At 71.5% G+C, this 113147-nt stretch carries 99 protein-coding genes and 6 pseudogenes (1 of these 105 running past the window's edge); 55 read left to right on the plus strand and 50 right to left on the minus strand.

Annotated elements, in window-relative coordinates:
• The first annotated feature begins 123 nt into the window (after nucleotides 1-123).
• A complete protein-coding gene (locus ACF9IK_RS04155; protein ID WP_395292876.1) occupies nucleotides 124-2550 on the plus strand; it encodes a xanthine dehydrogenase family protein molybdopterin-binding subunit in 2427 nt (808 codons plus the stop codon).
• A gap of 16 nt (nucleotides 2551-2566) precedes the next feature.
• Nucleotides 2567-3025, plus strand: coding sequence for a (2Fe-2S)-binding protein (locus ACF9IK_RS04160; RefSeq protein WP_395292877.1), 459 nt, complete (start codon nucleotides 2567-2569; stop codon nucleotides 3023-3025).
• Nucleotides 3026-3106: 81 nt separating this feature from the next.
• Here the strand turns inward: ACF9IK_RS04160 and ACF9IK_RS04165 are convergent, their stop codons facing one another.
• Entirely contained in the window at nucleotides 3107-3604 is a 498-nt protein-coding gene (locus tag ACF9IK_RS04165) for a hypothetical protein (RefSeq protein ID WP_395292878.1), read from the minus strand.
• 101 nt (nucleotides 3605-3705) lie between these two features.
• On the opposite strand from ACF9IK_RS04165, the pseudogene ACF9IK_RS04170 reads away from it, so the two are divergent.
• A pseudogene (locus ACF9IK_RS04170) lies at nucleotides 3706-4700 on the plus strand (IS5 family transposase).
• A 19-nt stretch (nucleotides 4701-4719) separates the two neighbouring features.
• Here the strand turns inward: ACF9IK_RS04170 and ACF9IK_RS04175 are convergent.
• Nucleotides 4720-5934: an RNA-guided endonuclease InsQ/TnpB family protein gene (locus tag ACF9IK_RS04175; RefSeq protein WP_395298428.1), complete on the minus strand. Its 1215-nt coding sequence runs from the start codon at nucleotides 5932-5934 to the stop codon at nucleotides 4720-4722.
• 25 nt (nucleotides 5935-5959) lie between these two features.
• Here ACF9IK_RS04175 and tnpA point away from each other — a divergent pair, with 25 nt between their 5' ends.
• Nucleotides 5960-6376: an IS200/IS605 family transposase gene (tnpA, locus tag ACF9IK_RS04180; protein ID WP_395292292.1), complete on the plus strand. Its 417-nt coding sequence runs from the start codon at nucleotides 5960-5962 to the stop codon at nucleotides 6374-6376.
• 185 nt (nucleotides 6377-6561) lie between these two features.
• Nucleotides 6562-7556: pseudogene (locus ACF9IK_RS04185) on the plus strand (IS5 family transposase).
• A gap of 19 nt (nucleotides 7557-7575) precedes the next feature.
• On the opposite strand, the gene ACF9IK_RS04190 reads toward ACF9IK_RS04185, so the two are convergent.
• The 5 genes from ACF9IK_RS04190 to ACF9IK_RS04210 form a co-directional block, all read right to left on the minus strand.
• Nucleotides 7576-7842: a hypothetical protein gene (locus ACF9IK_RS04190; protein ID WP_395292879.1), complete on the minus strand. Its 267-nt coding sequence runs from the start codon at nucleotides 7840-7842 to the stop codon at nucleotides 7576-7578.
• A gap of 241 nt (nucleotides 7843-8083) precedes the next feature.
• On the minus strand, nucleotides 8084-8695 hold the full coding sequence (locus tag ACF9IK_RS04195) for a TIGR03086 family metal-binding protein (protein ID WP_395292880.1): 612 nt from the start codon (nucleotides 8693-8695) through the stop codon (nucleotides 8084-8086).
• Between the two features lie 238 nt (nucleotides 8696-8933).
• Nucleotides 8934-9683 (minus strand): SDR family NAD(P)-dependent oxidoreductase, encoded by a 750-nt coding sequence (locus ACF9IK_RS04200; RefSeq protein WP_395292881.1) that lies wholly within the window; start codon nucleotides 9681-9683, stop codon nucleotides 8934-8936.
• A gap of 398 nt (nucleotides 9684-10081) precedes the next feature.
• Nucleotides 10082-10861, minus strand: coding sequence for a transglycosylase family protein (locus ACF9IK_RS04205; RefSeq protein ID WP_395292882.1), 780 nt, complete (start codon nucleotides 10859-10861; stop codon nucleotides 10082-10084).
• A 528-nt stretch (nucleotides 10862-11389) separates the two neighbouring features.
• Nucleotides 11390-12052: a LysE family transporter gene (locus tag ACF9IK_RS04210; protein WP_395292883.1), complete on the minus strand. Its 663-nt coding sequence runs from the start codon at nucleotides 12050-12052 to the stop codon at nucleotides 11390-11392.
• Nucleotides 12053-12122: 70 nt separating this feature from the next.
• On the opposite strand from ACF9IK_RS04210, the gene ACF9IK_RS04215 reads away from it, so the two are divergent.
• On the plus strand, nucleotides 12123-12554 hold the full coding sequence (locus tag ACF9IK_RS04215) for an Lrp/AsnC family transcriptional regulator (protein ID WP_395292884.1): 432 nt from the start codon (nucleotides 12123-12125) through the stop codon (nucleotides 12552-12554).
• Between the two features lie 58 nt (nucleotides 12555-12612).
• On the opposite strand, the gene ACF9IK_RS04220 is transcribed toward ACF9IK_RS04215, so the two are convergent.
• Complete coding sequence (locus tag ACF9IK_RS04220) at nucleotides 12613-13281, minus strand: response regulator (RefSeq protein ID WP_395292885.1); 669 nt, start codon at nucleotides 13279-13281, stop codon at nucleotides 12613-12615.
• 544 nt (nucleotides 13282-13825) lie between these two features.
• Nucleotides 13826-15511 carry a sensor histidine kinase gene (locus ACF9IK_RS04225; protein WP_395292886.1) on the minus strand — a complete coding sequence of 562 codons (1686 nt, stop codon included), beginning with the start codon at nucleotides 15509-15511 and terminating at the stop codon, nucleotides 13826-13828.
• 203 nt (nucleotides 15512-15714) lie between these two features.
• Here ACF9IK_RS04225 and ACF9IK_RS04230 point away from each other — a divergent pair, with 203 nt between their 5' ends.
• Complete coding sequence (locus tag ACF9IK_RS04230) at nucleotides 15715-15849, plus strand: hypothetical protein (protein WP_395292887.1); 135 nt, start codon at nucleotides 15715-15717, stop codon at nucleotides 15847-15849.
• A 114-nt stretch (nucleotides 15850-15963) separates the two neighbouring features.
• Here ACF9IK_RS04230 and ACF9IK_RS04235 read toward each other — a convergent pair whose 3' ends face one another.
• Nucleotides 15964-18525: a SpoIIE family protein phosphatase gene (locus ACF9IK_RS04235; RefSeq protein WP_395292888.1), complete on the minus strand. Its 2562-nt coding sequence runs from the start codon at nucleotides 18523-18525 to the stop codon at nucleotides 15964-15966.
• A 221-nt stretch (nucleotides 18526-18746) separates the two neighbouring features.
• On the opposite strand from ACF9IK_RS04235, the gene ACF9IK_RS04240 reads away from it, so the two are divergent.
• Together ACF9IK_RS04240 and ACF9IK_RS04245 are read left to right on the plus strand one after the other, a co-directional pair.
• Nucleotides 18747-20060: a PQQ-binding-like beta-propeller repeat protein gene (locus ACF9IK_RS04240; protein WP_395292889.1), complete on the plus strand. Its 1314-nt coding sequence runs from the start codon at nucleotides 18747-18749 to the stop codon at nucleotides 20058-20060.
• Between the two features lie 108 nt (nucleotides 20061-20168).
• A complete protein-coding gene (locus tag ACF9IK_RS04245) occupies nucleotides 20169-20804 on the plus strand; it encodes a uridine kinase (protein WP_395292890.1) in 636 nt (211 codons plus the stop codon).
• Between the two features lie 43 nt (nucleotides 20805-20847).
• Here ACF9IK_RS04245 and ACF9IK_RS04250 read toward each other — a convergent pair whose 3' ends face one another.
• Nucleotides 20848-21684 carry a DNA-formamidopyrimidine glycosylase family protein gene (locus ACF9IK_RS04250; protein WP_395292891.1) on the minus strand — a complete coding sequence of 279 codons (837 nt, stop codon included), beginning with the start codon at nucleotides 21682-21684 and terminating at the stop codon, nucleotides 20848-20850.
• Between the two features lie 557 nt (nucleotides 21685-22241).
• Between ACF9IK_RS04250 and ACF9IK_RS04255 the strand changes: the two genes are divergently transcribed.
• Complete coding sequence (locus tag ACF9IK_RS04255) at nucleotides 22242-23483, plus strand: IS110 family transposase (protein WP_395292892.1); 1242 nt, start codon at nucleotides 22242-22244, stop codon at nucleotides 23481-23483.
• A 25-nt stretch (nucleotides 23484-23508) separates the two neighbouring features.
• On the opposite strand, the gene ACF9IK_RS04260 is transcribed toward ACF9IK_RS04255, so the two are convergent.
• The 5 genes from ACF9IK_RS04260 to ACF9IK_RS04280 form a co-directional block, all read right to left on the minus strand.
• A complete protein-coding gene (locus ACF9IK_RS04260) occupies nucleotides 23509-24762 on the minus strand; it encodes a tetratricopeptide repeat protein (protein WP_395292893.1) in 1254 nt (417 codons plus the stop codon).
• Between the two features lie 199 nt (nucleotides 24763-24961).
• Nucleotides 24962-25405 (minus strand): universal stress protein, encoded by a 444-nt coding sequence (locus tag ACF9IK_RS04265; RefSeq protein ID WP_395292894.1) that lies wholly within the window; start codon nucleotides 25403-25405, stop codon nucleotides 24962-24964.
• A gap of 347 nt (nucleotides 25406-25752) precedes the next feature.
• The gene (locus ACF9IK_RS04270) at nucleotides 25753-26766 is read right to left on the minus strand and encodes a zinc metalloprotease (RefSeq protein ID WP_395292895.1); all 1014 of its coding nucleotides are present in this window, start codon (nucleotides 26764-26766) and stop codon (nucleotides 25753-25755) included.
• A gap of 301 nt (nucleotides 26767-27067) precedes the next feature.
• Nucleotides 27068-27706 (minus strand): AAA family ATPase, encoded by a 639-nt coding sequence (locus tag ACF9IK_RS04275; protein ID WP_395292896.1) that lies wholly within the window; start codon nucleotides 27704-27706, stop codon nucleotides 27068-27070.
• A gap of 351 nt (nucleotides 27707-28057) precedes the next feature.
• Nucleotides 28058-28984, minus strand: a complete 927-nt coding sequence (locus ACF9IK_RS04280) for an LLM class F420-dependent oxidoreductase (RefSeq protein ID WP_395292897.1) — start codon at nucleotides 28982-28984, stop codon at nucleotides 28058-28060.
• A gap of 173 nt (nucleotides 28985-29157) precedes the next feature.
• Between ACF9IK_RS04280 and ACF9IK_RS04285 the strand changes: the two genes are divergently transcribed.
• Together ACF9IK_RS04285 and ACF9IK_RS04290 are read left to right on the plus strand one after the other, a co-directional pair.
• Nucleotides 29158-29511: a DUF6401 family natural product biosynthesis protein gene (locus ACF9IK_RS04285; protein ID WP_395292898.1), complete on the plus strand. Its 354-nt coding sequence runs from the start codon at nucleotides 29158-29160 to the stop codon at nucleotides 29509-29511.
• A 182-nt stretch (nucleotides 29512-29693) separates the two neighbouring features.
• Entirely contained in the window at nucleotides 29694-30506 is an 813-nt protein-coding gene (locus tag ACF9IK_RS04290; RefSeq protein ID WP_395292899.1) for an alpha/beta hydrolase, read from the plus strand.
• 21 nt (nucleotides 30507-30527) lie between these two features.
• Here ACF9IK_RS04290 and ACF9IK_RS04295 read toward each other — a convergent pair whose 3' ends face one another.
• Complete coding sequence (locus ACF9IK_RS04295) at nucleotides 30528-31223, minus strand: SDR family oxidoreductase (RefSeq protein ID WP_395292900.1); 696 nt, start codon at nucleotides 31221-31223, stop codon at nucleotides 30528-30530.
• Between the two features lie 68 nt (nucleotides 31224-31291).
• On the opposite strand from ACF9IK_RS04295, the gene ACF9IK_RS04300 reads away from it, so the two are divergent.
• From ACF9IK_RS04300 to ACF9IK_RS04320, 5 genes are all read left to right on the plus strand, one after another.
• Nucleotides 31292-32107 (plus strand): LysR family transcriptional regulator, encoded by an 816-nt coding sequence (locus ACF9IK_RS04300; protein ID WP_395292901.1) that lies wholly within the window; start codon nucleotides 31292-31294, stop codon nucleotides 32105-32107.
• Nucleotides 32108-32560: 453 nt separating this feature from the next.
• Nucleotides 32561-34495 carry an MFS transporter gene (locus ACF9IK_RS04305; RefSeq protein ID WP_395292902.1) on the plus strand — a complete coding sequence of 645 codons (1935 nt, stop codon included), beginning with the start codon at nucleotides 32561-32563 and terminating at the stop codon, nucleotides 34493-34495.
• A 33-nt stretch (nucleotides 34496-34528) separates the two neighbouring features.
• Nucleotides 34529-35146 (plus strand): TetR/AcrR family transcriptional regulator, encoded by a 618-nt coding sequence (locus tag ACF9IK_RS04310; protein WP_395292903.1) that lies wholly within the window; start codon nucleotides 34529-34531, stop codon nucleotides 35144-35146.
• A gap of 43 nt (nucleotides 35147-35189) precedes the next feature.
• Nucleotides 35190-35378 (plus strand): hypothetical protein, encoded by a 189-nt coding sequence (locus ACF9IK_RS04315; RefSeq protein WP_395292904.1) that lies wholly within the window; start codon nucleotides 35190-35192, stop codon nucleotides 35376-35378.
• 321 nt (nucleotides 35379-35699) lie between these two features.
• On the plus strand, nucleotides 35700-36554 hold the full coding sequence (locus ACF9IK_RS04320; protein WP_395292905.1) for an S-methyl-5'-thioadenosine phosphorylase: 855 nt from the start codon (nucleotides 35700-35702) through the stop codon (nucleotides 36552-36554).
• Here ACF9IK_RS04320 and ACF9IK_RS04325 read toward each other — a convergent pair.
• A complete protein-coding gene (locus ACF9IK_RS04325) occupies nucleotides 36520-36975 on the minus strand; it encodes a hypothetical protein (RefSeq protein ID WP_395292906.1) in 456 nt (151 codons plus the stop codon). The two genes, ACF9IK_RS04320 and ACF9IK_RS04325, sit on opposite strands and share 35 nt — an antisense overlap.
• Complete coding sequence (locus ACF9IK_RS04330; protein ID WP_395298465.1) at nucleotides 36975-38105, minus strand: molybdopterin-dependent oxidoreductase; 1131 nt, start codon at nucleotides 38103-38105, stop codon at nucleotides 36975-36977. The genes ACF9IK_RS04325 and ACF9IK_RS04330 overlap by 1 nt, the downstream gene beginning before the upstream one ends.
• A gap of 158 nt (nucleotides 38106-38263) precedes the next feature.
• Here ACF9IK_RS04330 and ACF9IK_RS04335 point away from each other — a divergent pair, with 158 nt between their 5' ends.
• On the plus strand, nucleotides 38264-39670 hold the full coding sequence (locus ACF9IK_RS04335) for a glycosyltransferase 87 family protein (protein WP_395292907.1): 1407 nt from the start codon (nucleotides 38264-38266) through the stop codon (nucleotides 39668-39670).
• 326 nt (nucleotides 39671-39996) lie between these two features.
• Here the strand turns inward: ACF9IK_RS04335 and ACF9IK_RS04340 are convergent, their stop codons facing one another.
• The 5 genes and pseudogenes from ACF9IK_RS04340 to ACF9IK_RS04360 all read right to left on the minus strand — a co-directional run bounded on the left by ACF9IK_RS04340 (nucleotide 39997) and on the right by ACF9IK_RS04360 (nucleotide 43945).
• Nucleotides 39997-40668, minus strand: coding sequence for a methyltransferase domain-containing protein (locus ACF9IK_RS04340; protein WP_395292908.1), 672 nt, complete (start codon nucleotides 40666-40668; stop codon nucleotides 39997-39999).
• Entirely contained in the window at nucleotides 40665-41315 is a 651-nt protein-coding gene (locus tag ACF9IK_RS04345) for a TIGR04282 family arsenosugar biosynthesis glycosyltransferase (protein ID WP_395298466.1), read from the minus strand. Before ACF9IK_RS04345 ends, ACF9IK_RS04340 begins: the two co-directional genes overlap by 4 nt.
• Nucleotides 41292-42023, minus strand: a pseudogene (locus tag ACF9IK_RS04350) (glycosyltransferase family 2 protein); the annotation flags it as partial. The pseudogene ACF9IK_RS04350 and the gene ACF9IK_RS04345, both read right to left, overlap by 24 nt.
• Nucleotides 42024-42290: 267 nt before the next feature.
• Nucleotides 42291-43112: an alpha/beta fold hydrolase gene (locus tag ACF9IK_RS04355; RefSeq protein ID WP_395292909.1), complete on the minus strand. Its 822-nt coding sequence runs from the start codon at nucleotides 43110-43112 to the stop codon at nucleotides 42291-42293.
• 125 nt (nucleotides 43113-43237) lie between these two features.
• On the minus strand, nucleotides 43238-43945 hold the full coding sequence (locus ACF9IK_RS04360) for a GPR1/FUN34/YaaH family transporter (protein WP_395292910.1): 708 nt from the start codon (nucleotides 43943-43945) through the stop codon (nucleotides 43238-43240).
• Between the two features lie 272 nt (nucleotides 43946-44217).
• Here ACF9IK_RS04360 and ACF9IK_RS04365 point away from each other — a divergent pair, with 272 nt between their 5' ends.
• The 5 genes from ACF9IK_RS04365 (at nucleotide 44218) to ACF9IK_RS04385 (ending at nucleotide 48196) form a co-directional block, all read left to right on the plus strand.
• Entirely contained in the window at nucleotides 44218-44775 is a 558-nt protein-coding gene (locus ACF9IK_RS04365; RefSeq protein WP_395292911.1) for a DinB family protein, read from the plus strand.
• Nucleotides 44776-45024: 249 nt separating this feature from the next.
• The gene (locus ACF9IK_RS04370; RefSeq protein WP_395292912.1) at nucleotides 45025-45642 is read left to right on the plus strand and encodes a hypothetical protein; all 618 of its coding nucleotides are present in this window, start codon (nucleotides 45025-45027) and stop codon (nucleotides 45640-45642) included.
• A 149-nt stretch (nucleotides 45643-45791) separates the two neighbouring features.
• Nucleotides 45792-46835 carry a DUF1996 domain-containing protein gene (locus ACF9IK_RS04375; protein ID WP_395292913.1) on the plus strand — a complete coding sequence of 348 codons (1044 nt, stop codon included), beginning with the start codon at nucleotides 45792-45794 and terminating at the stop codon, nucleotides 46833-46835.
• A 57-nt stretch (nucleotides 46836-46892) separates the two neighbouring features.
• The gene (locus tag ACF9IK_RS04380) at nucleotides 46893-47453 is read left to right on the plus strand and encodes a sigma-70 family RNA polymerase sigma factor (RefSeq protein WP_395292914.1); all 561 of its coding nucleotides are present in this window, start codon (nucleotides 46893-46895) and stop codon (nucleotides 47451-47453) included.
• Nucleotides 47450-48196, plus strand: a complete 747-nt coding sequence (locus tag ACF9IK_RS04385; protein WP_395292915.1) for an anti-sigma factor — start codon at nucleotides 47450-47452, stop codon at nucleotides 48194-48196. The genes ACF9IK_RS04380 and ACF9IK_RS04385 overlap by 4 nt, the downstream gene beginning before the upstream one ends.
• Nucleotides 48197-48244: 48 nt before the next feature.
• Here ACF9IK_RS04385 and ACF9IK_RS04390 read toward each other — a convergent pair whose 3' ends face one another.
• Nucleotides 48245-49918: a histidine decarboxylase gene (locus tag ACF9IK_RS04390; RefSeq protein WP_395292916.1), complete on the minus strand. Its 1674-nt coding sequence runs from the start codon at nucleotides 49916-49918 to the stop codon at nucleotides 48245-48247.
• Between the two features lie 180 nt (nucleotides 49919-50098).
• On the opposite strand from ACF9IK_RS04390, the gene ACF9IK_RS04395 reads away from it, so the two are divergent.
• Nucleotides 50099-50590, plus strand: a complete 492-nt coding sequence (locus ACF9IK_RS04395) for an Lrp/AsnC family transcriptional regulator (protein WP_395292917.1) — start codon at nucleotides 50099-50101, stop codon at nucleotides 50588-50590.
• A 48-nt stretch (nucleotides 50591-50638) separates the two neighbouring features.
• On the opposite strand, the gene ACF9IK_RS04400 is transcribed toward ACF9IK_RS04395, so the two are convergent.
• Together ACF9IK_RS04400 and ACF9IK_RS04405 are read right to left on the minus strand one after the other, a co-directional pair.
• Nucleotides 50639-52765: a SpoIIE family protein phosphatase gene (locus ACF9IK_RS04400; RefSeq protein WP_395292918.1), complete on the minus strand. Its 2127-nt coding sequence runs from the start codon at nucleotides 52763-52765 to the stop codon at nucleotides 50639-50641.
• Nucleotides 52766-52897: 132 nt separating this feature from the next.
• On the minus strand, nucleotides 52898-53941 hold the full coding sequence (locus ACF9IK_RS04405) for a magnesium and cobalt transport protein CorA (RefSeq protein WP_395292919.1): 1044 nt from the start codon (nucleotides 53939-53941) through the stop codon (nucleotides 52898-52900).
• A gap of 184 nt (nucleotides 53942-54125) precedes the next feature.
• Between ACF9IK_RS04405 and ACF9IK_RS04410 the strand changes: the two genes are divergently transcribed.
• Nucleotides 54126-55709, plus strand: a complete 1584-nt coding sequence (locus tag ACF9IK_RS04410; RefSeq protein WP_395292920.1) for a phytoene desaturase family protein — start codon at nucleotides 54126-54128, stop codon at nucleotides 55707-55709.
• A gap of 212 nt (nucleotides 55710-55921) precedes the next feature.
• Complete coding sequence (locus ACF9IK_RS04415; protein ID WP_395292921.1) at nucleotides 55922-56536, plus strand: TIGR03086 family metal-binding protein; 615 nt, start codon at nucleotides 55922-55924, stop codon at nucleotides 56534-56536.
• Between the two features lie 304 nt (nucleotides 56537-56840).
• Here the strand turns inward: ACF9IK_RS04415 and ACF9IK_RS04420 are convergent, their stop codons facing one another.
• Nucleotides 56841-57200, minus strand: coding sequence for a zinc ribbon domain-containing protein YjdM (locus tag ACF9IK_RS04420; protein WP_395292922.1), 360 nt, complete (start codon nucleotides 57198-57200; stop codon nucleotides 56841-56843).
• 151 nt (nucleotides 57201-57351) lie between these two features.
• Between ACF9IK_RS04420 and ACF9IK_RS04425 the strand changes: the two genes are divergently transcribed.
• The gene (locus tag ACF9IK_RS04425) at nucleotides 57352-57888 is read left to right on the plus strand and encodes a GNAT family N-acetyltransferase (protein WP_395292923.1); all 537 of its coding nucleotides are present in this window, start codon (nucleotides 57352-57354) and stop codon (nucleotides 57886-57888) included.
• Here ACF9IK_RS04425 and ACF9IK_RS04430 read toward each other — a convergent pair.
• The 3 genes and pseudogenes from ACF9IK_RS04430 to ACF9IK_RS04440 form a co-directional block, all read right to left on the minus strand.
• Nucleotides 57833-58102: a transposase gene (locus ACF9IK_RS04430; protein ID WP_395292924.1), complete on the minus strand. Its 270-nt coding sequence runs from the start codon at nucleotides 58100-58102 to the stop codon at nucleotides 57833-57835. The two genes, ACF9IK_RS04425 and ACF9IK_RS04430, sit on opposite strands and share 56 nt — an antisense overlap.
• Nucleotides 58103-58316: 214 nt before the next feature.
• Nucleotides 58317-59441: pseudogene (locus ACF9IK_RS04435) on the minus strand (ISAzo13 family transposase); the annotation flags it as partial.
• A 71-nt stretch (nucleotides 59442-59512) separates the two neighbouring features.
• On the minus strand, nucleotides 59513-59932 hold the full coding sequence (locus ACF9IK_RS04440) for a hypothetical protein (protein ID WP_395292926.1): 420 nt from the start codon (nucleotides 59930-59932) through the stop codon (nucleotides 59513-59515).
• Nucleotides 59933-60022: 90 nt separating this feature from the next.
• Here ACF9IK_RS04440 and ACF9IK_RS04445 point away from each other — a divergent pair.
• The 6 genes and pseudogenes from ACF9IK_RS04445 to ACF9IK_RS04470 form a co-directional block, all read left to right on the plus strand.
• Nucleotides 60023-60348, plus strand: a pseudogene (locus ACF9IK_RS04445) (transposase); the annotation flags it as partial.
• A 96-nt stretch (nucleotides 60349-60444) separates the two neighbouring features.
• Nucleotides 60445-60795 (plus strand): hypothetical protein, encoded by a 351-nt coding sequence (locus tag ACF9IK_RS04450; RefSeq protein WP_395292927.1) that lies wholly within the window; start codon nucleotides 60445-60447, stop codon nucleotides 60793-60795.
• A gap of 535 nt (nucleotides 60796-61330) precedes the next feature.
• Nucleotides 61331-62761: a group II intron reverse transcriptase/maturase gene (gene ltrA / locus ACF9IK_RS04455; protein ID WP_395292928.1), complete on the plus strand. Its 1431-nt coding sequence runs from the start codon at nucleotides 61331-61333 to the stop codon at nucleotides 62759-62761.
• Nucleotides 62762-62931: 170 nt separating this feature from the next.
• Entirely contained in the window at nucleotides 62932-64146 is a 1215-nt protein-coding gene (locus tag ACF9IK_RS04460; RefSeq protein ID WP_395292929.1) for a transposase, read from the plus strand.
• A 102-nt stretch (nucleotides 64147-64248) separates the two neighbouring features.
• Complete coding sequence (locus ACF9IK_RS04465; RefSeq protein WP_395292209.1) at nucleotides 64249-65442, plus strand: ISAs1 family transposase; 1194 nt, start codon at nucleotides 64249-64251, stop codon at nucleotides 65440-65442.
• Between the two features lie 27 nt (nucleotides 65443-65469).
• Nucleotides 65470-65691 (plus strand): annotated as a pseudogene (locus tag ACF9IK_RS04470) (transposase); the annotation flags it as partial.
• Between the two features lie 471 nt (nucleotides 65692-66162).
• Here ACF9IK_RS04470 and ACF9IK_RS04475 read toward each other — a convergent pair.
• The 5 genes from ACF9IK_RS04475 to ACF9IK_RS04495 form a co-directional block, all read right to left on the minus strand.
• Nucleotides 66163-66495, minus strand: coding sequence for a hypothetical protein (locus tag ACF9IK_RS04475; protein WP_395292930.1), 333 nt, complete (start codon nucleotides 66493-66495; stop codon nucleotides 66163-66165).
• Nucleotides 66496-66798: 303 nt separating this feature from the next.
• On the minus strand, nucleotides 66799-67050 hold the full coding sequence (locus tag ACF9IK_RS04480) for a hypothetical protein (RefSeq protein WP_395292931.1): 252 nt from the start codon (nucleotides 67048-67050) through the stop codon (nucleotides 66799-66801).
• A complete protein-coding gene (locus ACF9IK_RS04485; RefSeq protein WP_395292932.1) occupies nucleotides 67050-67397 on the minus strand; it encodes a hypothetical protein in 348 nt (115 codons plus the stop codon). Before ACF9IK_RS04485 ends, ACF9IK_RS04480 begins: the two co-directional genes overlap by 1 nt.
• A gap of 194 nt (nucleotides 67398-67591) precedes the next feature.
• A complete protein-coding gene (locus ACF9IK_RS04490) occupies nucleotides 67592-68839 on the minus strand; it encodes a helix-turn-helix domain-containing protein (RefSeq protein ID WP_395292933.1) in 1248 nt (415 codons plus the stop codon).
• 603 nt (nucleotides 68840-69442) lie between these two features.
• Nucleotides 69443-70531 (minus strand): GntR family transcriptional regulator, encoded by a 1089-nt coding sequence (locus ACF9IK_RS04495; RefSeq protein WP_395292934.1) that lies wholly within the window; start codon nucleotides 70529-70531, stop codon nucleotides 69443-69445.
• A 195-nt stretch (nucleotides 70532-70726) separates the two neighbouring features.
• Here ACF9IK_RS04495 and ACF9IK_RS04500 point away from each other — a divergent pair, with 195 nt between their 5' ends.
• From ACF9IK_RS04500 to tnpC, 6 genes are all read left to right on the plus strand, one after another.
• Nucleotides 70727-71059, plus strand: coding sequence for a hypothetical protein (locus ACF9IK_RS04500; RefSeq protein WP_395292935.1), 333 nt, complete (start codon nucleotides 70727-70729; stop codon nucleotides 71057-71059).
• A 96-nt stretch (nucleotides 71060-71155) separates the two neighbouring features.
• On the plus strand, nucleotides 71156-71950 hold the full coding sequence (locus tag ACF9IK_RS04505) for a hypothetical protein (protein WP_395292936.1): 795 nt from the start codon (nucleotides 71156-71158) through the stop codon (nucleotides 71948-71950).
• 39 nt (nucleotides 71951-71989) lie between these two features.
• Nucleotides 71990-72301, plus strand: coding sequence for a transposase (locus ACF9IK_RS04510; RefSeq protein ID WP_395292937.1), 312 nt, complete (start codon nucleotides 71990-71992; stop codon nucleotides 72299-72301).
• Between the two features lie 72 nt (nucleotides 72302-72373).
• Nucleotides 72374-73642, plus strand: coding sequence for an ISL3 family transposase (locus tag ACF9IK_RS04515; protein WP_395292264.1), 1269 nt, complete (start codon nucleotides 72374-72376; stop codon nucleotides 73640-73642).
• Nucleotides 73639-74580, plus strand: a complete 942-nt coding sequence (locus ACF9IK_RS04520; protein WP_395292938.1) for an IS3 family transposase — start codon at nucleotides 73639-73641, stop codon at nucleotides 74578-74580. The genes ACF9IK_RS04515 and ACF9IK_RS04520 overlap by 4 nt, the downstream gene beginning before the upstream one ends.
• Before the next feature lie 33 nt (nucleotides 74581-74613).
• Entirely contained in the window at nucleotides 74614-75669 is a 1056-nt protein-coding gene (tnpC, locus tag ACF9IK_RS04525; RefSeq protein ID WP_395292939.1) for an IS66 family transposase, read from the plus strand.
• 17 nt (nucleotides 75670-75686) lie between these two features.
• On the opposite strand, the gene ACF9IK_RS04530 is transcribed toward tnpC, so the two are convergent.
• On the minus strand, nucleotides 75687-75965 hold the full coding sequence (locus tag ACF9IK_RS04530; RefSeq protein ID WP_395292940.1) for a hypothetical protein: 279 nt from the start codon (nucleotides 75963-75965) through the stop codon (nucleotides 75687-75689).
• Nucleotides 75965-76288 carry a hypothetical protein gene (locus tag ACF9IK_RS04535; protein ID WP_395292941.1) on the minus strand — a complete coding sequence of 108 codons (324 nt, stop codon included), beginning with the start codon at nucleotides 76286-76288 and terminating at the stop codon, nucleotides 75965-75967. The genes ACF9IK_RS04530 and ACF9IK_RS04535 overlap by 1 nt, the downstream gene beginning before the upstream one ends.
• Nucleotides 76289-76316: 28 nt before the next feature.
• Here ACF9IK_RS04535 and ACF9IK_RS04540 point away from each other — a divergent pair, with 28 nt between their 5' ends.
• Nucleotides 76317-76520, plus strand: a complete 204-nt coding sequence (locus tag ACF9IK_RS04540) for a hypothetical protein (RefSeq protein ID WP_395298467.1) — start codon at nucleotides 76317-76319, stop codon at nucleotides 76518-76520.
• 179 nt (nucleotides 76521-76699) lie between these two features.
• Here the strand turns inward: ACF9IK_RS04540 and ACF9IK_RS04545 are convergent, their stop codons facing one another.
• The 3 genes from ACF9IK_RS04545 to ACF9IK_RS04555 form a co-directional block, all read right to left on the minus strand.
• On the minus strand, nucleotides 76700-77323 hold the full coding sequence (locus tag ACF9IK_RS04545; protein ID WP_395292942.1) for a DUF6000 family protein: 624 nt from the start codon (nucleotides 77321-77323) through the stop codon (nucleotides 76700-76702).
• A gap of 684 nt (nucleotides 77324-78007) precedes the next feature.
• Nucleotides 78008-78259, minus strand: a complete 252-nt coding sequence (locus tag ACF9IK_RS04550; RefSeq protein ID WP_395292943.1) for a hypothetical protein — start codon at nucleotides 78257-78259, stop codon at nucleotides 78008-78010.
• Entirely contained in the window at nucleotides 78259-78636 is a 378-nt protein-coding gene (locus ACF9IK_RS04555; protein WP_395292944.1) for a hypothetical protein, read from the minus strand. The genes ACF9IK_RS04550 and ACF9IK_RS04555 overlap by 1 nt, the downstream gene beginning before the upstream one ends.
• A gap of 105 nt (nucleotides 78637-78741) precedes the next feature.
• Here ACF9IK_RS04555 and ACF9IK_RS04560 point away from each other — a divergent pair, with 105 nt between their 5' ends.
• The gene (locus ACF9IK_RS04560; protein WP_395292945.1) at nucleotides 78742-79947 is read left to right on the plus strand and encodes a helix-turn-helix domain-containing protein; all 1206 of its coding nucleotides are present in this window, start codon (nucleotides 78742-78744) and stop codon (nucleotides 79945-79947) included.
• 526 nt (nucleotides 79948-80473) lie between these two features.
• On the opposite strand, the gene ACF9IK_RS04565 is transcribed toward ACF9IK_RS04560, so the two are convergent.
• Nucleotides 80474-80854 carry a winged helix-turn-helix domain-containing protein gene (locus tag ACF9IK_RS04565; protein ID WP_395292946.1) on the minus strand — a complete coding sequence of 127 codons (381 nt, stop codon included), beginning with the start codon at nucleotides 80852-80854 and terminating at the stop codon, nucleotides 80474-80476.
• A 486-nt stretch (nucleotides 80855-81340) separates the two neighbouring features.
• Here ACF9IK_RS04565 and ACF9IK_RS04570 point away from each other — a divergent pair, with 486 nt between their 5' ends.
• The 4 genes from ACF9IK_RS04570 to ACF9IK_RS04585 all read left to right on the plus strand — a co-directional run bounded on the left by ACF9IK_RS04570 (nucleotide 81341) and on the right by ACF9IK_RS04585 (nucleotide 86009).
• Nucleotides 81341-82927 carry a replication initiator gene (locus ACF9IK_RS04570; protein ID WP_428846380.1) on the plus strand — a complete coding sequence of 529 codons (1587 nt, stop codon included), beginning with the start codon at nucleotides 81341-81343 and terminating at the stop codon, nucleotides 82925-82927.
• Nucleotides 82924-83109 carry a helix-turn-helix domain-containing protein gene (locus ACF9IK_RS04575; RefSeq protein ID WP_392216423.1) on the plus strand — a complete coding sequence of 62 codons (186 nt, stop codon included), beginning with the start codon at nucleotides 82924-82926 and terminating at the stop codon, nucleotides 83107-83109. Before ACF9IK_RS04570 ends, ACF9IK_RS04575 begins: the two co-directional genes overlap by 4 nt.
• The gene (locus ACF9IK_RS04580; RefSeq protein WP_395292948.1) at nucleotides 83109-84428 is read left to right on the plus strand and encodes a tyrosine-type recombinase/integrase; all 1320 of its coding nucleotides are present in this window, start codon (nucleotides 83109-83111) and stop codon (nucleotides 84426-84428) included. The genes ACF9IK_RS04575 and ACF9IK_RS04580 overlap by 1 nt, the downstream gene beginning before the upstream one ends.
• Before the next feature lie 204 nt (nucleotides 84429-84632).
• A complete protein-coding gene (locus tag ACF9IK_RS04585) occupies nucleotides 84633-86009 on the plus strand; it encodes an IS1380 family transposase (protein WP_395292246.1) in 1377 nt (458 codons plus the stop codon).
• A 161-nt stretch (nucleotides 86010-86170) separates the two neighbouring features.
• Here ACF9IK_RS04585 and ACF9IK_RS04590 read toward each other — a convergent pair whose 3' ends face one another.
• Nucleotides 86171-86659, minus strand: a complete 489-nt coding sequence (locus ACF9IK_RS04590) for an Imm1 family immunity protein (protein WP_395292949.1) — start codon at nucleotides 86657-86659, stop codon at nucleotides 86171-86173.
• A gap of 17 nt (nucleotides 86660-86676) precedes the next feature.
• A complete protein-coding gene (locus ACF9IK_RS04595) occupies nucleotides 86677-87117 on the minus strand; it encodes a DddA-like double-stranded DNA deaminase toxin (RefSeq protein WP_395292950.1) in 441 nt (146 codons plus the stop codon).
• Nucleotides 87118-87267: 150 nt separating this feature from the next.
• Here ACF9IK_RS04595 and ACF9IK_RS04600 point away from each other — a divergent pair, with 150 nt between their 5' ends.
• Nucleotides 87268-88461: an ISAs1 family transposase gene (locus ACF9IK_RS04600; RefSeq protein ID WP_395292209.1), complete on the plus strand. Its 1194-nt coding sequence runs from the start codon at nucleotides 87268-87270 to the stop codon at nucleotides 88459-88461.
• A 711-nt stretch (nucleotides 88462-89172) separates the two neighbouring features.
• On the opposite strand, the gene ACF9IK_RS04605 is transcribed toward ACF9IK_RS04600, so the two are convergent.
• Nucleotides 89173-89553, minus strand: a complete 381-nt coding sequence (locus tag ACF9IK_RS04605) for a winged helix-turn-helix domain-containing protein (protein ID WP_395292951.1) — start codon at nucleotides 89551-89553, stop codon at nucleotides 89173-89175.
• Between the two features lie 352 nt (nucleotides 89554-89905).
• Here ACF9IK_RS04605 and ACF9IK_RS04610 point away from each other — a divergent pair, with 352 nt between their 5' ends.
• The 3 genes from ACF9IK_RS04610 to ACF9IK_RS04620 are packed head-to-tail and all read left to right on the plus strand — an operon-like array spanning nucleotide 89906 to nucleotide 93137.
• Nucleotides 89906-91621, plus strand: a complete 1716-nt coding sequence (locus ACF9IK_RS04610; protein ID WP_395292952.1) for a replication initiator — start codon at nucleotides 89906-89908, stop codon at nucleotides 91619-91621.
• Nucleotides 91618-91806: a helix-turn-helix domain-containing protein gene (locus ACF9IK_RS04615; protein ID WP_395292953.1), complete on the plus strand. Its 189-nt coding sequence runs from the start codon at nucleotides 91618-91620 to the stop codon at nucleotides 91804-91806. Before ACF9IK_RS04610 ends, ACF9IK_RS04615 begins: the two co-directional genes overlap by 4 nt.
• Nucleotides 91806-93137, plus strand: coding sequence for a tyrosine-type recombinase/integrase (locus ACF9IK_RS04620; protein ID WP_395292954.1), 1332 nt, complete (start codon nucleotides 91806-91808; stop codon nucleotides 93135-93137). Before ACF9IK_RS04615 ends, ACF9IK_RS04620 begins: the two co-directional genes overlap by 1 nt.
• 122 nt (nucleotides 93138-93259) lie before the next feature.
• Here the strand turns inward: ACF9IK_RS04620 and ACF9IK_RS04625 are convergent, their stop codons facing one another.
• Complete coding sequence (locus ACF9IK_RS04625) at nucleotides 93260-93625, minus strand: hypothetical protein (RefSeq protein ID WP_395292955.1); 366 nt, start codon at nucleotides 93623-93625, stop codon at nucleotides 93260-93262.
• A 15-nt stretch (nucleotides 93626-93640) separates the two neighbouring features.
• On the minus strand, nucleotides 93641-101809 hold the full coding sequence (locus ACF9IK_RS04630) for a ricin-type beta-trefoil lectin domain protein (protein WP_395292956.1): 8169 nt from the start codon (nucleotides 101807-101809) through the stop codon (nucleotides 93641-93643).
• Between the two features lie 320 nt (nucleotides 101810-102129).
• Here ACF9IK_RS04630 and ACF9IK_RS04635 point away from each other — a divergent pair, with 320 nt between their 5' ends.
• Entirely contained in the window at nucleotides 102130-106128 is a 3999-nt protein-coding gene (locus ACF9IK_RS04635) for a ricin-type beta-trefoil lectin domain protein (RefSeq protein WP_395292957.1), read from the plus strand.
• 186 nt (nucleotides 106129-106314) lie between these two features.
• On the opposite strand, the gene ACF9IK_RS04640 is transcribed toward ACF9IK_RS04635, so the two are convergent.
• Nucleotides 106315-107199, minus strand: coding sequence for a transposase (locus ACF9IK_RS04640; RefSeq protein ID WP_395292958.1), 885 nt, complete (start codon nucleotides 107197-107199; stop codon nucleotides 106315-106317).
• 43 nt (nucleotides 107200-107242) lie between these two features.
• Between ACF9IK_RS04640 and ACF9IK_RS04645 the strand changes: the two genes are divergently transcribed.
• On the plus strand, nucleotides 107243-107533 hold the full coding sequence (locus ACF9IK_RS04645) for a transposase (protein ID WP_395292959.1): 291 nt from the start codon (nucleotides 107243-107245) through the stop codon (nucleotides 107531-107533).
• A complete protein-coding gene (locus ACF9IK_RS04650; RefSeq protein ID WP_395292960.1) occupies nucleotides 107530-108420 on the plus strand; it encodes an IS3 family transposase in 891 nt (296 codons plus the stop codon). The genes ACF9IK_RS04645 and ACF9IK_RS04650 overlap by 4 nt, the downstream gene beginning before the upstream one ends.
• On the opposite strand, the gene ACF9IK_RS04655 is transcribed toward ACF9IK_RS04650, so the two are convergent.
• Both ACF9IK_RS04655 and ACF9IK_RS04660 read right to left on the minus strand, forming a co-directional pair.
• On the minus strand, nucleotides 108365-109063 hold the full coding sequence (locus ACF9IK_RS04655) for a hypothetical protein (protein WP_395292961.1): 699 nt from the start codon (nucleotides 109061-109063) through the stop codon (nucleotides 108365-108367). The genes ACF9IK_RS04650 and ACF9IK_RS04655 overlap by 56 nt on opposite strands.
• Before the next feature lie 644 nt (nucleotides 109064-109707).
• A complete protein-coding gene (locus ACF9IK_RS04660) occupies nucleotides 109708-109941 on the minus strand; it encodes a hypothetical protein (protein WP_395292962.1) in 234 nt (77 codons plus the stop codon).
• A 144-nt stretch (nucleotides 109942-110085) separates the two neighbouring features.
• Here ACF9IK_RS04660 and ACF9IK_RS04665 point away from each other — a divergent pair, with 144 nt between their 5' ends.
• From ACF9IK_RS04665 to ACF9IK_RS04675, 3 genes are all read left to right on the plus strand, one after another.
• A complete protein-coding gene (locus ACF9IK_RS04665) occupies nucleotides 110086-110580 on the plus strand; it encodes a DUF1269 domain-containing protein (protein WP_395292963.1) in 495 nt (164 codons plus the stop codon).
• 978 nt (nucleotides 110581-111558) lie between these two features.
• Complete coding sequence (locus ACF9IK_RS04670) at nucleotides 111559-112281, plus strand: AfsR/SARP family transcriptional regulator (RefSeq protein WP_395292964.1); 723 nt, start codon at nucleotides 111559-111561, stop codon at nucleotides 112279-112281.
• Between the two features lie 611 nt (nucleotides 112282-112892).
• A protein-coding gene (locus ACF9IK_RS04675) for an SDR family NAD(P)-dependent oxidoreductase (protein WP_395292965.1) crosses the window boundary here: on the plus strand, nucleotides 112893-113147 show its 5' portion. It continues 7503 nt past the right edge of the window; only the first 255 of its 7758 coding nucleotides appear in the window; its start codon is at nucleotides 112893-112895; the stop codon falls past the right edge of the window.

Consider the following 113147-nt stretch of genomic DNA (forward strand, 5'->3'; position numbering starts at 1 on the left):
CCCGGACGGCGGTAGCCCGGGCACCCGGGCCAGTCCGGTGCCGTCCGTGTCCGGCCCATCCGGACCACCGGATGCCCGCGCCCGGCCGAAGTGACGGTGTTGACCGCCCCATTGCCCGCTCCTATGCTCGTCCGCGTTCGCGATCCGGCACCGGGGCCGGGGCCGCCCGGGCCCGCCCGACCGGAGCCGTCACCGGCTCGAAGGGCTCTTCCCATCAGCACCCCCGTCGCACCCACCGACGCGGCCACGGCCGGCACGCCGCAGACCCCCGCCGCTCCGGGTGCCCCCGCCACCCCCGCCGCCCCCGCCGCCCCCGGCAGCCGATCCGCCGCGCCGGACTCACCGCACCCCGGCCGGCGCCGCTTCCTGACCTACCTGCTGGCCGGGCCCACCCTCACCGTCGCCGCCCGGGCCGGCCTGGACGCCGGCGCACCCGCCACCGCTCGGGCCGCCGTCCGCGCCGCGGCCGAACCGGCCTCCGCCCCAGCCCAGTTGCTGGGACTGCCCGGCATCCCCGACGTCATCGACCTCGGCGACGCGCTGATCCTGGCCGGCCTGCCGACCTCGCACCTGCTGGTGCTGGAGGTCACCGCCGACGGTCGCACCGCGTTGCACCTGCCGCGCCTGGAGGTCGGTCAGGGCCTCACCACCGCCATCGCCGTGCTGGTCGCCGACGAACTCGACGCCCGGCTCACCGACGTGGACGTCCCGCTCTCCGACGGGCGCCCGGACCTGCTCTTCAACCAGCTCACCGGCGCCTCCAACTCGGTCCGCTCGCTGTACGACCCGGTCCGGGCCGCGGCCGCCGCCGCCCGCGCCCGGCTGGTCACCGCCGCCGCCCGCCGCTGGTCGCTGCCCGCGGACAGCCTGCGCACCGCCGACTCCGCCGTCCTCGCCCCCGACGGTCGCCGGGCCGGATACGGCGAACTCGCCACGGAAGCCGCCAAGGTGGCCGTCCCCGCCGTCTCCGCCGCGCCCAAGTCCCCCGACCAGCAGCGTCTGGTGGGCCGGCCGACCGGCCGGATCGACGCCCGCGACATCGTCACCGGCAGGGCCGAGTACGCCGGCGACCTCGCCGTCCCCGGCGCGGTGCCCTGCGTGGTCGCCCGCCCCACCACCCTCAACGGCACCCTCAAGTCCCTGGACGCCTCCGTCGCCCGCACGATGCCCGGCGTGCTCGGCGTGGTCCGGATCCCCACCGGCGTCGCCGTGCTGGCCGAGACCTTCGACCAGGCGCTCAAGGCCCGCGACGCCCTGGTCACCACCTGGCACCCGGGACCGGTCGCCGCCCTCTCCACCGCCGACATCAAGGCCGCACTGCGCGCCGCCCACGCGCCGTTCCTCATCCCGCCGCTGCTCACCCGGTACGTGGACGCGGAGTTCGACTTCGCCTTCGTCAACCACGCGCCGATGGAGGTGCTGACGGCCGTCGCCGACGTGCGCCCCGGCCGCGCCGAGCTCTGGTTCGCCGCGCAGACCCCGATCGTCGCCCAACAGACCATCGCCGCCGAGCTCGGCCTGCCGCAGGACGCCGTCACCGTCCACGTGGTGCGCGGCGGCGGCTCGTTCGGCCGTCGGCTCTTCTTCGACGCCGCCTTGGAGGCCGCCCAGGTCTCCCGCGCCGCCGGCCGGCCGGTCAAGCTGATGTGGACCCGCAACGACGACATGCGCCACGGCCGGATGCGCCCCGCCAGCCACCACCGGATCCGCGCCACCCACGCCCTCGGCCAGGTGCTCACCTACGAGCACCGGGCCGCCACCGTGGCCACCGACTTCCGGCACGGCCTCGGCGAAGCGCTCACCGCCGCCGGTTTCGACCTCTCGGTCGCCGGGCTCAGCCTCGCCCAGGCCTTCTTCCTGCTCAGCGAGAAGAACCCCTACGACGTCGGCATCCCGACCCAGTTGCTGGCCGAGGTCCCGCTGGAAGTGCCCACCGGCAGCTGGCGTTCGGTCTACTCCGGCACTGTCCGGGTCGCCGACGAGATCATGATGGACGAACTCGCCCGCCGCCTCGGCCAGGACCCGGTCGCCTTCCGCCGGGCCCGTCTGCGCGGCGCAGCCGCCTGGGCCGTGCTGGACAAGGCCGCCGACACGGGCCGTTGGGGCCGTCCGATGCCCCCCGGCCAGGCCCAGGGCATCGGCTACCACGACGAGCACGGCAGCCGGGTCGCCTACCTGGTCGAGCTGGACGCCACCGACCCGAAGCAGCCGCGCGTCACCCGCGCGGTGGTCGCCGCCGACGTCGGCCGGGTGGTCAACCCCCGCGGTCTGGAGGCCCAGTTGACCGGAGCCCTGATCGACGGCATCTCGGTCGTGCTGCAGGCCGGCATCCACATCGACCACGGCGCCGTCCGCGAGGGCAGCTACGCCGACTTCCGCTACGCCCGGCAGCGGCAGAGCCCTCCGTCGGTGGAGATCCACCTGCTGCCGCCGACCGGATCTCCAGGAGGCGCAGGAGAGTTGGGCGTACCGGCCGCCTCGGCCGCGGTCGCCAACGCCTACGCCCGCGCGACCGGCACCAGCCCGCGCTCGTTCCCGATCGACTTCTGAAGGGCCCCGACCCCCCATGCCCAGCCACACCTTCGTCCTCAACGGGCAGCCGGTCACCGTCGAGGCCCCGGACGACATGCCCCTGCTCTGGGTCCTGCGCGACAAGCTCGGCGTCACCGGCCCCAAGTACGGCTGCGGGGTGGGTGTCTGCCGCGCCTGCACCAGCCACCTGGACGGTGCGGAGTTCCAGCCCTGCACGGTGGCGGTCAAGGACTGCGCCGGCCGACAGGTCACCACCATCGAGGGCCTCGCCGACGGCGACACCCTGCACCCCGTCCAGGAGGCCTGGCTGGCCTGCGACGTCGCGCAGTGCGGTTTCTGCCAGCCCGGACAGATCATGACCGCGGTCGCCCTGCTGCGCCGGACCCCCACTCCCACCGACGCCGACATCGACCAGATCCAGAACATCTGCCGCTGCGGCACGTACCCCCGGATCCGCGAGGCCATCAAGCAGGCGGCCACCCGGACGGCGTAGCGACGGCGGTAGCGGGCGACGCCCGGCCGGGGCGCCCGGGCGGGCCCGGGCCGGGCGTCGCCCCGGGCCGGCGAGCGGGTGTCAGCCGGCCGCCTTGCGCAGCTTCTCCAGCTGGCGCGCTACCACCTCCTGCGGCACCTTCATCGCCGGGCCGCCCTTGCCGCTGCCCGACAGGTTGCCCGGTGCGAACACGGCGACCACCGTTCCCTGCCGGACGACCGTCACCTCGTGGGTGTTCGTGCCGTAGGCCAGGGTGTAGGAGACCGCCTCGTCGCCGAGGGCCGGCGCGGGCAGCGCCGCGGCCGTGGCCGGCCTGGGGACACCGCCCTCGTAGTGGGTGCAGCTCTTCAGCGCGGTCCTCAGCTCCGACAGCACCTGCTTCGCGCCGTCGCCCTCGAAACCGTTGAGGAGGATGCCGGCGCCTGTGCCGCCCGCGTTGGCCGGCATCACGCTGCCGGCGGCCTTCGCGGAGGCCGCGGGCCTGATCTTCCCGGTCCGGATGTTCTCCACCGGCTGGCAGTCCTGCGGGGTGGTGGGGAGCGGCTCGCTCCTGCCGGTCCCGGCGGGCCACTCCATCACGGTTTGACTTCCGCTCCCCGCCCTAGGGCCTGTTTCAAGTTCAGATCTTCGGTTTCGCCGTTTCCGGACGCTCGGCGGTTGCGTCCTGGTAGAAGTTCGGCGTGACGCGTGGTGATCTGACTGATGCCGAGTGGGAGTTGGTGGAGCCGTTTCTGCCGTTGGGCGAGCGCGGCCCGATCCCGGACCTGCGCAGGCACTTCAACGCGGTGATGTGGCGGTTTCGGACCGGGAGTCCGTGGCGTGACATCCCTGAACGCTACGGCTCCTGGTCGACCGTCTATGGCCGGTTCCAGCTCTGGGCGCTGTCGGGCACCTTCCAGACGCTGATGGACGGGATGATCGCCGAGGCCGCCGCTCGGGGGCAGGTCGATCTCAGCCTGGTCAGCGTGGACTCCACAGTCGCCCGCGCACACCACCACGCGGCCGGTATGGTCGTCGACTCCGCGCTCCTGGAGGAGCTGGAGAAGGCCGTCGCGGAGGAAAAGGGGCTTCGCGAAAGGGGCAAAATGCCTCGTTAGCGGAGGCGGCACCCCCTGTCGACGACCCGGCACGTGAGGAACGCCGCCGTGTCCGCCGGCGCCGTAGAGCCCGGCTACGGGCGGCCGAACTGGGCCGCTCGCGCGGTGGGCTGACCACCAAGACCCACCTCGCGGCCGAGCGCCGCTGCCGGCCACTGTCGTTCGTCCTCACGCCCGGACAGTCTGCTGACAGCCCGCGCTTCATCGAGGTGGTCGAGCGAATCAAGGTCCGCGTCCCGGTCGGCCGACCCCGCACCCGACCCGACGCGATAGCCGGCGACAAGGCCTACTCCTCCCGCGCCAACCGCAACTACCTGCGCCGCCGCCGGATCAGGGCGGTCATCCCGGAGAAGGCCGACCAGGCCGCCAATCGTAAGAAGCGGGGTTCACGCGGCGGTCGCCCCGTTGCCCACGATCAGGAGCTCTACAAGGAGCGCAGCACCGTCGAACGCTGCATCAACAAGATCAAGGAGTGGCGGGGCCTGGCCACGCGCTATGACAAGACCCCCGCCAGCTACCTCGCCGGACTCCACCTGCGCGGTGCCGTCATCTGGCTCCGCAGCCTCAAACCCGAATGATCCGAACTTGGAACAGGCCCTAAAGGGCGGGGATTCCTACCACGGTCGTCTGACCGTCTCGGTGGGTTCCTGCTTCTTCGCGCTGTGCGGGGACGGGTCCCCGGCTTACCCGCGCTCGACAGGCTGACACCGCCAGTCCGGCGGCCGTGGCTATGTTGACGGCGGCGTTGACGTCCCGGTCCAGCCAGACGCCGCACGCCTGGCACTGCCAGACGCGGATGTTCAGCGGCTTGGGGCCGTCCTTGACGCCGCAGTGGGAGCAAACCTGGGAGGTCGGCTCGAAGCGGCCGATCTTGATCAGGTTCCGGCCGTACTTCGCGGCCTTGTACTCCAGCATGGTGACGAACGCCGACCATCCGGCGTCGTGCACGGACTTGGCGAGCCGTGTGCGGGCGAGTCCCTTGACCGCCAGGTCTTCCACCGCGATTGCTTGGTTCTCGCGAATCAGTCCGGTGGAGACCTGGTGGTGGAACTCGCGCCGGGCGTCGGCCACCCGTGCGTGGTTGCGAGCGACCTTGTGACGGGCCTTCTCGCGGTTCTTGCTGCCCTTGGCCTTACGGGACAGGGCTTGCTGTGCGCGTTTGAGCTTCTTCTCTGCGCGCCGGAGGAACTTCGGGGCGTCGATCTTCCGCCCGTCCGAGAGGACGGCGAAGTGTCCGAGGCCGAGATCGAGACCGGTGACCGGTTCGGTCTCGGGAAGGATCTCGGGGTCCGTCTCGACAACGAAGCTGGCGAAGTACCGGCCTGCGCTGTCCTTGATCACCGTCACCGAGGATGGCACGGACGGCAAGGCGCGGGACCACTTCACCCGCACGTCGCCGATCTTCGGCAGCGATAGGTCGCCGCCCGGTGTGATCTTCCATCGGGCGTTCGCGGTGAAGCGGATCGCCTGCCGGGTGTCCTTGCGGGACTTGAACCGGGGCGGTCCCATCTTCGGGCGCATGCCCTTGAGGCCGTCGAAGAAGTTCCGGTAGGCGGTGTCCAGGTCCCGGAGGGACTGTTGCAGCACCACGGCGGACACCTCGCCGAGCCATGCCCGTTCGGGGGTGTTCTTCGCGGCCGTGAGCTGCTTGGACAGCTCGCCGGACGGGATGAACGGCAGCCCGGCGGCGCGGGCGGTCTCACGTGCCCGGAGGGCATCATTGAAGGCCACCCGTGCACACCCGAACGCCCTGGCCAGCGCGGAACGCTGAGGCCCGTTCGGGTACACGCGGAAGCTGTACCTGAGCTGCACGGTCAGCACCGTACCATTTTGGTTTATGGCTGAGTATCAGAACATCCGCACTGGTCGGCACTGCGCTTTCGCCCTGCATGCGCACTTGGTTTTCGTGACGAAGTACCGTCACAAGGTGTTCGCCGAGCGGCATCTGACCCGGCTCGAAGAGATCATGCGGGACGTGTGCGCCGACTTCGAGGTGGAGTTGGTCGAGTTCAACGGCGAGAACAACCACGTCCACCTGCTGGTGAACTTCCCGCCGAAGGTCGCCCTGTCCAAGCTGGTCAACTCGCTCAAAGGCGTCAGCTCGCGCCGGCTGCGGCAGGAGTACCCCGAGCTGGTCAAGCACTACTGGCGGGCACAGCGTCTGTGGTCCGGTTCGTACTTCGCCGGATCAGTCGGCGGCGCGCCGCTGTCGATAGTCCGGCAGTACATCGAGCAGCAGAACCGTCCGGCTTGACGGTCTGCGGTGGGCACCGTCCACAGTGCGGGAGGGTGCCCACCGCACAGGTCAGAGCAGGGTTCAGAATCGCTTCACCACCGGGCTGAAGCCCGGTGCACTGCGATTAGGGCCTGTTTCAAGTTCAGATCTTCGGTTTCGCCGTTTCCGGACGCTCGGCGGTTGCGTCCTGGTAGAAGTTCGGCGTGACGCGTGGTGATCTGACTGATGCCGAGTGGGAGTTGGTGGAGCCGTTTCTGCCGTTGGGCGAGCGCGGCCCGATCCCGGACCTGCGCAGGCACTTCAACGCGGTGATGTGGCGGTTTCGGACCGGGAGTCCGTGGCGTGACATCCCTGAACGCTACGGCTCCTGGTCGACCGTCTATGGCCGGTTCCAGCTCTGGGCGCTGTCGGGCACCTTCCAGACGCTGATGGACGGGATGATCGCCGAGGCCGCCGCTCGGGGGCAGGTCGATCTCAGCCTGGTCAGCGTGGACTCCACAGTCGCCCGCGCACACCACCACGCGGCCGGTATGGTCGTCGACTCCGCGCTCCTGGAGGAGCTGGAGAAGGCCGTCGCGGAGGAAAAGGGGCTTCGCGAAAGGGGCAAAATGCCTCGTTAGCGGAGGCGGCACCCCCTGTCGACGACCCGGCACGTGAGGAACGCCGCCGTGTCCGCCGGCGCCGTAGAGCCCGGCTACGGGCGGCCGAACTGGGCCGCTCGCGCGGTGGGCTGACCACCAAGACCCACCTCGCGGCCGAGCGCCGCTGCCGGCCACTGTCGTTCGTCCTCACGCCCGGACAGTCTGCTGACAGCCCGCGCTTCATCGAGGTGGTCGAGCGAATCAAGGTCCGCGTCCCGGTCGGCCGACCCCGCACCCGACCCGACGCGATAGCCGGCGACAAGGCCTACTCCTCCCGCGCCAACCGCAACTACCTGCGCCGCCGCCGGATCAGGGCGGTCATCCCGGAGAAGGCCGACCAGGCCGCCAATCGTAAGAAGCGGGGTTCACGCGGCGGTCGCCCCGTTGCCCACGATCAGGAGCTCTACAAGGAGCGCAGCACCGTCGAACGCTGCATCAACAAGATCAAGGAGTGGCGGGGCCTGGCCACGCGCTATGACAAGACCCCCGCCAGCTACCTCGCCGGACTCCACCTGCGCGGTGCCGTCATCTGGCTCCGCAGCCTCAAACCCGAATGATCCGAACTTGGAACAGGCCCTAGTCCAGGTAGCCGGGGAGGTCACCGGTGGCGAGGACGGCGGCCTGCAGCTGTGCCGCGTCGAGCACCCGCGTGGGCGCGGGCGGTTGTGCGCCGGCGGGCGCGGGCGCCCCGGGGACGGGAGCGGCCGGCGGGGCGGCCGCGGTCGGCGCCGGCGGGCTGTCCGCAACCGCCTTGCCGTCGTCCGCGCCCGAGCTCCCGCACGCCGCGGCCATCAGGGCCATCGACAACCCGATCGCCAGTCCCACCACGCGGTTGCCTCGCATCAGCTCTCTCCGTCCAGGTCACATACGCGCCGCCGACCACCGGGGGCGGTCGGCGGCGTCCGGGCGAGGACATGCTGGCAAAGCGAACCGACCGCATTCAGCCGATCAGCGCGATTGACGCATGAACCGACGGATCATCACACTTGCGTCCGATTACGGCGCCACGGGCGGCAAGCCCGTTCGAACGCGGCATCGCGGCCGACCGGACCGACGGCCCGGGGCGGGGCGGGGCGGGGCGCTCCTACCACTTGCCCTGCGGGTCCCGGCCGAAGAAGGCGGCCAGTCGGTCGTAGAGCGGAGCGTCCTCGGCGACGGAGACCTCCGGGCCGAAGGCGTGGTTCTCCTCCTCGCTCCCCCGGAACTCCGGGCGCAGCGCGGCCCGGGCCCAGGCCAGCGAGGCACGCGCCACCTCGTGGTCCAGGCCGTCGGCGGACTGGCCGGTGGCGTGCGCGAGGTCCCAGCCGTGGACGGCGAACTCGGCGACCTGTTGGTCCAGCGGGAAGCGGGCGGGCACCTCGGCGCCTCCGGGCAGCTCGATCACCCCTTCCAGGTCACCCGCGCCGCGCCAGGCGGCGACCAGTTCCTCGGCCCCGGCCTCGAAGACGTGCAGCCAGTCGTCCTCGATCCGTTCGAAGGACAGCGACCAGTCGGGGCTGCCCCCTTTCGCCCGGACGGTGAACTGCCGCAGATCGAAGACGAGGTGGCTGATGAGGTCGCCGACGTCCCAGGACCGGCACGGTGTCGGGTGGCCTGCCAGCTCGGTGCCGACGCCGTCGATCAGACCGGCGGTCTGGGCGAGGGCCCGGGCGAGCAGCTCGATCGGGTCGGAGCTCGGGTTCCCGCTTCCGGTCATGGGAGGCGCCTCTCGGTGGTTCGGTCAGGTGATCGGACCGGCCGATCGTAAGCGGGCGCACCGACAACCGGCCCGGCGCAACACCGCGCCGGACCGGTCGGGTCACGCGCCGTCCGGCCGGGTGAAGCACGCGCCGTTCGTTCGGGTCGCGCGCCGGCCGGCGCCGTGCCGCTCCCGCGGCGGTCGCGCGCCGGCCCGGGCGCCCGGGCCGGTGCGCTGCTTCACCTGCAGCGCCGGGTCAGGCCACCAGGCCGCCGTCGACGGCGATCTCGGCACCCGTGATGTACCGGCCCTCCTCGCCCGCGAGGTGGGAGACGGTCGCGGCGACGTCCGCGGCGGAGCCGAACTCCCCGAGGGCGGTCAGCCCGCGCTGGAAGTCGGCGCCGGGGCCGTCCGCCGGGTTCATGTCGGTGTCGATCGGCCCCGGGTGGATCACGTTGACGGTGATGCCGCGCGGGCCGAGCTCGCGGGCCAGCCCCTTGGTGAGCCCCACGGTCGCGGCCTTGCTCGCCGCGTACAGCGTGGCACCGGAGAAGGCGACGCGGTGCGCGAGGCAGCTGCCGATGGTGATGATGCGGCCGCCCTCACCGAGGTGGGCCGCCGCGGCCTGGGCGAAGAGGTACGGCGCCCGGACGTTGACCTCCAGCACCCGGTCCACGTCCTCCAGCGCCACGTCCTCGATCGGACCGACCGCGCCGACGCCGGCGTTGTTCACCAGGATGTCGAGCCGGCCGAAGCGCTCCGCCACGGCCGCCACGACGTTGCGGACCTCCTGCGGGTCGGCACTGTCCGCGCGGACCGCCCAGCCTCGCCGGCCCATCGCCGCGATCTTCTGTGCGATCTCCTCGGCCCGCTCGGCGCTGCCCAGGTAGGTCACCACGACGTCGGCTCCGTCCTCGGCGAGCCGCAGCGCCGTCGCCGCACCCATCCCCCGGCTGCCGCCGGTCACCAGGGCCACCTTGCCGTCGAGCTTCGCGAGCTTGGTCATCGTCATATCGTTCGAACTCCTCGTCTCGTTCTCGGACATGACTCGATCCTCCGCCCTGGCGAGCCGCGAGTCCGGCGGTATTCGGACACCGAGTTCAACGTTCAACAACATGCCCGGGGGCCCTCCCCACCGCCTGCCGGACGGCGGCAGGGGCCCGCCGAAGACCGGTGCGGGCGGGACCGGCTGCGAGTCCGCCCCGAGGTGCGCGAACGGCGGCAGGGGCGCCCGCCCGCCACCCGGCTCCCGCGGCTGCCGGCGCGCGACGGTGGACGCCGGCCGTCCGAAGCACCGTCAGCACCGCGCGCGTGGCGGCGGCAGGGGCGCGAGGCGCTGCGGGGTACGCCGGAGCGGCCACCCCCTCCGGGAAGGGCGGCCGCTCGGCGCGGGCGGGCGAGCCGTCAGAGGCTCAGGTCCTGGCCCGGGAAGATGAGGTCGGGGTTGGCGCCGATCGTCTTGACGTTCGTGGCGTAGAGGCTCGCGGTGTCGGTGCCGAACTTGGCCGCGATGCCGCTCAGGGTGTCGCCGCTCTTGACGGTGTAGGTGCCGGCCGACGGCGCGTTGGTGCCCGCGGCGTTCTGCGGGGCCGGCTTCTGCGGGGCGGCCTTCTGCGGGGCCGGCTTCTGCGGGGCGGCCTTCCGCGGGGCCGGCTTCTGGACGGGCTTGGCCTTCTGCGGGGCCGGCTTCTGGGCGGGCTTGGCCTTCTGCGGGGCGGCCTTCCGGACGGGCTTGGCCGCCGGGGCGGGGGCGTCGACGGCGGCCGGGGCGCCACCCCTGCTCAGGCCCGCCTTCTTCGAGCAGACGGGCCACGCGCCCGGGCCCTGGGAGGCGAGGACCTTCTCGGCGACCGAGATCTGCTGCGCCCTGGTCGCCTGGTTGGCCTGCGGCGCGTACGCGGTGCCGCCGTACGCGGCCCAGGTGGACGGGGTGAACTGCAGTCCGCCGTAGAAGCCGTTGCCGGTGCTGATGCTCCAGTTGCCGCCGCTCTCGCACTGGGCGACGGCGTCCCAGGCCGAGGTGGGCGCGGCGGAGGCCGAGGTGGCCGTGACGAGTCCGGCCACCGGCAGGGCCGCGACGGCCCCGCCGACCAGGGCGAGGCGGGCACGGCCGCAACGCTTCCCGGTGGTGGTCTTGGTGGTGTCGGTGGTGGTGACAGCGGCGGTCTCGTGACGGATGTCCATGAAAGTCCTCTCGGCAAACCCCGGGCGGGCAGGCGGAACCAGACCCTTGGCAGGGCCTGTCGCGCTCACCTCACTCGATGGGCGACCTCGCACGTGTCGGACGTGCCGCGCCGCCCCGGTCACCCCCGCTCGGTGACGGCCCGTTCGAGGCGGCCGTGTCGGCAGGCACCGCCCTCGCGCCGGTGGTCAGTCGGCGGGCCGTGCGTCGGGGGTGGACCCGGGTGGTGCTCGTTGCACCGCCAATGAAGCTAAGGGCCCTCCCGGCACGGCTTCAAGCGGTTCTCGGAGGTCCCAGGTCAGTTGACCGTTACCGGCGGTACGGATCATGGAACCCCATCCGAGATGGGTTGATTTGACCGAATCTGCAAGATCAAATGGTCAATTTCCGTGCCGTCGCTCACATCTATCGGATTGTCGGATAAAACAATTCGTCAACTCGAAGCACCAAAGAGGTGACTGACCGTCACCACCCGCACCGGAGTTCCCCGTTCCGCACACCCGCAGGGTGACCTGCGCCACAATGGTGACTCACCGTGTCCATGTCGTGCGCACTGCGTAGTACACCACCAGTCCGTATCCGACGCAGTACGTGACCCGCCGCACCCGCGGCGAGAGCCGCGCACCGAGCGAAACGCCCACCGCCGCGAGCAGTTGTTGCCACGCCAGCGAGGCCACCAGGACGCCCGCCACGAAGGCGACCCCCGACGCGACGTCGTACGAGCCACCGGACAGGGCTCCCGCGCCACCGCCCGTGACCAGGGCGGCGAAGTAGAGCGCGGTGGTCGGGTTCACGGCTGTCAGGGCCGCGAACCGAAGGAACGCCGGACCGGACCCGGCGGGGGCCGTCACGGCTGCTCCGGCGTCCCCCGGCCCCGGCGGCGGGCCCACCGCCGGCTCCCGGCGCAGCCCCAGCAGTCCCCGGACCGCCACCAGCACCAGCACCACCGCCGCCACGGCCCGCGCCCAGGCCTCCCACCCCGAAAGAACCGATGCGAGCGACGAACGGAGCGCGGTGGCGAGCGCCGCGTAAGCCATGTCGACGACGGCCACCGCACACGCCGCACTCACCGCCGCCGCGCGCCCGCGCCGCCCTTCCTCCAGCAGCAGCACCCCGACCGCCCCCAGCGGCACCGCCACGCCCAGGCCTGCTCCGACGCCCGCCAGCGCCGCCGCGCCGATTCCGTTCACCATGGCCGCCACGCTCGCGCACCGACGCCGGGAAGCACGGCCGGATTCCGGACCACACCGCGATAATCGCGGTGTGGACGACCTCGACAGAGAGATCCTCGGCGAATTGCGCGCGGATGCGCGGATCTCCTACCGCGACCTCGGGGCCCGGGTGGGCCTGAGCGCCAACGCGGCCGCCGACCGCGTCCGGCGGCTGCTCCGCACCGGCGTGATCCGCGGCTTCACCGCGCTGGTCGACCCGAGCACCGATGCCACCCGACCGGGCCTGACCGTCTTCGTCGACGTCCGACTGCGCCAGGACATGGACAGCGACGACTTCGAGGCGATCGCCCTGCGGCTGCCCGGCGTCACCGAGACCGCGCACGTCACGGGCGAGTACGACTACCTGCTGCGGGCCCGGGTCACCGACGCCGCCGGGCTCGACCAACTGCTGCGGCGGCTCAAGCACGAGGCCGGCGTCGCCCACTCCAGCACCCGCATCGCCCTGCGGATCGCCTCACGCTGAGCCACCGGCCGGGGGCCAGGGGCCGGAGCGGAGGCCGGGGCCGGGGTCCCGCGACTCCTCACACCCCGCCGCCCAGCCCGGCGTCCCGCGCCAGCAGCGCCGCCTGCACCCGGTTCTCACAGTCGAGCTTGGCCAGGATCCGGCTCACGTACGTCTTCACCGTCGCCTCGCTCATGTGGATCCGGGCCCCGGCGTCCGCGTTGGACAGCCCTTCGCCCAGCAGCGCCAGGACCTCCAGCTCGCGCTCGGTCAGCACCTCCAGCCGCCGCCGGGCCGCCGCGCCGCGCGCCGCGGCCGGTCCGCTGCGGCCGCCGGCCAGCGAGTCCACGATGTACCGGGTGGCGGCGGGCGAGAGGAACGCGTGCCCGGTGGCCGCCGCCCGGACGGCCTGGATCAGCTCCGCCGGCGCGGTGTCCTTGAGCAGGAAGCCGGCACCGCCCTCGGTCACGGCACGCAGGACGTTGTCGCGCTCCCCGAAGGTGGTGAGGATCAGCGCCCGTGCGCCGGGGACCGCCCGGCGCAGTTCACCGAGCGCGGTGAGGCCGTCCATCACCGGCATCTGGATGTCCAGCAGAACGACGTCGACCCGGTGCGCCAGCGCGAGGTCCACGGCCTGCCGGCCGTCGGCGGCCTCGGCGACCACGTCGATGTCGTCGGCGGAGGACAGGATCATCCTGATCCCGGCCCGGATGAGTGGCTCGTCGTCGGCGACGAGGACTCGGATCACTGCTGGTCGTCCCCTCTATCGGTGCAATTGGCGCTGTTCCGCCCCATCCTCACACCCGCCGGGTCCGCTGCCTCACCTGACCTCCCCCCACCACCCCGGCCACTCCCCCTTTTCACGGCCCCGGCACCGCACAAACGCCTTGCGCCCACCCCGACCGGTGATCGACGATCAGACGCCGCAGCACCCGGACGTCCGACCGTGAAGGACCCTCCCCCTGCCGCTCGACCGCGCCGCCGTGCACGGCGAAGCGGACCTCAGGGCGTCGGCCGATGAACCGGACCGGCCCGCCGACGCGGTCGCCCGGGGCGCCGGGCTGCTCGCGGACGCGGACGCGCCGAACGGCGACGCCCCGACGGGAACAGAGTTCTCTGCCGAGGACCGAGGCCGTCTCCACGTCGAGCACCACCCCGACCGCTTGCGCCGTCGAGGGCTCCCCCCTGGTGGTCAACGGCCCCCAAGGAGCCGTACCGAAGCGCTGGGCGTGGAGCCGACTGCGGTCGGCGTGCGACGACCGCAGTCGCCCCTCGTCCGGTGACGCCCCGGGTCACTCGGTCGAGAAGTGCTGCTTCTCCACCAGGACGCCGTCCTTGAAGCAGAACCGGATCACGGTGTCGTCGCCCCAGCTTCCGCTCGGTTCGGCGGCGATGAAGTGGCGGCAGTGGGAACCGACGGGCGGGGTCGGGCCGAAGCGCTCGTAGTCCCTGGTGAAGAAGCTGTTGCCGGAGGGCAGCCGGTGCAGGACGTCGGCCTCCGGGCTCCCGACCTCGATGGAGTCGTAGAGCGGTCCCTTCACACTCGACGCGTCGAAGGCCTGGATGAAGGCGATCACCCCCCAGGCCAGCAGGCCCAGCACGGTGAGGACGACGAGCACCCCTCCCACCGCGCAGCCGATCGCGGGGCTGCGCCGGCGCGGCTCCCCCGAACCGCCGGTGACGGGCGGCAGCCCGCCCAGCAGCCAGTCCTCGGCACCGACCAACCCGCCCGCGGCCACCGGGCCGGCGCCCGACGCGCCGGCAACGCCGCCGGACCCGTCGTAGGGCAGCAGGGCGGCGAGCCGGAAGCCCGCCTCCGCGGTCGGGCCGGCGTGCACCATGCCGCCGACCAGCCGCGCCCGCTCGCGCAGGCCGGTCAGCCCCTGGCCGCCACTGACCACGGCCGTGCCGCCGCCCACCTGCGCGCCGGCCGGCTCGGGCGCGGGCGGGTTGGCGACCTCCACCACCAGGGCGTCGGGCTCGTAGCGCAGTGCGACGGTGATCGGGGCGCCGGGTGCGTGCTTGTGCGCATTGGTGAGCGCCTCCTGGACGATCCGGTACGCGGCCTGGCCGACGCTGGCGGTCAGCTCACGCCGCTCACCGTCCTGGCCGAAGACGACGTCCGTGCCGGCCGCGCAGGAGGACTCGACCAGCTCCGCGATCCCCTCCACCCCTCCGCGGGCCGGGCCGGAACCCTGCGCGGTCGGCGCGGCGGCCGACTCGTCGTGCAGCACGCCCACCACGTCGCGCAGCTCCCGCATCGCGGCGACGGCCGCCAGCCGCAGCACGCCGACCGCCTCCCGCTGCCGGTCGGTGAGGGTGCGGTCGACCTCCAGTGCACCGGTGTGGACGGAGATCAGGGCGAGCTGGTGGCCGAGGCTGTCGTGCATGTCCTGGGCGATCCGGTGCCGCTCGCGCAGCCGGGCCTGGTGGGCCACCATCGCGCGCTCGCGCAGCAGTTGCTCGTTGCGCTCGCGCAGCGCGTCCGTCAGCGCCCGGCGCTGCGCCCGGTAGCGGCCCCAGAGCGCGGGCAGCACCGCGAGCAGCAGGTAGGCGCCCAGCGAGAGCCCGGCCAGTACCTTGAGCGGCACCGAGCCGGTCTCCTTGACGATGCTGGTGCCGGCGAGCAGCAGGAAGCCGGCGGCGAACGAGCCGACCAGCACGCCGACCCGCTTGATCCGGGCACCGGCCGACCACCCGGCGCAGACCAGCAGCGGCAGCGGCCCGGCGCCCGCACCGGCCACCGCTGCCGTCAGCACCAGGACGGTCGAGGGCAGACCGCGCCGGAGCAGGAAGAGCAGCGCGACGACGGGCCCGAAAGCCAGGTAGAAGTCGGTCTTGCCGACGTAGTCGAGCAGCGTCGCGAGTGCTCCCAGTACCAGCGCGAAGCCGACTTCACGCACCACCAGCCCGGCCCGCCAGGGACCGGGGAGTGCCGTCCGTACCGCCTTCGACCAGGCTCTTGCCAGTGCATCCACCCGCCGAGGCTAGCGAAGCGGGCAGCCCGAACGCCTTCACCCTTCGTCGCGACCGACCCCCGACGAAAGTCGCGAACAGGGCTACCCGGCGCCCGGTCCGGCGTCGTCGTCCCCCGCCCTCCAGGCCCGCGTGATGCGGTCGCTGCCATGCCGAGTTCCCGTCGATCCCGCTCTTCGGCCGGAACCCGCTGCCGCAGACCGGCGTGTTCGACTCCGCCACGGGAGGCAGGCTCTACACGCTGACGTTCGCCGACGCGGGCCTGCTGAACCCCGGGGACTACGACGGCAGGGTCAGGTGGCTCTTCACCGACAAGTGCCCCGAGAAGATCCCTCACTGACCCTCGGCGCGGCCCGGACCACCGGATGAGGCCGTGACGGCCTGACGCCGTCCCGGCAGAGCAACACGGCCGGCCCGGGTTCGCGGTGTGCGCACACCGCGAATCCGGGCCGTCTCAGGACCGCCGGTCCCCCGGGAGCCGCCCGTACGCCGTGAGCAGCAGCGCGACGTCGTCCACACGCTCCGTGGACCCCACCTCGCGCAGCAGCCGCTCGGCCATCCGGTCCAGCTCCCCGTCCGCCGGACCGCCCTCCCCCGCGCCCGCCACGAGCTCCCCCAGCGCGAGCCGCAGCCGGTCCACACCTTGGTCGATCGCGATGGCCGGGTCCTCGACCAGCCCGTCCGTATAGAGGGCGATCACCGATCCGCGGGCCAGCGCCAGCTCGCTGACCGGGTACTCGGCCAGGTGGTCGATGCCGAGCAGCGGCCCTCCCTCCACGTACAGCGCCTCGGTACGGCCGTCCGGGTGGCGCACCACCGGTGGCAGGTGCCCGGCGCGGGCGGCCAGGACGCTGCCGTCGCCCGGGGTGAGCCGGATCAGGCAGCAGCTGGCGAGCAGGCCCGGGTCGAGGTCGAGCAGCAGGAGGTTGGTGCGCACCAGGACCTCGTCCGGCGCGTGCCCGCTGGTGGCGAAGGCTCGGACGGCGCTGCGCAGCTGACCCATGGTGGCGGCGGCGCCGACGCTGTGGCCCTCGACGTCGCCGATGACCAGGGTGAGGTCGCGGCCGGTGACGATGGCGTCGTACCAGTCGCCGCCGATCTCCATGCCCTGGGTTCCGGGCAGGTAGCGGGCGGCGATCCGGACGTCCTCCAGGACGGGCAGCCGGTGCGGCAGCAGGGCCTGCTGCAGGCCACGGGCGAGGGTGAACTCGGCGTCGTAGAGCCGGGCACGCTCCAGCGCCTGGGCGATGAACCCGCCGAGGCCGGTGAGCAGGCCGCGTTCCTCCACGGTGAACGGACGGGGCTCGTCGAAGCCGATGATGCAGCTGCCGACGGGGTGCCCGGAGGCGATCAACGGCAGGAACGCCCAGGCGCCCATCTCGTCGAGGGCGATCCCGGGGTAGGCGGCGGCGAGGGCGTGGACGTTCTCGAAGAAGATCGGCGCGCCGGTGCTGAGCGTCTCGGCACCGGGTACCCGGGCCCCGGTCGGGGTGCCCTCGAAGCGGTCCAGGAACCCGTCGGGGTAGCCGCTCTGCGAGATCAGGTGCAGGCGCTTGTCGCGGACGGCGTAGATGGCGAGCTCCTGGCCGCCGAAGGCGGGCAGGATCTGGTCCTCGACGGCGCGGCAGACCTCGCGGACGGTCACGGCCTCGCTGAGCGCGCTGGCGAGCTGCAGCAGGTGGTACATGCCGCCGACGCCGGGGCGGGCGCCGAGTTCCGGCTCGGGTTCGGTCGGTGTCCCGGCGCGCCCGGGCGGCGGCTCGGCGGCGACCACCCGGCCGGTGACGCCGTGCGCGTCGGGGTAGAGCGAGAAGGCGAACCAGTCGTCCGGGGGGCGGGCCGCCAGGAAGGCGGTGGGCTGCTGGGAGAGCATGGCGGCCCGGTAGCGGTTCTCGTAGACCGGGTCGGAGAGCCAGGGCAGCACCTCCCACGGGTGGTGGCCTACCAGGTCCTCGCGGCGGGCGCGCAGCAGGAGCTCGACGCTGCGGTTGGCGTAGGTGATCCGGCCGTCGGGGTCGAGCGAGAAGACGCCGTCGTGCAGCCGCTCGACCGCGGCCGCGGCGGCGGTGCCGGTACGGGTGTCCAGGGCGGCGCCGACGAGGTGGGCGCGCCCGTCGGCAACGCCCTCGGGGACGCGGGCCCAGAGCTCGACGGGGTAGGTGTGGCCGTCGCGGTCCATCACCCGGACCCGGACGGCCAGCATCCGGCCGTGGTCGAGCGCGGCCCGGGCGGCGGCGCGGAACTCGGGCAGGTCGCCGGGGGCGATCCGGGCGGCCAGGCTGGCGGCCCGGCCGTCGAACTCGGCGGGGTCGAGGCCGAGGATCTCGCAGAACTGGTCGTCGGCGGAGAGCGCGCCGGTGGCGACGTTCCAGTCGAAGAGCCCGACCCGGGTGGTGGGCGGCCCCGGGGGCACCAGCTCGACCACCGCGGTGTCGCCGTTGGGCTCGATCGGGTACCCGGCCTCCTCCAGCTCCGCCAGCCCGGCGGCCAGCCGGTCGGCCACCTTCCGCAGGTGCAGCCGGGCCTCCTCCGGCACCCCCTCGTCGGAGGAGGGCCACAGTGCGCTCACCACCCCGTACCGCGCCTCGCCCGAGCGGACCGGGACGCAGGCCGAGGCGTAGTCGTACGGAAGGCCGACGGCCAGCTGCGGGAAGCGCCGCATGGTGTCCTCGGTGTCGGACAGCGTGACCGTCCGCCCGGTGCGGTAGCACACCGCCACCGGCATCGGGCCCGCCGCGGCGACCCGGCGGAACGCGCTCATCAGCGAGAGCGGCACGCCCGCGATGGTGCAGAGCACGAGCGAGCGGCGGTCGCGCGAGCGGAGGTAGACCAGCGCGCCGTAGGCACCGGTGGTCTCCAGCGCGTTGCGGGCGGTCGTGGCTAGCAGGGAGTCCCGCTCGTGGGCAGCCCGGGTGGCGGCGTCGCTCTGCCGCGGACGGCGCGGGTCGGGACGCGCCGCCCGGGCACTAGCGGTCGGCTGCGGACCGGACGGGTCCGCCGGCACACCCTGGCGCATCCTCTCTTGCTACGCCGGGGTCAAGGGGCTGTCAAGACGAGCCCCGGCCGCCCCGGGTTGCCCACCCGCCCCGGCCGGGCCGGCAGGGTGGACGTGCCGCCCGTTCCCGGCCCGACCACCGCGGCCGGCCTCAAGGGCCACCGGGACGACCCGGCACCGCTCGGATATCCTCCGTCGGAACGTGCAGCGCAGCGGCTGCCCAGGGGGAATCGAGTACGGAGATGCAGCACCCGGCGTCCGGGCGGACCGACGCGGCGGAGGCCGCCTCCTGGCAGTGGGACGGCGACTCCGGGGGAACGTCGGAGGCGCCGGCCGACGTGATCGGCGGTGGTCGCGGGAACGACGACGGGCCGTGGCCGAGCCGGCGCCGGCTGCTGCTGGGCGGGGCCGGGGTCCTTGCGGCGGGTGCGGCGGCCTGGGCGTTCGGCCGCTCGGGCGACGACGCCCCGGAGCCGGCGCCGAAGCCGCAGCCCACCCGCCTCAGCGGGCCGGCGCCGCTCTGGTCGTACCGCGGGCCCGAGGGGATGACGCCCGAGCGGCTCGGCGACCGCCCCGCGCGACCGCTGTTCCTCTCCCGCGCCGGCCTGCAGGTGCTCGACCCCGCCACCGGTTCGGTGCTGCGCACGCTGGCCGTCGACGCGCCGCGGTCCGACTGGCCGAGCGACACCGACCTGCCCGGTCTGCGGGTGGTCGTCTCCGGCGACCGGCTGTTCACCGCCTCGCCGGGCCACCTCGACTCCCGTCACCTCACCGAGCCGGCCGCCGAGTGGAGCCTGCCGCTGGCCGAGGAGCTGGGCACCAGAGCGACCCTGTTCGGCGCCGACGGCGACATCGTCTTCGGCCGGGCCGAAGACCGGCCCTTCACGGGGACCGGCAACCTGTTCGCCGTGCGCTACCCGGACCGGGCGGTGCTCTGGTCCCGGGCCTCCACCGGCGCCGAACGGCCGTTCTCCCCGGCGACCGCGGCCGGCGGCCGGATCCCCCTCCTGGACACCTCGGCCGGCGGCGGCCGGCTCGTCCTGATGGAGACGGCCACCGGCCGGCGGCTCTGGGAGGTGCCCACGGAGGCCGGCCTGGCCTGGGCGGTGGCCGACGAGCAGCACGTCTACGTCCCGCGGCACCCCGGCGCCGTCCGGGCGCTGCGGGTGGCCGACGGGGCGCCGCACTGGTCGATCGAGCCCGGCTCCGCCGACTCCAGCCGCTGCCTGCCGCCGGTGACCTCCGGCGGCACCGTCTTCGTCCCGCGCGACAGCGGCCTGCTGACCGCCCACTCCCTCGCCACCGGGGAGCGGCTCTGGGGCGTCTGGCTGCCGTTCCGGCTGGACCGGCGCAGCCGCCCGCTGGTGGCGGGCGGGCTCCTCCTCGTCCCCGGTCCGGCCGCCTCGGGCGTCCAGGCACTCGACGCCGCCACCGGGGAGGAGCGGTGGACGTTCCGCGACTCGGGGCCGGGCGTGGACGTCTGGTCGCTGGCCGCCGACGACCACCGGCTCTACGCCGGCCACGACGACGTGCTGCACGCCCTCCCGCTCGCCTGACGGCACGCCCCCCACGGCCCGGCCGGGGATCTCCTGACGCACCTGGAGGCGCCGGACGGACCCGCCCCCGCGTCCCCGTCCGGACCGGGGCCGCGGCAGGATGGGCGGGTGCAGGTACACCCGATCTCGCCCGACCGGCTCGCCGAACTGCTCGCCGACCGCATCGCCGCCCTGCCCGCGGCGGGCGCCGCGTGGCAGCGGGTGGCGGTGGACGGCGCGGCCGCCGCCCGGCCCGGGGCGCTCGCGGACGCGCTGGTGGAGCCGCTGCGACTGCGCGGTCGCCCCGCGCTGCGCGTGTCGGCCGCGGACTTCCTCCGCCCCGCCTCGGTCCGGCTGGAGTACGGCAGGCAGGATCCGGACGCCTTCCACGATCTCTGGCTCGACGACGGCGCCCTGCTCCGCGAGGTCCTCGCCCCGCTGGACCCCGGCGGCACCGGCCGCGTCCTGCCGTCCCTGCGCGATCCTGTGACGGACCGCTCGACCCGCGCTCCTTACCTGGAACTGTCGCCGGGCGGCGTGCTGTTGCTGGACGGCGCGCTGCTGCTCGGGCGCTGGCTGCCGTTCGAGCTGACCGTCCACCTGGCGCTCACCCCGGCCGCCCTGGCCCGCCGCACGGCGCCGGAGGAGCGGTGGACGCTGCCCGCCTTCGCCCGCTACGAGGCCGAAACCGGTCCGGCCGAGGCCGCCGACCTGACCGTCCGGGTCGACGACCCCCGCCACCCGGCCCTGGTCGAGCAGCGTTAGGGAATGTCTGATCCGTCTGCGATGGACGCCCCCGGCGGGCCGCTCAGCGCGTCGGGCGGCGGGCGCCCGTGCCGGGCCGTACCGCCTCGGGTGCCGGGCCGCGCTGGCAGTACGGGCACCAGAAGGCCACCCGCTCCTGCGGCGCCGTGCCCTGGGTGGCCGTCAGCACCAGCGTGCCGCAGCGCGGGCAGGGCCGACCGGCCCGTCCGTACACCCAGTGCCGGTACCCGCGCCGGGTGTCGCCGGTGGTGATGTGGCCCTCGCGCAGCCGGTTGGCATCGAGCAGCTGCCGCGCCCGCTCCACCAGCCGGTCTGCACGCGGCAGTTCGCCGACCGCGGTCCACGGCGTGACACCGGCCAGGAAGCAGAGCTCGTTCGCGTAGACGTTGCCGATGCCGGCCAGGTTGCGCTGGTCGAGCAGCGCCTCGGCGACCGGCCGGCCCGGGTGGGCGAGCAGTCGGCGCACGGCCTCCGCCGGATCCCAGCCGGGGCCGAGCAGATCCGGCCCGAGGTGGCCGACCGCGCGCTCCTCGTCCGCGGTGCGCAGCAGTTCGACGACGGGCAGCCGGTAGCCGACCGCCGTCCCGGCCTCGGTGGCGAGGACGGCGCGGATCTGCCAGGCGGGACCGCCCGCCCACCGCTCGCCGGGTCGGTAGACCTCCCACCGGCCGTCCATCCGCAGATGGGTGTGGAGGGTGAGGCCGCCCTCCAACCGGGTGAGCAGGTGCTTGCCGCGCGGGATGACCTCCAGGACCTGGCGGCCGGCGAGGCCGGCGGTGGCATGGGCGGGCACCCGGAGATCGGCGGTGGTCAGCACCCTGCCGGCGAGAGCCTCGTGCAGCCGGGCCGCCACGCGGAAGACGGAGTCACCTTCAGGCATGCCTCCATCCTGCCTCCGCCCGGCCGATCCACAAGGCAGGGCCGGCCCGGCCCCGGCCCTGTCGGCCTTCTCGCCGGGCGCGCGGAGCCGGACGGACCTAATCCGTAGTGAAGGTTGCTCCAGATCTCCCTGGTTTGGTGCGATCTGGGTTGCCTTTGAGTGGCGGACACCTTGGACGGTCATGGCCCGGGAGGCCTAGTCCTAGAGCGGTGCTGTCATGGCGGTGGGTTTCGTGGTGGTCGCGTGGGCGCCGGTCTGAGGTCTGTGGCAGCCCTGACCTGCGAGGTCTCAGGAGAAGAGCGGCACGGTCCGGCGTTCTCGGGCCACCGCGAAACCCACCGAAGATCGTGTTTCCGTGGTCGTGGCGCGAGCCCGTTCCAGGGCTGACCTCTTCTTGAGTCCGCGAGCCTCCGAGCTCTGGTACAGGCGGGGCCCCTGGGATGCGCTGGTGTCATGAACGGCTACTGAGATGGCGGACCAAAGAGTCCTGGGATTAAGGCGCCGTGTGACCCACATGTGCTCGTGACCTGCGAAAACAGGCAACGTAGGGAGAGTCGGTGAAGATCTTCTGCGGTATCGACTGGGCCGAATCGCACCACGACATCGCCCTGGTCGACGAGGACGGCGAGCTGCCCGCCAAGCGCCGGATCGCCGACGACGCAGCCGGCTACCGACTGCTGCTGGACCTGCTCGCCGAGCACGGCGATTGCTCCGAGACGCTGATTCCGGTGGCGATCGAGACCAGCCGCGGCCCGCCGGTGGCCGTCCTGCGCACCGGCGACCGCAAACTGTTCGCGATCAGCCCACTGGCCGCGGCCCGCTACCGCGACCGCCACGGCGTCAGCCGCAAGAAGTCTGACCCGGGCGACGCCCTGGTGCTGGCGAACATCCTGCGCACCGACATGCCCATGCACCGGCCGCTGCCGGCGGACTCCGACCAGAGCCGGGCCGTCACCGTGCTGGCCCGCGCCCAACAGGATGCTGTGTGGAACCGGCAGCAGTTCGGCAACCAGATCCGCTCGCTTCTGCGCGAGTACTACCCGGCCGCCCTGGAAGCCTTTCAGACCAAGGCCGGCGGCCTGGCCCGGCCGGACGCCCGCACGCTCCTCGTGGCTGCCCCCACTCCGGCCCGGGCGGCGAAGCTCTCCCTGGCCCAGCTGAGAGCCGCGCTCAAGCGCGCCGGTCGAACCCGCGGTGTCGACGCCGAGGCCGAACGGCTCCGCGACCTTCTCCGCTCCGAGCACCCCCGCCACCCCAAGGCGGTCGAGGACGCCTTCGGCCACCAGCTGCTTGCGCTGCTGAAGCAGTTCGAGGCGGCCTGCCAGGTCGGGGACGACCTCGCCCAGGCGGTCGAAACGGCCTTCCGCGAGCACCCGGACGCCGAGATCTACCTGAGCTTCCCCGGCCTCGGGGTCCAGCTCGCCGCCCGGGTCTTGGCCGAGATCGGCGACGACCGGACCCGCTTCGCCGACGCCCGTGGCCTCAAGGCCTACGCCGGATCCGCGCCCATCACTCGGGCCTCCGGCAAGAAGAGCTATGTCGGCCGACGCACGGCCAAGAACGACCGGCTCATGCACGCCGGATTCCTCTGGGCCTTCTCCTCCCTCCGAGCCTCGCCCGACGCCGACGCCCACTACCGCCGCCGACGCGACCACGGAGACTGGCACGCCGCCGCCCAGCGCAACCTCCTCAACCGACTCCTCGGCCAGCTCTTCCACTGCCTCCAGAACCGCCGACCGTTCGACGAACAGCTTGCCTTCGCCGTCCCACAGCGGCCTGCCTCAGCGGTGGCGGCGTAACCACTGGATGGTGAGCGGAGCACCATCAGAACGGAGGCTCGCTGGACCAGGTGCCGCTCCATTGAGCGGTCGGACGAGGGTCGTGCTGCTGGAGAAGTTCCACGGCGTGGTCGATCATGTAGAGGCTGATGAAGTAGCTGGCCATGTCAGCGCGGTGGGCTGGGAGGTGCCGGTCGAGGAGACCGATGGCCTCTTCGGTGCGGCCTGCGTTGTGCAGCACCTGAGCGATGTGCTCGGCAGCGTACGCGCTGTCGCCTTCGGGATGGGCCGATGCCTGCTGGAGCGCCGCGTCGGGCCCGGAACTGGCGACGATCAGCGGCAGGCGGATCCAGAACAGGTCCCACTCCTCCTCACCGCCTCGGGCGTCCTTGAGCTCATCCAGGTGGGCCAGGCCGTGCTCGGGCCTGCCCTGGTCGAGGCAGAGGCCGGCCAGGGTGTGGAGTGTCCAGTCGTCGCCGGGGTGGGCATCGGCCTGAGCGCGCATCACCTCGACCGCCTCGCCGCCACGTCCGTGCCGGGCCAGGAGCTGCGCGAGCTCGCACGCTGCGTTCGAGCCGCCGGCCACGGTCCCGTCCAGCCGCCGGTAGAGCGCGATTGCGCCTTCGACGTCACCGCGCTCCTCCAGCACCTCGGCCAAGCGCTGCGTGGCATGCCCGTGGACCTCGATGGCCGCGTACTCGCGCAGTTCGTCGAGCCGGCTGTTCCGGGCCAGCAGGTCGGCGAGCTGGTCACGGCTGTTGACGGAGGTGATGTGCCGCGTGTGCAGCAGGGCGATCGCCTCGTCGGTACGGCCTTGGCGCTCCCGGATCCGGGCGAGCAGGCCGAGCGCGGTATCGGCGTCCAGGCCGCCGCCGCAGCACCACGGAGAATCGCAACGGTGGTCGTCCGGGACGTGCTCGGACAGCAGGCGGGCGGCCTCGTGGTCCAGGCCAGCGACCTCCGCGACATCGACCAAGGCGGTGGCGAGGACCCAGTCCTCGATCCCGGTGCTCAACAGCTCGAACGCCTCCGCGGCGCCACCGTGCCGGGCCAGCAGGCGCGCGAAGAACTCCAGCGCCTGTCCCCCGGCCGCCGCGTGCGGGCGGGTCAGCGCGATCGCCTCCGACGCCCGGCCCCAGTTCTCCAACAGCTCCGCCTGGGCCCGAGTGGCCGGCCACCATCCGGTGGCGACGTACGGAGCCAGCACCGCCAGAGCCTCGTCCAGCTGGCCGCGCTCGCCAAGAACCTGGGCCCACGCCCGTGCGCAGAACCACTCGCCCTGGCCGGCCTGCGACGCCACCTCTCGTTCGTGGCCACGCTCAAGGAGTCGGGCGACCAACTCGGGCGGAATACAGCCAGACAGAGTCCTGGCCTGACGATCAAGATCAACAGCGTCCACGGCACCGTACCCTAGACCTCACCGCCGACGAGCGGCCCAGAACCGGCACACCGCACGGCCAACATGGCCTACCGGTTGACGCCTTAGCGTGCTGAGACGTCTAGGTCTCGCGGACCACGACGACCGGGCAGGGCGCGTGCTCGGTGAGGTGGCGGCTGACCGATCCGAGCAGCGCACCGGTGAACCCGCCGAGGCCCCGGCTGCCGACCACGACGAGCGCGGCGCCCTTCGCGGCGTCCAGCAGCGCCTTGGCGGCGTTGCCCGGCACCACGGCCTCGGAGATCGACACCCCGGCGTCGTCCCCGGCCACCCGCCGGACCGTCTCGGAGAGCGCCCGCCCGGCCAGCTCCTCGGGGTTGAGGCCCTCGGGCGGGGGCACGCTGAGCCCGGCCCAGCCGTAGAACGCCGGGTACTCCCAGGCCGCGATGGCGTGGACGGTGCCCCCGGTCAGCTCGGCGTAGTCGATGGCCCAGCGCAGTGCCTGTTCCGAGGCGGGCGAGCTGTCCACGCCGACGACGATCCGGGGGTGTGCGCTGTTGGCCATGCCGCTGCTCCTTGCTCGGTTTGCCCGGCCCCGGCCTCCCGACCGGGCGGCCGGCCCGGCCCGGCCCGGCCCGAGGAAGTCCGAAGGCCGACTCGACGCCCCAAACATAGATCAATGCGGACATTCACCTGCAGACTGGCACGCCGATGACTCCCGGCGCTTTCGAACCGTGTGCACGCGCACAGCCGGCGGGTGGCACCGCACGGGCCCTGCGCCCCCCGAATTGGTACTGGCGGGTGCACGGGTCCCATCACCCGCGCACCCGCCAGCGTTTCGCGGACGGTGCTCCGCCGGCCGCCCACGGCCCCGCCGGATGCGGCCGGGACTGCCGGAGACGGCTGCGACCGTCAGGCCCGGTAGGCTGCCCAGGAGTTGGCCATCCTGGCGACCTGGCCGGCAGTGAACTGCGTCATGCAGGAGTCGTACGTGTAGTCCATGAAGTTGTGGATCGGGTCGACCCCGCTGGCGGTGCAGGTGTCCCGGCCGGAGGGGCACTGGTAGGCCGCACTCTTCTCGGCCGGGGTGTCGGAGACGTAGTCGCCCTGGCCGCCGCAGCCGCCCTGGAAGGTGTGGTAGAGCCCGAGCCAGTGGCCGACCTCGTGGGTGGCGGTGTCGCCCTCGTTGTAGTTGGCGGCCGAGCCGCCGGGGAACGAGGAGTCGAGGATGACCACGCCGTCGCCGGACGGGTTCGACCGGTACGAGCTCGGGAAGGTCGCCCAGCCGAGCAGCGACTGGCCGAGCTTGGCCGTGTAGAGGTTGAGGGCGTTGGCACCGCCCTTGCGCAGCGAGGTCTTCATCGACTTCTCGGCCGAGGAGCCCGGAGTGATGCCGTTGTACCAGGTCGCGTTGTCGGTGTAGTCGGTCGCGACCAGCTGGAACTGGAACTGACTCGGGGTGTTGCCGGCTCCCTGGCCGCTGTAGGCGGCGTTCAGGACGGAGATCTGCTTGGCGATCGTCGAGCTGCTGAGCTTGCCGGTCGACCCGGAGTGGACGACGTGCACGTACACCGGGATGGTGGTGGTGGCGGCCAGCGTGCCGGGAGCGAGCAGCGCGTTGCCCTGGGCGGAGTTCGCCAGCCTGGTGAGCCGGGCCTGCAGGTCCGCGTCCATGGCCCTGGCCTGGACGTCGGAGACGGCGTTGGGCTCCTGGGCCGTGGCGCTGCCGGCGGGCTTGCGGGCGGCCGCGTCCCCGCTCGCACCGCTCTCGCCGCCGACGCACTGGGCCTCGGAGGGGGCCTGGGCAGCAGCGGTGGAGAACGCGGACGGCGCGGCGAACTGGCTGAGGCCGAGGGCGGCGACGAGGGCGGCGGCGCTGAGGAATCTGCGGGGGACACGCGAGGGGACGCGGGCAGAACGACGCATCTGCGCTCCTGAAAGGGAGTTGTGGGGGGTGGCGGCCGTTGGGGGGGCCGCCGAATCCAAAGGCTACGCAGGGCCACGTGTACGCGTCAGTTCTCTTTCGGCCTGAAAGTTCTGACGACAAATCGGACGGCACCCGGAAGCCCGATCGATCGACGCCGGTCTCAGGTGGAGCATTTCCGGTGTCCAGCGATCGGGGCGATGCCCCCGAGTTGTCCGAAAGTTGACTTGCCATCCGCCCGACAGGGTCCCGCAGCGGCACCCCGGACGGCTCGGCGGACGGCCCCGCACCGCCTCGCCGAGACTACGACGCCACGAAGACGATCTCCCGCAGGGCGCGCGCACCGGCCCGGTCGAGTACCACGGCCGACGCACACCCGGCGGGCGGCTCCCCCGTTCCGGCCAGCCTGCGGCGCAGCCGCCCGGCGGCCTTCCGGTGGCGGGCGAACGCGTACGCCGAGACCCCCTGCCCACGGGAGCGCTGACCCTCGCGGGCCTCACCGGCGGTGGCGTCCAGCAGTATCAGGTGCACCCGCCGCCCCTGCCGCGCGGCCGCGCGGGTCAGCCAGAGCCGCACCCAGGGCAGCGCGCCGCAGTCGTGCACCGCGAGCGGCCCGCCGTCCAGCACCGCGCGGCGCAGCCGTCGGTAGTGCGCGACGCGGACCAGCGGCCGGTAGACGAAATACGGCAGCCGGTCGGGCAGCCGCTTCGCGAACTCCTCCCGCACCTGCTGGGAGTCGACCAGGCCGGCCCTGATGCACCGGCGCATCAGGGTGCTCTTGCCGCTCCCGGGGAGCCCGGAGACGACCAGCAGGTCATCGGCGCGGTAGTGCAGGGCGACCGGCGCGTCGGCGGGGCCGGCGGCGTCGGCGGCATCGGCGGCATCGGCGGGGCCGCCACGGGCCGCCCGGCGCAGGTCGTGCAGGCCGCGCGGGCGCAGCACGGGCCCGGCCGCGCACTCGCCTGCCGCGCACTCCCCGGCTGCGCGATCGCCGGCCCGGCCCACGGCTCTCGGAACGGGCGCCCCGACCCCCGACACCTCGACCTCTACCACCGGCACTCCCCCCGACTCCCCGGCCTCCGCCCCGCAGGGAGCCTTCCCTACTCAAGAGAGAGTAAAGACTAGTGCTCAGCCCCCGTCCGGCCGGGTCCTTTCACCGACCGCCCACAACACCGCACCCCGCCCACCCTCGGCGGCGGTGCGGTCGGCGGCGGGCCTCGGGGCGCGCGCGGGCGCGGGCGTCTCAAGGCGGGCGGCCGGGCCGCCCCGCCGGGTCCGGTCAGCCGGGTCCGGTCAGCCGAGCTGCGGCGCGACCCGGGAGGCGATCAGCTCCAGGTGGTCGAGGTCGTCCAGGTCCAGGATCTGCAGGTAGACCCGCTCGGTGCCGATCTCGGCGTAGCGGCCGATCCTCTCCACCACCTCGTCCGGGGTGCCGGCCAGCCCGTTCGCCTTCAGCTCGTCCACCTCGCGGCCGATCGCAGCCGCCCGACGGGCCACCTCGGCGTCGTCGCGGCCCACGCAGGCGACCAGGGCGTTGGAGTAGACCAGCTCGTCCGGCCGGCGGCCGGCCCGCTCGACGGCGGCCCGGACCCGGCCGAACTGGGCGGCGCTCGCCTCGATCGAGGTGAACGGCAGGTTGAACTCGTCGGCGAAGCGGGCGGCAAGCGCCGGGGTCCTGGTCGGCCCGGTGCCGCCGACCAGGACGGGGATCTTCTCCTGGGCCGGCTTGGGCAGCGCCGGCGAGTCGTTCAGCCGGTAGTACTCACCCTCGAAGTCGAAGGTGTCGCCGAGCTTGGTGCCCCACAGCCCCGTGATGATCGCCAGCTGTTCCTCCAGCCGGCCGAACCTCTCCTTGGGGAAGGGGACGCCGTAGGCGGTGTGCTCCTGCTCGTACCAGCCGGCGCCGAGGCCGAACTCGACCCGGCCCCCGCTCATCGCGTCGACCTGCGCGACCTGGATGGCGAGTACGCCGGGCAGCCGGAAGGTGGCGGCGGTCATCAGGGTGCCGAGCCGGATCGTGCTGGTCTCGCGGGCGAGGCCGGCCAGGGTGATCCAGGCGTCGGTGGGTCCGGGCAGGCCGCTCACGCCGCCCATCTTCAGGTAGTGGTCGGAGCGGAAGAAGGCGCTGAAGGCGCCGAGCTCCTCGGCGGTGCGGGCGACGGTGAGCAGCGTGTCGTAGCTCGCGCCCTGCTGGGGCTCGGTGAAGACTCGAAGATCCATAAGGGCCATTCTGGTGCAGAGCGGCCCGCACCCCGGGGCGATCCGCCGATCTCGCCGCACCGACGTCGGAACGCCGCCGGCCGGCACCCGCGCGCCCGCGGGGTGGCCAAGGTCTCAACACCGATCCCCCGCTGGCTGCCGTACCCGGCGGCCCGGTCGCCTACCGTGGACGGATGTTCGCCACGCCCGACGAGTTCCGCCGGCGCTCCGCCCAGCAGCCGGCGGGGTGCCCCCTGCCCTGGATCGCGGCTGCCTTCGGCCCTCGGCTCGCCGGGCCCGCCGTCGAGCCCGGCTTCCTCGCGGCGGTCGACCAGCACGCCGCGGCCGTGCGCGAGCTGCTGTACGCCCAGGACCCCGGGCTGCTCCCCCGCCGTCTGGACCGCACGGAGCTGTCGGACTACGCGCTCGGCCTGCTCGACGCGCTGGCCGAGAGCGGCCGGCTGGACCGCGCCGCGTACGAGTACGCGGCGCACCGGCTCGCCGCGGTCTGCTGGCTGGCGCGCGAGCACGGCCTGCTCGACCCCTGAGCGGTCCGCCCCGTGCCGCCCGCCCGTGCCGCCCCCGCGTGCCACCCCTGCCGACATTCCTGTCGCTTCCTGATCGCCCCCTGGCCGTCTCCTGACCGTCGCCGGAACCACCCGGGCGCAGCCGGTACTCCGCCGCGTACAGTGGCGGTCCACGGACCGAGAGCAGGGCGGAGCGGTAGCGGATGAGCAGGGACGGCGGCACGGCGCACACGGTCGGAACCGGCCGCGAGACCGTGGTGGGCGGGCACCGCGCCCTGGTCTGGCGCGAACTGCCGGAACGGCCGGCGGCCGCCGTCCTCGTCCTGCACGGCGGCGAGGAGCACAGCCTCTCCCGACCGGGCCCGATCAACCTGCCCGGCCTGCGGATGCAGGGCTTCGTCCGCGCACTGCGCCGTGAGACGGCCGGGGCCGGCGTGGCGATCGGCACCGTCCGTTACCGCCACCGCGGCTGGAACGGCGAGCGCGCCGACGCGGGCCGGGACACCCGCGCCGCCCTCGGCGACCTCGCCGAGGAGCTGGGCCGGGTGCCCACCCTCCTGGTCGGTCACTCGATGGGCGGCCGCGCCGCGCTCTACGCGGCCGGCCACCCGAACGTGACCGGGGTCATCGCCCTGGCGCCGTGGTGCCCGGCCGAGGACGCCTGCGAGCAGCTCTCCGACCGGGACGTCCTGATGCTGCACGGCGACCGCGACCGGGTGACGCCACCCGCCGACACGCTCGCCTTCGCCGCCCGCAGCCGCGCCGCCGGGGCCCGGGTCTGCGGCTACACGGTGACCGGCAGCGGCCACGCGCTGCTCCAGCGGATCGGCGACTGGCACCGCGCCACCGCTCGTCTCGGCGCCGGCCTGCTCGGGCTGCGCGAGCTCCCCGCCGAGACCGCCGCCGCCCTCGCCCTGCCCGCCGACTCCGCCGAGGCGCTCACCCTCCCGCTCCCGCCCCAGCCCCGCACCGCGGCTCCCCGCCCCACGCCCGCGACCCTGCCCACGGACGCCTGAGCCGGGCCACCGCGGAGGCCATTACCAGGGCACGGCGTTCCCCTGGTGGTCGACGAAGTGAAGGCCCGGCTTTCCGCGGTGGCGTTCGATGGTCTCCGCCACCCCGGGGACGCTCTCCTCCACGCTCAGTTCGGCCTCGGGACCGCCGAGTTCGGTCCGCACCCAGCCCGGGTCCACCAGCAGCAGCGTCCGGGTGTCCGCGGCGTGGCGGGCGGCGTGGCAGCGCATCAGCTGGTTCAGCGCGGACTTGCTGGCCCGGTAGAGGTCCTGCCCGCCGTCGGTGTTCAGGGTGATGCTGCCCTGGTCGGAGGACATCACGCCGATGGTCCCGGTGGGGGCGACCAGCGGGCCGAGGACGTCCACGACGCGCATCGGGCTGAGCGCGTTCGTCACCATGACCTCGGTGAACATGTCCGTCGGGACCTCGCCGATCGGCAGGTCTCCGCGGGTGATGGCGGCGTTGACGAAGAGCAGGTCGAGGGTGCGGCCGGCCAGCCGGTCGCGCAGCGCCGCGGTCTGCTCCGGATCGGTCATCTCCAGCCGCTCGACGGTCAGCCGGTCTCCGGTGGCGTCGGCCAGGTCGTGGAGGCCGGTGCGCCCGCTGCCGCGGACGGTGCCGATGACGTCCCAGCCACGGCCGAGGAGCTCGGCGGCGAGCCCGAGGCCCAGGGTCCGGGAGGCGCCGATGACGAGGGCGGTCTTGCGCATGTCGGTCATGATCCGAGTCTCCGGCCCGCCCGACCGGGCGTCCAATGCCCTTCCGGGCGGATTGATACCGTGGCGGCATGGATCTGGACCTGCGCAAACTCCGCTACTTCACCGCGGTGGCCGAGCACGGGCAATTCGGCCGGGCTGCAAAGGAGTTGTTCATCACGCAACCGGTCCTCAGCCGCCAGATCCGGGCGTTCGAGCAGGAGTTGGGCTGCACGCTGTTCACCCGGACCACGCGCAACGTCGAACTCACTTCGACCGGGCGACAGTTGTACGAGGAGGCCCGGCGGATCACCACCATGGTGGACACCGCCCTGCGACGCGTCCAGGAGGCCGCACGGGGCGAGCAACGGCTGGTCGTCGCCTTCTCGCCCGGTCTGCACGTGTCCGAGTCGATCCGGGCGTTCACGGCACGCCGTCCGGAGATCGCCGTCGACGTCCTCCCGCTGCGCTGGTGGGAGCAGGACGCGCCGCTGCGCGACGGCCGCGCACACGTCGGCCTCCTCCGGCGCCCCTTCGACGACACGGGGCTGCGCACCGTCCCCGTCGGCCGGGAGAGCAAGGTCGCGTGCCTGCCCGTGACGCATCCGCTGGCCGACCGCCCCGCCCTCACCGCGGCCGATCTCGACGGCGAGCCGATCCTCGACTCCCGGACGCGGCGCACCTCCTCCCTGGAGGAGAAGTTCGAGCTCATCGCCTCCGGGCAGGGCATCGCCCTGGTCCCGGCGAGCATCTCCGGCTCGTACTCCCGCTCCGACCTGCGCTACCTGCCCGTCACCGACTTCCCGTCCGTCGAGATCTGCCTGGCGGTGCCGGAGCGCGGCTGCACGGACCCGGTACCGGAGTTCCTGGCCGTCGCCACCGCCGCGCTGCGCCGGGCCGCTGCCTGACCGGCGGCCGGGCGCGGGTCAGCCTTCCCCTGGCGAGACCGGTGACCTCCTCCGGCGTCCGGCATCCGGCGTCCGGCATCCGGCATCCGGCGCTGCGACTCGGCCCCGGCGAGGCCGGACGGTGAGCGGCGGTCTGGATCCGCGGACGAGCACCGCCGCCCCGGTGCTCGTCCGCGGCCGCCGTTCTGCCGCGCCCCCGGTGCACCTCCGCGGCGAGTGCGGCCTGGACCGGGGGCTCCGGAGTCACTGGGCCCAGGGCAGGACCCGGGTGCCCTCGGTCCCGGGGACGGAGGCCACCCCGTCGGCGCGCATGGCGACGTGGGCCTCGGCGGCCTCGGGGGGCGTGGATCCGGCGGACCAGGTGCGGAGGGAGGACGAAGGTCCGGCCGGCCGCGACCCGCTCGGTGCGCCCGTCGCAGGTGACGTCGAGGGCGCCCTCCGGAAGCGCAGACCATGGACCGACCGTGGGTCCGGGGCCGGCCCGCGACCGTGCGCGGGCTCGTCGAGGACCTCAACCGGGAACGCCCCCTCGCGCACACCACGGTGATGACCGCGACCGACACGCTCCACGGCAAGGGCGCGCTCCGCCGGGAGAAGCAGCGCCGGGCCCGGCTCCACGAGTCGACCCGCAGCCGGAAGTCGCACACCGCGGCGCCCATGCAGGACACCCTCGACTCCAGCACCGACCGCTCCGGCGCCCTGGCCCGCTTCGTCGAGCAGGTCGCCCCGGAGGAGCAGGAGGCACTCCGGCCGGCGCTACGGGCGCCCACCAGCGGGCCCTCGCAGTCAACGACCGGCAGGGGAGACCAGAAATCAAACAGAGTTGTTCAACTTATCCCTCGTGCGGTATCCCTATCTCGTACACGCTGTACGAGATATCGAGACGAGGAGGGCCTCATGGCGCACGCCACCCACCCGGCCGCCGACGCCGGCCGCCACGGACACGGACACGGACACGAAGACGGCCACGGCCACGGACACGGGCAGGACCACGAGCACGACCACGACCACCCGCCCGCGCACCCGAAGCGCTGGCTGCTGCTGACGCTGCTCTGCCTCTCGCAGTTCATGCTGATCGTGGACGTGACCGTGATCAACGTGGCACTGCCCGGCATCGGCGCCGATCTCGAACTCAGCCGCGCCACCCTCACCTGGGCGGTGACCGCCTACACCCTCTGCTTCGGCGGCCTGATGCTGCTCGGCGGCCGCCTGGCCGACGCCTTCGGCGCGCGGCGCCTGCTGCTCACCGGCCTGGCCGTCTTCACCCTCGCCTCGCTGGCGACCGGACTGGCCGAGAACGCCGGCGCCCTGATCGGCGGCCGGCTCGCCCAGGGCGTCGGCGCGGCGCTGCTCTCCCCCGCCGCCCTCGCCACCATCACCCGCACCTTCCACGGCCCCGAGCGGAACAAGGCCCTGGGCGTCTGGGCGATGCTCGGCGGCATCGGCTTCGCGGTCGGCGCCATGCTCGGCGGCGTGCTCACCGCCGGACCGGGCTGGAGCTGGGTCTTCTTCATCAACGTCCCGGCCGGCGCCGCCCTGCTCGCCACGCTCCCCCGTCTGCTCCCCGCGACCCCCGCCCCCGGTGACCGCCGGATCGACCTGCCCGGCGCGGCACTGGTCACCGCGGCCACCGGTGCTCTCATCTACGGCCTGATCAAGGCGGGCGACGCGGGCTGGGCCTCGGCCGCCACCCTGCTCCCGCTGGCCTCCGCCGTCCTGCTCTACGCCGCGTTCGCGCTGGTCGAGCGCCGGACCGCCGCGCCCCTGATGGACCTTCGCATCCTCGCCAAGCGCCCGGTCGCCGCCGGCTCGTTCCTGATGCTCGTCGCCACCGGCCTGCTGCTCGGCTTCGTCTTCCTCGGCTCGCTCTACCTCCAGAACGTGCGCGGACTGTCCGCCCTCTCCACCGGTGCGCTGCTGCTGCCCGTCGCCGTCGCCACGGCTGTCGGCGCCCACCTCGCCGCGCACCTGATCGCCCACGCCGGCACCCGCCTGGTCGCCGCGACCGGGTTGCTCGTCTCGGGGACCGGCAGCGTCGTCCTCGCCGTCTCGGACAGCACCGCGGGAACGGTCGTCGGGCTGGCCGTCGGGGCCGTCGGCGTCGTCCCGGTCTTCGTCTCCGCCACCACCACGGCGCTCGGCTTCATCTCCCACGACGAGGCCGGCATCGCCTCCGGCGTCGTCAACACCTTCCACGAGGTCGGCGGGACGGTCGGGGTGGCCACGGTGTCCACCGTCGCCGCCGCCGGGATCGCCGCGCACACCTCAGCCGGATTCCGGGGCGCCTACACCGCACTGGCCGTCGCGGCGGCGGTGGCCGCGGTGACCGCACTGGTCGTCATCCCCAGGGGCAGGCCCGAGATGCCCGCCGGCGTTCACGTCCACTGAGGGGAGCCGCGACCGGTCTTTAGACTCCGTCCCATGGAATCCGAACACCGCAGCGGCGCCGCGAGCGCCCGACGGGGGACGCCCGCCCACCCCCGTCGGGCCGACGCCGAGCGCAACATCGCCGCCATCCTCGCCGCCGCGACCAGCTGCTTCGCCAGGAACCCCAACGCCAGCATGACCGAGATCGCCGCTGCGGCGGGCGTCGGCCGGGTCACCCTGTACGGCCACTTCTCCTCGCGCGAGGCCCTGCTGAGCGAGCTGATGGAGCGCGCCCTCTCCGAGGTCGCCACCGTCCTGGAGACCACCGGCCTCGACGAGGGCCCGGCCGACGAGACGCTCCGCACCTTCATCCGGTCCTCCTGGCAACTGCTGGACCGCAACCTGCGCATGCTGCACGCGGCCCGCCGGGCCCTGCCCGCCGAAGCCGTCCACGACCACCACGTCGGCATCCTCTCGGCGATGGACCGCCTCATCACCCGGGGCCGGCAGGAAGGGGTGTTCCGCGATGACCTCCCGGCCCACTGGCTGGTCAGCACCGTCTACGCCCTGGTCCAGGCCGCCGGCGACCAGGTCGAGGCCGGCCGGTTCACCTCCGAGGAGGCCCTCGACGCCCTGGACGCCACCCTCGCCTCCGCCCTGCGGCGCGCCTGAGCAGCGACGGGCCGCCGGCCCGCCGGCAGTGGGTGCCCGGCTCGTGACGAGCGCGTACCGATTCCTGCCCGCCCCCCGCCGGCTGGGCGGCACCGCCCTGGCGCCCGCCGCCGCGACCGTCTGCCTCCGGCTCGGCGTGTGGCAGCTCGGGCGCTTCCACGAGAAGGCGGCCGCCACCCGGCGCGAGAGCACCACCCGGCCGCCGGAACCGTGCCGCCGGAAATTCTTCTGACGGGACGTCAACCCACGGTCCGCACCGACACCGGCCGCGCCGTCGCCGTGGTCCGCGGCTGGACGGGCGGCGCCCCCGGTTCTGCCGCCCCACCGCCGGCCGCGGCCTCGGCCCGGCCCCCGGGGCGAGGATCTCCCGAACCCGGCGGACGACGGCGCCGGTGGCCCCGGGCTCCCCGGCGGGGTCGGCCGGGGGTGAGCGGGAGAGGCCTGCGACCCGCGCCGGCCCGCACGGCGTCAGCAAGCCGTAAGGACGGCCCGGGCCGCGGCGCGCCGACCGGCTCCTAGAGTGGTCGGACTGCTACCGAGGAAGGAGAGGGACATGACGACGGATCAGTCGACGCCGGTCGCCGACCTGGGCGTGATCGGCGGCTCCGGCCTGTACGCGCTGCTGGAGGACGTGACCGAGGTACGCGTCGACACACCGTACGGGGCACCCAGCGACGCACTGTTCATCGGCGAGGTGGCCGGCCGGCGGGTGGCGTTCCTGCCCCGGCACGGCCGGGGCCACGCCCTGCCGCCGCACCGGATCAACTACCGCGCCAACCTGTGGGCACTGCACTCCCTGGGCGTGCGACAGGTGCTGGGACCGTGCGCGGTGGGCGGTCTGCGCCCGGAGTACGGCCCCGGGACGCTGCTGGTGCCGGACCAGTTCGTCGACCGCACCTCCGGCCGGACGCAGACCTTCTACGACGGCCTGCCGCTGCCGGACGGCACCGTCCCGGAGGTGGTGCACGTCTCGATGGCCGACCCGTACTGCCCGGCCGGGCGCCGCGTCGCCCTCGGCGCCGCCCGCGAGGCCGCCTGGGAGCCGGTGGACGGCGGCACGCTGGTGGTGGTCGAGGGCCCGCGCTTCTCCACCCGCGCCGAGTCCCGCTGGTTCACCGCCAGCGGCTGGTCGGTGGTCGGCATGACCGGCCACCCCGAGGCCGCGCTGGCCCGCGAACTCGGCCTCTGTTACACCTCCTTGACGCTGGTCACCGACCTCGACGCGGGGGTGGAGAGCGGGGCGGGGGTCACCCATACCGAGGTGCTGGAGGTCTTCGCCCGCAACGTCGACCGGCTGCGCACGGTGCTTTTCAAGGCGCTGGCGAGCCTGCCGGCGACGCGCGACTGCGTCTGCTCGCGCGCCCTGGACGGCCTCACGACGGGTCTTCCGGGCGTGCCCGGCGCCTGACCCGCACCGACCGGCGTCCGGCCCCCCGCGGCGGGCGCCGCCACCGCCGGGCGAGCGCGATCAGCAGCGCGAGCCCGGCGGTGGCGGCCAGCACCAGCAGCCAGTTGCGCAGGTACGGCAACGGCAGCACCGACGGGTTGCCGTGGTCGGCGTCGGCCCGCAGGACCGCCGGCAGCCCGACCGCGGTCACCGCCGCCGCGACGACCAGCCAGCCGCGCAGCACCGGCCCGCGGGCCAGGTAGGCGCCGACCAGGCAGACCACCGGCACCCAGAGCCCGTCGTGCACCACCGGCGCGCCCACCGCCCAGACAAGCACCTCCCACGGGTCCGTGATGTAGGGGTCGCCGAGCAGACCCGCCAGGCCGAAGCCGATCAGAGCGAGACCACCGGCCAGCAGGACGAGGCGCAGCCACCGGGCCATCAGATGACCTCCAGCCGCTCGACCCACTTGGTCTGCAGCACTCCGGGCCGGTTCGGCGCGATGATCCGCGCCGGGAAGCCGTGGTCGGCCGTCAGCACCTCGCCGTTGACCCGCAGCGCGAGCAGGGTCAGTGGGTCGTCCGCGTACTCGGCGGGCATCTCCGTCACCCGGTAGGGCCCGGCCTGCTCCAACGAGGTGACCCGGACCGCGGAGCCGGCCGGCGCGCCGGCCAGCGCCAGCAGGTCGGCCACCCGGACCCCGGTCCAGCGCGCCGACGCGCTCCAGCCCTCCACGCAGGCGATCGGCAGCGTCGCCTCGTACTGCGGGAGTCCGCCCAGTTCGGCGAGGCCCAGCCGGTACGGCCGCGGGCCGTCCACCACCAGCCGCCAGTTCGCCGGGACGGTGAGCGTCCCGGCCTGGGCGGCCGTCCGGTTGACCGGCAGTCCCTGGGGGCCGAGGTCGGGGCGGCGCGGCGCCAGCAGGTCCAGCCGGCTCAGCCAGGGGACGGTCTGCCCGGCGGTGGTGAGGGTGACCGCGCCGACGGCGGCGGTCACCGCGGTGAGGAATGCCCGCCGCTGCGGCAGGACCGCCACCGGGCGACGCCAGTTCCGTGCGATCAGCGGGGCCTTGGCCGCGATGTGCACCAGCAGGCCGCCGACGGCCAGCCAGCCCAGCCAGAAGTGGGTCTGCCGGAACGGGAACGGCCAGGGGTACCACTGCAGGGTGTTGAGCAGGCCGGTGAACAGCTCCAGCAGGGTCGCCGCCACCAGGAGCGCGATGCCGAGCCGCTCCAGCGCGTGCAGCACGGTGCGCGCGGGGGGCCACTCGAACAGCCGGGGGTAGACCGTCCAGAGCTTCGCCCCGACCAGCGGGATCGCGGCGATCCCGCTGATCACGTGCAGGCCCTGGGTGATCCGGTAGCCGTTCACCGGCCGGCTCCACAGGTACGGGACCAGCCAGCGGGGCGGGTCCTGCAGAACGTGGCTGAGCAGCCCGGTCAGGAAGCAGAGCAGCAGCGCCGCGCCGAGCCAGCGGCCGAGCACGACCGTGGTCCGCGGCTCGTGCAGGGGTGAGGTGAAGGCGCCGGCGCGGAACGGGCCGCGGCGCAGGGAGGCGGGCGGCTCGGGCAGTGGCGGGTCGTACCGGCGACGCGCGCCGGGGGGATTCGGAGTCACGTGTTCATGGAACCGCCGGACCGCCTTCCGGTGGAGCACCGACGTGCTTACGGAATCCGAACGGCACCACGGCGCTACCGCCGGAGGCCGCCGGCCGGTGGCAGGGTGGGCGCGTGTTCACTCGTGCCCTGATCGCCCTGCTCGCCCTGGCCGCCCTGGTCGCGGCGCTCGCCCTGACCGTCACCACCGGCGGCACGCTCGGCCACCGCACCCCGCTCCTCGCCTGGTACGCCGCCGACGCAGCACTGTTCGCGCTCGCGCTGCTGGCGCTGCGGCGGGTGGCGGACCGTCACGTGGTGCCGCTGGTGCTGGCCGGGAGCGTCGCGGTGGCCGCCGTCGGGTTGCTCGCACCTCCGCGCACCAGCGACGACGCCTACCGCTACGTCTGGGACGGCCGGGTCCAGGCCGCCGGCATCTCCCCGTACGCACACGCCCCGGACGATCCCGCGCTCGCCCGGTTCCGGGAGCCCGGGCTCTGGCCGACCGGCGGTACGTGCGACGGCTGGGACGAGCGGCGGACGGCGGCCGGGGACTGCACCCGGATCAACCGGCCCGCCGTGCACACCATCTATCCGCCGGTGGCGGAGGGGTGGTTCCTCGCCGTCCACCCCTTCGGCGGCGGCGTGCGCGGGGTCCAGGCGGCGGGGGCGCTGCTGGCCGTGGCGACCACGGGGGCGCTGCTGGCGGTCGGCCGGGGCCGTGCCCGGGAGGGCCGGCGGGCGGCGCTGTGGGGGTGGTGCCCGGGCGTCGCCGTCTGGGCCGTCAACGACGCGCACGTCGACACCCTGGGGGCGCTGCTGCTGGTCGCCGGGCTGGGCTGCACGGCCCGGCGGCGCCCGGCGGCCGGGGGCGTCCTGCTCGGCGCGGCGATCGCGGCCAAGCTGCTCCCGGGCCTGGCCCTGCCGGGCGCCCTCGCCCGCCGCCCGGTACGGGAGACGGTGACACTGCTGGGGGCCGCGCTCGGCGCGTTCGCGCTGTCCTACCTGCCGTACGCGGTCGCATCGGGCACCGGGGTGCTCGGCTACCTGCCGGGCTACCTGCGCGAGGAGGGCTACCAGCAGGGGCACATCGACCGGTTCGGGCTGCTGCGGCTGGTCGTCCCGGACCCGCTGCTGCCCTGGGCCGCCGGGCTGGTGCTGGCCGTGGTGGCGGGCGCGCTCCTGCGGCGCGGGGACCCGGCCCGCCCGTGGGGCGGCGCCCTGCTGGTCACCGGTACGGCCCTGCTGCTGGTGGCGCCGGCCTACCCCTGGTACGGGCTGCTCGTGGTGGCGCTGGTGGCCCTGGACGGGCGGTGGGAGTGGCTGGCCGTCCCGGCCGCCGGACAGGTGCTCTACCTGACCGGCGGAACGGCCGCCCAGCAGGCCGCGTACGGCACCGCGCTGGTGTGCGTGGCGGCAGGCGCGGCCTGGCGGCGGGTACGGCGTGACGACGACGGCGACGACGGCGACGATGACGGCCGCGGGGTTCGGCGACTCGACCGACCGCTGCGCGACGGGGCGGGGCCCGCTGCCGGCCGGTGACCCGTGTGCCGGGCCGCGGCGGGCGATGAGCCCGCCTCCTTGTGGTCCTCCTGTGGCGCTCCTGTGGGGCTCTTCGGACTCCTCGCGCGACCCCTTGTTGCCGCCCGGTGCATCTGGCAGGCTCTGCCGCGACGCCTCGAAGGGTGCCGCCGGGGCAGCCTTGACCGAGGAGTCGAGAGGCGGTTGGGCGACAGCCGCACGCGTGGTGCACGACCGGCACCCTGCAAGGCTCCCCCGGACCCCGGCCCAAACTCTCGCCCCGCGCCGCCCGGCGCCGGGCAGTGCGATCCCGCCCTCGGCCCGGCCGAGGGCGGGGCACCCCGCTCTCAGCCCAGGCCCGAACCCGGCCTCCGGCGCAGCGCGACGAAGCGCCGACCGTGCGACGCCCAGCGCTCGGCCTCGACCAGGCCGGCGGAGGCGGCCCGGCGCAGGGTGGCGGTCGTGCCGAGCCGGGCCCACGGGAAGGACGGGCCGAGCCGGCCGTTCGGGCCCTCGACCCGGACGGTGGCGAGTTGCTCCACCTCGTCCCGCTCCACCTCGACCAGGAGCAGCCCGTCCGGCGCGATGAGTTCGGCGGTTCGCCGGAGCAGCGCGTCCGGGTCGCCGCCGATGCCGAGGTTGCCGTCGGCGAGCAGCGCGCCGCCCCAGCGCCCCTCGGCGGGCAACCGGTCGAAGACCGAGCGGCGCAGCGCCGGACCGCCCAGGCCGACCGTGCGTGCCACGGCCGCTCCGGTGATGTCGATCCCGAGCGCCGGGACGCCGAGGGCGAGCAGCGCTGCCACCAGCCGGCCCGGCCCGCAGCCGACGTCCACCACCGGGGCGGCCAGGTGGGCGCAGCGCAGCAGCAGGCTGTGGTCGGCCCCGGCGGCTGGCGCGCACCAGCGCTCGATGTCCAGCCGCAGCCGGCTGCCGTCCTCGCCGCGCAGCCAGAGCGGGCCCCGGCCGGTGCGGACGGCCTCGGCGAAGGGGTCGTCAGCCCAGGCGGCGGTGCGGGTCAACGCGGCACCTCCGGGGCGGGGTCGGCGGCGCGCAGCCGCTCGGCGAACCGGCTGCGCGGCGCCTCGGCCGCGACCCTGCGGGCGTCCTCGATGACGTCCACATCGGTCAGCAGCGGAAGGCGACCGATCGCCAAGCCTGCTGCGGCCAGGCGGCCGAGGAGCACGGCCCCGGTGTCCTCGGTGGACATCGGCACGCCCTGCAGCAGCCGGACGGCCGCCTCCGGCGTCGGGCGGGCGAGTCCGAGCGCCCAGAAGCCGCCGTCGGCCGCCGGGCCGTACCAGGCGTCCACGCCCGCGCGGCGGGCGGCGGACAGCGGCTCCGCCAGGGCGGCGGCGGCCAGCTGCGGGGTGTCCATGCCGACCAGCAGCGCGGGTGCGTCCGGGGCCACCGCGGCCGCGTGCGCGAAGGCGGCGGCCAGCCGCTCGTCCAGCCCGCCGCCACCCTGCGGGACGACCTCCCAGCCCGGTGGCAGCCACCCGCCGGGCTCGCCGTCCAGGACGAGCAGGCGCCGCCCGGCGGGGACCGTGCCAAGGGTGTCCAGGGTGTCGACGAGAGCCGCCTCGGCCAGGTCGGCCGCCTGCTCGGGCGTGCAGGGCGGGGTGAGCCGGGTCTTCACCCGGCCGGGAACCGGCGCCTTGGCGATCACCAGCAGCGTCGGCGGTGGCGCGGCCAGCACCGCCCGCATGTCGCGCACGGCCTGCCGGGTGCCGCGCAGGGTGCCGGTGACCTTCGACCGGCCGGCGCGCGGCAGGTAGTCGACGGGCGTCTCGGCGATCCGCATCCCGGCCGCCGCGGCGGCGAGGACCATCTCCAGCGGGTAGCCGGAGCGCCGGTCGCCCAGGCCGAGGGCCAGCAGCCGCTCCCGGCGGGCGGCCCGCATCGGGCCGAGGTCGTGCAGCGGGGCGCCGGTACGGGCCCGCAGCCGCCGGGCCAGAACGGCGTTGGCCAGGCGGGCGTGCGCCGGCCACGCACCGGCCGCGACCGGCCGGCGGCGGCCGAGCACCAGGTCTGCCTTCCCGGCCACCACGGGGCCGGTGACCATGGGGAGTTGGGCCGGATCGAGCGAGCCGTCGCAGTCCAGGAAGCAGACCAGCTCGGCGGTCGCCGCACGGAGCCCGGCGTGGCACGCGGCGCCGAACCCGCGTCTGGGCTCCTCCACGACGGTCGCGCCCAGCGAGCGGGCGAGGGCGGCGGAACCGTCCCGGGAGCCGTTGTCCACGACGATCGCCCGCCACCCGGCGGGGATCCGTCCGAGGACCCAGGGCAACGCGGCGGCCTCGTCCAGGCACGGCAGGACGACGTCGACGGTGACGGGAGCGCCGGCGGAGGTTGGGGGAGGGGTGGGTGAGGTCACGCGGCTCACGCTAACCGCGCCGCTGCGGCGTGCGGCGGCACCGGAGCCTTACGGAAGTCGGACGTCGTCCGGCCGCCGCCGTCCGGCGGATCCGGCGGGCCGGGCCCGCCGGCCCCCGGCCGTTCCCGTCGTCCCCGGCATCGCCGAGGCGCACGCCGGCCGGGCACGCGTGCACGACGTCGCCGGGGGCTGCTGTCCGGAGACCGCCCCGGGCGCGCGGAGCCGAACGGCCCCGGGCGCCGGGACCGGACGCCCGGGGCACCGGGATCAGGCGCCGATGAACTCGATCAGGTCGCGGGTGAACGCGGCCTCGTAGGCGCCGACCAGGCCGTGCGGGGCACCGGGGTAGACCTTCAGGACACCCTGGGAGAGCAGCTTGACGCTCTTCTCCGCCGAGGCGGCGATCGGCACGATCTGGTCGTCGTCGCCGTGCGCGACCAGGACCGGGATGTCGATCTTCTTCAGGTCCTCGGTGAAGTCGGTCGCCGAGAAGGCCGCGATGCAGTCCAGCGCGCCCTTCAGCCCGGCCTGCATGCCCTGGAGCCAGAACTCGCGGCGCTTGCCCTCGGAGACCTCCGCGCCCGCGCGGTTGAAGCCGAAGAAGGACTCGCTGAGGTCCCAGTAGAACTGCGACCGGTCCGCGGCGACGCCGGCCCGGATGCCGTCGAAGGCTTCGATCGGGGTGCCCTCGGGGTTGGCGTCGGTCTTCAGCATCAGCGGCGGGACGGCGCCGAGCAGGACGGCCTTGGCCACCCGGGCGCTGCCGTGGCGGCCGAGGTAGCGGGCCACCTCGCCACCGCCGGTGGAGTGGCCCACCAGGACGGCATCGGTGAGGTCGAGCCGGTCCATCAGCTCGGCCAGGTCGTCCGCGTACTGGTCCATGTGGTTGCCGTCCCAGGTCTGGGTGGAACGGCCGTGTCCGCGGCGGTCGTGGGCGACGACCCGGTAGCCGGCCGAGGCGACGGCGACAGCGAGGCTGTCCCAGGCGTCGGCGTTCAGCGGCCAGCCGTGGGAGAGGACCACCGGACGGCCGGTGCCCCAGTCCTTGTAGTACTTCTGGGAGCCGTCGGCGAGGGTGATGTCGGGCATGGTGGGCCTTTCGAGTGGTGTCGAGCGGTGTCGACCGGTGAGGTGGCTGCACGGTCCCGGACGGAACCGGCGTGGACGGGAGGTCGGAGAGGGGTCGCGGTGGCGGGCGGGCCGCCGCGGGGCGGTCACAGCGTGCGCCGCACGCCCGCCTGGCGTTCCAGATCGCGCAGCTGGACCGCGAGGTCGCCCACCACCGCGTGGTGGGCCGGACCGCTGCGGCCGATCGGCAGCACCTGCTCGCCCCTCATGTCCTCCAGCATCAGCGCGAACGCCGTGTAGAGCGCGACGGCGGCGAGCAGCAGCCCGAGGCCGCCGGAGAGCCGGCCGAGCCAGGCGGTGCCGGTCAGGTTGGCCAGGGCGGCCACCCCGAAGCGGGGCACCGCGGTGCAGAGCACCAGCCAGAGGGCCCGCTTACGGCCCGCGACCGCCGCCATCATCAGGGCGAACGCGGCGAACGTGGCGTTGAGGACACCGAGCACCTCGGTGCCACCGGGCGGTTCCAGCACCAGGACGAGCGAACTCGCCAGCCAGAGCCCGGAGAAACAGGCCATCAGGGTGGCCGCCAGGACGTCGCGGGCGCCGAGCGCGAAGACCGCGACGACCAGCTGCAGGACGAAGGCCGGCAGGATCGCCAGCCCGACCGCCCGGCGGCCGTCCTCGAAGACGCCCAGCTGGAAGCAGCCCACCATCACCGAGGCGATGCCGACCGTGTAGAAGCCGAGCGGCATCGGCGAGGCGATCGGACGGAGGTTGATCCGGGTCATCCCGCGCAGATCCGCCTCGAAGTGCCGTCCGCCCGAACCGCCCCTCCCGGGGCTGTCGTTGGTGGTCATGGTGTCCGCTCCGTCGAGGTGGCTGGGGTGGGTGGGGCGAACGGACGGGGGAACGTTCCGGCCGCAGCACAGACGCTAGGCCGACCGGCCCGGGGCCGGTGCTCCCGTGCTGCACACCCGCTTGCCCCGGAAGGAACTGCACCGCGGTCTCCCGGGACGGCGAGGCCGGACGAACACGGCCTCCCGAACCCGCGATCTAGGACAGGAACTGACCCAGTTTCCTCCTACCGTGGTTCTCGTCGACGGAACGACACCCGACGGAGGAGAAATCCATGAACAGCACCGCGATCGAGACCGCCCCCGCCACCCCGGCCACCCCGGCCCCCACCGGCGAGCGCGCCGACCTGCTGGCCGTACTGGCCAAGCACCGGCACTTCCTCCGCTTCACCACCCGCGACCTGACCGACGAGCAGGCCGGGCGGCGGACGACCGCGAGCGAGCTGTGCGTCGGCGGGCTGATCAAGCACGTCGCCGCGATGGAGCGCGTGTGGGCGGACTTCATCCTGGAAGGCCCGTCGGCGATGCCCGACTTCACGGCCATGAGCGAGGCCGACCAGGCCGTGTGGGCCGGCCAGTTCCGGATGCTGCCCGGCGAGACGCTGGAAGGCATCCTGGCCGACTACGCCGCGGTCGCCCGCCGTACCGACGAGCTGGTCGCCGTCCTGCCCGACCTCGACGTCGCGCACCCGCTGCCGGCAGCCCCGTGGTTCACGGACACCCACTGGTCGGCCCGCCGGGTGCTGCTGCACGTCATCGCCGAGACCGCCCAGCACGCCGGCCACGCCGACATCGTCCGGGAGGCGCTGGACGGCGCCAAGACCATGGGCTGAGCCCATCCCCCCGGGCGGTCGACGGATGCCGCTGAAGAGGGAGTTCACGGCGCGAGTGGCGGTCCGGGGCGCGGCCCGGTCAGGTTCCTCCCGCTGCGGGTGGGCACCGTGCCGAGCGGCGCCGGGGCGGCCGCCGGAAAAGAAATCCCGCCGGGGTTGAACCACCTCGCGTCGGCATCCGTGTTGGTGGTGCACGCGGCACCGAGCCGCATTCGAAGCCAAGACACCCACCACCAGGGGGAGTTCGCCATGCCCAAGTTCACCGGAAACCGTCGTCTGCTCGCCGCCGCCGGCCTCGCCGCCGTCCTGCTGACCGCGACCGCCTGCGGGCCCGGGGAGGAGAACTCCTCCGACGCCGCCGCCACGACCGCTGCCCCCGCCGCCGCCCCGGCGGCCGCGGGGGCGGACGTCCCCGGCGCCGGCGGCGGCCGGCTGGTGGCGGCGGACTCTCCCACGCTCGGCGCGATCGTCACCGACGGCTCGGGCCGCACGCTCTACCGCTTCGACAAGGACACCGGCAAGCCCTCCGCCAGCACCTGCGTCGACGCCTGCGCCGCGAAGTGGCCGCCGGTCCCCGCCCAGGAGAAGGTCGACGTCACCGGCGTCGAGTCGGCCCTGGTCGGCACCGTGACCCGGCCCGACGGGAGCAAGCAGCTCACGCTGAACGGCTGGCCGCTGTACCGCTTCGCCGGGGACACCGCGGCGGGGCAGACCAACGGTCAGGGCGTGGGCGGCACCTGGTTCGCCAGCACGCCCGAGGGCAAGAAGGCCCAGGCCGCGGCCGGCGGCGCGGCCACCGGGCAGGCGAGCGCTCCGGCGCCGTCCGCGAGCATGCCGCAGACCGGGGGCTACCCGAACGGCTACTGACGGCCCACCGGACTCGGGGCGCCGGACGGCCCGCATCGGATGGGCGACTCGCCGAGCCGGCGGGCCCGCCGAACAGCGGTGGCGCGGGAGGCGGGCGGCTCCACCGGAGCGCGCTTGCCTCCGCGGCGGCCCCCAGCGAGACTGTCGCGGTGCTGCACCTGGTTCGTGATCACCGCTGGTCGGCGAGCGCCGTGCTCCCGTTCGGCGTCCTGCTCTGCCTCGTCCTCGCGCTCTGCCTCCTGACGGTGCGCCTCTGGCCGGAGGCCGCGGAGTCCGGCGACTACGTCGAGATCGGCGCCGTCCGAGCCGTCCACGCCGGCGGCGGCGCCGGCGGTGGGCCCGCACCGGAGGAATCCGGCCCGGACGCCTCCGCCGGCTCGTACACCGAGGACTGCGGTCGCAACCTGGAGGGGCACCGCAACAGTGACAACGTGGTGATCTCGCCGGGAGTCGTGGGCGGTGCCCACCACGTCCACGACTACGTCGGCAACCTGTCCACCGACGCCCTGGCCAGCGACGCGTCCCTCGCCGCCGCCGGGACGACCTGCACCGGCGGCGACCGCTCCAGCTACTACTGGCCGGTGCTGCGCCGGACCGACCGAGCCGGCGGAGCGGCCGCCGGGCACGACGGGGACGGCAGGGACGGCGGACAGGACGGCCACGGCGGCGCGGGCGAGATCCTCGTCCCCGAGACGGTCACCGTCGAGTTCCGCGGCAACCCGTGGAGCAAGGTGGTACCGATGCCGCGCTTCCTACGGCTGCTGGAGGGCGATCCCACCGCGGCCACCGACGGCGGCGCGGAGGCCAGGCCCCGGTGGGGCTGCACCGGGTTCCCCGGCCGGACGACCGACCGCTACCCGCTCTGCCCCGCCGGCAGCCTGCTCACCCGTACCCTCGACTTCCCCAGTTGCTGGGACGGCCGCGGCACGGACAGCCCGGACCACCGCTCCCATGCGGTGTTCCCCTCCGCCACCGGGGTCTGCCCCCACCGGACCTTCCCGGTCCCCCACCTCCGGGTGACCGTCGGATACCGGCCCCCGCCCGGCCGGGCGTTCGCCCTGGACGCCTTCCCCGAACAGCACCACAGCCCGCTCACCGACCACGGGGTCTTCATCGGCGTCATGACCGACGACCGGATGGCGAAGCTGGTGACCTGTCTGAACCGGAATCGCAGCTGCCGGGAATCCGGTTGAACCGGACGGCCGCCGCGTACGTGCTCTGCGTGGCACCCCACGACGGAGGAATGGCGGATGGCGAGGACACGACCGGCGACACAGCGCGGCGCGGCCGACGAAGCACTGATCAGAACGCTGTACGAGCAACACGGCGGCGCGCTGCTCGCGTACGCCGTCCGGCTCACCGGTGACCGGGCCGCGGCCGAGGACGCCGTGCAGGAGACCCTGATCCGCGCCTGGCGGAACCCCGAGGCCCTCACCGAGGCCCGGGGCTCGGTGCGCAGCTGGCTGCTGACGGTGGAGCGGAACCTGATCACCGACCGGTTCCGGGCCAAGGCCGCGCGCCCCGCCGAGGTCGCCGAGGTGTCCGAGCGGTCGGCCACCGTGCCGGTGCAGCGCGACCACGCCGAGGGCGTGGTGGAGGCACTGGTGATGACGGAGGCACTCGAACAGCTCTCGCCCGAGCACCGGGACGTGCTGCGGTCGATCTACTTCCAGCAACTGTCGGTCGCCGAGGCGGCGGAGCAGCTGGGCGTGCCGGCCGGGACGGTCAAGTCGCGCGCTCACTACGCACTTCGGGCACTCAAGCGGTCGTACGCCGGCAAGGCCGGGACGTTGAAGGAGGTGGCGGTGTGAGCACGGAACAGCACGGGACGAACACGGAGCAGCACGAGCGGAACGCGGAGCTCATCGGCGCCTACGTCCTGGGTGCGCTGGAGCCGGCGGACGCGGCGTCGGTCGAGCGGCACCTGGCCGGCTGCGCGCCCTGTGCCCAGGAGGCGACCGAGTTGCAGGAGCTGGAGCGAGTCCTGGGCGAGGTGCCGCCCGAGATCCTGGTGGACGGGCCGCCCGAGGGCGGCGACCTGCTGCTGCAGCGGACCCTGCGGCAGGCGCGGGCGGAACGGGGGGCGGCCGTCCTGCGGCGCCGGGCCTGGATCGGCGCGGCCGCGGTGGCCGCCGCTGCGGCGGTGCTGGCCGCGGGCGTGTCGCTGGGCCGGAGCACGGCGTCCGACCGGCCGCCGGTGGCGGTCGGACCGGCCCCGTCGTCCGCGACCGTGGCACCGCCCCCGGCGGGCACCCGGACCGCCTCGGTGACGGAGCCGTCCACGGGCGCCCGGATGACGCTGACGGTCACCCCGGCGACGGGCTGGGTGCGGGTGAGCGCGGCGGTCACCGGGATCCCGGCGGGTCAGCGCTGCCGCCTGGTGGTCAACGGCAGGAGCGGGGCGAAGGTGGACGCCGGGAGCTGGCTGGTCTCCCCGGCCGGCGCCGAGAAGGGCACGACCCTGGACGGCTCGGCCCTGGTGGCGCCGGACGACGTCGCCTCGGTCTCGGTGGTGAACGATGCGGGCCGGACGTTCGTGACGGTGCCGGTGTAGACGGGAGGGGGCCGGGCGGTCCTGCGACCGCCCGGCCCCCTCCGCGCACTACAGAGAAGGCCCGGCCAGGATCACCCGGTCCTCGGCGAGCTCCGCCAGCAGGGCGTCCAGCTTCTCCCGGTCGACCGAGGGCATCACGAAGACGTGCACGTAGCTGCGGCGGGTGGACTCGTCGCCCGCGACCATCAGCACGTCCTGGGAGGAGAGCGACCACTTGGCCACCAGCTCCGGGCTGGGCTGGCGGAACCGGACGGTGACGGCGCCCGGGGTGCGGGCCGGCCAGAGCTCGACGCCCAGCTCCCGCTCCATCGCGTGCAGGCGGCCCTCCAGGTAGCCGGCCAGCTCCTGGGCGCCGCGTATCCGGTCCACCTGGTCCTGGTAGGAGTGCCGGGACAGGTGGTCCCAGAGGACCAGCGGGGAGAAGCCGTTGCGGGAGCCGGCGAAGGTGGTGTCGGGCGCGCCGATGTAGTCCGGCTGGGAGGGCGGCGAGATCTGGTACTTCACCTTCGTCATGTAGATGCCGCACGGCCACGGTGCGCCGGGCCACTTGTGACCGCTCATCGCGATCGAGGAGACCATGTCGACGTCGCCGAGCTCCGCGGTGGGCAGCCGGAGGCCGAAGTCGAACTCCGGCAGCTCGGCCTCGGGGGTCCAGCCGTACGCGGCCGGGTCCTGGGCGGCCATCCGCACGAAGGGCGCGTAGCCGGCGCCGAGCGCGCCGTCCACGTGGATCCAGAAGCCGCGGCGCACGTCGACCAGCGGCTCGCCGGTGCGCGGGTCCTTGCCGTGGACGACCTCGCGGCGGACCAGGCCGTACCGCTCGAAGATCGGCAGCAGCCGCTCGCAGACCCGTCGGACGTCGTCGTGGGCGCCCTTGAAGGTGCTGCCGAGGTTGAGGTTGACGAAGACCGGGTGGCCCTTCGCGGCGAAGAACTCGACGAGCACGGCGAGGGCGTCGACGTCGATCTCGCCCGGGCCGTCCCAGGAGCGGCCGGACGGCCCCGGGGCGGAGGGCACCTCGGTGGGCCACTCGCGGAGGCCGGTGGCGGGGTCGACCAGCGGGCACTCGTCGGCGTACTTCTCCAGGCCGACGGCGTGGAAGGTCTCGACGCCCAGGACGCGGACGGCCTTGGCGAAGGAGTAGTGGGTGTCCTCGGAGTAGAAGGCCACCGGGCGGTGGGCGTTCGGGTTGTCCCGGTCGGGCGCCGCCTGGACGTAGCGCAGGGCGTCGAAGGGCGCGGCCGGCGGCTGGATCAGCGCCTTGCCGCTCAGGTAGTCCCGGGCGTTCCAGAGCGCGTACATGTTGCCCTCGGTGGAGCCCATGGAGAGCATGTAGCCCCAGTACGACTCGGGGTCGGCGGGGTCGTGCGGGCGCTCGGCGTTCCACAGCTTCGCGTAGTAGTCGAGCACCGATCGCTCGATCACCTTGGTGTTCGGCTTGTAGCCGCCGCTCTGGAACGGGTCACCGAGGTTGTTGATGTTGTTCGGCATGAACCGGGCCAGGTCCAGCGCGGTGCCCTGGATGTCCTGGGTGGCCTGGTAGCCCATCAGGTGCCGGCGCTTGCGCGTCAGGTACTCGTCCACCGTGTCCAGGGCGCGCAGCCGCTGGTCGTCGTCGAGGCCGCCGGCGGGGAGCACGAAGTCCCGGTCGTCCAGCTCCGCCCCCGGGTCGACGGCGGGCGCGGCTGCGGGCGCGGCGGCGAAGGCGGCGGTCGGGCTCATGGCTTCGGCACTCCGGGGTCACAGGTCGGCCGGCCCGTGAGCGGGAACGGCGGAGGGCGTTCGCCGCTCGCGCCCCAGGATGGAACTTCCCGCCACCGGATGGAAGAGTCTCCGAACATTGTTCGACCGAATCCCGATCAGTCTTGCGAATCCACGGAATCGACTGGAATCCTGGGAGCCGTGCCGAACAATCCGCAGTCCCGCCGGGCGCCCGTCGACGGTGTCGACCGGGCGATCATCCGCGCCCTGGCCGACAATGCCCGGTTGCCGAACAACGCCCTCGCAGAGGCGGTGGGCATCGCCCCCTCGACCTGCCTGGCCCGGGTGCGCGCACTCCAGGAGCGCGGGATCATCCGGGGCTTCCGGGCCGAGGTCGACCCGGCGGCGATCGGCCTGCCGCTGCAGGCGATGATCTCGGTCCGGCTCCGGGCGCACACCCGCGAGCAGAACGAGAGCTTCCGCGGCACCGCCCCCGACCTGCCGGGCGTCCTGGCGGTCTTCCACATGGCGGGCTCGGACGACTACCTGCTGCACGTGGGCGTCGCCGGCCCCGAGGCGCTGCGCGACTTCGTCGTCGACCACCTGACCACCCACCCGGCGGTCGCCCAGACCCGGACCAACCTGATCTTCGAGCAGATACCGGGCCGCCGCTACCTTGCCCCGGAGCGGTGAGGCTCCCGACGGTCTGCCGCGGCACAACGCGGTGAAGCTCCCGACGGTCTACCGCGGCACGGAGCGGACCAGGAGGAGCGCGATGTCGTCGGTGCGGTGGTCGGCCTGGCCGGCCCGGCCGATGAGGGCGTCGGCGAGGCGGTCGAGCGGGTCGCGGCCGTGGCGGGCGAGGGTGGCGATGAGACCGGCCACCGCCTGGTCGGGGTCGGTGCCGGGGGCGTCGATGAGGCCGTCGGTGTACAGGACCAGGGTGGTGCCGATCGGCAGGTCGATACGGATCTGCGGGTACTCGGCGGCGGGGTCGACGTTCAGCACCACGCCGGTGGGCGGTTCCAGGGCGCGCGCCCGGCCGTCCGGGCCGTACAGCAGCGGCACCGGGTGGCCGGCGTTGGCCAGCCAGGCCTCGCGGCGGGTGAGGTCGACGCAGAAGTACGTGCAGCTCGCCAACAGGGAGGTGTCGAGATCGGCCAACAGACGGTTGGTGCGGGTGAGCACGGTGCTCGGGTCGGCGTCGGCCGCGGCGAAGGCGCGGACCGCGGTACGGACCTGGCCCATCAGCGCGGCCGCGTTCACGTTGTGGCCCTGGACGTCGCCGATGACGACGGCCACGGAGTCCTGCCCGACCCGGATGAGGTCGTAGAAGTCGCCGCCGACGTCCATGTCCTCGGTGCACGGCAGGTACCGGGCGCTGACCTCCAGACTCGGGACGACGGGCAGCGCACGGGGCAGCAGGCTCTCCTGCAGGCCGTGGGCGAGGACCAGCTTGGTGTCGTACAGCCGGGCGCGGTCCAGGGCCTGGGCGATCAGACCGCCGAGCGAGGTGAGGACGGCGCGCTCCTCGGTGTCGAAGTGGTGCGGCTCTGCGAAGGCCAGCACGCAGGTGCCGATCAGGCGGCGCGAGGTCACCAGCGGCAGGTAGGCCCAGGCGGCCATGCCGTCCTGGGTCTCGTGGCGGTCCGGGTAGAGCCGTTCCAGCTCCGCGCGGGTCTCGAAGAACGCGGGCACCGGGTTGGTCGAAGCCTGCACACCGGGCGTGGACTCGCTCAGCGACGTGCCGTCGAACTGGTCGACCAGACCGGGCGGGTAGCCGCGGTGGCCCGCGATGCGCAGACGTCCCCCCTCGGCCATCAGGACGGCGACGGCCTGGCCGCCGAAGGCCGGCAGGATCTGCTCGGACACCATGGTCACCACGTCCTGCACGCTGATGGCCTCGGTCAGCGCGCTGGCGAGGTGGAGCAGGTGGTAGAGCGCGCCGGGCCGGGTGTGCACCGCCCGCTCGGCGGGCTGCTCGCCCTGTCCGTCCGGCCGCGCGACGTCGGCGGCGACGATCTGCACGGTGACCCCCGAGGCGTCCGGGAAGAGCCGGAACGACAGCCACCGGTCCGGCGGCCGCAGCGCGACGAAGGAGGTCGGCTGCCCGCCGATCACCGCCGCCCGGTAGTGGTACTCGTACACCGGGTCGCGCAGCCAGCGCAGCACCGACCACGGGCGCCCGCCCAGCAGCTTCTCCACCGGTTCGCCGAGCAGCTCCGCCGCGGCGGGGGTGACCGCGGCCAGCCGGCCGTCCAGGTCGATGTCGCACATGCCCTCGGGCAGCCGGGCCGGCATGGTGGTGAAGGGGTCGGCGGAACGGTTCTCCGCCACCACGGGGACCGGGCCGGGCCGCACCGGACGGCCCGCCCTGGCCGCCTCCGCCAGGACCTCGGTCAGCCGCCGGGCGAGCAGCTCCAGCGCGTCGCGTTCGCGGGGCGCCAGCTCCGGGGGGTGCGTGGCGGGCCAGAGCAGGAAGAGCGCCCCGTACGTCGTGCTCCCCGCGACCAGCGGAACGGCGGCGAGGCAGAACGAGTACGGCATGGCGACCGCGACCCGCGGGTAGCGGCGCGCCATCTCCTCGGCGCCGCCCACCCAGACGACCCGGCCGCCGCGCGTCGCGTCGACCACCGGGATCGGCACGGTCATGCCGACGTGCTGCCACGGCCTGGTGAACTGCCGGGCGGCCCCGAACGTCATGACGAGTTCGAGCAGCTGCCGGTCGTCCGAGAGCAGGTAGAGGCCGCCCATGTGCGCACCCAGGCGCTCCGGCGCCGACCGCAGGATCTGCGCCACCAGCTCGGGGCCGCGCCCCGCCTCCTCGGCAGCCCCGTGTGCGGGCTCCGAGGACGGACCCCGTGACATGCCCACCACTAGAACCCCATTCGAGCCGACGACTGAGCCCGTAGCCTCCCCTCCATACTGGCCCGGCCGGGTGCCATCCGTCCCGTCGCCGGCCGGACGGCCGGGACGTCCTCACGGTCGGCGCGGGCGCGGTCACGGGTTCCGGCCGCCCCTCCCGTTGCCCACCCCCGGCACCGGCGGCGCAGCCGCGCGCCGCTGCCGGCGCAGCCAGACGGTCAGCAGCACGCAGGGCAGCACCAGGCCGCACACGCTGAGCACGAGGAACTGCGCGAAGCCGCCGATGTGGCCGACCAGCCACGCGAAGTTCTGCCCGAAGAAGCCGACCACGAAGGACAGCGGCAGGAACACGGTCGCGACGATCGTGAGCCGTTCCATCGTGGCGCTCTGCCGGAGGTTGATCCGGTTCTGCTCGACCGAGATGACCGCGATGTTCGCCTCCAGGACGGTCGCCAGCAGGTCGCGCTGGGCCGCGACCTCCTCGTTGACCAGCAGCAGGTGGTCGTGCACGTCGCGGAGGTAGGGCAGGAGCTCGGTCGGCGCCCTGCCGGCCTGCAGCCGGCGGGCCAGCACGCCGAGCAGCGGGTGCACGGCACGGTAGAAGTCGGTGGCCTCGCGGCGCAGGAAGTAGATCCGCTCGGTCGGGGCGACCGTGCCGGAGAACACCGTGGCCTCGATCTGCTCGATGTCGCGTTCGAGCTCGGTGACGACGGGCGCGTAGCCGTCCACGACCTGGTCGAGGATCGCCCAGAGCGTCGACGCGCTACCGGTCCGCAGCAGCTCGGGCCGGCGTTCCAGCCGGCTGCGCGCGCCGGCCAGCTCGCTGGCGACCCCCTGGCGGACGGTGATCACGAAGTGTTCGGCGAGGAAGACGCTGATCTCGCCGGTGTCGACCTCCTCGCGCTCGTCGTCGTAGCGCGCGGTGCGCAGGATGATCAGCTCGGTGCCGTCCTCGTACTGCTCGGCCTTCGGCCTCAGGTGGAAGGCCCGGGCGTCCTCCACGGCGAGTTCGTGCAGCCCGAAGCTCTCGCGGACCTTGGCCAACTCCTCCTCCCCCGGCTCGAACATGCCCAGCCAGACGAAGCCGCCGAGGGTGCAACGCGCCGCCGCCTCCTCCAGCGGCATCGGGCCCTCGTGCTGCCGGCGTCCGTCGCGGTAGTGCGCGCAGTCGACGATCATGGCCTTCCTCCTCGCGTCCGGCCGGTGCCGCCCCCTTCCGATGATCCCGCCGATCCGGTGCACGGCCCCCCTCCGGCCGGGCCCGCGCCCCCTCCGCTCCACGCCCGGTCGGCCCCGGGGACGGTGCCGACCGGCACCTTCACGCCTTGTTCCCCGGGCCTCCCCGGTGCCGTAGCGTGGCCGCGTGAACGCGAACTCGTCCGCGCGGCACGACGCGGTGATCGTCGGTGGTGGGCACAACGGGCTGGTGGCGGCGGCGTACCTCGCGCGGGCCGGCCTCCGGGTGCTGGTGCTGGAACGGTTGCCGCAGGTGGGCGGGGCGGCGGTGTCGGCCCAGGCGTTCGCAGGAGTGGACGCCCGGCTGTCCCGCTACTCGTACCTGGTGAGCCTCCTGCCGCGGAAGGTGGTGCGCGACCTGGGGCTCCGGCTCGACCTGCGGCGGCGCCGGATCTCCTCCTACACGCCCGCGGTCCGGGACGGAAAGCCCACCGGGCTGCTGGTGGACGCCTCCGACCCGGGCCGGGCGCGGGAGTCGTTCCGGGCGCTGACCGGGGCGGACCGGGAGTGGGAGGCCTGGCAGCGCTTCTACGGGACGACCGGACAGGTCGCCCGGCGGGTGTTCCCCACGCTCACCGAGCCGCTGCCGTCCCGCTCCGAGCTGCGCCGGCTGGTCGCGGACGACTCCGCCTGGGAGGCCCTGTTCGAACGGCCGCTGGGCGAGACGATCGAGCGGACCTTCACCGACGACCTGGTGCGCGGCGTGGTGCTCACGGACGCGCTGATCGGCACCTTCACCCACGCCCACGACACCGCGCTGCGGCAGAACCGCTGCTTCCTCTACCACGTGATCGGCAACGGCACGGGCGACTGGGACGTCCCGGTCGGCGGGATGGGCGCGGTGACGGGCGCACTGGCCGAGGCGGCGCGGGCGGCCGGCGCGGAGATCCGGACCGGCTGCGAGGTCACCGCGATCGCCACCGACGGCCGAGGTGACGCCGAGGTGACGTACCGGCAGAAGGACGGCGAGGCAGTCGCGGTGGGCCGCCGGGTGCTCGTGAACGCCGCCCCGGCGGCACTGGCCGGGCTGCTCGGCGAGGAGCCCGGGCCGGGGCCCGCGCCCGAGGGCGCCCAGCTCAAGGTCAACATGGTGCTTCGCCGGCTGCCCCGGCTGAAGGACGCCGCCGTCGATCCGCGGGACGCCTTCGCCGGCACCTTCCACATCGCCGAGGGCTACCGGCAGCTGGAGACCGCCTACACGGAGGCGGAGGCCGGGCGGATTCCCTCAGCACCGCCGTCCGAGATCTACTGCCACACCCTGACCGACACCTCGATCCTGGGCCCCGAGGCCGTACGGCAGGGCTTCCAGACCCTGACGCTGTTCGGCCTGCACATGCCCGCCCGGCTGTTCACCGGTCCGGCGGCCAAGGAGCGCGCCCTGGCGGCGAGCCTGGCGCAGCTCGACGCGGTCCTGGCCGAGCCGATCGCCGACTGTCTGGCGACCGACGCCGCCGGACGCCCCTGCGTGGAGGCCAGGACGCCGCCGGACCTGGAGCGGGAGATCGGCCTGCCGGGCGGGCACATCTTCCACCGGGACCTCGAATTCCCCTTCGTGGAGGGGAGTCCGGACGGTGCCGCGGCCCGCTGGGGCGTGGCGACGGCGCACCCGAACGTGCTGCTGTGCGGCGCGGGCGCGGTCCGCGGCGGCGGCGTCAGCGGCATCCCCGGGCACAACGCGGCGCAGGCGGTGCTGGAGGAGCTGGCCCGGTAGCGCGCCCGGCCCGGACACGCCGGGTGACGGGCCCGGTCACCGAGCGTCCACCGGGGCCGTTCCGCTCCCCCACGACCGTCCCGACCGGACGCCCGGGGTGCCGCGGCGCCCACCGTCCGCCCCCGCCGCCGGACGCAGGCCCCCAAGCCTGGCGCGTCACTCCCCGTAGCGGTTTACTGGGAGTGAGCAGGGCAGGAAACGGAGGCCCCGCCATGGCTTGCCCACACCCGTACGGATTCCACGCCGAGGTCCGCGACCACTACGCGACGGCCGGGGCGGAGGTGACCCGACTGGTGCAGGCCGTTGCCGAGGAGCAGTGGGCGGCGCCCACCCCCTGCCGGCGCTGGGACGTCCGCGCCCTGGTCAACCACCTTGCCGCACAGCACCTCTGGGTCTGCCAGGCGGTGGCGGGCTACACCCCGGAGCAGATCGGCCGCCGCTTCGAGGGCGACGTCCTGGGCCGCAACCCCCTCGGCGTGTGGACGATGGCCGTCGACACCGCCGTCCGCGCCATCAACCAGCCGGGCGCTCTGGACCAGTTGGTCCACGTGCCGTACGGGATGCGTGATGTCGGCGGCTACACCAGGGAGCTGACTGCCGAGACCGTCGTCCACGGCTGGGACCTCGCCCGGGCCCTGGGCGAGAGCGGCCCCATGCCGCCGGGCGCCGCCCGGTACGCGCTCGCGGAGTTCCGGAACTACCGCAACCTCGCCGCCACCGGCCGGTTCGACCCGCCGCGCACCACCCCGCCGGGCGCCGACGCCCAGGAGCTGCTGCTCGCCTTCACCGGCCGCGACCCGCAGTGGTCCGCCGAACGCCTCCGCTGACCGCCGACCATCAGCGGCGTCCTGTCGGCGCCCCCCTTCGACGCCGTCCGCAGCACCACGAGAACCCGGCAGGCGACGGTGCCGCCCCGGCCCGCCCCGGCCTTCTCGCGAGCGGGCCGGGCCGGTCGGGTCACCGACGGTGCGTCAGGCGGTGTTCGGGCGAGCGGTCAGCGCAGCGCGTACGGGCCGGACCGTGCCCGCGCCGGCGCCGGAGTCGACGGCTCCGCCCCGGGTCCCTCCCCGGCTCCCGCCGCACACCGTCGCGCCGCCGAGGCCGGCGGCACCGATCAGGCCCGGAGGCGGATCAAGCCTTCTTCACCACGCTGGACTTGAGCTGCATGGCACCGAAGCCCTCGATGCGGCAGTCGATGTCGTGGCCGTCGACGCCGTCCACCAGCCGGATGTTGCGGACCTTGGTGCCCGCCTTGATGCCCGAGGCACTGCCCTTGACCTTGAGGGCCTTGACGACGGTCACGGTGTCGCCGTCGGCCAGCACGTTGCCGACCGCGTCCTTGACCACCCGCTCGCCGGCCCCGGCGGACGGGACCTCGCCACCGCCGGCGGGCACCCACTCGTGGCCGCACTCGGGGCAGACCATGAGGCCGTTCATCTCGTACGTGTACTGACCCGCGCACTGCGGGCACGGGGGAAGGTTGTCGCTCATACGTTCAGGATATCCATGCCACCGAGGGGCGTTTCCCGTGGTCAGGGAGCGCGCAGGCGGCGGAGTCGCCCTTCGGGCGACGCGACCGCCACTCCGGGGGCACCGCGAAAACCGATGGCCCGGACCAGGGCGCCAGTGTTAGCAATGTGACATGCTACAAGGCGACCACATCACCCTCCGGGCCCGGCACGAGACCGACGTCCCCGTGCTCCAGGCCGAGCTCTACGACGACGTCGCGACCCGCTCGCGGGCCGACTCCCGGCCCTGGCGGCCCGTCCCACCGGGGTCGGCGCAGTCGCCGTACGCGGTCTCCGGGGTCTCCGACGAGGCCGCCTGCTTCTCCGTGCTCGATACGGCCTCGGGGGAGCTGGCAGGCGAGGCCCTGCTCTGGGGCATCGACCCCCACAACCGGACCGCCCACCTGGGCGTCGCGCTGCGGCCGGGCCACCGGGGGCGCGGCTTCGCCACGGACGTCCTGCGGGTGCTCTGCCGCTACGGCTTCACGGTCCTCGGCCTGAACCGGCTGCAACTGGAGACGCTCGCGGACAACACGCCGATGCTCCGGGCCGCCACCGCGGCCGGGTTCACCGCCGAGGGCACGCTGCGCCGTTCGGCCTGGGCATGTGGGGAGTTCACGGACCAGGTGGTGCTCGGCCTGCTGGCCGAGGAGTGGCAGGACTGTCAGTGAGGATGCTCATGAGCGGTTCCCGGCAGGTCCGACCTGAGCGGGATCTGTCGGCCTCGTCCGGGAGCCGCTCGTGAGCATCCATCGTCCAGTTACGCAAGGTCTCCGGATTGATCCCGAGATCGTCGGCGACCGACTTGATCGTCGAGCCCGGCCGCGACTCGTACAGCGCGACCGCGTCCGCCTTGAACTCCGGCGGGTAGTGCTTCATCACCATCGGTGCAGGACTCCTGTCCACCCAGACCCATCAAGGTCCGAGTGTCTCTGGTGTCCAACATCCGGGGTCAAGCCCCGGCCCGGCGGGCGGCCTCGCCGGCCCGCCGGGCATAGAACGACGACCGGGAGATCCCCAGGACGACACAGATCCGCTTGACGCCCCAGGCGCCGTGGTGATCATCAACGAAACGGAAGCGGATCAGAGGACCCGTCAATTATTTACTGCCTGATTTGATCTCGTCTTCGTGCTGTGCGATCGCGTTCTGGAGGGCGTCGATCGTCCGGGGTGGGTGGGTCCGCCGGGGATGGGCCAGGGCTGCGGCTATGCCTGAGGTGGCGAAGGCGAGCAGTGGCTTGGTGCGGTGTGCGTGGTAGTTCAGGCTCGTGGGTACTCGACCGAGAAGTTGGGCGGCCAGGGCCAGGGTGACGGTGTTGCGGTGGTGCAGGACGGCGACCAGTACGCGGTGGCGGTGATCGAGGTAGCCGACCCCGGGGTTGTATCCGCGTCGGTTGATGCCCTTCCTCTTCTCGCGCTCGGCCTCGGCCAGGACGCGGCGGAAGGGCTCGAGTTCTTCCACGAGCTGGTCGAACTGCTCGCGGGGCATACCGGTCAGGGCCGGATGCGTGAGCAGGAGGGTGGCCTCGGCCGGGATCGGTGGTGCCTTGGCCTGTTCCGGCTCGACCGACGGTTCCTGTCCGGGGCCGTGCGGGGCGATGGTGTAGTTCCACTTGTCGTGGAAGTCGTCGCGTTCAACACGCTGAAGGATCGCTGCGCGCTCGGCATTGGTGAGCGTCCGGCCGGTGGGGTACTCGTTGTCGTCGAGGACCGCCTGGACGCTCAGCCCGGCGCTGGTGCGGGTGGCCGAGATGGTCTGGAGCAGTACTTCGTAGCTGGTCAGCGGCCTGCCACGCAGACTGTGGGTGATCCGGGAGAACAGCCGGTGTTCGACCTTGTTCCATTTCGAAGTCGCGGGCGGGAAGTGCATGACCGTGATGCTCAGTCCGGACTCGTCGGCGAAGGCGGCCAGGTCGTTCTTGAACAGGTGGGAGTCGGCTGAGTTGGCTCCTCCGGAGTCGGCGGTGACCAGCAGGCGGGTGGCGTCGGGGTAGTCGAGGTGGCCCTGGTGGTTCCACCAGCGGCGCAGGGACTCCACCGCGAAGGCGGCGGTGTTGCGGTCGGTGCCCACGTTGACCCAGCCGGTGTCGCGTCCCAGGTCGTAGACGCCGTAGGGGATGGCGATCGGGGTGTCGGGGTCCAGGAAGTCGTGGTCCGGGGCGGTGATCGGCCGGCCCTTGGGACGCCAGGTGCGGCCGGAACGGGCGAAGTCGCCGATCGGGTCGGGTAGGTGCGGCGCATTGCTGCGCCGCACCCCCCTCAGAACCGTGCGTGTCCGTCGTCCGAGCACACGGCTCAAGCAGGCCCCGGAGGGCTGCTGGCAGGTTGCAGTGCTGTCCGACTGCCGGTGCTGGCACCGCGCCAGCGATGGCAGTGGGTGTGGATCAGGCGGAGGTAGGCGGGGTTGTCCGGTGTGCTGCGGCCCGGGTCGGCGGTGATCGCGTTCTTGCGGACCGCCTGTCGGGTCACCTTGAGCCACTGCTCCCATTCCGCTGGGCTCTGCGGCTCGCGGTCGGCGTGCAGGAGGAGCTCGTCGCAGAGCGGACAGCGGCCGTGCTGCTTCTGCAGCAGTCGCAGCCCGGTCGCACTGAGCGGGGGTTTCCTCTTGCTCCGTCGTGCAGCCCAGTACTCGGCCAGGGCCGGGTCGTCGACCGACGCCCGGGATGGCGTCCCGCTGAGTGGTGTAGCAGGGATCTTGGTGCAACCCCTGGTCATGAAGGAGCCATCGCGCAACTCTCCGAGTAGGAAGGCTCGTTGAGTGAGAGGTGCGCGATGGCCTTGTCCCAGTCTGACCTACTCCGCCTCATGGAGTCACTGCGTTCGGCGGACGGAATCGAGTTGATCAGGGCGCTCGCCCAGCGGATGCTGCAGGAGCTGATCGAGGCCGAGGCGACCGCCCGTATCGGTGCCGAGCCGGGCGAGCACACGGAGGCCCGCACGACGTGGCGCAACGGTCACCGCGAGAAGACGCTGACCACGCAGGCCGGCGATCTGGACCTGGCCATCCCGAAGGTCCGGACCGGCAGCTTCTTCCCCAGCCTCCTGGAGCGCCGGCGCCGTATCGACCAGGCACTCTACGCGGTCATCATGGAGGCCTACGTCTGGGCGTGTCCACCCGCTCGGTCGACGACGACTCTGTTGCTCAATTCGGGCTGTGGGTTGGGCTGACTGCGGCATGATCGCTTCTGTGGCCGGCTCGTGGGCAGGCGGCCACGGGGGTGGTGCGGGTGTCGATGCGGGCAGCGGGGCTGCCGGAGGTCCCGGAACAGACGGCGCTGGTCGCGGCGTCGGCGTTCCCGAAGGGGACGATGGCGATGCGGGTGCGAGAGAGGCTGGCGGAGGTCTTCGCGGACGAGGCGTTCGCGTCCGCGTTCGGGGTTCGCGGGGCTCCGGGCCTGTCGCCCGGGATGCCGGCGCTGGTCACGGTGCTGCAGTTCGCCGAGAACCTGACCGACCGCCAGGCCGCGGGCATGGCGGTGCGGGCGATCGACTGGAAGTACGCGCTCGTGCGCCACGAGGCGCCATCACTCCGGGCAAGGGTGAGAGACCCTTGCCGCTGGTCTGTCGCAGCAGACTAGCGAAGCTGGGGGCAGTCTGACCGCGGAGACGCGCGGGAGGGCGGCAAGCAGCCCCGACAACGACGGGACGCACCGGCACTGCCAGACGGTGCGGGTCCGGCAAGCAAGACGAGACGCCGTACGAGAGGAACCAGCGTCTGAAGCCCCGTAACACTTCCACCGGCTCCAATCTGGTGGATCTGGGCCGGGAAGCAGTGCTCGACCCCCGTGAATCGCGCGGGGGCGTCTCCGAAGCCGGATAAGTGCGCCGGTGGGGAGGCCATGCCGAAAGCCTGCGGCGTAGGCATGGCGATGCTGCCGGGGTACAGCTGGGCGGCTCACTCGACAACCGGATGGTGGTGAACGTGGGAAGCGGTCCGATGCCGCCCTTCCCGTCCAACAGCCAGTTGGGCGAAGGGCAGGCCCGTCGTCGGCTGACGGCACCGGGTCGTGGCGGAGTCCTCGTAGTAGTCCGAGCGCGCGAAAGGCGCGTACACGGCGAAGGAGGACAGCAAGTCAGCAGTGGAAGGACTGGAAGACCAGGAGGTTGTCGCCGGTGAACACCGACGAACTGCAGTCCGCCCTGTTCGGGGCGGAGCTACGGGTACTGGAGATCCAGACGAAGCTGCACCGTTGGGCCCGCGAGGATTCTCATCGCAGGTTCGATGACCTGTTCAATCTCGTTGCCGATCCCGCGTTCCTGCTGGTGGCGTGGGCTCGGGTGCGGGGCAACAAGGGAGCCCGCACGGCCGGAGTGGACGGTGAGACCGCCTACTACGTGGAGACCGTGCGGGGCGTCGAGGTCTTCCTCGACGGGCTGCGGACCTCGATCAGGGACCGCAGTTTCTGCCCGCTCCCGGTGAGGGAACGGATGGTCCCCAAGGCGGGCGGCAAGCTGCGTCGTCTGGGGATCGCGACCGTGACTGACCGGGTGGTGCAGGCGTCCCTGAAGCTGGTGTTGGAGCCGATCTTCGAGGCGGTTTTCCTCCCGTGTTCCTACGGGTTCCGCCCCAACCACCGGGCTCACGACGCGGTGGCCGAGGTCCGCCACCTCACCTCCCACTCCTACGAGTGGATCGTGGAGGGCGACATCAAAGCCTGCTTCGACGAGATCTCGCACACGGCCCTGATGGACCGGGTGCGCGCTCGCGTCGGGGACAGACGCGTCCTGGCCTTGGTGAAGGCGTTCCTGAAGTCCGGAATCCTCGGTGAGGACCGCGTCCTTCGGGAGAACAACACCGGAACCCCGCAAGGGTCGATCCTCTCCCCGTTGCTCAGCAACGTGGCTCTCTCCGTCCTGGACGAGCACATCGCCCGGGGTCCGGGAGGACCGGCGAGCACCTTCAACGACCGGCTCAAGCGCCGTCGTCGCGGACTGCCGAACTACCGGCTGATCCGTTATGCGGACGACTGGTGCCTGGTCGTGTCGGGCACCCGTGCCCACGCGGAGGCGCTCAAGGAAGAGGCCGCTGGGGTACTCGCCACGATGGGTCTGCGCCTGTCGCCGGAGAAGACCCTGATCACCCATATCGACGAGGGCCTCGACTTCCTCGGCTGGCGCATCCAGCGCCACCGGAAGCGAGGAACCGAGAAGCACTACGTCTACACCTACCCGTCCCGCAGGGCCCTGTCGGCCGTGATGGACAAGGTCAGGACGCAGTGCCGAAAGACAGGCACTGACCTGCCGTTCGACACCCTGCTCATCCAGCTCAACCGGATGCTGCGGGGCTGGTGCGCTTACTTCCGGCCGGGAGTGTCCAGCGCCACCTTCCAGTACCTGACCTCGTACGTCTGGGGCCGGGTCATCTGGTGGCTACGGCGAAAGCACCCCCGGATGAACTGGAAGGACCTCCGCCGGCGCTTCTGCGGCGGGGGCTGGTGGCCGGCCAGCGAGGAACGGGAGCTGTTCAGCCCGGCGAAGGTAGGCACCACGCGCTACCGCTACCGGGGATCAGTCATCCCCTCCCCATGGCCGACCACGGGATGAGAGAACTCCTCACGGGTCGACAAACGGGGCTTGTGGAGCGCCCGTTGCGCTGAGAGGCGCACGGCGGGTGCGGGAAGCGGTCCGGAGAAACGGGCCAGTCGAAAGGCCGAAACCGCGCTCCGGACCGACTTCACGGCCTGGAACTTGCCGATCCCGGCTTCGACTTCACGGTGCTGGCGAAGTTCCGGGCCCGGCTGGTCGAGCACGGCATGGAACGCTTGATCTTCGACCGGCTGGTGGAACACTGCCGCCAGGCGGAGCTGATTGTCGCCGGAGGCCGGCAGCGCACCGACTCCACCCACGTCATCAGCGCGGTAAGGGATCTGAACCGCCTCGAGCTGGCCGGGGAGAGCGTGCGCGCGGCGCTGGAGGCGCTGGCTGTCGCGGCTCCGATCTGGCTCGCCGGGGCGGTGCCGGTCGCGGAGTGGGAGCTGCGGTATGCGGCCAGGGTCGACTCGTGGCGGCTGCCCACCTCGAAGACGAAGCGGGACCGGCTGGCCGAGGTCTACGGCCAGGACGCGCATCAGCTGCTGCACGCCATCCACGCACCGGCCGCACCGGAGTGGCTGCGGGAGATCGAGGCGGTCCAGCTGCTGCGGCGGATCTTCATGCAGACCTACTACGTGCACACCGACGGGCGCGGACGGGAGGTGGTCAGGAAGCGGGAGGCCGAAGGAGACGGTGTCCCGCCCGGCCAACTCCGGCTCGCCTCCCCCTACGACCCGGACGCTCGCTGGTCCGCCAAGGGAGACGAGCTGTTCTGGTGCGGCTACAAGGTCCACCTCACCGAGACCTGCGACAACACCCCGGACAGCACTACCGGCAGCGCCGCCGGGACGTGGGCCCCGAACCTGATCACGGACGTGGCCACCACCGTGGCGACCGCACCGGACGTGACCGCCACCGCCGGCATCCAGCAGCGGCCGACCGAGCGGCGGGTCAAGCCGGGCGAGCACTACCTCGACTCCGGCTACCCCTCGGCCGACCTCGTCACCGCCGCTGCCGGTGAGGGCATCACCATGGTCACCCCGCTCCTGGCCGATCACTCCCGGCAGGCCCGGGCCACCGAGGGCTTCGACAAGAGCGCCTTCCGCGTCGACTGGACAGCCCGTCAAGTCCGCTGCCCCGAAGACCACATCAGCACCGGCTGGTATCCCGTCCGGCAGCACGGCCGCGACGCCATCGTCATCGAGTTCGCCCGCGAAGACTGCCGCACCTGTCCGTCCCACGACAGGTGCACCACCGCGGCTCGCGGCAACCGCATGCTCACCCTGCGGCCCCGCGAGCTCCACGAGACCGTCGCTGCCGCCCGCGCCGAGCAGAAGACCGATACCTGGCAGGCCAGGGCGCGAGCGTTCTCGGGTGACGAGACGTCACAGTTGTGACGAAGTGGGAGGGTTGTCCGCTTCGCCGGTGTGGTGAAACGGGACGCGGCTCCGGATGATCAAGGTGTCGAAGCCGTTGATCACAACCGAAGCCGCGTCTGCATGCCATCCTCCCTGATCTCCACCGTCACCCGCCACCAGGACCACATGCCGGGCGATCTGACCGGCGACGCCGAGCGCCTGATCACCCTGGCCGAGGTCCTGGACCGCCTGCCGGACCCGCGCCGCACGCGGGGGCGCCGCTACCGACTGGGCGCCCTGCTCGTGCTGTGCGCCACCGCGGTAATGGCCGGGGCGTCCACCTGGGCCGCCATCGTCCGCTTCGCCGCCGGCCTCGACCCGGTGCTGCGCGAGCGCATCGGCCTGGTCCGCGGCATCCCGCGCACCAGCACACTGGCCCGCCTCCTCGCCCGCCTCGACGGCGACGCGCTCGACGCGGCACTGGGCGCCTGGCTGCAACTGCAGCACACCGACCCACTCACCGGCCCAGTCCCGGCAGACGCACCGGTCAAACGGGACGCGGTCTCGGTCGACGGCAAGACCTTGCGCGGCTCGCGAACCCGCGAGCGCCGGGCCGTCCACCTGCTCGCCGCGTCGATCCACGGCACCCGCGCCGTCATCGCCCAGCGGCAGGTCGACTCCAAGAGCAACGAGATCACCGCGTTCCGCCCGCTCCTCGGACCCCTCGACCTGGCGGACAAGGTCGTCACCTTCGATGCCCTGCTCACCCAGCACGACCACGCCCGCTTCCTGGTCGAGGAGAAGAACGCGCACTACATCGCCCTGATCAAGGGCAACCACCCCACCCTGCACGCCCAGTTGAAGAAGCTCCCCTGGAGTGAGGTCCCGCTCATGGACAAGACCCGCGCCATCGCTCACGGCCGCGACGAGATCCGCCGCCTGAAGGCCGCCACCGTCCCCGACCTTCCCTTCCCCCACGCCGACCAGGTCCTGCAGATCGTGCGCCGCCGTCGCGTCCTGAGCACCGGCAAACTCACCGTCGAACGCATCTACGCGCTCACCGACCTGACGATGCACGAGGCCACGGCCGCCCACCTCGCCGAACACGTACGCGAACACTGGGGCGTCGAGGCCCTGCACCACCTGCGCGACGTCACCCTCCGCGAGGACGCCTCCAAGATCCGCACCGGCAGCGCACCCCGCATCATGGCCGGTCTGCGCAACACCGCCCTCGCGCTCGCCGAGCTCGCCGGCTGGCACAACCACGCCGCGGCAGTCGATCACTACAGGTCACGCCCCGACCACGCACTCGACCTGATCAAGCCCACAACCTGAGAAAGCTCATGCCCTGCCTGGCAGGCCAAGTACGCCCTCCGAGCCGGGGTCGAAGGCACCATCAACCAGGCCCTCGACATCACCGGTCTACGCCAGGCACGCTACCGCGGTCTCCCCAAGGTCAGCCTCCAGCACGCCTACTCCGCCACGGCGATCAACGTCATCCGGCTCGACGCCCACTGGAGAGAACAGACCCAGGGCCTGCGACGCAGCCGGCTCACCCAGCTTGCCCACCGACTCGCTGCCTGATCGCGACCTCGAATTGAGCAACAGAGTCCACCCGTCCGCTGACGTTGCCGTCAACTACTGCCGTCAGACATGCCGAGCGGCCCCACCGGAAGTCATTCCCGATGGGGCCGCAATGCTGTACCGCGACGGCAGATGAGAGCTACCGCCCAGCCAGTCCCAATGGAACAGCCAGCAATTCAGGCGAGATGCTAGAGGTGTTCATCAGAAATCTGCGAGCAGCCTTCGAGAACCTCAGCAGAAGCCCCGGAAAATAGCACCCTTGCCACGTGTGGAGCATCGATGAATTCGACTTGCTGCTCATACCTCCAGAGCAACTCGACAATCATCTCCAGCCCCAAGATGTCGTCCGAATCCTTCCTCTTCCCCACATGGAATACATCCCCTACTGACACAGTGCCCTGCAAGCAGCGAACAATGCATGTCACTCCAGCGTCCGACGCCCCTTCAATCCGCTCAATCCCGAGAACTCTGTCAGCCACTGTACGCCCCCGCCTCGCTAATGAACTGGGAAACTTGCTCTGGCGTCAGCTTCGGAGTGTTCGCCAGAAGCGGTGAAAGATCGTCAATTCCGATCCTTGACGGTATCGAGATTCCCATTCGACTCAGAATCCCTCGAGCAGCTGATGCCGGTATCTGAATACTGGAGCGCCGAGCAAAATCACCAGGAGATAGCTCTACACCCACTTCGGCCTCCGATGCGATGCAACCCTCATAGGTCGCAACCCCGGCAAGATCGCGAGGAGTGGCGATCTGGATAATCGCGTCACCAAATTGTTCCGAATGCGTCGCAAAGATGGTTGCCACGCCCGGATCAGAAGAAGTCGGTGTAATGCCAACCCGCTGCGTACCCGGGCTACCTTCAAACCCACTTGTAGTTCCACGAAATACCGGCTGACCGCAGTCGTTGTGAACCAGGACCGGCGTGGTCCCCGCCAGCACATAGTACGTGTGCTACGCGACCCCTCTCTACCCGCTTTTTCGCAGGTCAGCGGTGGTTTGACGGTCCGTCGGTGTCCGTGGATGTGCGCTGAAGTCCGTGGTTGTTGCCGTCGCCGCTGCCGTCAGATGTGTAGACCAATTGTTCTGCCGGTGGCGGCGCGCGTGATCCTACTGCCAGGCTCCGGGCTCGGCGCGGACGATGGTGCGGGTGGCCTGCTCGTACGACTGATGGCCGGTCTGCGCGCAGTGTCCGGCGATCCAGCGGGTGAGTTCCTCAGGGGTGTGCATCTCCCCGGACGCGGCGGCGCAGTTCCGTTCCTCGCCGGTGACGCAGACCGCCTCGAAGGTCGGCAGCGCCATGGGGTCGGTCGCGGCGGTCACGTGGTACTCGCGGAAGCGGTAGCGGGTGGCCTTACCCATCAGCCTTCCTCCTGTCCGCCAAGGGGGCCGGCGTTCGCGGGTTCGCCCTCCTCGGCCGCCTCCTCCTGCGGCGCCGGGATGCGCTCTCCGCGCGACTGGGCGACCCTGAGCGCGTCCGACAGGGCCTCGGTCAGCCGGCAGGCGAGCCAGCGGTACTCGATGGCCGACTGCGCCTTGGCTCCGGGGGCCAGGATGCCCCGGGCGTACTCCAGCAGCTCCTGGCCCATGCCGAGCTGCACGGTTTCGATGCCGTCGGCGAGCGTCGAGATGTAGCCCTTGCCGTCGGTGCTCAGGTAGCAGGGGCGTCCGTCCTCGGTGGTCCATGGCAGCAGGCGGGGTCCCGCCATGCCCGACGCCGCTTCGTGCAACTCCCTGCGACGCAGACGGTCCGCGTCGCTCCTCGGCATGCCCATAGTGGATCTCCGGCCTCGGTCGCTGGAACAGGACACGGCGACCGTAACGACCTGACTACTCGTCAATCCACAGACCCAGCAGGGTAGATCACAACGCATTGTCCGCGAACTGCGACGCTGCGTAGCAGCTATCCGACGATGCCCAGGTAGCCGGCCATCTCGCGCATGTCGCTGGTCAGGGTGCGCTTGCGCTTGCTCAGGATCTCCTGCATGGTCTCGGCCGCCGAGTTCTGGTGCCTCAGCCACTCGGGGGCGGCTTCACGAGCGCGGGTCAGCTCGTCCATGGCCGCCGAAAGGTCACCGGTTCGCGTGTGGGCGCGCGCCATGTCCAGGGTGAAGCGGTTCCCGTCGTTCGTGCTGGGCCTGCCCAGTCGCTTCCACGCCTTCGGCGACAGCTCGACCTCTTCACCCGCCTTGCGCACCACCGCGCGGGCGTCGCCGACGACCATGGAGTCTTCGAGTGCCTTGATGGCGGCGGTCACCGGTCCGAAGACGGACCAGTGCCGGGAGACGTTGCGGTGCGCCGTGCCGACGGCGGTTGCCGCCACCCGCGCCGCCCTGCGGTACTCCTTGGCCTCGTCCGGGCGGTTGTTGCGTGCCGCAGCGGCTGCGGCCTCCATGGCCAGACCGCCCCACACCGCGTAGTGGTCGGGCTCGGCGCCGGTGATCTTCGGCTCCACCACATCCATACTCTGTGCGGCGATCAGCTCCGCCTCCTCCAGCCGGCCTTGCCGCACCAGCAGCCAGCACATGCAGCCGACCCCGGAGCCGGCCGCGAGCATGTCCCCGCCCTCCCGGGCGTCCGCGATAGCTCCTCGCAGGGCCGTGTAGGCGATGTCGTACTGCCTCACCTGCGTGAGGTAGGTGCCGGCCAGGCGCAACGCCTCAGCTCGGGCGAGCAGGGCTTGCCGGTGCTCGTCTCCGCTGTCGTAGTGGGCGACGGCCCGCGCGGCGTCCCGCAACAGGCCGGGCAGTTGGGCGGCAACGCTCTTGTAGCTGTCGGAGAAGTACAGCACCCGCGCGTCTCGAACCGTCCGAGCGTAGGCACGCATGTTCGGCTCCTCGCCCACGGCCTGGGCGTCCTGGTCCACCAGCCCCACCGCCGGGGTGAGCGCGGCGCGAAGCTGGATGAGGTTGAGCCGGTTCGGCTCCTCCGCCCGCCCTACAGGCTCCGGTGCGTCGGACGCGACGAGTGCCGCCGTGGGGATGCCCAGAGCGCGGGCCAGAGCGTGAAGCGTCTCCATGCGGACCGTTCCGCCCTGCTCGACCTTCCGGACCGTCGCCGGGGACAGACCCGCCGCGTGGGCAAGCTCCTCCTGGCTCATCCCGGCGCGGCGCCGGTACTTCCGTACGTTGTCCGCGAGTTCCATCGTCATCTGCTCACCACCTCCAGCGCCACGGTACGCCTGGTGGGCGAACTGACCGGGCTCTCTGGGCAGATACCCACCCGGGACGGTGACCCACCGCCACACGCAGCGTCGGGCACGCGGTTACTGGAGCGGCGCGGCGCCGGAGCCTCCGGCAGGCTGCGGGCCTGAGCGGGACGGGTTCCTCGTCGGTCGGGCAGCTTCGCCGGACCAGGGTTCTCCGGGGACCGCCAAGGCTCACCGGGTGACGCTTGTGCTCGGCCTTGGCGGCCCCCGGGGGTTCCTGGTACGCCTCCGGGGACCGGCCGGCGAGGGGCACGACCCGCGACCCGCGACCATTCACCACGACAGTGCCGCACCGGCGCTCGGCCCCCGGTCCCTCGGAGGGAGGGCCTGGGGTGAGGTAGAGCCTTGTTGACCACGGCCGCTCTCGCTGGTGTTGCGCGCCCGGACGGGCGGGGGTGCCGCTGAGCGGGGCGGAGACAGGAGCGGGCGGCGGCCCCGCCGGGCCGGAGCGCGCGCGGCCCGCGACAGCGGGCCGCCTTGATCCAGTAAAGAAACTCTGAACAGCTCGACAGCTCAGCCGTCGGCCCTGTTCGCCCTTGGCCTGGCCTATCCCCGCTTCTCCAGCTCCTTGGTCAAGCGACTGACTTCGGCTTCCAGCTGATGACGTGTCTTCTGGAGCTGTGCCACCTGCTTCCGCAGGCGGACGAGTTCCTCGGCATCGTCTTCGGCTGTCGGGGCCTCCTTGACACGTTCAACTGCTGTGTCGGGGTCCGGGGCCTTGCTCACCTGCGTCTTGCGGACGTAGCTGCCGCGGCCGAGGACGGAGTAGATCAGACCTTCGCCCTTGAGGAGACGCAGGGCGTTCTGGACGGTGGAGCTGGCGACTCCGAAGCGCTCTTGGAGGGCTCGCGCGGCCGGCAGTTGGCTGCCTGGCTTCAACTCGCCGTCAAGGATCTGCCTGCGCAGGATGTCGGCGACCTGGATGTAGGGCGGCCGGGAGTCCTCTTCCACCGGCTCATCGAGCGCGAAGTCATCGGCCAGCGTCTCGCCCTCGCGTTCAGCCGCGCGCTGGAGGGACTCGATGCGGGCTTGGGCGAGCATCGAGCGTCGCAGGTTGTTGCGCCCGCCGCCAGTGTGGGCGACTGTGAGGGCACCTCGGGGGGTGCGGTGAATGAGGTGCTCGTGTGCCAGGTGCCAGAGCGCCCGTTCGACGGCTTCGCTGTCGGTGGCGAACATCAGCTGGAGCTTGATGGGCTCGGGGAGTCTGTCCTCGAACTTCAGGCGCCCTTCGACGATCGCTTCGCGGATGGCCCAGATCGCTTGGAGGACGGGCGGCTGAGCGTTTCCGGGGTCGGCGGGGTCGTCTTGAGTGCTGTGCTTGGCCTGCTCCCGCTCGGCCTTGGCCTGGTCGGCGATCTGCTGGATCTCGTCCAGGATGGCCTTCTCCCGGTACTCCTTCTCGTGGCTTCGGACGTAGCTGCCGCGCCCTTGGACCGAGTAGACGAGCCCTTCGTCCTTGAGTACGCGCAGGGCGTTCTGGACGGTGGAGCTGGCGATCCCGTACCGCTCCTGAAGCGTGCGCGTGGACGGAAGCTTCTCGCCCGGCCGAATCCGCTCTTCGAGGATCTCGGCACGCAGCACATCGGCGGCCTGGATGTAGGGCGGCCTGGGGTCCTCTTCAAGCGGCAACGTCATACACCGAGGGTAGCGGCGGGCCCGCACGGATGACACGCCCGTGCGCTCCTCTGTAGCGGGCGTAGTGGCCGAACAGTACTGGCGTATCGCATCACCAAACTGCTCGACTGTACGACCGTTGCGGGCGTGCGATCGTCGCGCTATGGTTCTGGCGAGTCGAACACGTGACCCACGAACAAGGGAACTGCCATGGCTATGACCAGGATTCGCGTCGGACTGCTGCCCTCTGCCGTCTGCATGACGGGCACCGACGCGATGCCGAAGATCAAGGACCCGCAAACCGGCGAGATCGCCACCGACCGCGAGACGGGCGAGCACCTGTTCACGGTCACGGTGATGCTCATGGAGGAGGGGCGCGCGGAGGTCATGAAGCTCACCGTCCCCCAGTCCGGCCTTCCCAACGGGCTCAAGCCCGGCGTCATGGTGCGCCCGGTGGACCTGTTCGCCACGCCGTGGGCGCGGATCTTCAACGGTCAGCTCTCGGAGGGCATCGCCTACCGGGCGGGCCGCTTGGAGGCCGTCAAGTGAGCTGCTCTGTAAGGGCATTGGCTCGCCGACTGCCCGTTCAACCGGTACCGGCAGCCGGTTCGTCCTCGGGTTCATCTACAACGTGGAAGGCGTGAAATGAAGGACGTGAACGAGATCGCCCCGGTCCTGATCGGGGCGGTGCTCGCCCTGGCGGCCCTGTGGGCCGTGGTCGGCCTGGTTCGGTACCTGCGGGTCGATCGTGAGACGCGGGCGAGCATCCGGCAGGGGATACGCATCCGATTCGGGTGGGAGCGACTGGCCAAGATGGCGGGCCTGTCGGTGATCGACAAGACGCCGACGTTCCTGGCCGAGCTGGTCAGCCGTGAGGGCGAGACGCCCAAGCCGCGGGTCCTGGTGCCTCGGATCAAGGTGAAGCCGGACCGGTTCGGGGTGGTGGTGCGGGCCAAGTGCCTGCCGAAGGTAGGGCTGGAGGAGTTCCAGCGCTCGGCGCGCTTCCTCGCCGACGCCTGGCGCTGCACACGGGTTTCCGTGCTGCCGGACGGTCCCGGGCGGGTGGTGATCCGGGCCGTGCGCCTGGACCCGCTCATCACACCAACCGAGCACGTCCCCACGGGAGCGGTGCCGGGGAGCCTGGACACGTGGGGGCTCGGGCTGGACGAGTACGCCGACGACGTGAGCCTGCCGATGGCGAACGTTCCCGGTGTGACCGTGGCCGGCCTGCCTGGCTTCGGGAAGACGTCGCTGATCAACAAGCTCATCTGCGACCTGGCTCCCTCCGACGCGGTCCAGTTCGCCGTGGCGGACGGCAAGGTCTCCACTGCCCACGAAGGGGACTACGCCGATCTGACGCCCCGCCTGTTCGCCTTCGCGGGGGATGACCTGGCTGAAGTTCCACCCTGCAGCTGGACACCTGGAGACTGGGACATGTGAGCCCGGAGGAAGCAGTTTCAGGTGGGAAGCAAGAGCAACATGAGTAAGCGGTACACGGCGGAGTTCAAGCGGGACGCGGTCGCGCTGGTGCGCTCGTCGCCGCACCGGAACGTCACCGAGATCGCCCGTGAGCTGGGGGTCAGCCCGGAAGGGTTGAGAGGCTGGGTCAAGCAGGACCGCACCGACCGGGGCGAGGGCGGTTCCGGCGAGCTGACCAGCCCCGAGCGCGAGGAACTCACCCGGCTTCGCCGCCAGAACCTCGAGCAGCAGAAGACCATCGAGATCCTGCGCAAGGCGGCCGCCTATTTCGGGCTCTTCGACCGCATGTGTGGGTGCTCTGAGCTGGGCTGATACGCGAAACACGCCGTCTCCTGCGTATGGTTCTTGGTCTCTGAGGTCAAGATCCACATGCAGGAAGACGGCGTGTCTGCGAACAGGATATGGAAGAAGCTGCTGACGGTCGAACGGGCCGTGGTCGAGCAGGTCGAGATCGACCAGGACTCCGGCGTGCTGGTCGCCCGGGTGCGCCCGACGACCCGGGAGCGGGGTCGGTGCGGGGTCTGCCGCCGTCCCGGGCGTGGCTACGACCAGGGGCGGGGGCGGCGGCGCTGGCGGTGCCTGGACGCCGGGACCACCCAGGTGTTCCTGGAGGCCGATGCGCCCCGGGTGGCCTGCCGCGAGCACGGGGTGGTCACGGCCGCCGTGCCCTGGGCCCGGCACGGCGCCGGCCACACCCGTGCCTTCGACCAGCAGGCGGCCTGGATGGCCACGGAGTGCTCCAAGTCCGCGGTCGCGCAGCTGATGCGCACTTCCTGGCGTACGGTCGGAGCGATCGTGGAGCGGTTCGTGGCCGACCGCGATGCCGGTCTCGACCGGCTGGCGGGCCTGCGCCGGATCGGCGTCGACGAGATCTCCTACCGCAAGGGGCAGCGGTACATGACCGTGGTGGTCGACCACCACACCCGGCAGGTGGTGTGGATGGCCGACGGACACGGCCGCGCCGTCCTGGAGGCCTTCTTCACCGCGCTCGGCCCGAAGCGGGCCGCGAGGCTGACGCACGTCTCCGCCGACGGCGCGCAGTGGATCGCGGACACCGTCGCCGCGCACGCACCGCAGGCGGTACGCGCGATGGATCCGTTCCACGTGGTCGCCTGGGCCACCGAGGCGCTGGACGCCGAGCGCCGCGCGGCGTGGAACCGGGCCCGCCGCCAGGCCCGGGACGCCGCCACCGCCCGGGCGTTGAAGGACTCCCGCTTCGCCCTGTGGAAGAACCCGGAGGACCTCACCGACCGCCAGCAGGCCAAACTGACCTGGATCGCCACCTCCGACCCTCGGCTGCACCGCGCCTACCTGCTCAAGGAGGGCCTGCGCACGGTCTTCGCCATCGCTCGCGAGCAGGACGCCGGCGCGGCCGTCGACGCCCTGGACCGGTGGCTGTCGTGGGCGCAGCGCAGCCGCATCGAGGTGTTCGTCGAGCTCGGCCGCAGAGTCCGCCGCCACCGCGAGGCCATCGTCAACGCCCTGGTCGAGAGGCTGTCGAACGGGCTGATCGAGTCCACCAACACCAAAACGAGACTGATCATCCGCCGGGGCTTCGGCTTCCGCACCGCCGACGCGGTCATCGCCCTCGTCATGCTCACCCTCGGCGGCGAACGCCCGACACTGCCAGGACGCCAACCCGCTCCAGCATGATCCACACATCAGGCAGAAGAGCCCTATTTCGCGGCCGAGACGACACGGTGATCCGCTTCCGTTTCGTTGAGGACCACCACGGCGCCTGGGGCGTCAAGCGGATCTGCCGCGTCCTGGGCATCGCCCGCTCCTCCTTCTACGCCTGGCGCGCCGGCGAGCAGGCCCGCCGTGCTCGCGAGCGGGCCGAGGACCTCCTCGCCGCCGAGATCACGGTGATCCACCTCGCGTCCAGGGGTGCCTACGGCGTCCCGCGCGTGCATGCCGAACTGCGACGCCAGGGCCGGGCGGTCAACCGGAAGAAGGTGGAGCGGATCATGCGTGAGCGCGGAATCGCGGGCGTCACCCGCCGCCGGCGCCGGGGCCTGACCCGCCAGGCCCGCAAGCCGGTGTTCGCCCCGGACCTGATCGGGCGCGACTTCACCGCTCCCCGTCCCGGGGTTCGCCTGGTCGGCGACATGACCTTCCTGCCGACCGAGGAGGGCTGGCTCTACCTGGCCACCTGCATCGACCTGGCCACCCGCGAGGTGGTCGGATACGCGATGGCCGACCACCACCGCGCCGAACTACCGGTGGCCGCGCTGCGGATGGCGGCCGGCCGCGGCGCTCTACAGCCCGGCTGCATCATGCACACCGATCGCGGCAGCGAATACACCTCCAGTGAATTCCGGAGCGAGATAAGCAAGTTGGACATGCGGCAGTCGATGGGAAGGGTCGGCTCCTGTTACGATAACGCCGCCGCCGAGAGCTTCTTCGCCGTCCTGAAGGAGGAGATCGGCACCCGGGTCTGGCCGGACCGCGCCACCGCCCGCGCGGAGGTCTTCGCGTTCATCGAGACCTTCTACAACCGCAGGCGCCTGCGCAAGCACCCCGAGTGGGGCTACCTCACGCCACTGGAGACCCGCCAGCGGCACCGGCAAGGTCACACCCTCGCGGCGTAGACGGACAGTGTCCAACCGCAGGGTGGAACTTCAGTGGCCCCGCCTCCGCCGCCGATGGTCACCGAGTACCGGGTGATCTCGAAGACCTGCCCGGGTTGCGGGCAGGTCACCGCTGGTGGGGCACCATCGGGCGCGGGTGGCCGAGTGCAGTGGGGACCAGGTGTCAAGGCGCGCGCAATGCTCGCGGTGATGGCTCATCACCTGCCCTTCGGCCGCGCGAGGCGGCTGCTGCGCGACCTGGCCGGCATCGACTGCTCCACCGGCTGGCTGGTCAGCATCCGCCGCCAGGCAGCCACCGCGCTGGAGCCGTTCATGGCCCACGTCCGGCAGATCCTGCACCACGCCCGACTGGTGCACGCGGACGAGACCACCGCGCGGGCAGGCGGGAAACTCGCCTACCTGCACGTGGCCTGCGACGACAAGTACACCGCGCTGCACACCGGCGGGCGTGCAGCGGCCGACATCGACGCCGGGCAGATCCTGGACGGCTTCTCCGGGATCCTGGTCCGCGACGGCTACGGCGGCTACACACATCTGGTGGACGCCGTCCACGTGTGGTGCGGCGCGCACACCCTGCGCGACCTCAAGGCCGCCCACGACGCCGACCCCGACCAGCAGACCGGCGCCGAGGCCATGGCCAACACCCTCGTCCTCGCGCTCAATGCCACCCACACCGCCCGCCAGACCGGCCGTGACGCCCTCACCGAGGTGGAACTCGCTGAGATCCGTTCCCGCTACGCGGGCGCGATTGCCGCGATGCGGGCGGACAACGCCCTCGGCAAGACCCCGCTGCAGCAGCGGGCCCTGACCCTGGCCGGCCGGTTCGACAAGCACCGCGACATGATCCTGGCCTTCGTCCACGACCTGACGATTCCCTTCACGAACAACCCGGCCGAGTTGGAGATGAGAGGCGCAAAGATCCGCCAGCGGGTCTCCGGCTGCTGGCGGACCCTGGACGGACTCGCCGACTTCGCCGTCATCTGGTCCTACCTATCCACCACCGCCAAACACGGCCTCGACCACCTCGACGCACTCACTCAGCTCTTCACCACCGGCCCCTGGCTGCCACCGGCTCACCAGCCTGCTTGATCGCCCGCGCCCGCAGATCACTCATAGCGGGCGAAGTCCGGCACGCCGTCGACCGACGCCGGATCGTCGATCGACCAAGTCGGTGCACCTTCCGGCGCACGGACCCGCGAGACAGAGATGCCGTGCAGGCAAGCGCCGCACCACAAGAGCACGTATCCGATCCGAGTTTCAGGCTTGACGATGTATCTGACCTCAAGCCGGTCCCGGCCGCAGTCCGGACACGAGACCAGGCCCATCTCACCCTGCCGGTCGGCCACCTGGCCCAGTACCTGCAGCCACGCTGCACGATCAGCCATCAGCCCAACCTCCCGTTGAAGTAGTTCCAGAACTGGTCCTCCGAGGCGTAGGCGGCCCGTTCCCAAGCGGCCTCCTGCTCAAGCGAGGACGCGTGGCCGTACAGCTGACTCTGCATGACGTGCATTCGCTCGTGGCCAATCGTTCGGACAAGATCCTCTGTGGAGGAGAAGGCATCCGGATACAGCGTGATCGTCCCATCCGGCGATGTATGGCCATACAGGCCACGCCCGATCAAGTCCGTATCACGGTTGATCTTGACCTTGACGCCGTCGAGTCCCACTCCAGCGTCTCGGGCTACTTGATTGACCACGCGCTTCTGCATGGGAACCTGGAGATCAGCGAAGGCCCCTGTGTTCGAAGTTCGCCGTTCCAGCCCTGGTGAACTACTACACGCCCACATCGGCGTCACCGCGACGGTATACGCCCACGTCCGCCTCCGCCTCCAGCGCGACGCCATCGACCTCCTCGGCCACGCTCTCCGTAAGCCGTCGGAGGCCGCTACCGGGCCCGACGACGGAGACGAACCGCCGCTTTGTGCGATACCCGTCCGCTGACGTTGCCGTCAGCTACTGCCGTCAAGAGGCCAAGAAGCCCCCACCGAGTTGAGCTCGGTGGGGGCTTCTACAGTTTGCTAGAAAGTCGGCTTAGCGAGTATTTGAAACCCCATCATCAACGCCAGAGGCACTTAGCGACAGGGGTTAAGAGCCAGAGATCACGGAACTCCTATAGGGCCCTACCTGTCACCCTCTGCAAAATCCAGCTCGACCGATTCTGCAAATCTGCACCATTCCAGCACCTCATCCTTCCAGTGCTCAGGTTCGGGGCTTCCAACAAATCCTTCGCCAACCCACTGCTCCCAGGGCCCGCCAGGTTCCAGGAAATTCCCAGAGAGCTCTACGGCCAGCTTTTCCTCGATCACCATAAGCGCACCAAGCGCCCAAGGCTGAACACTCCTGTAGGTGAGGTCACTCAAGGAGCGAGCCAGATAGTCAACTAGGACCCGCGCGTCTTCAGGCGCTGAAAACCTGGCGAGCGAAAAGCACAGTCCCTTTCCCACGTGGCGCTCTCTCCGCTCCGCTAGGCGGGAAGAGATCCCCTGCCGCATAGCAATGCGCCTGTCAAATCCAGCAAGCCACGATGCGGTCAGGCATTCGCGCCAATCACCATCGAACAGGGTGGCCAAGGTTCCATCGGTCATCCCTCGGGCATCGCGCAGCATGTCGAGGCCGAACGCCATGCGCAGGTCGGGCTCTAGGCGCATGAAGCTACCCGAGAGAAGCTTCTTATACCTGCTGCCCGGAAGGCAGTACTGCTCGAATAGGAAATCATGCCCAGCAGGGCCGGGTTCATGCTTCATAGAAACCTCACCTCGGGATGATCCAAACGCCGTCCAAGTAGATCACGGCTTCCTGAACGGTCCCCACTCGCAGCTTACTTCACAGCCCTCAACTGGGCCGCGTATCAGGATTTCGAGCTCCTCTAGTCCACGCTGGCCAGCGACAGTCATCCTGCCCTGACTGATCGACGAATATGGAATACGAAGCACCAGAGCTCCATTACTGCCAAACTCTTCGGAGAATTCTCGCGCAGTCTCCAGATCTGGCGACCAAGAAGTGAAGACACTCTCCGTGTCACTGCCCTGGTGGGCATACGGGTTGTCGTGGCCGCCGAGAGGTTCCGCCCGTCCAGCTTTGGCCTCTTCAAGCTTGAAGTGGTTGTTTGTGATTCCTCGGTACAGGTACTGGCCGTCTGAATCTCCGAGCTGCTGCGCCCGCTCTACTACATCGTCTGGCGTCGGGTCGCCGCACGTATTGTGAACCAGAATTGGCGTCCCGCCTGCCAGCACATAGTACGTGTGGCACGCGGCCCGGCTCTACCTGCTTTTTCGCAGGTCAGCGGTGGTTTGACGGTCCGTCGGGGTCCGTGGTTGTGCGCTCGTGTCCGTGGTTGTTGCCGTCACTACTGCCGTCAGAGGTGTAGACCACTTGCTCTCGGTGGTGCCCCGTGCGCGCCCTCATGAGGTGTTGGGGCCGTGGGGGCCTCACTTCCAATCTCCGGGCTCGGCGTGGAGCGTCGCGCGGGTTGTGCGCTCGTAGGCTGTGTGGCCGGTCTGGGCGCAGTGCGCGGCGATCCAGCGGGTCAGTTCCTCGAGGGTGTGTGTCTGGCCGGAGGCGGCTCCGCAGTCCTGCTCTTCCCCGGTGACGCAGACGGCCTCGAAGGTCGGCAGTGCCATCGGGTCCACGACTGTGGTGACCGTGTACTCGCGGAACCGGTAGCGGGTGGTCGTGCCCATCAGTGTGCTCCCTTCTCGTCAGAGCCGTCAGCCTCGGCCGTGTCCGACAGGGAGGGGATGCGCTGCCCGCGTGAGTCGGCGACCCTGAGTGCGTCCGACAGGGCCTCGGTCAGCCGACAGGCCAGCCACCGGTATTCGGCCTCAGTCAGTGCCCGCGCCCCGGGGGTCAGGACGCCCCGGGTGTGGTCGAGCAGTTCCTGGCCCATGGTGAGTTGGACCTCTTCGATGCCGTCAGCGAGCGTCGCGAGGTAGCCCTCGCCGTCTGTGCTCAGGTAGCAGGGGAGCCCGTCGGGGGTGGCCCACGGCAGCAGGCGTAGTTCTTCCGCTGCGGGCTCGAACCGGCTCGCGTCGAACTGACGTGTCGCCTCCTCGGCCATGCTGCTGTCCCTTCCTCGGTTCGGCTCTGTCGGTTCAGGGTCTCGTTGGCCTGAACATTTCGGAGTAGCCAGCCTGTCTGCCCTGCTGTCTGCCAAGCTGGCCAGGTGGCGCGGGAATCGGTCGGGGAGCTTGTGCGGCGGCTGCGGCTGACGCGGGGGTGGAGTCAGCAACGGCTGGCCGACGCGCTGGCCCATGCCGCTCCCGGGCGTATCCCGCCGACGCGCAACGACGTGTCCCGCTGGGAGATCGGCACGCGGTCCCCGCGCGAGTGGCTGCCCTTCCTCGCGCAGGTGCTGGGGGTCCCCCGAGACCTACTGGAGGCCGCCAAGGCCGTCCGCCCTCCCGAGCCCGCTCCTCGGGTGCTGACCGTCGCGGACTTCCTCCCCGAAGGCGACCCCCTGGCCCCGCTGAGTGCGCGTACCGGCCGGCGGATCGGCGCCGGGCAGGTCGCCGACCTGGCCCGGCGGGTGCACGGCCTGCGGCTGGCCGACGATGTGGTGTACGGGAAGGACTTGATCGCCCCCGCCCTCCGGGAACTGCGGGCGGCGGTCACGATCTACCGCGAGGGCACCCACACCGAGCAGGTGGGCCGCGAACTGCTACGGGCGATTGGCGAATTGGCGCAGATCGCCGGTTGGGTCGCCTCCGATGCGGGCGAGCATGCCGAGGCGGAGCGGATCTACCGGCTCGGGATCAGTGCCGCCCGTGCCGCCGGGGACGGGGTGCTGTCGGGGAACGTGGCGGGCTCGCTGGCCTATCAGTGGAGCAACACCGGACGCCCCCGCGACGCGGTGGACCTAGCTGCCGCCGCCGTGGCAGAGGCCGGTCCCGATGCTCCGGCGAAAGCCCGCGCGCTGTACCTGGACCGGGTGGCCTGGGCGCACACCCGCGCCGGCCAGGACCGCCCGGCGATGGCTGCCCTCGGGGAAGCCAGCGAGGCCCTGGCCCAGGACTCGGCCAGCACCGAGTCACCTTCGTACCTGTACTGGATAGACGCCGGGGAACTGCAGGTCATGGAGGCGCGCGTCTACACCGAGCTGCACCGGCCCCTGCGCGCCGTTCCACTGCTGACGGACGTCCTGGGCCGTTACGACGCCAGTCACGCGAGGGAGTTGGCGCTGTACTTGTCCTGGCTGGCCGTGGCCTACGCCGATGCGAACGAGCCCGAGGCCGCAGCCGGGACGGCTGGCCGGATACTCGCCCTGGGGCAGAGCGGCAGCGAACGCACCACGGAGCGCACGCGGATCGTGCTGGACCGGCTGCTGGCGTTCCGCGACGTCCCGGAAGTCGCCGAACTGCTGGCGTCCTGACCCTCCCGATCGCGCGAGTTCGGACTACTGCTGGTCGGCGTCTCGGCACGTGGCACGGCTCGTGCGTGGGCTGGTCGCTCGGCGGGGTGCGGTCGGCGGGTCGGCGGGGAGCCTCGCTCCGTGCCGGAGGCGACGTCGGCCACCGCCCTCGGCGAGCCCGGCGATAGAAGCGGGTCGGACCCCTGGCCGACCCTGTTGCCCGCGATCCGGCCGTAGGGCGGTCGCAGGCGAGTCCTTGCTCCGCGTTGCGGGCAAGGAGTCCTTACTCCACAACTTGCTCCGCCCTGGGCGGTGGTCGGGTAAGCAGCGCTTACCCCACAACTTGCTCCCATCGGGCACCAGTCGAGTCCCCCCACGACCCGGCTGGTGACCACTGCGATCCCTGACCCGCGCGGACCTCATGCGCCGCTCTGGCCCTGGGGCGGTCGGCGACGTCGGGCCAGCTCCAGCGGGCGGGGCCCGCCTTGAACCTCGTAGAGAAAATCTGGACGCACCCCCGGCCCCTGGTCGCCCTGCGGCCGACGGGTCAGCAACCTCGCTCGGTGCCGCCTGCTTCGAGGGCTTCGACGCGGGCACGCAGAGCGGTGAGCTGATCAAGCGCCTCGGCCAGCGCCAGCTCCAGCGCCTCGACGCGCGCCGCCGTCCCGCCGACGGGCGCGTTCCCCGCCTCCCCGTCACCTGAGTCGCCGTCGGTGTCGGGGTGGGCGACGAAGGCTCCCTTGCCGGGGCGGGAGATCGCGTAGCCGTCCTGCTTCAGCAGGGCCATGGCCTTCTGCACGGACAGGCTGGAGGCCCCGTACTCCGCCATCAAAACGGCCTGCGTCGGCAGCGCGTCCCCGGGCTTCAGCCCCCCGGAGCGGATCCGCTCCCGCAGGGCCTCGGCGATGACCTCGAACGTCAGCAACACCGTGCCGCCCGCCGGTCTACGTCCCCGCCGCCCCACCGTCACCGCAGGTCACCTCGCCTTCTCTGTGCCTCTACCACTGAAATCCGGCCCGTCCAAAACGGAAGACCGGGGCCACAGTACTCGCGTCCCACCGGCCACCGAAATAGATGAGGAGGGATGCACTTGAATGCGCGCTTGAAGCGATGCTACCTTCACGCACCGCTGGTGAACACCACAGCTGACCAGGCCAGACGTCCCCGGCCCACCATCCCCGCCCGCCGTGACGCGCACCGTTCCCACGTGCGCCGATCACCCGGGTCGCCCCTCAATCGCCTTTCCTCTTCTCCCGACTCCTGCCGGAGGTCTGTCCCCATGCCCGCGCAGCTCCAACTCCCCATCCCCGCGACCACCTCCACTCCCGCCAGCGCGGCGTTCGCCGCACCGGCGCTCACCACCAGCGCCGACACGTCCGCCAACAGGGGCTCGGCGCTGGAACGCCGGGCGCGGCTGACTGCCAGGCTGGCCAAGCTCGCCGCTGCCGGATACCTCGCACCCCTGGCCCGGCAGATCGGCTCCCTGGGCGGTTGCGCCCGCCCGATCCGCCTGACCGGCCACCGGACCCGCCTGGACACCGCCACCGGCCAGATCCTCGACCACCTCGACACCCGCCACCTGCCCGCCGGCGAACTCCTGCTGCGCTGCGGCAACCGCCGCACCACCCGCTGCCCGGCCTGCTCGACCGTCTACCGCTACGACACCTACCAGCTCATCGCCGCCGGACTGCGCGGTGGCAAGACCGTCCCCACCAGCGTCGCCACCCATCCGCGCATCTTCGCCACCCTCACCGCCCCCGGCTTCGGCCCCGTCCACAACCAACCTGGTACCGCCCCCTGCACCTGCGGCACCCGACACGCCGACGGCGACCCGCTCCTCGGCACCCCGCTGAACCCGCAGCGGTACGACTACACCGGCGCGGTGCTGTGGAACGCCCACGCCCCCGCCCTGTGGGCCCGCTTCACCACCCACCTGCGCCGCGAGATCGCCAAGGCCGCCGGACTGACCCAGCGCACCCTGCGCCACCACGCCACGCTCTCCTATGCCAAGGTCGCCGAATACCAAAAGCGCGGCCAGATCCACTTCCACACCGTCATCCGCATCGACGGACCCACCGGCCCTGCCGACACCCCGCCTGCCTGGGCCACCACCGAGCTCCTCGACAACGCCGTCCGCGCCGCCGCCAACCGCACTCGCGTCCAGCACCAACACCCCTCCCGGGCCGGGGAGGCCGACCCGGCACAGTCGGCGGGGCCCACGGCGTTCCGGTTCGGGCGGCAGATCGACGTCCGCGCCATCCGCAGTACCGACTTCACCGGCAACGCCCCCGTCACCGACCGGCACATCGCCGCCTACATCGCCAAGTACGCCACCAAGGGCGCCGAGACCACCGCCGGCACCCTCGACCGCCGACTCCGCTTCCTCGCCGAACTCGCCCAGTACGACCTCACTGACCACGCCCGCCGAATGATCCACACCGCCTGGCACCTTGGTGCCCGGCCCGAGCACGCCCACCTCCGCCTGCGCCAGTGGGCCCACATGCTCGGCTTCCGAGGCCACTTCTCCACCCGCACCCGCCGCTACTCCACCACCCTCACCCACCTCCGCGCCGAACGCACCGCCTGGCGCACCCGCCAACCCGAACCCGCTGCAACGCCGACCGACCCGGCAATGGTCGACCGGCACGCCGACCTGCCGATCGGTGGGGGTCGGTCGGTCACTGACCGGCACAGTGACCGCAATGACCGCAGTGACCTGACCGCCGGTCACACCGACCCCGGCCCCGGTCACCGCGCAGGTCACCGCGCGAAGAACGGGCGATCCGGCGGCCCGGACACGACTCTGGTGATCTCCCACTGGCAGTACGCCGGAACCGGCCTCCTGCCCGAACTCGCCCACCTCGCTGACCTCCTGGCCACCACACCGCGCCCCCGGACCGAGCAACCGAGCCGCCCCCGGCAGGCGCCGCGCGCCGGTGACCCGGCCGGTCACACCACCGACCCGCTGACCACCCCCGTCCAGACGGGGGCGATCGCGTGACCGCCGAGGCCGAACTCCTCACCGTTCCCGAGGTCATGGCGCGCCTGAAGATCAGCCGCTCCACCGTCTACGACCTCATCCGCACCCGGCGACTGGCCTCGATCACCATCGGCCGCGCCCGCCGCATCCCCGCCCACGCTCTGACCGCCCTCGTCCACCACCAACTCGCAGAGGCAGCCTGATGATCACCCCCGACACCAACCCCACTCCCGGCACCGGCTCGCGCAGGGTCCGCGCCAACGGCGACGGCACCGTCTACCAGCGCAAGGACGGCCGCTGGGAAGCCGCCGGATACGTCCTCGCCCCCGCCGACACCCGCAAGCGCCTCCGCGTCTACGGCACCACCCGCAAGGAAGCCCTCGCCAAGCTCACCGAGAAGACCGCCGCCAGCAACCGCGGCATACCCATGGTCTCCGCCCAGGGCAGCCTGGCCGCCTACCTGACGTACTGGCTGGACAACGTCGCCATCCACCAGCTCCGCGAGACCACCCACACCCGCTACACCGCTTGCACGAACCGCTACCTCATCCCCGGCCTTGGCAAGAAGAAGCTTGCCAAGCTCACCGCCAAGGACGTCCGCACCTGGCTCAACCAGCTCCGCACCACCTGCCAGTGCTGCACGCGCGGCCTCGACACGGCCCGCGTCCAGCCTCGCTGCTGCGCAACCGGCACATGCTGCGGCAAGCGGCTCTCCCCGCTGACCCTCGCCTACATCCACTCCGTGCTCAAGTCCGCCCTGGAGCACGCCGTCCGGGAGGAAGAGATCCCGCGCAATGTCGCCCGCAACGTCCGCACCGGCACACCCCGGCCCCGCCGCTTCGAACCCCTGACCGCCGACGAGGCCCGCACCTTCCTCACCGCCACCCAGGGCCACCGCCTCCACGCCCTGTTCGAACTCGCCCTCCGCACCGGACTACGCAAGGGCGAACTCCTCGGGCTGCGCTGGGAAGACCTCGACCTGGACGCCAGCACGGCCAGCGTCCGCCGCACCCTGCAGCGCACCAAGAGCAGCGGCCTGACCACCCTCCCCACCAAGACAATCAGCTCCGAACGCCGCATCGCCCTCCCGGCCCCCTGCCTGCTCTCACTCCGCGCCCACCGCACGCAGCAGGCCCAGGAGAAGGAGAAGGCCGGCGCAGGCTGGGCGGACAGCGGCCACGTCTTCACCCGGCCCGACGGCCACCCCATCGAACCCGCCACACTCACCCGACACTTCAACGCACTCCTCCGCCGAGCACACCTCCGCCAGATCCGCTTCCACGACCTGAGGCACTCGACCGCGACCCTCCTCCTGGAACAGGGCGTCGAACTCGTCGTCATCAAGGAACTCCTCGGCCACGCCCACATCGGCGTCACCGCCACCGTCTACGCCCACGTCCGACTCCGCCTCCAGCGCGACGCCATCGACCTCCTCGGCCGCACCCTCAGCAAGCCCTCCGAGGCCGGCACCGACCCTCACGGCGGCGACGAGCCACCGCTTTGTGCAGCACCCGTCCGCTGACGTTGCCGTCAACTACTGCCGTCAAGACGCCAAGTGGCCCCACCGGAAACGATCCGGTGGGGCCACTTCTATTTGCCGCTAACCTCGCGCTTTCACGAGCGGCGCTGTCCGAGGCTTGATCAAGAGAACGAGGAGTGCCACTGACCTGGGACGATGGGACTTGTCTAGGGTCCTGATCATCCTCAAGAGAGCTGCACTCCTCAGGTGAACAAGCGTAGTGGGTTGTATCCGCGTGTCCGTGTCCGGGGCGACGGTGAGGGGGCGGTCTCACAGGCCGGCGGGGTTCTGCTGGTGGAGACCGCCCGCCGGATCGGCCTGGACACCGCGTTGTCGGCGGCGCTGGAGCCGTGGCGCAAGCCCCGGGCGGTACACGATCCCGGCAAGGTCCTGCTCGACCTCGCCCTGGCCGTCGCACTCGGCGGGGACTGCCTGTCCGACATCGGCGTGCTGCGGGCCGAGCCTGCCGTGTTCGGCCCGGTGGCCTCGGATCCGACGGTGTCCCGGCTGGTCGACGCCCTTGCCGCCGCCGGTCCCCGCGCGCTCGCGGCCGTCCGGCGGGCACGGTCCGAAGTCCGGCAACGGGTATGGAAGTTGGCCGGTCAGGCCGCGCCGGACACCGGCAGCGAGGTGATCGTGGACATCGACGGAGTGCTGGTTCTGGCGCACTCCGAGAAGGAGCACGCGGCTGCGACCTGGAAGAAGACCTTCGGCCACCACCCGCTGTTCGCGTTCGTCGACCACGGCTGTGAAGGGTCCGGCGAGCCGGTCGCGGGCCTGCTGCGGCCGGGGAACGCGGGCAGCAACACCGCAGCCGACCACATCGCCGCCACCCGCCTGGCTCTGGCCCAGTTGCCGAAGAAGCACCGACGCGGACGGCGGACCCTCATCCGCACCGACTCCGGCGGCGGCACCCACGAATTCCTCAACTGGCTCACCGCACGCGGCCGATGGCTGTCCTACTCCATCGGGATGACCATTACGGAAGCGATCCACCAGGCCGTGCTGCTGGTTCCCGCCTCTGCCTGGACGGCGGCCGTCGAGCCGGACGGGAAGATCCGCGACGGCGCCTGGGTCGCCGAACTCGCCGGCGACGTCCTCAAGGGCTGGCCGAAGGGCATGCGGCTGATCGTCCGCAAAGAACGCCCGCACCCCGGCGCCCAGTTGCGCTTCACCGACGCCGACGGCATGCGGCTGACCTGCTTCGCCACCAACACCACCCACACCCCGATCGCCGTCCTGGAACTGCGGCACCGACGGCGCGCCCGGGCCGAGGACCGCATCCGCGCCGCCCGCGACACCGGCCTGCGCAACCTGCCTCTGCACGACGCCGCCCAGAACCAGGTCTGGCTGGAGATCGTTCAGATCGCCCTGGACCTGCTCGCCTGGATGCCCATGCTCGCCCTGACCGGCGACACCCGACGCTGGGAGCCCAAGCGCCTGCGGCTTCGCCTGTTCTCCGCCGCCGCCCAGCTCGTCGCCACCGGCCGCCGCCGCTGGCTCCGCCTCGCCCGCCACTGGCCCTGGACCGACGTGATCACCACCGCGTTCGACCGCCTCCAAGCTCTGCCGCAGCCGGGCTGACCAGCGACAACGCCTCTGTCCCAGCGAGAACCACACCCCCGGAGTCGTGGAACCCGGCGCCCACCCGACGCGACAGTCGGGCCACCGCCCTGCCCATCACCAGCCCGAGAAGCCGAAACGGCCCGGCGGATGAACCGACGGACCGTCACGAAAGATCGAGGCTAACCTTCGGAGAGGCGATATCCGTTCATGTATCCGCGAACCCACTGAATACACTCTGGACGGTTCCCCGTGCCCATTCGACAGAATTCTTCAAGAGCTGCGCGCACCTCGGGGACCGGCAGGCAGCTTCTCGGGTCGTGAAACCTTGGTTCACCCGGATCGGATACAACTCGCGGGTCAAAGCTCGGCGGGTTCAGATTGTCCGATACCCAGACATGGTCAAACACCCCACCCCTAACTGGGTGATCGTCACTGACGAACCAGATTAGAGCCCCAAAGCCGGTCGATGAGTTGACTGCGACGTGGAGAAAGTTGTTTGGCGCGTCAGTGCCACCGGTGTAACGCCTATCGGAGAACATGAAACGCGCATCGTCCCCCGGGCTGTAGTACGGGGAATTGCTCTCCGATTCGAGGTTCTCGATGGCGTCATCGACCAGAAGCGCCATCTCAGGCCATGTCTCGGCGTAGTGCCACTTGCGATTGATCATGGCATTGAGAATCAAGTCTAACCAACCCCTCTAAGGATCACCGGCTCGGTTGCCCCTGGATAGAATACTCGCATGGTCTGACCGCTCCGCAGGATCGCCGGGACCGCCGCCGTGCATCCAAACGGAGCAGGGCACACACCCTTCGGGTTGTTGATTACCACGTCCGCACTCGTCACCTCAGGGTGGCTCCGCATCGCCCATGCAATCTTTGACTCAACATGCGTGGCTGCGGCGATGGGACCGCTACGGGGGTTTGTGATGTTCGGAGAACCCGCAAGGAAATCCTCAATCTCCCGCCAAGATCCAGTTTCTCCACTCATCACCCGCGCGCCGATCGGGTTTCCAGCAGCATCTACTACCTGGCCTGTTGTGATGTGACTTCCGAGGCCTGCCGCAACGTTGTCGTACGGCTCTCCACACGAATTGTGCACCAGCACCGGCGTATTTCCGGCCAGCACATAGTCAGGGCGCGAGCGTTCTCGGGTGACGAGACGTCACAGTTGTGACGAAGTGGGAGGGTTGTCCGCTTCGCCGGTGTGGTGAAACGGGACGCGGCTCCGGATGATCAAGGTGTCGAAGCCGTTGATCACAACCGAAGCCGCGTCTGCATGCCATCCTCCCTGATCTCCACCGTCACCCGCCACCAGGACCACATGCCGGGCGATCTGACCGGCGACGCCGAGCGCCTGATCACCCTGGCCGAGGTCCTGGACCGCCTGCCGGACCCGCGCCGCACGCGGGGGCGCCGCTACCGACTGGGCGCCCTGCTCGTGCTGTGCGCCACCGCGGTAATGGCCGGGGCGTCCACCTGGGCCGCCATCGTCCGCTTCGCCGCCGGCCTCGACCCGGTGCTGCGCGAGCGCATCGGCCTGGTCCGCGGCATCCCGCGCACCAGCACACTGGCCCGCCTCCTCGCCCGCCTCGACGGCGACGCGCTCGACGCGGCACTGGGCGCCTGGCTGCAACTGCAGCACACCGACCCACTCACCGGCCCAGTCCCGGCAGACGCACCGGTCAAACGGGACGCGGTCTCGGTCGACGGCAAGACCTTGCGCGGCTCGCGAACCCGCGAGCGCCGGGCCGTCCACCTGCTCGCCGCGTCGATCCACGGCACCCGCGCCGTCATCGCCCAGCGGCAGGTCGACTCCAAGAGCAACGAGATCACCGCGTTCCGCCCGCTCCTCGGACCCCTCGACCTGGCGGACAAGGTCGTCACCTTCGATGCCCTGCTCACCCAGCACGACCACGCCCGCTTCCTGGTCGAGGAGAAGAACGCGCACTACATCGCCCTGATCAAGGGCAACCACCCCACCCTGCACGCCCAGTTGAAGAAGCTCCCCTGGAGTGAGGTCCCGCTCATGGACAAGACCCGCGCCATCGCTCACGGCCGCGACGAGATCCGCCGCCTGAAGGCCGCCACCGTCCCCGACCTTCCCTTCCCCCACGCCGACCAGGTCCTGCAGATCGTGCGCCGCCGTCGCGTCCTGAGCACCGGCAAACTCACCGTCGAACGCATCTACGCGCTCACCGACCTGACGATGCACGAGGCCACGGCCGCCCACCTCGCCGAACACGTACGCGAACACTGGGGCGTCGAGGCCCTGCACCACCTGCGTGACGTCACCCTCCGCGAGGACGCCTCCAAGATCCGCACCGGCAGCGCACCCCGCATCATGGCCGGTCTGCGCAACACCGCCCTCGCGCTCGCCGAGCTCGCCGGCTGGCACAACCACGCCGCGGCAGTCGATCACTACAGGTCACGCCCCGACCACGCACTCGACCTGATCAAGCCCACAACCTGAGAAAGCTCATGCCCTGAGCACATAGTACGTGTGCTACGCGGCCACTCTCTACCAGCCTTTTCGCAGGTCAAACGGTGTTCGGCGGTTCCGCTGGGGTGCGGGTTTGGTCGGGGTTGTTCGTGGTTGTTGCCGTCACCGCTGCCGTCAAGGGTCTATACCAATTCTGGTGAGTCGGGGCTCTCTGCCGCCGGGGGTGCCCTCGGGCAGGCTCAGGGCCGGGCTCGTGCGTCGGCCAGTCTCGCAGCGCGAGGGCCGGGACGGGAGGGGGTCGGTCGACAGCGAGGCTCCGGGAGCTTCGCTCCCCGCCGGAGGCGAACGCCAGTCACCCGCCGATGGCCGGCTCGGCGACGGGCCTTGATGGTCGGACCCCTGGCCGGCCATCTCGAACGACCGGCCGTAGGACGGTCGTGGCCGACAACTTGCTCCGCGTCGCGGGCAAGGAGTCCATAGCCCACAACTTGCTCCGGCTGGCCGGGGCTCGGGGTAAGCAGTGCTTACCCCACAACTTGCTCCCTGCGGGCACCCGGCCGGGCAGTGTTCCGGACGTCGGCTTGCTCGCTCCACCAGCACTTCATGCGGGCAGCGGCTGAACACCCGGCAACCGCTCGGTCGGCGGCGTTCGGCCAGCTCGGACGGGCGGGGCACCGCCTTGAACCTCGTAGAGAAAATCTGGACGCATCCCCGGCCCCTGGCCGTCCAGCGGCCGACGGGTCAGCAACCTCGCTCGGTGCCGCCCGCTTCAAGGGCTTCGACGCGGGCACGCAGAGCGGTGAGCTGATCAAGCGTCTCGGCCAGTGCCAGCTCCAGCGCCTCGACGCGAGCCACCGTCCTGCCGACGCGCGCGGTCCCGACGTCCAGGCCGTCGAGGTCATCAGCGTCGTCGGGGTGAGCGACGAAGGCTCCCTTGCCGGGGCGGGAGATCGCGTAGCCGTCCTGCTTCAGCAGGGCCATGGCCTTCTGCACGGACAGGCTGGAGGCCCCGTACTCCGCCATCAACACGGCCTGTGTTGGCAGCGCGTCTCCCGGCTTCAGCCCGCCGGAGCGGATCCGTTCCCGCAGGGCGTCGGCGATGACCTCGAACGTCAGCAACACCGTGCCGCCCTCTGGCCTACGCCCCCGCCGCCCCACCGTCACCGCAGGTCACCCCGCCTTCTCTGCGCCCTCTACCACCGAAACCCGGCCCGTCCAAACCGGAAACCAGAGCCACAGTACTCGCATCCCCATCGCCTACCGAAATAGATGAGGAGGGATGCACTTGAATGCGCACTTGAAGCGATGCTACCTTCACGCACCGCTGGTGAACACCACCGCTGACCAGGCCAGACGTCCCCGGCCCACCATCCGCGCCCGCCGTCAAGCGCACCGTGCCCACGTGCGCCGATCACCCGGGTCGCCCCTCAATCGCCTCTCCTCTTCTCCCGACTCCTGCCGGAGGTCTGTCCCCATGCCCGCGCAGCTCCTACTCCCCACCCCCGCAACCACCTCCACTCCCGCCGGCGCGGCGTTCGCCGCGCCGGCACTCACCACCAGCACCGACACGTCCGCGAACAGGAACTCGGCGCTGGAACGCCGGGCGCGGCTGACCGCCAAGCTGGCCAAGCTCGCCGCCGCCGGGCACCTCTCACCCCTGGCCCGCCAGGTCGGCGGGCTCCGCGGCTGCGCCCGCCCGATCCGCCTCACCGGGCACCACACCCGCGTCGACACCGCGACGGGCCAGGTCCTCGACCACCTCGACGCGCGGCACCTCCCGGCGGGCGAGCTGCTGGTCCGCTGCGGCAACCGCCGCGTCACCCGCTGCCCGGCCTGCTCGACCGTCTACCGCTACGACACCTACCAGCTCATCGCCGCCGGACTGCGCGGCGGCAAGACCGTCCCGGCCGGCGTCGCAGCGCACCCGCGCGTCTTCGCCACCCTCACCGCGCCCGGCTTCGGCCCCGTCCACAACCAGCCCGACACCGGCCACTGCCCCTGCGGCCAGGCCCACCCGGACGGCGATCCACTGCTCGGCAGCCCGCTCGACCCCGACCGCTACGACTACACCGGCGCGGTGCTGTGGAACGCGCACGCCCCGGCCCTTTGGGCACGCTTCACCACCCACCTGCGCCGCGAGATCGCCAAGGCCGCCGGACTCACCCAGCGCACCCTGCGGCACCACGCCACCCTCTCCTACGCCAAGGTCGCCGAGTACCAAAAGCGCGGCCAGGTCCACTTCCATGCCGTCATCCGCCTCGACGGACCCACCGGGCCCGCCAGTACCCCGCCCGCCTGGGCCACCACCGAGCTCCTCGACCACGCCGTACGCACCGCCGCCGTACGCACCCGTGTCCTGCCCGAAGGCCAGCTGCGGCAGCGCGACGGGGACACACCCCGATCACAGGACGCTGATCGGGCACGGGCGTTGGTATTCCGGTTCGGGCGGCAGACCGACGTCCGGCCCATCCGCGGCACGGACTTCACCGGCGACAGTCCTGTCACCGACCGGCACGTTGCCGCCTACATCGCCAAGTACGCCACCAAGGGTGCCGAGACCACCACCGGCACCCTCGACCGCCGCCTCCGCCTCCTCGCCGAGCTCGCCCAGTACGACATCACCGACCACGCCCGCCGCATGATCCACACCGCCTGGCACCTCGCCACCCGCCCCGAGCACGCCCACCTCCGCCTGCGGCAATGGGCTCACATGCTCGGCTTCCGAGGACATTTCTCGACCCGCACCCGCCACTACTCGACCACTCTCACCCAACTGCGCGCTGAACGCACCGCCTGGCGAGCCCGCCAATCCGAGGCCACCGCTCAGGCTGCCGTCGGCCCGCGCCCTGAGCAGACGGAGGCCGGCAAAATCCTGCCCACTGGCGGACAGCCGGACAGTGACCGGCGCGGTGACCGCGATGACCACGGTGACCTGACCGCCGGTCACCGAGCCGGTCGCTTTGCCGGTCAGCGCGGCGGCACGGACACGACCCTCGTCCTGTCGCACTGGCAGTACGCAGGAACCGGACTCCTGCCCGAACTCGCCCACCTCGCCGACCTCCTGGAAGCCAAGCGGCCCACCCGGCCTGACGGACGCCGACCGGACGCCCCCGGTCACTCCGGCGGTCACCGACCCGGTCACCCCGGTCACCGGTCGACCCACGCCGACCGGCAAGGGGTCATCGAGTGACCGCCGGTGCTGAGCTCCTCACCGTCCCCGAGGTCATGGCCCGGCTCAAGATCAGCCGCTCCGCCGTCTACGACCTCATCCGCAGCCGGCAACTCGCCTCCCTCACCCTCGGCCGCGCCCGCCGCATCCCCGCCCACGCGCTCGCCGAGCTCATCACCACTCGACTCGAACAGGAAGCCGCCTGATGACCACGCCCCGCAACGCCCCCGCCGCCTCACGCCGTGTCCGGGCCAACGGCGACGGCACCGTCTACCAGCGCAAGGACGGCCGCTGGGAAGCCGCCGGCTACGTCCTCGCACCCGGCGACACTCGCAAGCGCGTCCGCGTCTACGGCAACTCGCGCAAGGAGGCGCTGGCCAAGCTGACCGAGAAGATCTCCGCCAGCAACCGCGGCGTCCCCGTCGTCACCGCCCAGGGCAGCCTCGCCGCCTACCTGACGTACTGGCTGGAGAACGTCGCCGTCCACCAGCTCCGCGAGACCACCCACACCCGCTACACCGCCGTCGTCCACCAGTACCTGATACCGGGCCTGGGCAGGAAGAAGCTCGCCAAGCTCACCGCCAAGGATGTCCGCACCTGGCTCAACGACCTGCGGACCATCTGCCAGTGCTGCGCACGCGGCATCGACGCCCGCCGCAAGCCCGACGCCCAGGCCGGCCGCCGCCCGCGCTGCTGCGCCATCGGCAAGTGCTGCCGCAAGTACCTCTCCCCGCTGACCCTCGCCTATATCCACTCCGTGCTCAAGTCCGCCCTGGAACACGCCGTCCGCGAGGAAGAGATCCCGCGCAACGTCGCCCGCAGCGTCCGCACCGGCACACCCCGACCCCGCCGCTTCAACCCCCTCACCGCCCACGAGGCCCGCACCTTCCTCACCTCCGCACAGAGCCACCGCCTGCACGCACTGTTCGAACTGGCCCTGCGCACCGGACTCCGCAAGGGCGAACTCCTCGGCCTGCGCTGGGAAGACCTCGACCTCGCCAACTGCACCGCCAGCATCCGCCGCACCCTCCAGCGCACCCGCACAAGCGGCCTCACCACCCTGCCCACCAAGACCATCAGCTCCGAACGCCGCATCGCCCTCCCCGACGCCTGCGTCGCCTCGCTCCGCACACACCGTGACCGACAGGCCCGCGAGAAGCAGCAAGCCGGCGCAGAGTGGCTGGAGCACGGCCTCGTCTTCACCCGCCCAGACGGCCACCCCATCGAACCCGCCACCCTCACACGGCACTTCAACGCCCTGCTCCGCTGCTCCCGCCTGCGAGCGATCCGATTCCACGACCTGCGGCACTCGACCGCGACTCTCCTCCTCGAACAGGGCGTCGAACTCGTCGTCATCAAGGAACTCCTCGGGCACGCCCACATCGGCGTCACCGCGACCGTGTACGCCCACGTCCGCCTCCGCCTCCAGCGCGACGCCATCGACCTCCTCGGCCGTACCCTCGGCAAGCCCTCCGCGGCAGCCACCGAGCCCGACGATGGCGATGATCCGCCGCTTTGTGCAGCGCTCGTCCGTTGACGTTGCCGTCAACTACTGCCGTCAGACGCCACAGTGGGCCCCATCGGAATTAATTCCGATGGGGCCCACTGTCATTAGCCAGATGGCAGCGAATTCGCTTCAACTCGCGCCGACGGGAGATATTACGCGTCAGAGGCGATGGCCATCACGCCGTCGAGATCCATTCCTGGCTCGATGATCCCATTGAAGTTATAGCCGTCATCACAAAATACGAGCTCCACATCAGACGGCACCAGCCGCCTGAACCAGAGCGCGAACCTCGCAGCCAAATCAAGGGGAGAATCGAGATAGATGCAGGTCCCGTCCACGTGGGAGTAGCCCTCAAGGTCCCGGCCACCCTCCGAGTAGGTCCAAACAACATCCCTGGATTCCTGAGATCCTTGTCGCTCGCGAATCACGGCAGTCGGCCAGTCTCGCTCCAAGGCTGTGATCAGGTCCGAGCGCCGAACCCCACGACTCTGGCCCTCGAAGATGGCTAGATACGTCACTGACCTGGTCCTTTCCTATGGGATCACGACTACACGGCCAGGGACGCCGTGCTTCTGCATCAGGCCCGTAAAGTATGGCACAGCACCTGATTCATTGGTGATGACACGGAGTCCCACAAGCGGATTCCCTGGGTCATTGATGACCGCAGCGTATCGGGAGAACTCATCATCCATTTTTGCGTCAATTTTCGCTTGGATGAAACCTGGCACCTTCCCGCCCGGCACAAACGGGCTACGCCCAGGGTTGCCAACGTACTTCGCATCCAAGAGCTCGGATGTATTGGCATCGAGGCCGTCTGCCCAAACCTGAGTCCCTCCGCCCGTGGCATGGTATTCAGTCGAACCGACCACCCTGATCTGGTACGCCTGATTCGCCCCGCTGCCCTTCGGCGCTCCAGGGTCCAGTGACAACTTATATGCCGTCGGGCAAGTGTTGTGCACCAGTACTGGCGTGTTGCCTGCCAGCACATAGTACGTGTGGAGGTCGGCGACCGTCAGGTTGTACATGCGGGCTTCGTTGTGGACCATTCGCACCGCAGTGACGGTGACGGACTCACCCGTGGTCGTGGTCAGGCGGTGGCCCTTGACCAGAGAGCCGGCGGGGACCCACTTGTGGTCGGTCTGGTCCCAGAACGGGTGGTTGGCGGTCGTCTTGATCGTGCTGGCGGTGTTACCGGTCTTGACGCGCAGGTCGACGAGGTCGTCGTCGTCATGCGACCAGGTAGCGGTGACCTTGCGTCCGCCCTTGTCGGTCGCGGTCCATTGGTCAGCTGCTCGCACCTGGTCGCCGGTCTTGACGGTGGCGATCGGCTTCACCGAGCCGTCGGCCATCAGTACTGGCGTGTCAGGTGTGAAACTGCAGGCGGATCCGACTGGAGTCTGAGGGGATGTCGGCTCGGCCTTCGGAGTCGCCGGGGGCTTGGGGTCCGCGGGCCTGGTCTTGGGGATGTGCGGCTCGGTCGGCGAGGTCTTCGGTCCCGACGCGTCAGGCTTGGGAGCGCCCTTCTTAGGCCAGAGCTTGCCAAGTGCGTTCTTGATTCCACCGGCTTCCCTGACCGCGCTGGTGGCGGCCCTGATGCCCTTGGCCGCCAGCTTGACGGCACCTACGCCGTCAGCCGCGATCTCGACCACGGCCTCGGTGACGCGCCCGGCAACGTAGGCCGGGTCGTCGTGAGGGATGCCGAAGGCGTCCGCGATCGGGGTCTCGGTGATCTGCATCGGGGTGATGCCCGGAAAGACGGGTGCACCGGTCTGCTGAGACACGGACTGGTTGACCCCGGCGAGAATGTTGTTCCCCGCCGCATACGGACTGTACGGGGCCATCCAGCCAGCGGCCTGATCCACTGCGCCTGCGATGAACTTGCCCGCGCTCTTCATCCACTTCGGCCAGAGCCCATCCGCGTCGGTAAGGTTGACGGGGTTGTTGCTGGCGTACGTGTAGCCCCCCATCTGGTTGGGATCCCCAGCCATCAGAACGGGGTCGACGGTAAGGAATCGACCGAGCACCGGATCGTAGTTGCGAGCGCCCAGCAGACTCAGACCGCTGTTGGCGTCGACCGGCTTGCCCAGATACCCGCGGTTGTCCGACCACGTGCTGGGGCTCGTCCCACGTGGCGCACCGTAGGGGTCGAAGGCACGCCGGCTGATGGCCTTGGTTGTCGCGTCTACCTGCAGGGCAGAGGTGTGCTGGGGGTCGCGCAGTTGGTAGGTCAGGGCTCCACTGCTGGAGCGGACGACCACGGCGCCGTCGGGTTGGGCGTAGTAGCGGTTGCCACTGACCGTGCTTCCGTCCGCGGAAAGGGTGAGCTGTTCGGCGCCGCCGAACAGGTAGAGGATGGTGCCCTCCGGACCTCGCTGAATCAGCAGGCCGCCGTCGGCGTCGTAGAGGTAGCGGGATGTACTGCTTGTGCTGCCGTTAGACGTGGTGACGGATTCGGTGCGGCCCTCGGCGTTGTAGGTGAACGCCTGGGTGGAGCCGGCCGTCGGCTTGGACTCCCCGGCACCCCACTTCTGGTTGGAGCCCTGGTTGCAGTGCCACAGCAGCAGGCGGATTCCGGGGTTGCTGTTGGCGTACGGGAGGTCAAGGCAGAGGCCGGACTGGTGGACGAGGCTGCCGTCCGCAGCGGCGCCCCAGCGCTGGCTGTCGCTGCCGTCGCAGGCCCACAGCTCGATCGCCACGGCTGCACCGGCCTGGCCGCCGACCGGGCGGGCGCAGGCTCCGAGAACCTTCAAGGTGCCGTCAGGTCCGAGGGTCCAGTCCTGTGCGTTGGTGCCGTTGCACGTCCAGGTCTGGACCGCGGTGCCGTTCGCGTTGCGGGCTCCGTCGGCGTCGAGGCAGAGCGGGGTCCCGCCAGTGGCGACGGCCGAGGTGAGCGTACCGGTCCTGGTGGTGCTGCGGCTTACGGTGTTGCCCTGAGCGTCGTACTGCGGCGTCAGTGTCGCCGAGTAGCTCGGGCCGGTGGGCGCGCTGGCGGTGGAGGTCCACCGGTGGTTGGGGTTGGTGTTGCAGTACCAGAGGCCGAGCTGGGCACCCGGGGTCTGGTTCCAGCCGGGAACCTCCAGGCAGAGGGTGGATGCGGTGTGGACCAGGGCGCCGTTGCCGCCATCCTGCCACTTCTGGTTGTCGCTGCCGGTGCAAGCGGTCAGCTCGATCCTGACGCCCGCACCGCCCGTGCCACCGACCGGGGCGGCACACTTGCCGAGGGCGCGCAGCGTCCCGTCACCGGGGCGGGTCCACTTCTGGGCACCGGTGTCGTTACAGGTCCAGGTCCCAACAGCGGTGCCGTCCGCGGTCCTGGCACCCCAGACGTCCATGCAGAGCGCCGAGCCGTCGGTGGCCGCCAGCGCGGAGGTGATCCGTGCCGTCGCCTGACCGGTACGAGTGGTCACGCCCGTGACGCCGTTCGGCCTGGCCGCCGGAGTCTGGCCGTCTCCCTGGTAGCTGCTCGTCTGCGTGACGTCGCGGGCGGTGTCGCCGGTGACGTCGTGAAGGACCTGCTGGGTACGGTCACCGAGCTTGTTGTACTGGAAGCTCTGCCAGTACGGTGCCGGACCCCCGATGGTGGCCGGCCCGGGGTTGCTGTTGTTGCACTGGGAGACCACACCCGCGGTCGGGGTGGTGACGCCCCAGGTGTCGGTCCACGCCTCCACCAGACGGTTGAGGCCGTCGTAGCGGAAGCACTGGGTGTCGAAGGCCTGGTCGGTGCCCCCCGAGGACTGCAGCTCGGAGATGCTGGTGAGCGCGCCCGCCTGGTTGTAGCCGTACGTGGTGCGTGAGATCGGGTTGGCGTCGGCTTCCTGGAACTTGACGCTGCTGGTGGTGACACGGCCGGTGATGTCGTCGTAGGTGCGGGCCGTGCGCATGAGTGATCCGGCGCTGCCGTACTGCGATCGGAGTAGCTGGCCGAGCGGATTGTAGTTCGCCAGGTCCAGGAGCGGAGTGATGTCGGTTCCGGTGGAGACGACCTGGCCGAGCTCGCTGCGGCCGATACCGTACTTCTCGGTGGGAAGTCCGCCGTCGGGCCCGTAGCTCACACCTGCGGGCAGACCGAGATTGTCGCTGTAGTGGAAGGTCTGTGTGTAGTCGTTGGCCAGCTTGCCCTCGGCCGCCGCAACGGTGGTCGTGGTGCTGGTCGGCTGGTACCGCGCGGTGTAGCCGTTCACCCTCTTCACGTAGGCGCTGCCGCCGGCTCCGCCGACGTAGCGGGTGGCGGATGTCGGGTAGCCCTTGGCCACTGTGTCGTAGGTGTAGGAGGCGAGCAGCTTGCCCTGGTCGCCGGTGTTGGTGCCCTCGTACCGGCCGATGACGCGCCCGAGGATGTCGTAAGTGAAGGAGAGCTGCCTGCCCGTGCCGTCGGTGGTGCTGCTGATACGGCCTAGGTCGTCGTAACTGGTGCTCGAGTTGCCGGCGTCCGGGTCACTCTGGGAGACCCGTCGACCCTGGAGGTCATAGGCGTAGGACCATGTGTTCCCGGCGCTGTCCCTGATGGTGGAGAGCTGCCCGCGCTGGTCGTAGGTGTAACGGGTGGTGGCGTCGCCCGCGCCGGCTCCGCCGTGCAGGACGGAGGTGGCCGTACGGCCGAGCGCGTCGGTGAGGACGGTGGTCGGCGTACCGCCGCTCGGCGGGGTGGTGTCGGTCCGGTCCGCCCCAGGGTACGAGGTGACGGTCTGCCAGAGCTCGGTGCCCTTGCCGTTCAGCTTCGCGGCGATCTGTCGCCCCGTGCCGTCGTAGACGTATCGGACCTGGGACGGAGCGTCGGTGTCCTTCTCCTCGAACAGGGTGGTGCTGGGAGCGCCGTTCTTGCCGTCGAACCATTCGGCCGTCCTCTTGGTGACCTGGCCGTGGCTGTCGTAGCGGGTATGGTTCAGGATCCGCCCGGCCTCACCGTTGGTCGGGGTGGCCTGGGTCTGGCGGGGCTGTAGGAACCCGTCGTAGATGGTGATGGACGTCGCCCGGCTTCCACGTTCCAGCAGGGTGCTGGTAGTGACGCTCGGCGCGGTGCCACGGACACCCGAACGCGGATCCGTGCCGCGCATTTCGTAGGCGAAGGTGCGATCCGCCGGCTTGCCCTCGTCCTTGGAGTTGCCCGGCAGCCAGACTGCGGTCCGCCGGCCGAGTGGGTCGTAGGTCGAGTCCGTGATCCGACCGTTGGCGTCGACGGCCCGCGTCACCAGCCCGCGGGCCGGCGAGACGATGCTCTTCGCCGCCCAACCGAGCGGGTTGACGGTGGCGACCTCCGACGGGAGGACGCCGGTAGCCGGCGTGTAGGTGCTGAGGCTGACCCCGCCTGAGGCATCGACACTGCGGACCACACGCCCGTAGGCGTCGAACGCCTGGGCACCGAGCGTCTGGTAGGTGGCGTTTCCTTGGGCGTCGTAGGACTTGACGCTCTGGGTGGCGGTCGCGTTGCCGACCGTGGTGCCGTTCTGCCCGAGGACGCCCGGCAGGCCGGGGTTGTTCGGGTCGGCGCTGCCGTCGTAGACGATCCGACGATCACTGACGGTCGTAGTGGCGGAGCCGCTGGTGTTGCAATCACCGGCCACGGTCAGGACGGAGCTGGGGTACGCGAGCATCATCGGGTTGCTCGCCGGGGGCTTCGCGTAGCCGGTCGTGGTACAGGTAAGGTCCGCCGAACTCGTCACGTCGGGCTGTGCTTCGACCTTCTGAGCTCGCCCCTGGTCGTCGAACTTCGAGTTGGTACGCGAGGTCCGCCACGTGCCGTCCGACAGCAGGACGCTGGTACGGCCGCCGGACTCCTTCATGCGTCGTGACTCGAGCGGTGGGAGGTTCGAGAGCGGTGTGCCCGTCTTCGAGCTCCAGGCCGTACGGGCACGGCTGGCGCCGGCCACTGGAACGACGACCGGGGCATCGGAGAGCTGCTTGGCAATGGGCGTCCCACCCGCCTGGCTGTAGGTGACCGACTCCTGCGGGGTTCCGGCGAGCCAGGGGCTGTCAACGGTCTCCTCGCCGAGCGAGTTCTTCAGCTTGACGCTGCGACGGGTCGTGCGGCCGGGCGCGGCCGTGTAGTCGCCGTCCATGCCCTGGAAGTACGACACCGTGGTCTGGCTGAGCGGATCAGGTCCGGAACCCGTCGTAGTGGTGACGGTGCGGAAGCCGCGGAAGTCGTTCCACGTGCGGTACTGGTCGTCCGTCAGGTCGGAGTCGTCGCGGTGCCATGCCGCGCCGCCCCCGTAGGTGTAGGACGTCTCGCGGGGCGGGGAGGCGGCAGTGGTGTTGTCGGTGACCGTGACCTTGGCCACCAGGGTCTTTTGGAACCAGTCGGCGATCGGCTCGGAGGTGCCCGGGCGGGTCCAGTACACCGGGTAGCAGGCCATCGTGTTGCTGTCCGCGGAGGCAGGCATGACGCCCTTGGCCCGAGAGCACTCGGCGTCACGGTAGGTCACCGCGATCGACGTGCCGGACTCCGTGTTGATCCCGATGATGCGGGGCCGGTAGAGCGGTGGCGCGGCCGGGGTCGGGCCGTCCACGCGGTTGTCGATCTCGGTTCCTGCGAAGGTCACCGGATCGAGCCCGACCTGACCGGATCCGCCGGCGGACGTGTCCAGGGCCGTGTGTCGGATCTCGGACAGCCACATCACCGACTGCAGCGCGGCCGCCTGCTTCTCCGGGGCTTTGCCCGTCACCGGATCGATGATGCCGCCGGCGTCGGAGAACACGTGCTTCAGGTCGTACCGGTCCACGGCCTTCCAGCCGGCCTCGGTGCGCAGTTCGGTGTTGATGCCGCGCAGGCGCTTGGTGGACCAGAAGGTCGGCGAGGCTGTCCAGCAGACGTTGCTGCCGCTACCACTGGTGGGCCATCCGTCGAGGCAAGCCAGGTCGTAGGGGACGTCCGGCCAGTCCTTCGCGGTAGAGGCCGCGAGGTTCTCCGGCTTGCAGGCAGCGTCCGAGACCACGCACCGCTCGGCGATGTCGAAGTTCACCCGAGCCGAGGGCTCACGGCCTGCAACCGCGTCAGCCAGCTGGTAGCCGTAGGAGAGGCGGGTCATCTGGCCGCCGCGCGTGTACGGGGTGAGGGTTCCGGATCCGCCGGCGGAGGCCGCCTGGCCGCCTCCCATGGCATAGCGGTTCGTCTCGGTGGCCCAGTCGTAACGCTGGACGTTGCCGTGCGGGTCGACGACGAAGTCAAGGTTGAAGCGCCAGCCGATCTGCTGGTCGCACTGGGAGTTCTTCCCCTTGGCAGCGGTGTAGCAGGGGTCGCCGCCATTCGGGTGGTAGACCGGCACGCCCCAGGCGCTGTTGGTCGGTGTGTCCGACCCGGTGCCGGGTGCGTGGTTCAGGCCGAGATAGTAGGCCGTGCCGTCGGTGGTCGTGACCTTGAAGTACTCGCCTTCCCACAGGCCGTTCGCCGCCCCAGTCAGCCGCTCGATGCGGGTGCCGTCATCGCTCAGCAGGTGGTAGCTGCCACTGGCGTCACGGATCAGCTCACCGGAGTGCGAGCCCAGCGACAGGGTCGCGTTCCAGCCTGTCCAGCAGAGGTCACCGGAGTCCTTGATACCCGCGTTCGCGCACGCCCTGTAGGAGCGTTCGATGAAACCTGGGCTGTACCCCCAGCCGTCGCCGATCCACGAGGCCTGCGAGTTGCGCGCCGAGGTCTGACCGTCGACCGACTGGGAGTTGTACGACAACTCGACCCCTGGTGTCTCGCCGCCGACCGAGGGGGGAGTCGTGATCGGGTACGAGTATGTGAACGCGCCCGACGCACTCTGCGACCAGGTACCGGACGAAGACAGGTCGGTCGCGGTGTAGGAGCCCTGCGAGCCACCGGCCTCGGAAACCGCGCCGAGGGCGATGCCGGCGGTGCTCGGGGCCGAGCCGATACTGGACGAGCGGACTGGATCGAGCATCGCCGGGGCTTCGCCACGGCCGGACTCGGCTTCAGGCCCCGAGCCACCGGCCGGCAGGACAACAGTGCCGGTGATCTTCTTGGCGACCGGGTCGATGATGGAGGCCACCGGCTGGCGGGTGCGACACTCGGCGCGCTCGGGCGTGGTGAGCGCACAGGCCGGCATCGCGACCAGCCGCAGGCGGGAGGCCCAGCCGCCGCCGTAGGCGTCGGCTATGGTGCTGTAGTCGAGGGACACGTCGAGGCTTGTGACGTCCTTGCCGCCGTCGGCCCGCTTGAGGCCGACCAGCAGACCGTTGATGTTCGCCTTCTGGGTCTGGGCCCGGTCTGCGACCTTCACCTCGACGGAGCCGGGCTTTGCGGTGGACGGGGCTTCAGTGGCCGCGTCCGCCTTGGGAGACACGGAGGGGCTGATCAGTACCGGAGTGTCACCGGCGCGGACCGTGGGCACGGCGTTCGTCCCGGCCCCGCCCTTGGCAGTCGGCAGGTCGATCTTGTTCTGCAAGTCGACGGTGACCGTGTCCGCACTCGGCCAGGTCACCGCCCCTGCACTGTGCGCCTGGAGTTCGCGTGCGCCGGCTGGGTGCGGCAGCGGCTTCGGTTCCCGGTTGGTGTCGGCGTTGCGGCCGCCGACCTCCGGAAGCCTCGGCAGCGACGCCTGCTTACCGTCAGCCGCCAGGGCAGTGTAGGCGACTCCCTCCCCTATCAGTGGAACCACGAGTGAGAGTGCGGCAGCGAGGGCGGATACCGTCAATGTGTTTCGCCATCGGCCACCTCCTCCCCATGGAGAGTTAACGAACGTTCCCCGTCGGGGCTGCATCCGGATTCCTCCGTGTCAGTGAAACAGAATCAGGTCTGTGACCTGTGACGATGCCCGGGCAGAAGTCGGCCCAGCATGACCGGCGGAACGGTATTGCTCACGCACCCCTGTTCGCAATACCGTTCGACTGCATCCGAATCGCCAGATTGACGCAACATCAGTTGATGGCGGATCGGAAGGCAGTCAAAATAAGACAAAGGCCGCCTGGGCCACTCCGATCGACGTGATACATCACACATGAACGCCGTGTACCCGGGCAAGGCCCCTCTGTGAAAGTGAACTGACACACCATGGGAGATTTCAGCCCGTCCAGGCCACGGATGCGCAACCGGCTGACGAGGCTTCTCGCGCCTGCCGGCGCCCTCGGGCTCGTTCTGGGCGCGGCTCCGTGCATCGCGCTCGCCGACGACCGGCCCTTCGCCGTCCCACCGGGTCATAGCGCCGCACCGACTCCGGCCGTACCCGCCGGCGGTCCCGTCCAAGCGGCCCGTGCGAAGGCGAGATCGACCGGGATGCCGGTCACCGTTGAGGAGCTGACGACCGAGACCTCACTCACGATCGCTCAGCCTGACGGCAGGCTCAACATCACCAAGCACGTGCTGCCTGCCCGGGTGAAGAGGAGCGGCGGCTGGATCAACGTCGACGCGAGCTTGGGCCGCAACGCCGACGGCAGCTACGCCCCCAAGGCCACGCCCTCGGATGTCATCCTCTCCGGCGGCGGCACCGGTCCACTCGTAACCATGACGAATCATCAGGGTCGAAGCCTCGCATTGACCTTTCCGGTGGAGTTGCCCAAACCGACGGTGACCGGTGACACCGCCGTGTACCCGGAGGTCTTGCCCGGCGTCGACCTACACGTCGAGGTCGGCGACCAGGGCAGCATCCGCGAGGTGCTGGTGGTCAAGGACGCCCAGGCGGCAGCCGACCCTAGGTTGAAGTCACTCTCGTTCGGCACATCCACCACGGACCTGAAGGTCACCACCGACGAGCAGGGCGGCATCACCGTCGCCGCACCCGACGGTAAGCCGGTCTTCGAGGCACCTGCCCCGGTCATGTGGGACTCCGCCAAGGAGACAGGGTCCTCGATCGCGCCGGCTGAGCCCAGCCGGTCGGTCGCCGGCAGATCCGCGGCGCCGGCCTCACAGGAGGGGTCGGCCGAGTCCGGTGACGCTTCCTCGATCGACGAGCCCGGCAGGGGCGCGAACGTCAAGCCAATCGGTGTGAAGGCCAACGCCAATGTGCTGACGCTCATCCCCGACGCCGAGCTACTCGCAGGCAAAGGCACCGTGTGGCCGCTCTACATCGACCCGAGCTTCCAACCGACCCCTGCCATGGGCACCCGGCACTTCGTCGAGGTCCAGCAGGGTTGTCCCGACGACCCGAACTACGACAAGCCACAGACGAACGGGCTCGGCGCCGGCTTCCAGCACTTCGAGTCGCCCCGTTGCCCCGGAATGGAGCGATCGTACTACGAGTTCGACACCGGTTTCGTGAACTCGCAGATGTATATCAACGAGGCCAAGGCCGTCTTCAACGAGTCCTACGCCGCAGCCTTCGACTGCAACGCGACGCACCCGGTCTGGCTCAAGTGGACCGGCGGCATCGACAGCGGCACCACCTGGAACCACCAGCCGCAGGCCATCCAGCAGATCGACTCCCCGCAATGGCCGAAGGGTGCGCACTACCCGTGCAGCAACCAGACGGTGACCTTTGACGTCACGAGCCAGCTTCGCTCGGTCGCCCAACAGGGCATCAAGGTCTGGACGGTCGGCCTGTTCGGTGACGAGACCGAGTCCACCGGCAACAACCACTTCATGCGCTTCAGCCAGAACCCGTTCGTCACCGCCACCTACGACATCGCGCCGAATTCCCCCGACTCGATGTACATGCGACCGGACCCGGTGAATCCCAGCGGTCCTGCCTGCGGCAACGGAACGCCCGGCTGGATCGGGAAGACCGTGGCCCTGCCGGACGGCACCTCCGACATCGTGCTGCACGCATGGGGCTCCACCAACATGCCCGGGACCAACATCACCGTCGGCTTCCACGTCTGGGACAACATGACGGCGGACGCCAACGGCAACCCGGGCAACAGTCAGTGGCCCTGGAGCCAGACCATCAACGGCTGGGGCTGGGGCTCCGCCTACTTGGGCTTCCGGGTCGAGGACGGCCACCAGTACGGGTGGGACGCGCGTTCCAGCGATGGCATTCTGGAGAGCCCCGGGACGGCGTACTGCTACTTCAACGTCGATCTCAGCGCGCCGACGCTGGCGGACATCGCGCCGTCCACGGTCTTCCCACCACTGGGTAGCGGCATCAAGCCCACCGGGCACGCCGGTGACGCCAACACCACGATCCGGGTCACCAGTGCCGACCCCGTGCCGGGCGGCTGTTCCCGAGGCACTTGCATCGCCAGCGGCGTCCGCGAGTTCCAGTACTCACTCGACGACAACAGCCAGCCGACCGGCCAAGGCGCCGTCCCGGCCAGCTACGCGGCCGACGGCACCGCCTACGCCGACATCCCGATCAACCTCAACCCGGACGCGTGGGGCACCCACCGCCTGTACGTCCGCGCTACTGACAACGCCGGCAACACCCAGCCCCAGTCGGCCGTCTACGACTTCTATGCCCCCTGGAATCCTGCCACCCCGGTCGTCGCTGGTGACGTGAACTTCGACGCCGTCCCGGACTACCTGGTCCCGGGGGCCGACGGCTCGTTGGCCCTGCTCCCCGGCAACAGCGACTTCACCGCCCAGCCCGGCGTCGCCGCCACGGCAGACCGCAGCCCGGGCCACGACAACTGGAACAACTACATCCTTGCGCACCGCGGTTCGGTCACCGAGAACAGCGTCGACGACCTGTTCGCCTACGACAAGGCCGGGAAGCAGCTGTTCCTGTACATCAACGACTCCAACAAGGTCCCGCAGGGCACAGCCGGTCACTTCACCGCCACCTCGATCCAAGTCGGCACCAGCACCACGCTGTGCGAGCGCGGGATCGACGGGACCTGGGGCAACATCACCCACATGACCGCGGTGAACCCTGTCCCCGGCAACAAGGGACGGCCCAACCTGGTCACCATCGAGAACGGTCGCCTGCGCTACTACCCGGCCAGCCCGCTTGTCGACTGCTACTTCACTGGTGGCATCGAACTCGGCAAGACCGGCGAGGACTGGAGCGGCTTCACCTTGCTGTACCCGGGCACCGTGAACGGTGCTCCGGCGCTCTGGGTCCGCGACACCACCACTGGCGCGGTCGCCAACCTGCCACTGCCCATGACCAACGGCAGGCCCGAGGCAAACTCGTTGAACGCGCCGACCCGTCAGCCTCTGCAGTCCGTCATCACGGACGCCGCGGGTAAGCGGATGTGCGCCGACACCGACCACACACGTACCGACAACGCCACCTCCGCCGTTCTGTTCACCTGTTCCGACCCGGCCGTCAGCGCAAGCCAGTCATTCACGTTCGGCACCGACGGATCGCTCCACGTCCTCGGCAAGTGCCTGGACATCCCCGGCGGTGCCAAGGACAACGGCCTCCGGGTCCAGCTGTGGGACTGCAACAGCACCGCTGCCCAGAAGTGGGTCACCGACAGTGCCACGTCCACGCTGAGGAACCCCAACTCGAACAAGTGCCTTGCTGTTCCCGGCGCTGTCAACACCCCGGGCACCGGCCTGATCATTTGGGACTGCCTCGACGACGCGAGCCAGAAGTGGCAGCTGCCCACCGCCCGCACGATCCTCCCGGTCGGTCTCGGCTCGGCCGCGTACCCCACCGTGGACTCTCCCGGTGACATCAACGCCGACGGCAACCCGGACCTGATCGCTACAGCGGCCGACGGCACCCTCACCCAGTACCTCGGCACCGCTCCTGAGGACGGCCTGCCGCGCTTTGCCACGCCGAAGTCGCTGCCGGTGTCGACCCCGGTCAGCTACAACATCAACTCGATGTACAGCCCGGGCCGGTGCCTGGACAACTGGGGTGGCGCCAACGGCGGCAACCTGGCCTTCTACAACTGCTACAACAGCCCGGCCCAGAAGTTCACCTTCGCCTCCGACGGCACTCTGCGCACCAGCGGACGCTGCGTGTCCACTCGTGACAACCAGCTCGGCTGGGGCACACCGCTCGCCATCATGGACTGCACCGGCGCTGCCGGTCAGATCTGGACGCTTCGAGGTGACGGCTCTCTGTACAACCCCACCGCCAACGCCTGTCTGGAACTGCCAGGTTGGAACGACGCCAACGGCACCGTCCCCGGTCTCTGGCAGTGCAACGGCAACGCCAACCAGCGCTGGAAGCTCTACGTCAACACCGCCTGACAGTGCTCGGCTGAAGCGGGTCACACGCCCTGGGCCGGCGGCGCAACCTCCGTCGCCGGCCCGGACCTTCCCGTCCAGCACTCAGCCTGTGCCCGCACCCCCACGGGGACGGGCGGACGGTCCTGGCCTGGGCCTGCGGGGAGTTCACGGGCCAGTGGTGGTCGGCCTGCTGGCCGGGGCGGTCGGTCAGGTGGGCAGGAGGTGGCGGTGCGCCCGGATCCGGGCCAGTGTCTGGGCGATCAGCTCGCCCGCTTGCGCGGTGAAGTGCAGTTCGTGGCGGCGGGCAGTGGCCGTCCAGCGGGCGGCCCGGCGGATGAGCAGGCGGCGCACGGTGGCGATGCGGCGCCTCGCGACGCCGAGCGGGGCGAGCATCTGCAGCCACGCGGTGAGGTTGTAGGCCAGCAGCGCGCCCCACATCCACATCGCGTTGACCTGGTGGGAGGCGGAGGGCAGATGGTTCAGCCCGGCTCCGTGGGCGGCGTCGCGGAACAGTTCCTCGATCCGGGTGCGGCGGCGGAACTCCCACTGCGCCGCCGCGATCTCCTCGTCCAGGTCCAGCTCCTCGTTGGTCGCGATGAACGAGTAGGCGTATGCCTGTTCCTCCAGACCGTCCAGGACCAGGGCGAGCTGGTCCCGCCCGACGGTCCGCGAGCGGCGCGAGCGCGGGTCCGCCGACAGGACGGCGGCGTCGTAACGCACCCGGCGTGCCATCACGCGCGTGCCCTCGGGCCAGCCCGCGGGCACGTAGTCGAGCATGGCGACCTGCGCGTCCGGGTAGTCCACGGCGTCGATCCAGTCGTCCTCGTGCACGGCGGCGACCGCCCGCCACACCGGCCGGCTACGGGGCACGGCGAGCCGGAACAACGCCTGGCGGGCCACGATCTTCTCCGCGACCTTGCCCGCGTAGTAGCCGGAATCGCCCTGGAACAGGATCTGCCCGCCGGCTCCGGCGGCGCGCACGGCGTCCACCGCCCGGCTGATCTGCGCCGGGGAAACGGTGCGGCCGTCCGAGCGACCGTCGAGCAGGTCTGAAGTTCCACCCTGCAGCTGGACACCTGGAGACTGGGACATGTGAGCCCGGAGGAAGCAGTTTCAGGTGGGAAGCAAGAGCAACATGAGTAAGCGGTACACGGCGGAGTTCAAGCGGGACGCGGTCGCGCTGGTGCGCTCGTCGCCGCACCGGAACGTCACCGAGATCGCCCGTGAGCTGGGGGTCAGCCCGGAAGGGTTGAGAGGCTGGGTCAAGCAGGACCGCACCGACCGGGGCGAGGGCGGTTCCGGCGAGCTGACCAGCCCCGAGCGCGAGGAACTCACCCGGCTTCGCCGCCAGAACCTCGAGCAGCAGAAGACCATCGAGATCCTGCGCAAGGCGGCCGCCTATTTCGCGGCCGAGACGACACGGTGATCCGCTTCCGTTTCGTTGAGGACCACCACGGCGCCTGGGGCGTCAAGCGGATCTGCCGCGTCCTGGGCATCGCCCGCTCCTCCTTCTACGCCTGGCGCGCCGGCGAGCAGGCCCGCCGTGCTCGCGAGCGGGCCGAGGACCTCCTCGCCGCCGAGATCACGGTGATCCACCTCGCGTCCAGGGGTGCCTACGGCGTCCCGCGCGTGCATGCCGAACTGCGACGCCAGGGCCGGGCGGTCAACCGGAAGAAGGTGGAGCGGATCATGCGTGAGCGCGGAATCGCGGGCGTCACCCGCCGCCGGCGCCGGGGCCTGACCCGCCAGGCCCGCAAGCCGGTGTTCGCCCCGGACCTGATCGGGCGCGACTTCACCGCTCCCCGTCCCGGGGTTCGCCTGGTCGGCGACATGACCTTCCTGCCGACCGAGGAGGGCTGGCTCTACCTGGCCACCTGCATCGACCTGGCCACCCGCGAGGTGGTCGGATACGCGATGGCCGACCACCACCGCGCCGAACTACCGGTGGCCGCGCTGCGGATGGCGGCCGGCCGCGGCGCTCTACAGCCCGGCTGCATCATGCACACCGATCGCGGCAGCGAATACACCTCCAGTGAATTCCGGAGCGAGATAAGCAAGTTGGACATGCGGCAGTCGATGGGAAGGGTCGGCTCCTGTTACGATAACGCCGCCGCCGAGAGCTTCTTCGCCGTCCTGAAGGAGGAGATCGGCACCCGGGTCTGGCCGGACCGCGCCACCGCCCGCGCGGAGGTCTTCGCGTTCATCGAGACCTTCTACAACCGCAGGCGCCTGCGCAAGCACCCCGAGTGGGGCTACCTCACGCCACTCGAGACCCGCCAGCGGCACCGGCAAGGTCACACCCTCGCGGCGTAGACGGACAGTGTCCAACCGCAGGGTGGAACTTCAGGTCCGCGACCAGCACCGTGCCGGCCTGGGCCCAGTGCGCCGCGTGCACCCGCCCCGAGACCTCGCCCTTGTAGGAACGTAGGACCTGCTCCTTGCGGGTGGAGAACACCTCGATGTCCTTCGCGTCCAGGTCGATCGTGATCGGTCCGGACAAGATCCTCGCCCGCTCGCCGACCGGTAGCGCGGCCAGCGCACGGGCGCTGACCTGGGCCGAAGCCCGCTCGATACCCTCGCGCTGGGCCTGTCCGAAGCGGGCCGCGAGCGTGGCGGCCGTCGTCGCGGCAGGGACCGGCGCGGGCAGCAGGCCTTCACCGCCCCGGTCCGCACGCAGGCGGTCGAAGCCGACCAGGTGGTCCTCGCCGGTGAGTTGCACCACCGCTGTCGCCAGCGCGAACTCCCCACCCGACAGGCCCCGGTCGCGCTCCTTGACCGGCCCGATCCCCGCGTCCAGCGCGGCGGTGATGCCCAGCGCCCGGTCCAGATCGGCCACCAGCAGCAGGCCGCCGTTCTCCGTCAGCGCCCCGTCCGGCACACCCACCGCGGCATGCAGTCTGGTCCAGCGCCTGCCGGGGGTGCGGGAGGCGGTACGGCGACGCGATATCGTCTTCACTCGACAGGTGCACTTTCACGTTTGAGCTGGTCAAGGTGTAGGAACCCCGATCTTCTCACTCGCGAAGTGCACCTGTCGTCGTATCAGCTACCCACCGCCGCCACTACCTGCGGATTCGGGTCAGAGCCACCCGCTCACGCGGTGGGACGACACGGCCCGGTTGCCGGCCTCATGTCAGCGCCGATGCCCTTGAGACCGGCCCGGCGCTCCAATGGCGGCATCCGGAGGCCCGGACCCACGCATCGAAGGAGCCTTCGCCATGGCCGACCCCATCCGCTCCATCCGGGACGCCCGGCGCGTACCGTTCCGACTCGACGACCCCCGGCGGCCCATCCACTCTCCGCCCTGGTCGGCACCGTCCGGCGCAACCTGCTGGTCGCCGGCGACGGCCCCGGCGGCCTTCCCTGTGTCTCGGGACCGGACGCCAAGACGATCAGCGTCGGAAAGGTCTACGGCGGCGGCCCCGGCTTCTCCAGGGTTTCGCTCACCACGGCCGACGCTGCGCGGCAGCTGGTCCTCGCCGGCAACGTCTTCGGTCTCGGGGCCGGCATGAGAGACGAACAGCGCGTCCCGCGGAGAACGGGACCGGTGAGGGCTCCAGTGGCGACCCCTGTTTGACTGACGCGATGGCACGGCACCGCCGGTCACATCGCCGACGGCCCGTCATCGAGGCCGGGACCGCCGCCGGGCTCCGCGACGTCGGCCGCCTCGGCGATGTCGCCCTCGACGTCGTCCTCGCCACCCAGTCCGGCGACATCACCGTCGACGCCGCCGACGCCGCCGACATCTCCGCCGCCCTGGACGTCGGCACCGGCCACGGCCGCATCAGCGAAGGCCTCCGCAACCACGACAGCGTCGAGCCCGCCGTCCGCGCCCATCTCCCCCGGCGACGTCACCGCCCACAGCCTCCGGGGAGGGCACCTCGACGGTTGGGCCACCCGGGTGGGCCGCTTCGCGTGGCGGCGCCCGGGGGCCGGGCCGAGGATGGAGGCCGTTGTGCGTGTCCGTCGAGACCGGAGGTCATGATGGCGACCCTGACGGTGTGGCGTTTCCCCACCGCGACCGGGGCCGATGAGGCCCTCGACATCCTGAAGCGGCTGCAACGCCAGGAGCTGATCAAACTCCAGGACGGCGCCGTGGTCAGCTGGCCCGAGGGCGCCCGCAAGCCCCGGACCCGCCACCTCAGCGACATGACCGGCATGGGCGCCCTCGGCGGCGCGTTCTGGGGCTTCCTGCTCGGCATGATCTTCTTCGTCCCCGTGCTCGGCATGGCGGTCGGCGCGGCCTCGGGCGCACTGGGCGGCCACCTCGCCAACTTCGGCATCGACGAGGCCTTCATCAAGCAGGTGCGGGAGAAGGTGACACCGGGCACCTCCGCGCTGTTCGCCCTGACCACGGACGCCGTCCTCGACCGGGTCAGGGCCGAGTTCGAGGGCTGGCACGCCGAGCTCGTCGAGACCAACCTCTCGGCGGACGAGGAGGCCCGTCTGCGCGAGGCCTTCACCGAGGGCGGGTAGCCGGTGTCCCGGGCTCCCCGGACGACGCCTCCTCCGAGCCTCCTCCGACCCCGGGGCGCGGGCTCGCCGGCCGGAGCGGGCCCGGTCCGGCGGGAACGGCCTGGTCGGAGCCCGGCCGGGCGGTGCCGGGTCAGCCTGCGGGCGCCTCGGCCCAGGGGTGGCCCGGCCCACCGGCGACGGGAATGGGACACCAACTGTCACGCGACAGTTACCCGTTGACAGCGTCCGGGCCCTCCGCGGGCCCGATGGGCGCCGGTCCGGGAAGCCGTGGAGCGGTTCCCCTCGGCCTCCGAGGAGGTGACCGGAGTAACCGAAATCACCGCGCCCACGGGTTTGGGAGCCGCCTCGGGCATCCCATCCAGATCACTGCGGCGACAGGATCCGGACACCGCCGATCACGCCACCGGGGTGCCCGCCGGCCGACGGGACCCACCAGAGGAATTCAGCCAAATACGGCTCCGGGAGGCGCAATCCGAGCGCTGCCCGGCAGGCCCGGAATCGGGTTGCCGCCGCGCCGCCGGACGCTCTCCCGCCGGGGCGCAGCGCAGGAGGCCGTCCGGGCGTGACCGGAGTGCCGGATGTGCAAGCTTCAAATGTCGCGCGGCTTTCGGCGGATGAGGCCGAGTCACACCGGAGCCCGCCGCCCGGGGGATTGTCCTCCCAGCTCAGAAGCGGTAGCACGAGCGGCCGCGCCGGCGGGGAACTCCCTCGAAGGGCGGCGGCGAGCCGGTATGCGGGCGTGCCATACCAAACCCGAGCGCGATGAATCCAGAGCTGAGTTCGGGAGGACTTACAAGTAGTCTGTCACCGACAGTCCGAGAACGTGTGCGCCTCCGCGGGATCTCCCCCGGCATCGGGATCTTGCCGACAGGTGGTCGACGACGTTTCTGCGGTAATCGGGGTTAGTTTGCGGCGGAGGGGCACGCAGTGATTTTCAGTGTTCTTGGCCCGTTAGGGGTTCAGGCCAACGGAAGGCCAGTGAATCCGGGCTCGGCGCGCCAGCGGGCGGTATTGACCGCCCTCCTCCTGACGCCCGGCCAGCCGATGACGGCGGAACAGCTCACCGAGGCCGTCTGGCCGCGGAACCCGCCGAACGACGTCATGGCGAACCTGCACAGCTACGTCTCGAATCTCCGGCGACTGCTGGAACCGAACCGGCCACCGCGCAGCCGGGACACGGTCCTGCGGCGGGAGCCCACCGGCTACGTGCTCACGGTGGATGACGACTGCATCGACGCGTTCCGCTTCGAGCGACTGCTGCACGAGGGCCGGCGGCAGCTCCAGGCCGGACTGCACCAGAACGCGCGCCGGACCCTGGAGCGGGCGCTGGCGCTGTGGCGCGGGTCCGCGTACCCGGAGGTGAGCGACTACGCCGTGGGCGCGCAGGCGGCCTCGCGGTTCGAGGAGTTGAGACTCCTGGCGCTGGAGAGCCTGTGGGAGGCCGCGCTGGCCGAGGAGCGCGACTTCTCGATGATCGCCGCCGAACTCCCCGCACTCGCCATGCGGTTCCCGGCCCGGGAGCGGTTCAGCTGGCTGCTGATGAAGGCTCTCTACCGGTCCGGCCGCCGGGCCGAGGCGATCGACGCCTACCACCGGACCCGCCGGACGCTGGCGGAGGAGTACGGCGTGGACCCCGGCCTGGAGCTGCAGGAGCTGTTCGCCACGATCCTGCGCGGCGAACGCCTCGCCGGCTCCGCCTGAACCACCGTCCGGCGCCCCGTTCGCGGGGTGCCGGACGACGCGTCACCCCGGCAGCGGTTCCGCCGCGTACGGCCCGGTCGGCGGGCGGGCGCGGGGGCCCGCCCGCCGACCGGGCCGCTCCACCTTGCAGGTTGACATGCTCACGCCAGTCAAGCCCTTTGGCAACTCTTTGTCATGTCTTCATCCCCGCAGGTCGGGGCGGTTGTCCGAGGCCGGTCCAAGATGGATCCAAGTCGGATCCAAGTTGCCTCCAAGTCACCGCCAAGACGCCGCCAAGAAGTCCCTGGCAGGGTGCTGCTCGATGAGTACGTAGATCAACACGAGGCGGTCGCACCCACGCCGGACCCGGCGGGACGCGGCCGCCGCGCAGGCGCGGACGGCTCGCCGGAGGAGGGGAACGCACCGCTACCGACGCACCCGGGACGCACCCCGGCCCCGGGCCGCCCACCACGCCGGACGTCGCCGCCCGGCCGACCGCGCACCGCTCGGTTCGCAGGTCGGCCCGATCACCGGACACCCGGCCGCAGTCCGCGGCGATCACAGCGCATGCGCCATCACCTGCACCGGCGGACCGGGCAGGAGCCGAGACGAAGAGGAAAGCCGAGTACGCCGTGGACCAGACGAGGTGTGAGGACGGCCCGGTCGCCGTCGTCGGACTGTCCTGCCCGCCGTCCGGACCCGCCGCCGACGCCCGGGGCCACGACGGCCCCGACGGCGGCGCCGCCTTCTTCGGCGTCCCGGCCGAACGGGCCACCGGGTTCGGCCCCGCCGACTGGGCGGCACTGGAACTCGGTTGGGCCGCCCTGGAGGACGCCGGAATCGTGCCCGCCGCGCTGCGCGGGGGCCGGGCCGGCGTCTTCCTCGCC

The sequence above is a fragment of the Kitasatospora hibisci genome, assembly GCF_043950205.1.
GTDB classification, from domain to species: Bacteria; Actinomycetota; Actinomycetes; order Streptomycetales; family Streptomycetaceae; genus Kitasatospora; species Kitasatospora hibisci.

What these genes read in the sequence shown, in the direction of transcription:
- ACF9IK_RS04490 (WP_395292933.1), bottom strand. Translation starts at nt 68,839, where the DNA reads ATGACGATGGAACTCGCGGACAACGTACGGAAGTACCGGCGCCGCGCC.
- ACF9IK_RS04405 (WP_395292919.1), bottom strand. Translation starts at nt 53,941, where the DNA reads ATGATCGTCGACTGCGCGCACTACCGCGACGGACGCCGGCAGCACGAG.
- ACF9IK_RS04535 (WP_395292941.1), bottom strand. Translation starts at nt 76,288, where the DNA reads ATGCAGAAGCGCGTGGTCAATCAAGTAGCCCGAGACGCTGGAGTGGGA.
- ACF9IK_RS04295 (WP_395292900.1), bottom strand. Translation starts at nt 31,223, where the DNA reads ATGACCGACATGCGCAAGACCGCCCTCGTCATCGGCGCCTCCCGGACC.
- ACF9IK_RS04545 (WP_395292942.1), bottom strand. Translation starts at nt 77,323, where the DNA reads ATGAAGCATGAACCCGGCCCTGCTGGGCATGATTTCCTATTCGAGCAG.
- ACF9IK_RS04160 (WP_395292877.1), top strand. Translation starts at nt 2,567, where the DNA reads ATGCCCAGCCACACCTTCGTCCTCAACGGGCAGCCGGTCACCGTCGAG.
- ACF9IK_RS04630 (WP_395292956.1), bottom strand. Translation starts at nt 101,809, where the DNA reads ATGCAGCCCCGACGGGGAACGTTCGTTAACTCTCCATGGGGAGGAGGT.
- ACF9IK_RS04425 (WP_395292923.1), top strand. Translation starts at nt 57,352, where the DNA reads ATGCTACAAGGCGACCACATCACCCTCCGGGCCCGGCACGAGACCGAC.
- ACF9IK_RS04505 (WP_395292936.1), top strand. Translation starts at nt 71,156, where the DNA reads ATGAAGGACGTGAACGAGATCGCCCCGGTCCTGATCGGGGCGGTGCTC.
- ACF9IK_RS04310 (WP_395292903.1), top strand. Translation starts at nt 34,529, where the DNA reads ATGGAATCCGAACACCGCAGCGGCGCCGCGAGCGCCCGACGGGGGACG.
- ACF9IK_RS04660 (WP_395292962.1), bottom strand. Translation starts at nt 109,941, where the DNA reads ATGGGCGCGGACGGCGGGCTCGACGCTGTCGTGGTTGCGGAGGCCTTC.
- ACF9IK_RS04485 (WP_395292932.1), bottom strand. Translation starts at nt 67,397, where the DNA reads ATGGCGGGACCCCGCCTGCTGCCATGGACCACCGAGGACGGACGCCCC.
- ACF9IK_RS04250 (WP_395292891.1), bottom strand. Translation starts at nt 21,684, where the DNA reads ATGCCTGAAGGTGACTCCGTCTTCCGCGTGGCGGCCCGGCTGCACGAG.
- ACF9IK_RS04620 (WP_395292954.1), top strand. Translation starts at nt 91,806, where the DNA reads ATGACCACGCCCCGCAACGCCCCCGCCGCCTCACGCCGTGTCCGGGCC.
- ACF9IK_RS04440 (WP_395292926.1), bottom strand. Translation starts at nt 59,932, where the DNA reads ATGACCAGGGGTTGCACCAAGATCCCTGCTACACCACTCAGCGGGACG.
- ACF9IK_RS04305 (WP_395292902.1), top strand. Translation starts at nt 32,561, where the DNA reads ATGGACCGACCGTGGGTCCGGGGCCGGCCCGCGACCGTGCGCGGGCTC.
- ACF9IK_RS04430 (WP_395292924.1), bottom strand. Translation starts at nt 58,102, where the DNA reads ATGGTGATGAAGCACTACCCGCCGGAGTTCAAGGCGGACGCGGTCGCG.
- ACF9IK_RS04380 (WP_395292914.1), top strand. Translation starts at nt 46,893, where the DNA reads ATGGCGAGGACACGACCGGCGACACAGCGCGGCGCGGCCGACGAAGCA.
- ACF9IK_RS04520 (WP_395292938.1), top strand. Translation starts at nt 73,639, where the DNA reads ATGATCCACACATCAGGCAGAAGAGCCCTATTTCGCGGCCGAGACGAC.
- ACF9IK_RS04285 (WP_395292898.1), top strand. Translation starts at nt 29,158, where the DNA reads ATGTTCGCCACGCCCGACGAGTTCCGCCGGCGCTCCGCCCAGCAGCCG.
- ACF9IK_RS04420 (WP_395292922.1), bottom strand. Translation starts at nt 57,200, where the DNA reads ATGAGCGACAACCTTCCCCCGTGCCCGCAGTGCGCGGGTCAGTACACG.
- ACF9IK_RS04635 (WP_395292957.1), top strand. Translation starts at nt 102,130, where the DNA reads ATGCGCAACCGGCTGACGAGGCTTCTCGCGCCTGCCGGCGCCCTCGGG.
- ACF9IK_RS04280 (WP_395292897.1), bottom strand. Translation starts at nt 28,984, where the DNA reads ATGGATCTTCGAGTCTTCACCGAGCCCCAGCAGGGCGCGAGCTACGAC.
- ACF9IK_RS04325 (WP_395292906.1), bottom strand. Translation starts at nt 36,975, where the DNA reads ATGGCCCGGTGGCTGCGCCTCGTCCTGCTGGCCGGTGGTCTCGCTCTG.
- ACF9IK_RS04415 (WP_395292921.1), top strand. Translation starts at nt 55,922, where the DNA reads ATGGCTTGCCCACACCCGTACGGATTCCACGCCGAGGTCCGCGACCAC.
- ACF9IK_RS04610 (WP_395292952.1), top strand. Translation starts at nt 89,906, where the DNA reads ATGCCCGCGCAGCTCCTACTCCCCACCCCCGCAACCACCTCCACTCCC.
- ACF9IK_RS04205 (WP_395292882.1), bottom strand. Translation starts at nt 10,861, where the DNA reads ATGGACATCCGTCACGAGACCGCCGCTGTCACCACCACCGACACCACC.
- ACF9IK_RS04390 (WP_395292916.1), bottom strand. Translation starts at nt 49,918, where the DNA reads ATGAGCCCGACCGCCGCCTTCGCCGCCGCGCCCGCAGCCGCGCCCGCC.
- ACF9IK_RS04240 (WP_395292889.1), top strand. Translation starts at nt 18,747, where the DNA reads ATGCAGCACCCGGCGTCCGGGCGGACCGACGCGGCGGAGGCCGCCTCC.
- ACF9IK_RS04190 (WP_395292879.1), bottom strand. Translation starts at nt 7,842, where the DNA reads ATGCGAGGCAACCGCGTGGTGGGACTGGCGATCGGGTTGTCGATGGCC.
- ACF9IK_RS04235 (WP_395292888.1), bottom strand. Translation starts at nt 18,525, where the DNA reads ATGCGCCAGGGTGTGCCGGCGGACCCGTCCGGTCCGCAGCCGACCGCT.
- ACF9IK_RS04555 (WP_395292944.1), bottom strand. Translation starts at nt 78,636, where the DNA reads ATGGCCGAGGAGGCGACACGTCAGTTCGACGCGAGCCGGTTCGAGCCC.
- ACF9IK_RS04530 (WP_395292940.1), bottom strand. Translation starts at nt 75,965, where the DNA reads ATGGCTGATCGTGCAGCGTGGCTGCAGGTACTGGGCCAGGTGGCCGAC.
- ACF9IK_RS04510 (WP_395292937.1), top strand. Translation starts at nt 71,990, where the DNA reads ATGAGTAAGCGGTACACGGCGGAGTTCAAGCGGGACGCGGTCGCGCTG.
- ACF9IK_RS04290 (WP_395292899.1), top strand. Translation starts at nt 29,694, where the DNA reads ATGAGCAGGGACGGCGGCACGGCGCACACGGTCGGAACCGGCCGCGAG.
- ACF9IK_RS04495 (WP_395292934.1), bottom strand. Translation starts at nt 70,531, where the DNA reads ATGACGTTGCCGCTTGAAGAGGACCCCAGGCCGCCCTACATCCAGGCC.
- ACF9IK_RS04155 (WP_395292876.1), top strand. Translation starts at nt 124, where the DNA reads ATGCTCGTCCGCGTTCGCGATCCGGCACCGGGGCCGGGGCCGCCCGGG.
- ACF9IK_RS04640 (WP_395292958.1), bottom strand. Translation starts at nt 107,199, where the DNA reads ATGTCCCAGTCTCCAGGTGTCCAGCTGCAGGGTGGAACTTCAGACCTG.
- ACF9IK_RS04580 (WP_395292948.1), top strand. Translation starts at nt 83,109, where the DNA reads ATGATCACCCCCGACACCAACCCCACTCCCGGCACCGGCTCGCGCAGG.
- ACF9IK_RS04300 (WP_395292901.1), top strand. Translation starts at nt 31,292, where the DNA reads ATGGATCTGGACCTGCGCAAACTCCGCTACTTCACCGCGGTGGCCGAG.
- ACF9IK_RS04200 (WP_395292881.1), bottom strand. Translation starts at nt 9,683, where the DNA reads ATGACCAAGCTCGCGAAGCTCGACGGCAAGGTGGCCCTGGTGACCGGC.
- ACF9IK_RS04355 (WP_395292909.1), bottom strand. Translation starts at nt 43,112, where the DNA reads ATGCCCGACATCACCCTCGCCGACGGCTCCCAGAAGTACTACAAGGAC.
- ACF9IK_RS04195 (WP_395292880.1), bottom strand. Translation starts at nt 8,695, where the DNA reads ATGACCGGAAGCGGGAACCCGAGCTCCGACCCGATCGAGCTGCTCGCC.
- ACF9IK_RS04320 (WP_395292905.1), top strand. Translation starts at nt 35,700, where the DNA reads ATGACGACGGATCAGTCGACGCCGGTCGCCGACCTGGGCGTGATCGGC.
- ACF9IK_RS04265 (WP_395292894.1), bottom strand. Translation starts at nt 25,405, where the DNA reads ATGGCCAACAGCGCACACCCCCGGATCGTCGTCGGCGTGGACAGCTCG.
- ACF9IK_RS04645 (WP_395292959.1), top strand. Translation starts at nt 107,243, where the DNA reads ATGAGTAAGCGGTACACGGCGGAGTTCAAGCGGGACGCGGTCGCGCTG.
- ACF9IK_RS04465 (WP_395292209.1), top strand. Translation starts at nt 64,249, where the DNA reads ATGCCATCCTCCCTGATCTCCACCGTCACCCGCCACCAGGACCACATG.
- ACF9IK_RS04370 (WP_395292912.1), top strand. Translation starts at nt 45,025, where the DNA reads ATGCCCAAGTTCACCGGAAACCGTCGTCTGCTCGCCGCCGCCGGCCTC.
- ACF9IK_RS04400 (WP_395292918.1), bottom strand. Translation starts at nt 52,765, where the DNA reads ATGTCACGGGGTCCGTCCTCGGAGCCCGCACACGGGGCTGCCGAGGAG.
- ACF9IK_RS04480 (WP_395292931.1), bottom strand. Translation starts at nt 67,050, where the DNA reads ATGGGTAAGGCCACCCGCTACCGCTTCCGCGAGTACCACGTGACCGCC.
- tnpA (WP_395292292.1), top strand. Translation starts at nt 5,960, where the DNA reads ATGGCTGAGTATCAGAACATCCGCACTGGTCGGCACTGCGCTTTCGCC.
- ACF9IK_RS04365 (WP_395292911.1), top strand. Translation starts at nt 44,218, where the DNA reads ATGAACAGCACCGCGATCGAGACCGCCCCCGCCACCCCGGCCACCCCG.
- ACF9IK_RS04210 (WP_395292883.1), bottom strand. Translation starts at nt 12,052, where the DNA reads ATGGTGAACGGAATCGGCGCGGCGGCGCTGGCGGGCGTCGGAGCAGGC.
- ACF9IK_RS04270 (WP_395292895.1), bottom strand. Translation starts at nt 26,766, where the DNA reads ATGCGTCGTTCTGCCCGCGTCCCCTCGCGTGTCCCCCGCAGATTCCTC.
- ACF9IK_RS04590 (WP_395292949.1), bottom strand. Translation starts at nt 86,659, where the DNA reads ATGATCAATCGCAAGTGGCACTACGCCGAGACATGGCCTGAGATGGCG.
- ACF9IK_RS04665 (WP_395292963.1), top strand. Translation starts at nt 110,086, where the DNA reads ATGATGGCGACCCTGACGGTGTGGCGTTTCCCCACCGCGACCGGGGCC.
- ACF9IK_RS04500 (WP_395292935.1), top strand. Translation starts at nt 70,727, where the DNA reads ATGACCAGGATTCGCGTCGGACTGCTGCCCTCTGCCGTCTGCATGACG.
- ACF9IK_RS04600 (WP_395292209.1), top strand. Translation starts at nt 87,268, where the DNA reads ATGCCATCCTCCCTGATCTCCACCGTCACCCGCCACCAGGACCACATG.
- ACF9IK_RS04360 (WP_395292910.1), bottom strand. Translation starts at nt 43,945, where the DNA reads ATGACCACCAACGACAGCCCCGGGAGGGGCGGTTCGGGCGGACGGCAC.
- ACF9IK_RS04550 (WP_395292943.1), bottom strand. Translation starts at nt 78,259, where the DNA reads ATGGGCACGACCACCCGCTACCGGTTCCGCGAGTACACGGTCACCACA.